Genomic DNA, 99,630 nt, shown 5'->3' on the forward strand with positions numbered 1-99,630 from the left:
CTGGGCCGCCCTCATCGCGCTGTCGGTGCCGCTCGCCGCGACGTTCGCCGCGCTCGGCGCCAGGTTCCCCGACTCGGGCGGGGTCGCCACGTACGCGCGGCGGGCGTTCGGCGAGCGGGCCGCCGCGGTCGTCGGGTGGTGCTTCTACCTGGCGGTGCCGGTCGGCGCGCCCGCGGCGGCGCTGTTCGCCGGGGCGTACGTGGCCGCGGCGCTCGGCGGCGGCACCCGCACGGAGCTGCTGACCGCCGCCGGGCTGATGCTCGTGGTGACGGCCGGCAATCTCGGGGGCGTGCGGGTGTCCGGCCGGCTGCAGCTCGGCCTGGCGCTGCTGCTGGTCACGCTGCTGCTGACGGCGACCGTGACGGCGCTGCCGCACGCGGACCCCGGTCACCTGCGGCCGTTCGCGCCGCACGGCTGGTGGGCGGTCGGGTCGGCGGCGGCGCTGCTGGTGTGGGGGTTCGCCGGCTGGGAGGCGGTCACGTCCCTCGCAGCCGACTTCCGCCGGCCCGCCCGGGACCTGCCCCGGGCCACCGCGATCGCCCTGGTCGTCGTCGGGGTGCTGTACTTCGGCATCGCCGCGGCCAGCATCCTGGTGCTCGGCCCGGTGCCCGGCGACGCGCCGCTGGCCGAGCTGCTCGCCCGGGGCGTCGGCGGGCAGGTCAAGGTCCTCACCGCCGGCGCCGCGGTGCTGCTGACGCTCGGCACGATGAACGCGTACTACGCGGGCGCGGCGAAGCTCGGCGCGGCGCTCGGCCGGGACGCGGCGCTGCCCGCGTGGTTCGGCCGGGGCAGCGGCGCCGGTGAGGTGCCCCGGCGCAGCCTCACCGTGATCGCCGTGCTCGGCGGCGCGTCGCTGCTGCTGGTCGCGGCGACCGGGATCGGCACCCGCCCGCTGGTCCTGCTCACCAGCGGCGCGTTCGTCCTCGTGTACGTCCTGGGCACCGCGGCCGCCCTGCGCCTGCTGCCCCGGCGGACGCCGGTGTGGTGGTGCGCCGCGGTCTCCCTCGCCGCGTCGCTCGGGCTGCTCGTGCTCAGCGGCTGGTACGTGCTGGGCACCGCGGCCGTCGCCGGCTGCGCGCTGGCGTACCAGAAACTCGCGGGAAAAATGTCTGCCCGGCCTGTCGACTCGGGGGCCGACCCGATTGACGTAGGAGTGTAAGAGGACGGCCGCCCGGGTCACCCGCGCGAAGAAGAAGATCGCGGCGGCGGCCATCCCGTACCGCGTGCCGCCGCTGGAGGACCTGCCCGACCGCCTCGACGCCGTGCTCACCGTCGTGCACCTGGTCTTCACCACCGGCCACGCCGCCCCGACCGGCCCCGACCTGCTGCGCCCCGACCTCGTCGAACGCGCGCTGGACCTGGCGCGGACCCTGTGCACCCTCATGCCCGACGAGCGCGAGGCGCAGGGCCTGCTCGCCCTCATGCTGCTGCACGACGCCCGCCGTGCCACCCGCGTCGCCGCCGACGGCCGACTGCTGCTGCTCGAGGAGCAGGACCGGTCCCGGTGGGACGCCACCCAGATCACCGACGGCCTGCGCCTGGTGCGCGCCTGCCTGCGCGGCGGACGCCCGGGCCGCTTCGCCCTGCAGGCCGCCATCGCCGCCGTGTACACCGAGTCCCCGACGTACGCCGACACCGACTGGCAGCAGCTGCGCGGCCTGTACGACCTGCTCCTGGCCGCCTGGCCGTCGCCCGTCGTGGCCCTCAACCGCGCCGTCGTGGTGACGATGGCCGACGGCCCGGCCGCGGCGCTGCCCCTGCTCGACACGCTCGCCGGGGACCCGCGCCTGGCGGCGTACCACTACCTGCCGGCCGCCCGGGCCCACCTGCTGCGCCGCCTGGACCGGCACGAGGAGGCCGCGGCGGCGTACCGGGCGGCGATCGCCCTGTGCGACAACGCGGTCGAACGCGCCTTCCTGCAGTCCCGGCTGGACGGCTCCGGCGCCCGGCCCTGAGGGCTCGGACGCCGGAGCGCGGTCGCGGATCCGCCGCCGGCGCGGAGGGGCCGTGGAACCCCGGGCGCCGGCGCGACGGTCCGCCGGTTCAGCAGGGGATCAGCTCACCCCGCCGGGCACGCACCCGCGTGCCGTCCATCAGCGTGATCTCGACGCGGCCGTTGGCGTCGGTGTCGCCGAACGCGTAGATCTCCTTGCCGTCGTGCGGGGCCAGCTCGGCGTGGTGCACGCCGTTCCGGTCCGGCCGCAGGACCCACTTCAATTCCGGCGATTTACCCATTTCGCCCACCCCCTCGTCCGAGGCTAACGGCCACCGGCCCGCCCCGGTGCGGACCCGGCCCCCGGGGCACCCGTGTGAGTGAGCCTCCATCCGCCGCCCGTCGCACCGGCAGCCGGATACCACCGCTCCGTCCGTCTTGACACCTGTGTGATCCGGGATCGCTGGCGTCAAGGCGCTCTCGGTGACCACGGTGAGCACCGGCGTACCTTCCGACCACATCTGTCCGATGCGGACGTCGACGTGATTGAGGTTTAGCCGGCCGCTCTCCCCGGAAGTTCGCCGTGCCGCGGCGTTGACGCGCGGATGCGCACGATCTCGGCGGGCCGGGTGGGCGCAAGGACGCCGGGCACCGGGATGGCGCGCGGCAGCGCGGAATCTGCCGCGCGCCGGCGCCCGGCAGTGCGAGCGCAGCGAGCATGGGGGTGCGGGTGGGAACCCCCGCCGGGACCCGCCGCGTCAGCGGTGGGGCGGCAACACAGCCTCAGTCCCTGGTGAGGGACGCGCGCAGCGTCTTCAGGGCCCCGGCGAGCAGCCGGGACACGTGCATCTGGGAGATGCCGAGCTGGGCGGCGATCTGCGACTGGGTCAGGTTGCCGTGGAAGCGCATCGCGATGATCTTCTGCTCGCGCTCCGGCAGCTTCGCCAGCAGGGGGCGCAGCGCCTCGCGGTTCTCCACGTTGGCCAGGTCGGGGTCCTCGCCGCCGAGCAGGTCACCGAGGCCGGTGAGGCCACCGTCGCCGGACTCGCCGACGGGCGCGTCCAGCGACAGCGCCCGGTAGGCCTGGCCGCAGTCGAGGCCCTCGATGATGTCCTCCTCGCTCGCGCCGAGCTTCTGCGCGAGGTCGGCGACGGTCGGGGACCGGCCGAGGTCCTGGGCGAGGTCGCCGGAGACCTTGGAGATCTCCAGCCGCAGCTCCTGCAGGCGGCGGGGCACGCGCACGTCCCAGCCCTTGTCGCGGAAGTGCCGCTTGAGCTCCCCGACGATCATCGGGATGGCGTAGCTGGTGAACGCGGCGCCGCGGGCCGGGTCGAAGCCGTCGACGGACTTGATGAGGCCGAGGTTGGCGACCTGGACGAGGTCGTCGAACTGCTCGCCGCGGTTGCGGAAGCGCCGGGCCAGGTACTCGGCCAGCGGGATGTACAGCTCGATGAGCCGGGCCCGGACCCGGTCCCGGTCGATGCCCGCGGGCAGGTCGGCCAGCAGGGACAGCAGGGCCTTGGCCTGCGCGTCGGTCTCGCGGGTGCGGTGCGCCCCGGCGGCCGGCGCGGCGGCCACCTCGGGCCTGGGGGCGGCGGCGACCTCGATGCTGTCGGTGGTCGCGATGACGGTGGCGTCGGTGTGCAGGTCGGTGCTCACGGCAGGGTCAGCCTTTCGGTGCATGACCGGCCCGTCCGGGGTACGGACGTCGTTTCAGGCGACGACGAGCGGGCAACCCTGACACGAGGGCACACGGCGCTCAGGACCGGTCAGAAGATCGCTCACAGCGCCCGTGTCTTGAACGCCGGCGGTAGACCGCGGAACCGTCACGCTCCGGGTGGACCGCCGCTGTCTGGACGGGCCCGGCCGGTGACCCGCCGGTCCCGCTGCTCGCGCAACGTGGGCAGGTCGCCTCAGGTGACGACCCACCCACCGTACAACAAATTGCCGCACGGCAACAGTCGCACCGCCCGGGCGCGGCGGGTCAGCCCGCGCGATCGCCCAGCTCAGCGGGGTCGCCGGGCAGCCCGTACGCGCGCAGCAGGCCGGTGACGTTGCCGAACCGGCGCCCGCCGAGCTGCCAGGCGGCGGGCGCGCCGGCGAGCACCCTGGCGAGCCGGCGCTGCGCGGGGTCGAGCGCTCCCCCGGCCGGCGGCGGGCCGTCGGGGAACACCAGCCGCAGCGCCGTGGACAGCACCGGCAGCGTCTGTACGCCGGTGACGGTGCCGAGCCGGGTCAGCAGCGCGTCGAGGGCCGCGGCGGTGTGCGCCTCGCCGAGGCCCGGCAGCGACAGCGCCGCGTACCCGGCGAGGTCGCCGTCGAGGAACGGGATGCCGGGCCGGGCGGCGCCGGGCGACGCGGCCCACTCCAGCAGCAGCGCGACGGCGTCCGGCCCGGCGTCTGGGCCGTGCACGCGGGCCAGCCCGATCGCGGCCGCCCAGCGGATCTCCGGTTTCGGGTCCTGCAGCGCGGCGGGCACGGCGGTGCCGAGCAGGCCGAGGGCGACCAGTGCGGTCGCCGCCACGGACCGGGACGGGTCGGCGGCGGCGGCGGTCAGCGCGGCCGTGCCGGCGCCGGGCTCGCCCTCGGGGAACCAGGCCAGGGTGTACGCGGCCGTGGCCCGCACCGCCGCGTCGTCGTCGGCGAGCAGCTGCCGCAGCACCGGCAGGCCGGCGCGGACCGCGTCGTACGCGGCGAGGTCCACGTGCGCGGCGAGCGCCTGCTGCTGCGCGTCGTCGAGGCCCTCCAGGTAGTCGAGGCGGGACTCGCCCTCGAAGTCCTCGTCCTCGTCGTCCTCCGACGGTGGCGGCGCGGCCCGCAGCAGCTCGGCCCCGCCGACCGCGGCGGCGCGCAGCGGCGCGACGGGGAACCCGCCGGGCAGCCACGTCTCGTGCAGGCCGACGGCGAGGTCCGCGACGAGCCGGCCGATCGCGGGCCGGTCCGGGGTGCCCGGGTCCTGGAGCAGCTCCAGCAGGAACGGCACCGCCGGGGCGCTCGCCTCGTAGCGGGTGCCCTGGTGGCAGATGCCGCCGTACAGGCCGGACAGGGCCCGGCGCCGGTCCTGTCCGGCCGGCTCGAGCAGCCCGCGCAGGTGCGCCGGCACGTCGGTGGCCGGGCCGTACGCGTGCTCCAGCGCGGCCCATGCGATGTCGTCCAGTCCGTCGAGCATGCGCCGCAACGTACCCCATTAAGGTGGGCGGATGACCGGTCTCGGCGACGTCGACGCCAGCATCCCCAACGTGGCCCGCATGTACGACTACTACCTCGGCGGGTATCACAACTTCGCCGTGGACCGCGAGGCCGCGGAGCAGATCCTCGCCGTCTTCCCGGACACGCCGGCCGCGGCCAGGACCAACCGGCGGTTCCTGCAGCGGGCGGTGCGGCACCTGGCGCAGGCGGGCGTGCGGCAGTTCCTCGACATCGGCACCGGCCTGCCGACGCAGGGCAACGTGCACGACATGACCGACGGCCGGGTGGTCTACGTCGACAACGACCCCGTCGCGGTCGCCCAGGCCCGGTCCCTTGTGGACGGTCTGGACCGGGTGGCGGTGGCCCTGGCCGACCTGCGGGAGCCGGAGGCGCTGCTGAGCGACCCGGTCGTCGCCGGGCACCTCGACTTCGGCGAGCCGGTCGCCATCCTCATGGTGTCGATCCTGCACTTCGTGCCCGACGAGGCGGACCCCGCCGGTCTCATCGCCCGGCTGCGGGACGCGACGGTGCCCGGCAGCCACCTGGTGGTGTCGCACCTGACGCTCGACGGTGTCGCCGCGGCCCCCGCGCAGCAGGGCCAGCAGGTGTACCGGCGCTCCAGCGCCCCGATCGTGCCGCGCGGCAGGGCGGACATCCTGCGCCTGTTCGACGGCTACGAGCTGCTCGACCCGGGCCTGGTGTGGCTCGGCGACTGGCGCCCCGACGACGGCGACGCGCAGGTGTCGCACGGCTACGGCGGCGTCGGGGTCAAACCCGCCGGCTGACGCCGGGGCGCGATGACGCCGCGGCGGGTGTGCTGCGGCCTTTCGGAGCCGGCGAGGCTCCGGATGGGTGGCTGAGAGCAAGCCGACAGCGACCCATCCGCTATTTCGCCGCCCGCGAAGTCCTCTCGTGCAGCGGTCCACCACAGGACCGCTCCAGACGCGGGAGGACCACCCTCATGACCACTCCAACGCGGGCAGGTCGCCGGTGGCGTGCCACCGCTGCCATCCTCGTGGCGGCCGGTGTGGCGTTCGCCGGCCTCGGGCCCGGCACCTCGTCGGCCTCGAGCCACCGGGAGGCGCCGCTCGTCGCCGCCGACCCGGCGGTCGACAACACCGACCTCTACGCGTTCGTCAGCCCCGAGCGGGCCGGCTACGTCACGTTCATCGCCAACTGGCAGCCGTTCTCCGAGCCCAACGGCGGCCCGAACTTCTACCCCTTCGCCACCGACGCCGTCTACAACATCAACGTCGACAGCGACGGCAACGCGAAGGCCGACGCGGTGTTCCGCTGGACGTTCCAGAACATCGACCGCCGCGGCGGCGATACGTTCCTGTACGCCAACGGCCCGGTCACCTCGCTCGACGACGAGAACCTGCTCTTCCGCCAGACCTACACCCTGGAGTCGTCGTTCCACGGCGAGCCCTTCAAGACCAGGATCACCGGCGCGCCGGTCGCCCCGTCGCGGGTCGGCAAGGCCACGATGCCCGACTACGCGAAACTGCGCAACGAGGCCAACAAGCGCCTGCCGGGCGGCTGGAACGTCTACGCCGGCCAGGCCGACGACCCGTTCTTCCTGGACCTGCGGGTCTTCGACCTGCTGTACGGCGGCGACCTGAGCGAGGTCGGCCAGGACACCCTCGCCGGGTACAACGTCAACACGATCGCGCTGCAGGTGCCGTTCTCCGACGTGGCGCTCAAGGGCGACGTGAAGCGCAACCCGGTCATCGGCATCTGGACCACGACGGAACGCGCGAAGACCCGCGTCACCGGTCAGGCCGGCCCGGTCACCGGCGAGAAGGTCCAGGTGTCCCGGCTCGGCAACCCGCTGGTCAACGAGGTCGTCGTTCCGGCGTCGCTGAAGGACGCGTTCAACTCGATCAGCCCCGACAAGGACGCCGGCATCCCCGCCGTCGTCGCCCGGGTCACCGACCCGGAGCTGCCGAAGCTCATCGAGGGCATCTACAAGGTGCCGGCGCCCGCGGCACCCCGCAACGACCTGGTCGAGATCTTCCTGACCGGCATCACCACGAAGGCCGGCGGGCCGATCAAGGCCGACCTCAACTCCCAGCTCAACAACGCCGACGTCGTCGCGGCCGACTTCCGGCCGTCGGAGATGCTGCGGCTCAACCTGGGGGTGCCGGTCACCGCGCAGCCGGACCGGCTCGGCGTCCTCGCCGGTGACCTGCAGGGCTTCCCGAACGGCCGGCGGCTCACCGACGACGTCGTCGACATCGCGGTGCAGGCCGTCGAGGGCGCCGCGCAGACCGGCAAGCTCGTCGACGCCCTCGCCGCCGGCGACAAGGTCGACGCGAACGACAACGCGTTCGGCGCCGAGTTCCCGTACGTGGCGCTGCCCAACGGCGGCTCGGTGAACAAGGGCGGCGGCACCGGCGCCGGCGCCACCAGCGGCAACGGCTCCGGCCCGTCGGCGTCGGCCGCCGCGGCCCAGCCCGCCACGACGCCGTCGGCGTTCGAGTCCGGCACCGGCATGACGGCCGTCGCGGTCAGCACCTCGGCGATCGCGGCCGGCCTGGGCACCCTGCTCTTCGTCGGCTGGTGGCGGCGCCGCCGCGGGATGATCCAGCCCTGACCCGCACGACGGGGCGCGTCCACCGGGGACGCGCCCCGGTTGGATGAAGGAGGAGAAGTCATGCGGGTCCGCATCGTGCTGGGTGTGGTACTGGCAGCCGCGCTGCTGCTCGGCGTCGGCGCGCTGGCCGGCCGCCCCTCGGGTGGCCCGCCGGCCGCCGCACCCGCCGCGCCGGACCGTCCACAGGCGACGAGCCGGCTGGCCGTGACGATCGCCGCGCACCAGGAGCGGCTGCGCACCGTCCCCGGCGACTGGACGGCGTGGGCGGCGCTCGGCGAGGCGTACCTGGAGCAGGCCCGCGCCACCGCCGACCCGGCGTACTACCCGAAGGCCGAGGGCGCGCTGCGGAGATCTCTGGAGGTCCGGCCCGACGGCAACGCGGCCGCGCTCGCCGGGCTCGGCGCCCTCGCCAACGCCCGGCACGACTTCGCCGCCGCCAAGACCCTCGCCGAGCAGGCCCTGGCGGTCAACGCGTGGTCCGACACCGCGTACGGGGTCCTCGCCGACGCCGAGACCCAGCTCGGCCACCCCGGCGCCGCGACCGCCGCCGTGCAGCGGATGCTGGACCTGCGGCCGGGGCTCGCGTCGTACACGCGCGGGTCGTACGACCTCGAACAGCACGGCCGGCGCACCGAGGCGGTCGCGCTCATGCGGCTGGCCCTGGCCGGCGCGACCGAGCCCGCCGACGTCGCGTTCTGCCACCAGCACCTCGGCAGCCTCGCGTGGGCCGCGGGTGACCTCGCCACCGCCGGCCGGCACGTGACCCTCGGCCTGGCCGCCGACCCGGCCGCGGTCGGGCTGTGGCAGCTGAAGGCGAAGCTCGACACCGCCGCCGGCGACCTGACCGCCGCCCTCGCCGACCTGGACCGGGTCGTCGCCCGCACCCCGACCGTCGACGCGCTGCTGGACCAGGCGCGCCTGCTGCAGGTCGCCGGCCGGGACCCCGGCCCGTCGCTGGAGCTGGCCCGCGCCGCGCACCGCCTCTTCACCGCCAACGGCGGCACCGACGACCTCGGCGCGGCCGCGCTCGCCCTCGCCGCCGGTGACGCCGCCACCGCGGCCCGCCTCGCCGTCGCCGAGTGGGACCGCCGCCAGTTCGGCGAGGTCGCCGACATGGTCGCGTGGACGCTGCTGGCCGCCGGCGACCCGGCCGCGGCGCTGCCGTTCGCCCGCCACGCCAACGCGCTCGGCCAGGTCGACGCGACGCTCGCGTACCACTACGGCATGGTCGCCCACGCGGCCGGCGACCGTGGGACCGCGCGGCTGCAGCTGCGCCTCGCCCTGGCCCTCAACCCGAAGTTCTCCCCCGTCGACGCGCCGATCGCGGCGCGGACCCTCGCCACCCTGGAGTCCTGATGCGCCGCGTCCTGCTCCTGCTCTGCACCGTCGCGGCGGGCGTGCTGCTGTGGCCCGGCGCCGCGCAGGCCCACCCGCTCGGCAACTTCTCCGTCAACCAGCTGGGCGCGCTGGCGCTGCACCCGGACCGGGTCGCCGTCGCCTACGTGGCCGACCTCGCGGAGCTGCCCACGTTGCAGTCCCAGCCCTCGTGTACGGCGGTCGCCGCGGCCTTCCACGTCACCGTCGACGGGCGGGCCGTCGGCTGGACCGTCGACCGGGAGGTGTTCACCTACTCCGATGGAGCGGCCGGGCTGCGTACCAGCCGCCTCGAATGCGACCTGTCGGGCCCCGCCGACCTGTCCGCCGAGGCCACCGTCGACGTGGCGAACGACTTCGCCGCCGACCGGATCGGCTGGCGGGAGCTGACCGCGACCGCCGACGGGGTGCACCTCGTGGACCCGCCGCTGCCGGCGTCCTCGCGCAGCGACGGGCTGCGCTCCTACCCGGACGACCTGCTCAGCTCCCCGCCGTCGGTGCGTTCCGCGACGCTGCGGGTGGCCCCCGGCGGCAGCACCACCGGCGCCGCCGCCCCGCCCTCGTCGTCCGCCCTGCCCGGCGTCCTGCCCGCGTCGGTGCTGCCGGGCTGGGCGGGCCGGGCGGAGCTGACGTTGCGCGGCTGGGTCGCGCAGCGGGAGCTGACCCCGTGGGTCGGGCTGCTCGCGGTGGGGCTCGCCCTGGCCCTCGGCGCCGCGCACGCCGCGCTGCCCGGCCACGGCAAGACGGTCATGGCCGCGTACCTGGCCGGCCGGCAGGGCCGCCCGCGCGACGCGCTCACCGTCGGCGCCACCGTCACCCTCACCCACACCGGCGGCGTGCTGCTGCTGGGGCTGCTGCTGACGACCGCGGCCGGCCTGGCCGGGGAGACCGTGCTCGGCTGGCTGGGGGTGACGAGCGGGGTGCTGGTCGCCGCGATCGGCGTGAGCATGCTCCTGTCCCGCCGCGCCGCGGGCCACGACCACACCCACGGCGGCGGCGAGCATCCCTACGACCACTCTCCCGACCACTCTCACGACCACTCCGACAGCCATGATCACTCCCACGGACACGGCAGTCGCGATCACGGGCACGGTGCCGGGCGACCGAGCAGGCTGGCGGTGGTCGGCATGGGTATCGCCGGTGGCCTGGTCCCGAGCCCGTCGGCGCTCGTCGTGCTGCTCGGCGCGGTCGCGCTCGGCAGGACGTGGTTCGGGGTGCTGCTCGTGCTCGCGTACGGCTTCGGCATGGCCGCCACCCTCACCGCCGCGGGCCTGCTGCTCATCAAGGTCCGCGACCGGTGGCCCGCCAGGCTGCGGCTCAGCGCTCGGCTGACCCGGCTCGCCCCGACCGGCACCGCCGCCCTGGTCCTGCTCGTCGGCTCCGCCCTGGCGGTCCGCTCCCTGATCACGCTCTGACGGGCCCCGCCCCGGCAGGTTGTCCACAGCCGCGAACGCGTGCTGGCGCCCCGGCCAGGGCGGGTCCCACCCTCGACAGGGTGCATGCAGACGAACAGGCCGGTGTCATCACCCGCCGCCAGGCGGTCGCCGGTGGGCTGACCGAGGAGCAGATCCGTGCCCGGCTGCATTCGGGCCGGTGGCAGCGGGCGTCCGCCGGGGTGTACTACACCTTTTCGGGTGAGCCGCCCCGCCTCGCCGTGCTGTGGGCCGCGCTGCTGTCCGCCGGGCCGGGCGCCGTGCTGAGCCATCAGACGGCCGCCGAGCTCATCGGGCTGATCGACCGGCCCGAGCCGCCGGTCCACGTCAGCGTACCGTCGCAACGGCACGTCAAACCCGTCGCTGGGGTGTGGCTGCACCGCCGGCACCGTACGCCGGTGGCGGCGCCCGCGCGGGAGCCGGCCCGCACCGGCGCCGAGGACACGGTCGTCGACCTGACCCAGGCGGCGAAGGACCCCGACGAGGCCGTCGGCTGGGTCGCGCGGGCCTGCGGCCGGCGGCTGACGACGCCGGAGCGGCTGCGCGCGGCGTTCGCGGCCCGTGACCGGCTGCGCTGGCGCGACGCCCTGACCGCCGCCGTCGCCGACGTCACGGCGGGCTGCCACTCGGTCCTCGAGCTGCGGTACCTGCGCGACGTCGAGCGCCCGCACGGGCTACCCGCCGGGACCCGGCAGGTGCGGCGGCAGCAGCGGGCCACGACGTACAGCGACGTCGAGTACGACCCGTTCGGCCTGGTCGTCGAGCTCGACGGCCGGGCGGCGCACGAGGACCCGGGCCACGACCGGCGCCGCGACCAGGCCAGCGCGGTCCGGGGCCGGATGACCCTGCGGTTCGGGTGGGCCGACGTGCACCACCGCCCGTGTGAGAGCGCCGCCGCCGTCGCCGTGCTCCTGCGCCGGGCCGGCTGGCAGTCGCGCCCCACCCGCTGCGGCCCCCGCTGCCGGCTACCCGGTGGATCCCTGGGGTGCTGACCACAGGGATCCACCGGGTTCCAGCGATCCACCGGGTTGTGGAATCCGCCGGGTCGCCGGTCCGCTGTCGGCGAACAGTTCGGGGCGCGACCGGCGGGCGGGGTGGCGGTATGGTCAGGGTGGGCAGCGCGCCTGCCTGAGCCCCGACGCGGCCGCCCACGCCGGCCGTGACCCGGGGCCAAGAGGCTCCGACTCAGCGCTGCGGTGCAGGCTGCCCGGCGGAGGTCCGCCGTCCGATCGGTGCGAGCGTGGGTCGACGCCGGAGGTCTCGTGATGGCAGACGAAGCGGACATCCCCCGCGACACACCACAGCAAGCCGGCGCCCCGGCGCCCGACAGCCCGGCGCAGGGCGACCCCACCGCACGCGCCGACGCCCCGGCGCACGACAGCGCGGGGCACGACAGCGCGGCGCAGGGCGCCACACCGCAGGGCGCCACGCCGAAGCCCGCGATGGCGCAGGACGGTGCGGCGCAGGACGGTGCGGCGCAGGACGGTGCGGCGCAGGACGGTGCGGCGCAGGACGGTGCGGCGCAGGACGGTGCGGCGCAGGACGGTGCGGGACGGGGGCGGCGGGACAGGAAGCGGCGGCGGGCGATCAGGGCGCACGCCGAGCAGGCCGGGGTCGCCTACTCCGTCGCCGCCCGCCAGCTCGCCGGTGCCGGGGTCGGGCCGGGTGAGGGCCTGGCGAGTCTGGGCCGGACCGTGTACCCGGTGGACCTGCCCGGCCGGTGGAGCCTCGGCGCACGGGAGCGGCGGCCCGCCGGGGTGAAGCTCGGCGACGCCCGGCGCGCGGCCCGGCTCGCCGGTGGGCGGGCGGCGCACCTGGTGGAGCGGTTCCCGGCCGGCGAGAGCAGCGCCGGGCCGTGCTACGCCGGGCAGGGCCTCGAGGACCTGCTCGCCATGCTGTACCTGGTGGTCGTCAAGGAGGCGCCGGGGCTGGTGCCGGCCGCCCTCGACCTGGCCTGGACCGCCGAGCTCGGCGAGGAGACCGCCGTCGACATCGAGTGCGCCGAGGTGGACCGGGCCGCCCGGCTGGTCCTCGACGACGGGGTCGCCGGGTTGTGGGGGCGGGTCGAGGACGCGGTGCGGGCCGGGCAGGACGACGTGAGCCCCGCGATCCGCCACGACGCGGACCGGCTGACGCTGGTGTGCCGGACGTTCACGATGCCTGTCGAGGGGGCGGACGGTGAGCCGTACGTGCTGCGGGCCCCCTGGCAGGGCGCCGGGCAGGTCCTCGACGCGCTGCTCGTGGTCGCCGAGGACGGGCACGCGCCGGGGACCAGGGTGCGGCTCGCGGGGTCGGCGGTGGCGGGCACGATCGTCGGCGTCGGCTGGGGGGCCGCCGGGCCGCCGGTGCGCTACGAGGTCCAGCTCGACACCGAGCACGCGGCCCGCACGCTGCGCCCCGAGGAGCTCGTCGTCCTGCCCGGCCAGGAGTCGACGGCCACGGCTGAGCGGGTCTGACCGCGACGAAGCGCCCGGGGCCGGCGGCAAAAGCGGGCGCGACGGAGGGGTCAACGGTCGGCTATGGTGAAACCGGCAGCGCGCCTGCCCGTGCCGCGGATCGACGGAGCCCACGCCTCCGCCGGCGGCCAAGAGGCTCCGACTCAGCGCATCCGACGGTTCGTGCGGATGCCGGGTGCGTGGGGCCCGCCGGAAGGCGTGAGCTGTCATGTTCGAGCGGTTCTCAGACCGGGCCAAACGCGCCGTCGTGCTGGCGCAGGAGGAAGCCCGGATCCTCAACCACAACACCATCGGCACCGAGCACCTGCTGCTGGGGCTCATCCAGGAGGGCGACGGGGTCGCCGCCGCGAGCATCGGCGCGCTGGGCGTGTCGCTGGAGGACGTCCGCCGGCAGGTCGAGGAGCTGATCGGCGTCGGCTCGCAGGCGCCGGGCGGGCACGTGCCGTTCACGCCGCGGGCCAAGAAGGTGCTGGAGCTGGCGCTGCGCGAGGCGCTGCAGCTCGGGCACAACTTCATCGGCACCGAGCACATCCTGCTGGGCCTGGTCCGGGAGGGCGAGGGCGTCGCCGCCCAGGTGCTCGTCCGGCTCGGCGCCGATCTGCCCCGGCTGCGCGCCCAGGTGATCCAGCTGTTGTCCGGGCATCCCTCCGTACCGGAGAAAGATCAGCAAACGACGGCGGACTCCGCGGTGCTCGACCAGTTCGGGGTCAACCTGACCGCCGCGGCCCGTGAACGGCGGCTCGACCCGGTGATCGGCCGGGACGCCGAGGTCGGGCGGGTCATCCGGGTCCTCGCCCGGCGGCGCAAGAACAGCCCGGTGCTGACCGGGGCGCCCGGCGTCGGCAAGACCGCCGTGGTGGAGGGCCTCGCGCAGCGCATCGTCGCCGGTGACGTGCCCAAGTCGTTGCAGGGCACGCAGCTGTACACGCTGGACCTCGGCGCGCTGGTCGCCGGCTCCCGGTACCGGGGCGACTTCGAGGAACGGCTCAAGAAGGTCACCCGAGAGGTCCGCGGGCGCGGCGACATCATCCTGTTCATCGACGAGATTCACAACCTCGTCGGCGCCGGCGCGGCCGAGGGCGCGATCGACGCCGCGTCGCTGCTCAAGCCGCTGCTGGCGCGCGGCGAGCTGCGCACGATCGGGGCGACGACCGACGAGGAGTACCGCCGCTTCATCGCCAAGGACGGCGCGCTGGACCGGCGCTTCCAGGCGGTGCCGGTGCCGGAGCCGACGGCCGAGGACACCGTGCGCATCCTGCACGGGCTGCGGGAGCGGTACGCCGCGCACCACGGCGTCACGTACACCGACGGCGCTCTGCGGGCCGCGGCGCGCCTCGCCGACCGGTACATCGCCGACCGGCACCTGCCGGACAAGGCGATCGACCTGATCGACGAGGCCGGCACGCTCGGGGTGGCCGAGGTCGGCGAGGACGAGATCGCCGCGGTGGTGTCCGGCTGGACCGGTATCCCGGTGCACCGGCTGACCGAGCAGGAAAGTGCCCGGCTGCTGCGGATGGAGCAGGCGCTGCACGAGGACCTCGTCGGGCAGGACCTGGCGGTCGCGGCGGTGTCCCGGGCGATCCGCCGGGCCCGCGCCGGGCTGCAGGACCCGCGCCGCCCGGCCGGGTCGTTCATCTTCGCCGGGCCGTCCGGGGTGGGCAAGTCGTCCCTGGCCAAGGCGCTCGCCGGGTTCCTGTTCGGCACCCCCGACGCGCTGATCCAGCTGGACATGTCGGAGTTCCACGACCGGGCGACCGTGTCGCGGCTGGTCGGCGCCCCGCCCGGCTACGTCGGCTACGACGACGGCGGCCAGCTGACCGAGCGGGTGCGGCGCCGGCCGTTCTCGGTGGTGCTGTTCGACGAGGTGGAGAAGGCGCACCCGGACGTGTTCCACACGCTGCTGCAGATCCTCGAGGACGGCCGGCTCACCGACGGGCAGGGCCGGGTCGTGGACTTCAAGCACACCGTGCTCATCCTGACCACCAACCTGGGCACCCGCGACCTGCAGCTGCAGGCGGGCTTCCAGTCCTCGTCGGTCCCGGTGTACGAACGGATGCGGCACAAGGTCGACGACGAGCTCAAGCGCCACTTCCGGCCGGAGCTGCTGAACCGGATCGACGACACGATCGTCTTCCACCAGCTCGGCCCCGACGAGATCGCCGGCATCGTCGACCGTCTCGTGCTGGATGTCGCGTCGCGGCTGGCCGTGCGCGACATCGGCCTCGTGGTGACGGCACCGGCCCGGCGGCACCTCGCCGAGCGCGGCCACGACCCGGTGCTCGGCGCCCGGCCGCTGCGGCGCACCGTGCAGCGCGAGGTCGAGGACCCGCTGTCGGAGCGGATCCTGCTCGGCACGCTGCGCCCCGGCGAGACCGTGACGATCGGCTGCGGCGACGGCGGCCTCACATACACCATTGCGGCATGCGAACGGCGGGCGCAGCCCGTCCCGTGAACGGCACGAACGCAGCGGCATTGTTCACACGCCGGCGGCAGGCCGCCCGGGGGCGGGTGCGGCGCCGGGCGTGGTACAACGACGCGGTGACGGCAACGACGCTGTTCCAGCGCACCAGTGGACCCCCCGGCGCGCCGGTCCTGCTGCTCGGCGGTTCGCTGGGCAGCAACCTCGACATGTGGCGCCCCCAGCTGCCCGCCCTCGCCGACCTGCGGGTGGTGCGCTTCGACCACCGCGGCCACGGGGCGTCGCCGGCGCCGCCGGGCCCGTACCGGCTGGAGGACCTCGGGCGGGACGTGCTGGCGCTGCTGGACCGGCTCGGGATCGCGAAGGCCTCGTACTGCGGGCTGTCGCTGGGTGGGATGGTCGGCATGTGGCTGGCCGCCAACGCGCCCGAGCGGATCGAGAAGCTGGTGCTGATCTGCACCGCGGCGCACCTGCCGCCCGCCGACGGGTGGGCGGCCCGGGCCGAGCAGGTCCGCACCGCCGGCATGGGCAGCATCGCCGACGCGGTCCTCGGGCGGTGGTTCACGCCCCGGTTCCGGGCGGCGCTGCCGGCGAAGGTCGCGCCGTACCGGGCGATGATCGCGGCGTGCCCGGCGGAGGGGTACGCGGGCTGCTGCGAGGCGATCGGCGGCATGGACCTGCGCGACGACCTGCCGAGGATCACGGCGCCGACCCTGGTCATCGCCGGCGCGGACGACCCGGCGACACCGCCGGAGCACGGCGAGCGCATCCACGCGGGGATCGCCGGCAGCCGCCTGGTGGTGCTGCCGGGCGCCGCGCACCTCGCCAACGTCGAGCAGGCCGACGCGATCGCCCAGCTGATCCACGACCACGTCCGTGGCTGACCACCACGGCGGTAACGGCGGCAGAGCGCACCGGGACGTGCTCGACCACGTCCTGGCCGTCGTCGCCGCCGACCCTGTCGGTGACAGCCTGGTGCTGCGGGGCAGCATGACCATGCCGGCGTGGGTCGGTCGCCGGGCCCGCCCGCCGGGTGACCTGGACTGGGTGGTCCGCCCCGCGTTCGTGGCCGGGCTGGACCGGCGCGACCCGTACCCGTACCTCGAGCGGATCGACCCGGTGCAGTACTGGCCGGAGGCGACGCAGGGCGCCGGCCGGGCGCAGCCGGAGACGTTCCTGGACGAGGAGACCGGCGGGGTGCGGGCGCTGCTGCCGCCGGAGGGGCTGCGCTGGATGCACGCCGAGGAGTTCGGCCCCACCGACCCGCAGGAGCAGCCGCACGTGCAGGTCCTCGAGCTGCTGGAGCGGCACCCGCGCACGCCGGGCGGCGCGCTGCTCGACGTCGCCAACGCGCGGCCCGACCGCGACTGGGACTACGCGGCCATCCGTCGCGTGGACGACGACGGCGGCGACGACGCGGCAGAAGCGCCGGCCGGCGCCCGGGTGCTGGTGCCGTGGCGGGCCGGCGACCTGACCGGCACCGTCCAGCTGGACTTCGCGTTCGACGAGCCGCTGCCGGAGCCGCCGGTGCTGACCGCGATCCCCCGCGGCGCCGGCGGCGCGCCGACGGTCGCGTGGACGGCGAGCCGGGCCCTGTCACTGCTGTGGAAGCTGCACTGGATCGCCGAGGACCGGGCCCGTGAGGGCGACGCCCGCGGCAAGGACGTCTACGACGCCGTGCTGCTCGCCGAGCTGGACGTGACCCTGCCGCCCCGGCTGCGCAGGCTGCTGCCGGCGCTGGACCCGGCCGCGGTGCGCGCGATGACCGTCGACTGGTCGGGTCACCCCGTCCACGACCCTGACAGCTGGCTGGACCGCCTCGCCTCGGCGGTCCAGCACCACTGCGGCGGCTACGAGACGGACCGGTAGACGTCCAGGGTCTGCTGGGCGATCGCCGACCAGGAGAAGTGGTCCAGGGCGCGCTGGCGCCCGGCGCGGCCGAGCTCCGCGGCGCGGGCCGGCTCCTCGAGCAGCTCGTTCATGGCGTCGGCGAGGTCGGCGACGAAGCGCGCCTCGTCGAGGGGGGTGCCGGAGCCGTCGGTGACCTGCTCGATCGGCACCAGCAGGCCGGTCTGGCGGTCGGCGACGACCTCCGGGATGCCGCCGGTGGCGGTGGCGACGACCGCGGTCTGGCAGGCCATGGCCTCGAGGTTGACGATGCCCATCGGCTCGTAGATCGACGGGCAGACGAACAGGGTGGCGTGGGTGAGGACCTGGATGACCTCGTGCTTGGGCAGCATCTCCTGGACCCAGACGACGCCGGAGCGGGTGGCGCGCAGGTCCTCGGCGAGCGCGGTGACCTCCGCGGCGATCTCCGGGGTGTCGGGGGCGCCGGCGAGCAGGACCAGCTGCACGTCGGCGGGGAGCCGGCGGGCGGCGCGCAGCAGGTAGGGCAGGCCCTTCTGGCGGGTGATCCGCCCGACGTAGACGACGCTGGGCCGGTGCGGGTCGACGCCGAGCCGGTCCAGGACGTCGGTGGCGGGGTCCGGGGTGTACTGCTCGGTGTCGATGCCGTTGTAGATGACGTGGACGCGGTCGGGGTCGACCCGGGGGTACGCCTTGAGCACGTCGGCCTTCATGCCGGCGGAGACGGCGACGACGGCGTCGGCGGCCTCGATCGCGGTGCGCTCGCACCAGGAGGAGAGGGCGTAGCCGCCGCCGAGCTGGTCGGCCTTCCAGGGGCGCAGCGGCTCGAGGCTGTGGCTGGTGATGACGTGCGGGACGCCGTGCAGCAGCTTGGCGGTGTGGCCGGCGAGGTTGGTGTACCAGGTGTGGCTGTGCACCAGGTCGGTGCCGGCGGCGCCGGCGGCCATCTCCAGGTCGATGCCCATGGTCCGCAGCGCGGCGTTCGCTCCCGAAAGACCGAGCGGGTCCTGGTACCCGGTCACCCCCGCCTCGGTGCGCGGCGCGCCGAAACAGTGCACGCGCACGTCCAGCGGCAGCCGGCGCAGCTCCCTCGCCAGGTATTCGATATGGACGCCCGCACCGCCGTAGACGTCGGGGGGATACTCTCGAGTGAGCAGGTCTACACGCACACCCAAACACTAATCGGTTTCTGGCTCCGCCGGGCTGACGCCCGTCAGCTCCGAGAGGGCTGCGTCACCCACATCCCCCGCTTCGCGCTTCTCGCCAGTTCGTCTGGCGCAACACGCCGGACACGTTTAGCGTCTCGACCATGGCCGCCAAAAAAGTCCTCGCGATCGTCCTCGCCGGCGGCGAGGGCAAGCGCTTGATGCCCTTGACCGCTGACCGGGCGAAGCCGGCCGTGCCGTTCGGCGGGATCTACCGCCTGATCGACTTCGTGCTGTCGAACCTGGCCAACGGCGGCTACCTGAAGATGGTCGTGCTCACCCAGTACAAGTCGCACTCGCTGGACCGGCACGTGACCAAGACGTGGCGGATGTCGACGCTGCTGGGCAACTACGTGACGCCGGTGCCGGCGCAGCAGCGGCTCGGGCCGCGCTGGTTCGCCGGGTCCGCGGACGCGATCTACCAGAGCCTGAACCTCATCAACGACGAGCGGCCCGACTACGTGATCGTGTTCGGCGCGGACCACATCTACCGGATGGACCCCGAGCAGATGATGCGCCAGCACATCGAGTCGGGGGCGTCGGTGACGGTCGCCGGGATCCGCCAGCCGCTGTCCAGCGCCGACCAGTTCGGGGTGATCGAGGTCGCCGACGACGGGCGGCAGATCTCCGCGTTCCGGGAGAAGCCCCGCGACGCCAAGGGGCTGCCGGACGCGCCGGACGAGATCTTCGCGTCGATGGGCAACTACATCTTCACCACCGCGGCGCTGATCGAGGCGGTCACCCGCGACGCGCAGGACCCGACCAGCAAGCACGACATGGGCGGCAACATCATCCCGTACTTCGTCGACAAGCACGAGGCGGCGGTCTACGACTTCAGCAACAACGTGGTGCCGGGCAGCTCCGAGCGGGACAAGGGCTACTGGCGCGACGTCGGGACCCTGGACTCGTTCTACGAGGCCAACATGGACCTCATCGCGGTCCAGCCGGTGTTCAACCTGTACAACTTCGAGTGGCCGATCTACACGGGCAACAACCCGTGGCCGCCGGCGAAGTTCGTGCACGGCTGGGGCGAGCGGGTCGGCCGGGCGGTCGGCTCGATGATCTCGCCCGGCGCGGTCATCTCCGGTGCCCTGGTGGAGAACTCGGTGGTGTCGCCGAACGTGAAGGTCCACTCGTGGGCGCACGTCGAGGGGTCGGTGCTCATGGAGGGGGTCGACATCGGGCGGCACGCCGTGGTCCGCAACGCCATCCTCGACAAGAACGTGATCGTGCCCGAGGGCGCGGAGATCGGCGTCGACCTGGAGAAGGACCGGACCCGGTACACGGTTTCCGAGGGCGGGATCGTGGTCATCGGCAAGGGTCAACGCATCGAGCCCTAGCAAGACGCCGCTAACGCTGCCAACGCCGCGCCGATTCGATACGGTGGGGATCATGGGTACCCCGACGCCCGAAGCCACAGTGCCTGCCACCGCGCCCGCCGGCGCCGCGCCCGCCATTGCCAGGACCGACACCGAGACCGCGCTCGCCAGCGAGGATCCGGTGGAGGTCGCCGACTCCCCCGCCGGCACGTGGCAGGCGGCCACCGGGCCGGGTGCCGCCGCGGGCGCCGGCCCGGGTGTCCCGCTCGAGGACCGGTTCCCGATCGAGCAGGTGACGCCGCAGGTGGAGGGCGGCCGGTTCCCGGCGAAGGCCGTCGTCGGCGAGCTGGTCCCGGTGAGCGCGGTCGCCTACCGCGAGGGCCACGCGATGATGGGCTGCAACGTGGTCCTCATCGGCCCGGACGGCAAGGAGGGCCCGTTCAGCCGGATGACCCCGGGCGCGCCGGGCACCGACCGCTGGCACGGCACGGTGCGGCCCGACGCGGTCGGCGCGTGGACGTTCGCGGTCGAGGCGTTCTCCGACCCGTACCTGACCTGGCACGACGCGGTCACCAAGAAGATCGGTGCCGGGCAGGGCCTGCAGGACCTCGGCAACGACCTGGCGGAGGGCGCGGCGCTGCTCAACCAGGCGGCGACCGGCGTCCCGGCGGCCGAGCGGCCCCGGGTCACCGGCGCGGCGCAGGCCCTGGCGGACACGTCGATCCCGCTGTTCGCGCGGATCTCCCCCGCGCTCGGGCTGACCGACGTGCTGTGGCGGTATCCGGTGCGCCAGCACGTGACCCGCTCCAGGGAGCTGCCGATCTGGTGCGACCGGCAGCGGGCGCTGTTCTCGGCGTGGTACGAGTTCTTCCCGCGGTCGGAGGGTGCCGTCGTCGACGAGCACGGCAAGCCGGTGCGGCACGGCACGTTCGCCTCGGCGACGCCGCGGCTGCAGCAGGTCGCCGACCTGGGCTTCGACGTGGTGTACCTGCCGCCGATCCACCCGATCGGCCGGGTCAACCGGAAGGGGCCGAACAACACGCTGGTGGCGGGGCCGCAGGACGTGGGCTCGCCGTGGGCGATCGGCGCCGAGGAGGGCGGCCACGACGCGATCCACCCGGAGCTGGGCACCCTGGAGGACTTCCGGGCGTTCATCGCCGCCGCGCACAACGCGGGCGTGGAGATCGCGATGGACCTGGCGCTGCAGTGCGCGCCGGACCACCCGTGGGTCATCGAGCACCCGGAGTGGTTCACCACCCGGGCCGACGGTTCGATCGCCTACGCGGAGAACCCGCCGAAGAAGTACCAGGACATCTACCCGCTGAACTTCGACAACGACCCGCGCGGCATCCGCGACGAGATCCTGCGGGTCGTGCTGCACTGGGTCCGCAACGGCGTGAAGATCTTCCGGGTCGACAACCCGCACACCAAGCCGGTCGGGTTCTGGCACTGGATCATCGACGAGGTCAAGTCGGTCGATCCCGACGTGCTGTTCCTGGCCGAGGCGTTCACCCGGCCGGCGATGATGCACGGGCTGGGCAAGCACGGCTTCACGCAGTCCTACACGTACTTCACGTGGCGGGTGCAGGCGTGGGAGCTGCGCGAGTACGTGCAGGAGCTGATCGCGGCCGCGGACTACATGCGGCCCAACTTCTGGCCGAACACGCCGGACATCCTGCCCGAGCACCTGCAGCACGGCGGCCCGCCGATGTTCAAGATCCGGGCGGTGCTGGCCAGCCTGCTCAGCCCGTCGTGGGGCATGTACGCGGGCTTCGAGCTGTTCGAGCACCTGCACCGGCCGGGCTCCGAGGAGTACCTCGACAACGAGAAGTACCAGCTGCGCCCGCGGGACTGGGCCGCCGCCGAGGCCGCCGGGGAGTCGCTGGCGCCGTACCTGCAGCGGCTCAACCAGGTGCGGCGGGACAACCCTGCCCTGCACTGGCTGCGCAACACCGTCTTCCACGGCATCGACAACGAGCAGATGCTGTGCTTCTCGAAGCGCGAGCCGGGCGGCGACAATGCCGTGCTCGTGGTGGTTTCGCTTGATTCGTACAACGTCCAGTGGGGTAACACCACGTTGGACATGCCCGCGCTCGGTTTCGACTGGCACGAGCGGTTCACGGTGCGCGACGAGCTCACCGGCGCGACCTTCGACTGGGGACAGCACAACGCGGTCCGGCTCGACCCCCTGTACGAGCCGGCGCACGTGTTCACGGTGCACCGTCACCGGTAACAAGCAAGGTAGGTGGCAGCATGACGGATCCGGTCGAGGGCACCCACGTTCAGGACGGCACGGTCGAGCATCCCTCGGCGAGCGACTTCGGCAACGCCCGGATCCTGCCGGCGGACGAGACCTGGTATCAGCGTGCGGTGTTCTACGAGGTCCTGGTCCGCGCGTTCGCCGACTCCAACGCCGACGGCTCCGGCGACCTGCAGGGGCTCATCGGCCAGCTCGACTACCTGCAGTGGCTCGGCGTGGACTGTCTCTGGCTGCCACCGTTCTACGACTCGCCGCTGCGTGACGGCGGCTACGACATCCGCGACTTCTACAAGGTGCTGCCGGACTTCGGCACCGTCGATGACTTCGTGGAGCTGCTCGACGCGGCGCACAAGCGCGGCATCCGGGTCATCACCGACCTGGTCATGAACCACACGTCGGACTCGCACCTGTGGTTCCAGGAGTCGCGGCGGGACCCGACCGGCCCGTACGGCGACTACTACGTGTGGAGTGACGACAACACCGGCTACGCCGACGCGCGGGTCATCTTCGTGGACACCGAGGAGTCGAACTGGACGTTCGACCCGGTGCGCCGGCAGTTCTACTGGCACCGGTTCTTCCACCACCAGCCGGACCTCAACTACGAGAACCCCGAGGTCCAGCGGGAGATGCTGGACGTGCTGCGGTTCTGGCTCGGCCTGGGCATCGACGGGTTCCGGCTCGACGCGGTGCCGTACCTGTTCGAGGACGAGGGCACCAACTGCGAGAACCTGCCGGCGACGCACGAGTTCCTGCGCCGCTGCCGCAAGGTCGTCGACGACGAGTTCCCGGGCCGGGTGCTGCTCGCCGAGGCCAACCAGTGGCCGGCGGACGTGGTGCAGTACTTCGGTGACGGCGACGAGTGCCACATGGCGTTCCACTTCCCGCTGATGCCGCGCATCTTCATGGCGGTGCGCCGGGAGTCGCGGTTCCCGATCTCGGAGATCCTCGCGCACACCCCGCCGATCCCGGCGAACTGCCAGTGGGGCATCTTCCTGCGCAACCACGACGAGCTGACCCTGGAGATGGTCACCGACGAGGAACGCGACTACATGTACGCGGAGTACGCCAAGGACCCGCGGATGCGCGCGAACGTCGGCATCCGGCGGCGGCTGGCGCCGCTGCTGGAGAACGACCGCAACCAGATCGAGCTGTTCACCGCGCTGCTGCTGTCGCTGCCGGGCTCGCCGGTGCTGTACTACGGCGACGAGATCGGCATGGGCGACAACATCTGGCTCGGTGACCGCGACGGGGTCCGCACCCCGATGCAGTGGACCCCGGACCGCAACGCCGGCTTCTCCCGGGCGAACCCGGGACGGCTGTACCTGCCCGCGATCCAGGACCACGTGTACGGGTACCAGTCGATCAACGTCGAGGCGCAGAAGGAGAACTCGACGTCGGTGCTCAACTGGACACGCACCATGCTCGCGGTCCGCCGCCGGCACGAGGCGTTCGCCGTCGGCACGTTCCGGGAGCTCGGCGGGTCCAACCCGTCGGTGCTGGCGTACGTGCGCGTGCACGAGGACGACGTCGTGCTGTGCGTGAACAACCTGTCGCGGTTTCCGCAGCCGATCGAGCTCAACCTGCAGCAGTGGGCCGGTTGGACCCCGATCGAGCTCACCGGACACGTCCAGTTCCCGAACATCGGCCAACTGCCCTACCTGCTCACGCTGCCCGGCCACGGCTTCTACTGGTTTCAGCTGTGCGGCCCGCCGGCTGAGCAGAGCTGAGGAGAGAGCTTCGTCATGACGTCCCTGCCGTTCACCGACTGGCTGCCGCATCAGCGGTGGTACGCGGGCCGCAACCGCCACCTGACCGACGTCCGCCCGGCGGTCGTCACGCAGCTGCCCGACCAGGTCGACCATGTCCTGCTCGACGCGCACTACGAGGACGGCGGCACCGAGCGCTACCAGGTGTTCGTGGGGTGGGACCTCAACGTCATCTCGGAACTGGCGGCCGCGGCGCTGATCGGCGCCGACGGCGACCACACCGGCTCCGACGCGCTCTACGACGAGCAGGCCGCCCAGCGCCTGCTCGGCCTGATCGACACCGGCGCGACCGTCGAGGGCATCCGCTTCGTGCCGGAGCCGGGGGTGGCGCTGCCGGTGCAGGCGGCCGCCCGGGTCATCGACGCCGAGCAGAGCAACACCAGCGTCGTGTTCGACAGCGCCGCGATCCTGAAGGTCTTCCGCCGGGTGAGCCCCGGCATCAACCCGGACCTGGAGCTCAACCGGGTCCTCGCCCGGGCCGGCTGCCCCAACGTGGCGCGGCTGCTCGGCGCGATCGAGAGCACCGACACCGACGGGGCGCCGGTCACCATGGCGATGGTCGCCGAGTACGCGCAGAACTCCGCGGAGGGCTGGGCGATGGCGGCGGCCAGCGCCCGGGACCTGTTCGCCGAGCACGACCTGAACCCGGAGGAGGTCGGCGGCGACTTCGCCGCCGAGTCGTGGCGGCTCGGCGAGGCGGTCGCGCACGTGCACCGCACCCTCGCCGTGGAGCTCGGCACGTCCACCGCGCCGGCGCCGGCCGAGGCGATGCTGGCCCGGCTGGACGTCGCGGTGCAGGCGGTGCCGCAGCTGGCCGAATTCGTGCCGGGCGCGCAGGCGATGTTCCGCGACGCCGGCGACGAGCCGGTCAAGGTCCAGCGCATCCACGGCGACCTGCACCTGGGTCAGGTGCTGCGCACCCCCGAGTCGTGGCTGCTCATCGACTTCGAGGGGGAGCCGGGGGTACCGGTGGAGCAGCGCCGCCGCCCCGACTCGGTGCTGCGCGACGTGGCCGGGATGCTGCGCTCCTACGAGTACGCGGCGTACCAGCTGCTGGTCGGCGAAGAGGACGACGAGGCCCTCGCCGAGCGGGCCCGGCAGTGGGTCGACCGTAACCGGGCCGCGTTCTGCGACGGCTATGCTGCGGCCGCCGGTTACGACCCCCGCGAGGACCAGGCGTTGCTGTGCGCGTACGAGCTGGACAAGGCGGTCTACGAGACCGCGTATGAGTCCCGGCACCGGCCGACCTGGCTGCGGATCCCCCTGCAGTCCATCGAGCGGCTGGTCAAGGGCTCGCTGACGGAACCCAGGTGACGGAGCTTATGAACCTCGACGACCTCATCGCCGGCCGGTCGCACGACCCGCACGGCGTCCTCGGCGCCCATCCCGTCGGCGGCACTGGAACTGACGCTGACGGCGGCACGACCGTCATCCGGGCGCTGCGCCGCGGCGCCGGCACCGTCACCGTCGTCGCCGACGACGAGCGCCACCCGATGCGTCAGGTCCACGGCGACGGGATCTTCGAGGTGGAGCTGCCCGGGGTCGTCACCGACTACCGCATCGACGCCGACGGGGTGCTGACCGACGACCCGTACCGGCACCTGCCGACCGTCGGCCAGCTCGACCTGCACCTGATCCAGGAGGGCCGGCACGAGCGGCTGTGGACGGTCCTCGGCGCGCAGACCCGCCCCGGCGGGGTCGCGTTCGCGGTGTGGGCGCCCAACGCCCGCGGCGTCCGGGTCGTCGGCGACTTCACCGGCTGGGGGCCGCACGACGGCTGGCCGATGCGGTCGCTGGGCGGCAGCGGCGTGTGGGAGCTGTTCGTGCCGGGCGCGCAGCCGGGCCAGCGGTACAAGTACCGGCTGCTGACCCCCGACGACGGCTGGGTCGAGAAGGCCGACCCCCTGGCGCAGCACACCGAGGTGCCGCCGGCGACCGCGTCGGTGGTGTACCGCTCCGCCTACGACTGGAAGGACGCCGACTGGCTCGCCCAGCGCGCCGAGCGCCGCACCCACGAGTCGCCGGTCAGCGTGTACGAGGTGCACCTCGGCTCGTGGCGGCCCGGGCTGTCCTATGTGGAGCTCGCCGACCAGCTGACCGAGTACGTCAGCGACCTGGGCTTCACCCACGTGGAGTTCCTGCCGGTGATGGAGCACCCGTTCGGCGGCTCCTGGGGCTACCAGGTCACCGGCTACTACGCGCCGACCGCGCGCTTCGGCAGCCCCGACGAGTTCCGGTACCTGGTGGACCGGCTGCACCAGGCGAACATCGGGGTCATCCTCGACTGGGTGCCGGCGCACTTCCCGAAGGACGCGTGGGCCCTGGCCCGCTTCGACGGCACCCCGCTGTACGAGCACGGCGACTGGCGCCGCGGCGAGCACCCCGACTGGGGCACCCTGATCTTCGACTTCGGCCGGTCCGAGGTCCGCAACTTCCTCGTCGCCAACGCCCTGTACTGGTGCGAGGAGTTCCACGCCGACGCCCTGCGGGTCGACGCGGTCGCCTCGATGCTGTACCTCGACTACTCCCGTGAGCACGGGCAGTGGGCGCCGAACCAGTACGGCGGCCGGGAGAACCTCGACGCGATCTCGTTCCTGCAGGAGGCGAACGCGACCGTCTACAAGCACCACCCGGGGATCATGATGATCGCCGAGGAGTCCACGGCGTGGCTCGGCGTCACCCGCCCCACCGACTCCGGCGGTCTGGGCTTCGGCTTCAAGTGGAACATGGGCTGGATGCACGACACCCTGACCTACGTCGCCAAGGATCCGGTGTACCGGCAGTACCACCACAACCAGATGACGTTCGCCACGGTGTACGCGTGGAGCGAGAACTACATGCTGCCGATCAGCCACGACGAGGTCGTGCACGGCAAGGGCTCCCTCGTCGGCAAGATGCCCGGCGACCTGTGGAAGAAGCTCGCCAACGCCCGCGCGCTGCTGGCGTACATGTGGTCGTTCCCCGGCAAGCAGCTGCTGTTCATGGGCTGCGAGCTCGGCGACGAGCAGGAGTGGAGCGAGGAGCGCGGCCTGAACTGGGGACTGCTGCACGACCCCGGCCGCGCCGGCCTGCAGCGGCTGGTGCGCGACCTCAACGCCGTCTACCACCGCACCCCGGCGCTGTGGAGCCAGGACGTCACCCCCGACGGCTTCCGCTGGATCAACAACGAGGACTCCGGCGGCAACGTCTTCTCCTACCTGCGCTGGGGCGCCGACGGCTCCGCGGTCGCGGTCGTGGTCAACTTCGCCGCCCACCCGCACGAGGGCTACCGCGTCGGCCTGCCGTTCAGCGGCCGCTGGTCGGAGATCCTCAACACCGACGCCGACGTCTACGGCGGCTCGGGCGTGGGCAACATGGGCGCCGTCGAGGCGACCGCCGTGCCGTGGAACGGCCTGCCGGCCTCCGCGCAGCTGCGCGTCCCCCCGCTCGGCGCGCTCTGGCTCAAGCTCGGCTGACGGGGCTCAGGGCGGGGTGGGCTGCGCCGCGTAGAGGGAGTCGAACACCGGCAGCGGGTTCAGCATCGTGTACGACCGGGCCCGGTCCCCGGCGATCAACGCCGAGCAGGCCGGGTCGACGAGCACCGCCAGCGGGGGCTGCCGCGGGTAGGTGAACACCAGGCTGAGCTGGACCGGCAGGGTGATCGGCAGGCAGGCCTGGTCCACCGGCAGCGACGGCAGCGCGTTGAGCACCGCGGTGAAGCGGTCGACGCCGGTGGTGAGCACCCTCGGGACGGCGGCGCCGGTCCCCGGTGCCGGGGTGGTGCCGGACCCGGGCCGGCCGGGGCGGGTCGTGGCCAGGGGCGTCTCGCACCGGGTGACCGTGGTGGCGCCGGGCGGGACGAGCGGGCCGCCGGCGTCGGTGGGCACCAGCCCGCCGGCGCGCAGCGGCACCTCGGCGCAGTTCACGGCGGTCCAGACCGCGCCCGGCGACGGCGGCGCCATCGACGGCGACGCCTGCGCGCCGTCCGACGCAGCCGCCCCGGAGGCTCCCGGCGTGACGGGCGCGGCGCTCCCCGGAGCACTTCCTGCGGCACTTCCTGCGGCGCTGCCCTGGGTGGACGGCACGCCCGGGGCGGGGCCCGGGACGGACGGCGACGACGGGTCCACCGGCGGCATGGGCGCGACCCCGGCCGCGAGCCGCGGACCGGCGGCCGGCCCGCTCGGCGCGCCAGTATGAGCGCCGGCGAGCATCGCGGCGCCGCTCGCGGCGAGCGCCGCCACGGCGGCGAGCGTCACCGGGACGGGGACGGCCATGCCCTCCAGGCTAGGCGGGCCGCTCCCCCGCGGTGGCGGGTTGCCAGGGCTGCACCCAAGGCGTGGCCGGCCAGCCCTCGGCGGCGGCCATGAGCGGCCAGCAGGTGGCGCCGTCGACGGCCTCCCGCACGATGTCGGCGTGCCCGGCGTGGCGGGCGGTCTCCTCGATGAGGTGCAGCAGCACCCAGCGTACCGACCAGTGCTCGACGTCGTCGGGGAACCACGGCACGCCCTTCGGCACCGGCACGGGCCGGCCCATGTCCTCGATCCCGGCCACCGCCGCGGCGGTCTCCTCGGCGGCCTTCGCGTAGTCGGCGAGGACCTCGGCGAGGGTCTCGTCCTCGCGGAGGCGGAAGCCGTCCTCGTAGTCCGCCTGCTGGCCGCTCTCCTGCAGCATGATCGACACCCAGTTGCGCTCCATCTGGGCGAGGTGCTTGACCAGGCCGCCGACGGTCAGGGTGCTGGCGGTCGGCGCCAGCCTGGCCTGCTCGTCGGTGAGGCCGTAGGCGGCGTTGCGCACGGCGTGGCGCTGCTGGTCCAGGAAGGCGAGCAGCCCTGAGCGCTCGTCGGCGACCGGTGGCACGTTACCCGGCATGGCGGTGACCCCTCTTCCGCGGCAATGGTGAACACCATCCTGCCCCGGGTTGCGGTCAGTCTCTGTCCGCAACCGGATCCTGTCACCCGGCGGGTGTCGGCGGCAGCGGCAGCGGCAGGCCGGGCAGCCCGTCGATGCTGGTGGCGACGTGCTCCTTGCCGGCGAAGTACCTGTCCAGCGACGCGTCGTCCTCCCGGGCGAAGCGCTTGGCGTGCAGGTCCCGGTCGGCGTCGTAGGTCATGAACGGCACCGCGTAGCCGCACGTGTCGCGGATCAGCTCGGCGTGCACGACGATGATCGCGCGCAGCCCGTGCTGGGTGGTGTCGATGCCCGGGAAGTGCGCCGTCAGCTGCGGCCAGCGGGGGTCGTCGCGGAACACCGGCTCGCCGCGGCCGTGCACCCGCACGATGTTGGGCGGCCCGTCGAACGCGCACCACATGAGCGTGATCCGCCCGTTCTCCCGCAGGTGGGCGATCGTCTCGGCGTTGCTGCCGGCGAAGTCGAGGTAGGCCACGGTGAGCTCGTCGAGGATGGCGAACGACCCGGTGAGGCCCTTCGGGGACAGGTTCACGGTGCCGTCGCCGGACAGCGGCGCGGTCGCGGTGAAGAAGATGTGCTGCGCCTCGATGAAGGTGCGCAGCCGGCCGTCGATACGTTCGTACACCTTGCCCATGAGGTCATCGTCCCGCTCAGCGGCCGGTCGCGTCAGCCCCGTTTCCCATGACGGTGGTTACAGCGGCAGCAGCGCGGGCGCCGCGGTGCTCTCCCGGACCACGAGCCTGGTGGCCAGCTCGATGCGGGTCGACTCGATCCGCTCGCCGGCGATGATGCGCAGCAGGGTACGGGCCGCGGCGACCCCCATCTCGTGCAGCGGCTGGCGGACGGTGGTCAGCGGCGGCGCCGTCCACTCGGCGAAGTTGAGGTCGTCGAAGCCCACCACGCTCACGTCGTGCGGGACGCTGCGCCCGGCCTGCCGCAGCGCCTCGTAGACGCCGGTGGCCTGCTGGTCGCTGCCGGCGAAGACCGCGGTCGGCGGGTCGGGCAGGGCCAGGAAGCCGGCCATCGCGCGCAGCCCGCCGTCGTGGTGAAAGTTTCCGTACCGCACCAGGTGCCGGTCGGCGACCAGCCCTGCGGACTCCAGCGCCGCGCGGTAGCCGGCGATGCGGGCGCGGGTGCACTGCAGCTGCTCGGGGCCGCCGATCGCGGCGATGCGCCGGTGCCCGAGCCCGACGAGGTGCTCGGTGGCCGCGTAGCCGCCGGCGAAGTTCGTCGCCCCGATCGACGGCACGTCCGGCGGCGGCTGGCTGACCCCGTCGACGACCACGAACGGCATGCTGCGCCGCGACAGCTCGGCCCGCTGGTGCTCGCTGAGCTCGGACAGGACCAGGATCGCGCCCTGCGAGCCGCGGGCCAGCAGCGACTCCAGCCACCGCCGGGTGAGGCTCTCCCGGTTGTGCACGGAGGACACGACCAGGCCCAGGCCGGCGGCCTCGACGACCTCCTCGACGCCGGTGAGGATCGACAGGCCCCAGACGCTGTCGAGCTCGTTGATGACCAGGTCGACGAGGTCGCTGCGGCGGCCCGGCCGGCGCGAGGCGTGCGGGCGCTGGTAGCCGCGGTCGGCGAGGAGCTGCTCGATGTGCTTGCGGGTGGCGACGGAGACGTCGGTGTGCCCGTTGAGCACCTTCGACACGGTCGAGATGGCCACGTTCGCCTCGCGGGCGATCTCCGCCATGGTCGGCCGCTTCGTCACCATGCCCGCACCCTCCCGTCGCCGGCGCGCGGCATTTCGAAAGTTTCGGCCGCGCACTGTCCTGATCGGGACCGTACACCTCCCGAAGCAGGGACGAAATACCCTCGAAACTTTCGACGGCCCGCGTGGTGCCGGCGCGCCGCGTGTCAGCGGGCCCTGGTCGCCTCGGCGCGCAGCCCTTCGCCCTCCATCGCCATGTACCGCCGGACCAGGCCGGAGTAGAACAGCAGGGTCAGGCGGGCCAGCGGGCCGGCGAACGACAGGGTCAGCGCCGCGGTGCAGGTGCCGTCGCCGGCGTCGGTGGCCCAGTGCCCGGCGACGTTGCGGATGCCCGGCGAGCGCGACGCCCACTCGAAGCCGGTCGGGCCGACCTTCGTCACGGTCCACGTCGACGGCGGCAGCTTCGGCTGCTTGACCACGACGGTCTCGCCGACCCGCAGCGGACCCGTCCCTGAGCGCTCCACTGTGGACACCGAGGCCGTCCATCGTGGCCATTCGGCCACGTCGCACATGATGCGGCCGACCACCTCGGCCGGGGCGCCGACGGGCACCGTCTCGGAGAACTCGATCGTCATGCCCGCCAGCGTAGGCCTGTCCGCCACCGGACAGCCCGGCGCGGCGGCCGGTCGCGCCGCGCGGTGCGCACCGGGCCCGGGCGGCCGGCCGGTCATGCTGCGGGCGCCGCTACTCGAGCAGGCCGGCGCCGGGGATCTTCGGCGCCAGCGGCGGGCAGTGCGTGTGGGTCGCGGCCGCCAGGCCGCCGCACTGCGCCGGCAGCCCGACGAGCAGGTTGTGGTCGTAGACCAGCAGCGCCCAGCGGTCGAAGTCATGCCGCTCGACCGGCGGGCCGAACTGCGTGACCGCGCCCTCGACGGTGCCGTAGCGGGGGTGCTTGAGGTCCACGACGAGGAAGCGCGCGTCGTGGACGGCGGCGTCGTACCAGTCGGCGTCGGACTCCCACCGGAACGAGCGCACGTCGGGGCCGATGACCGGCGCGACGCGGACCCGCCCGCCGCTGGCGAGGGTGATGACGTTGGCGCCCCAGTAGCTGCCGAGGCCGTAGCGCAGGTCATGGGCGACGAGGTACCGCGCGACCGCGTCCGCCTCGGGCGGCTGCGGCCGCGCCGACACGGCCTGCGCGCCGAACGCCACGACGAGCACCGCGGCCGCGGCCGCCAGGACCCGCCGCGCGGCCGGGCCGGCGGCGAGGAGCCGGTCGCCCCACAGCCGGCCGGCGAGGGCCGCGCCGAACGGCAGCACCGGGACGATCTGCCGGGCGCTGCCCAGGTCACCGGCCTGCGTGGAGGCGATGAACGCGGCCAGGTTGACCAGGATCGCGGCCGTCAAGACCTCGGCGACCCGGTCGCCCGCGCCGGCCGTGCGGAAGAACCTCGCCACGGTCACGACGACGGCCGCGGCCGCCAGCAGCAGCAGGGCCAGGTTGATGATCCCGGCGGCGAGCGCGACCGGCCCCTGCAGGGTGGGCAGGTAGGCGCCGTAGTTGTGCGCGGTCGCGGTGACCGCCGTCACCACGTGGTCGCCGAGTTCCTCGACCGGGCTGAACCGGGCCACCGGCGAGTGCACCGAGAAGCCGCCGGCCGACCAGATCAGCGCGAGACCCGCGTGCGCGAGCGCCGTCGACCCGGCCGCGGCGAGCAGCAGGTGCGCGTCGGTGCCGCGCCACGTGCGGGCCTTCACCAGCCGGGCGGCGCTGACCAGCAGCAGCGGCACCGCGCCGACGAACATCGCCAGCGGGTCGGCCATCTGGGCGATCGCGAGCACGAGCAGGACGCCGACGGGCCACCACCGGCGCAGCGGCGTGGCGGTGCGGCGGTCGGCGATGAGCCAGGCGAGCAGCAGCGGCACCGCGGTCCCGGTGTGGTCCGGGGAGTACAGCACGACCGCCCACCCGCCGTGCGGCTGCGGCACCAGCAGGGTCGCCACGACCACCGCGACCCGCGCCCAGGCCGCCCGCCCGGTCGCGTCGCCCTTGGCGACCACCGACGCGAACACGATGAGCAGCAGGTACGTGGTCGCCGACGCGACGTGCACGACGCTGCGGTCGAGGCCGAAGAAGACCTCGATCAGCGCGTACTGGACGAGCTCCGTCGGGAAGAACGACACGTCGCTGAGCGTCCAGCCGCGCAGCAGCACGTCGCCGTGCAGCAGGTCCCACGCCTGCAGCGCGTTCGCGGCCGCGTCGCTGTTGGTGGGCGTCGCGCGCGCCATGCGCAGATACCCCAGCAGCAGCACCGCCACCCCGGCGACGACGGCGCCGGCGGTCGCGAGGCGGACCCTCCGGCTCGGTGGTGCCGCCGGCGCGGGTGCACCGGCACGGTCACGTTGATGCGGGATCGTGGGCAGGGTCGCCCGCTGGGCGGGCCCCGTCACCCCGCCAAGAGTTGGGCTCACACACCCTCCGACGCTTCCCCCACGCCGCGCGGTTGGCGGCACCCAGTGAACGTGATCGACCTGTGATCAGTCCGCGGGCCATTGTGCAGCACCCGCGCCACCGCCCGCCGCCCCGAACCGGCGGATGTGTCGCATCCCTCCCGCGAGCGCGGGCGTCGTCGTGCCTGCGCCGAGTCGCGCGAAGCGCGCAGGCACGACGGCGATGTCGCCGCCGTGCTCAGACGTCGACCCAGGCGTCCAGCCCGCTCGGCGAGACGCAGTGCACCCGGCCGCCGGGGTGCAGGGCCGGGTCGGCGGCGTAGCGGGCGGCCAGCTCGTCCTCCGCCGCCCGGTCGCCGGCGTCGGCGGCGACGAGGCGCTGCGCGACCCAGTCGGCGAGGTCCTCGTCCATCGATCCCCACTCGTCCCACAGCAGCAGCTCGTCCCGCTGGCGGTGGGCGAGCTCGTGGCGGACCTGGTCGAGCAGGAAGCGGTGGCCGCGGTACGGCCCGACCGGGTCGGCGCCGAAGTTGTCGGGGTCGATCTCCTCGCGGCGGTGCGCGGTCCATGCCTCGGCGGCGGTGATGAAGCGGCGCACGTCGAACGGGTCGACGCCGCCGGTGCCGGGGTCGAGCTGGGCGTCGACGCGGACCCAGCGCTCGCCGTTCCAGTACTCGGCGACGACGTGGTCGTAGTGGAACGCGTCGCCGAAGTAGCCGGCGAAGCCGATGCGGGTGCGGGCCGCGACCCGGCGGTGGCGCAGCGCGGCGACGGTCAGCAGCGCGAAGTCGCGGGCGCAGCCGACGACGCGGGACTTCGGCTCGCGGGGCGCGCCGAGCGGGCGGGTGTGCCGGGACCGGTCCACGGCCAGGATCTGTGCCACCCACCGCGAGTCGACCTCGGCGAGTCGTTCACCCACGAACGAAAGGCCCTGCGCGTAGTAGTGCACGATCACGTTGCGCACCACGCCGACCAGGCCGGGGACGTCCGTCGGCACCCTGTCGAGCAGCGCCGCGTGGGGTCCCGGGTCACTGTAGGCGGACTGCGACCGGTACCGATCGACCATGCGCCTCAATGTACCGTCACCGGATGCGCATCGACGTTCGCGGGTTGACCTTCGACGTGCACGCCGGTGGCCCCGACGGCGGCGACCCGGTCCTGCTGCTGCACGGGTTTCCGCAGGACAGCCGGGAGTGGGACGGGATCACCGGCGGGCTGCACGAGGCGGGCCTGCGCACGTTCGCCCTGGACCAGCGCGGCTACTCCCCCGGTGCCCGGCCGGCAGGCCGGGAAAGCTACCGGATGGCCGAGATCGTCGCCGACGCCGTCGCCGTCCTCGACGCGCTGGGCCTGCCGGACGCGCACGTCGTCGGGCACGACTGGGGCGCCGTGGTGGCGTGGCACGTCGCGGCCCGCCACCCGGACCGGGTCCGCACGCTGACCGCCGTGTCCGTGCCGCACCCCCTCGCTTACGCGGCCTCGGTCAGGAAGGACCTCGCGCAGGCGGCCCGGTCGGCGTACATGCTGTTCTTCCGCACCCCGTGGCTGCCGGAGAAGGTGCTGTCCGCCCGCGGCGGGGCGCTGCTGCGGCGGATCGCGAACGGCAACCCGACGCTGCCGCCGGACTTCCTGACGGGCGCCCTCAACTGGTACCGGATGATCTCCGGTCACGACCTCGAGGGCCTCGGGCCGGTGACGGTGCCGACGACCTTCGTGTGGAGCGACCGGGACGTGGCGATCTCCGGCCACGCCGCCCGCAGGTGCGCGGCCGAGGTGACCGGAGACTACCGGTTCGTGACCCTGGAGGGGGTCAGCCACTGGATCCCCGACGAGGCGCCGGACCGGCTCCTCGACGCGGTCCTGGCGCGGATCAGCCCCCGTCGACCGCGGTGAAGGGCCGCAGGGACTGCTTCGCCTTGACGGCGGGCACCGTGGTCCGGCTGACGACGTCGAACATGGTCCGGCCCAGCACGGCGTGCGCCTCGACCGCGGGGTGGGTCGCGCCGTAGTTGTCCAGGTCGCCGAGGCCCTCGGCGAACAGCCCGTAGACCAGGGCCGGGGCGCCGTCGGCGCCGAACATGACGCCGGCCTCGTGGCGGGACGCGCCGAGGGTGTTGAAGTCCTGGCCGTACTTCGACGCGACCCGGCTGCGCTCCTCGGAGGACATGTTGCGGCGGATGCCGTCGTGGTAGCCGTTGATCCAGCGCAGGATGCCGAGCAGGAAGTCGCACGACGCCGGGCTCAGCAGGGTCTTGGTGGCCAGCCGCCACAGCAGGTCGTGGATCTCCCGCGGGGTGGTGTCGCCGAGGAAGAACCGGTTGGGGTTGGCGACCGGCTCGACCCTGGTGTGCACGAACCCCTTCGCGGCGAGGATCTCGTTGATCTCCAGGGCGGGCACGACCCGGCCGCACATGCGCACCGCGGTGTTGTCCGACACCAGCAGCATCGCGGTGAGGAAGTTGGCGACGGTGATCTCGTCGCCCCACACGGTGTGCAGGAAGTAGATGCCGGTGCCGCCGAGGATGATGTCGGCCCGCAGGTCGAGCTTCTGGCCGAGGGACAGCTCGCCGCGGTCGACCTTGTCCATGACGGCGGTGGCGACGGCGAGCTTCTGCACGCTGTAGCCCTTGGTGACGTGGTCGGCGTCGTCCTGGACCACCGGCTGCGGCACCCCGGCGGCGTCGACCAGGGCGATGTGGGAGTGCCAGGTGCCGCCGGCCCTGGCCTTCTGCCGCTCGTAGACGCGGCGGATCCGTTCGGCGGGCGGCAGCGAGTGTTCGGCGGCCGGCGCCGCGGCGGCGGGCGTCGCGGCGGCGGCTCCGACGACGGGGACGGCGGCGGCACCGGCGCCGAGCGCGATGGCGGCGCGGCGGGTGAGCTTGTTCGTCATGCTCCGGACGCTAACGACACGCCATGACCGATTCAAGATGACAAATCCCATCTGCCGTGCTTGCAACGTCGCGGCGGCCCGCGGCGTCTGCCTTGTAGCGTTTCGGCATGGACATCGTCGCGGATCTCGCCGAGGCGCTGCAGCCGATCACGTTCACCGACCGCGGCGCGGAGGAGGTCACCGCGCTCATCGTCGAGGCGGTCGTGGGGTGGGGTGAGGCGCGGGGGTGGCGCAGCTACCGGCGGGCGGCGAGCGTCGTGCGCCTGCCGCCGCCGTACGACCGGCAGCACTCCGTCGTCGACGTCGCGTTCGCCCGGCCGGACGGGCCGCCGGTGGTGGTCGAGGTCGACCACGGCGACCGGCGGCGCACCGTGGACAAGCTCGCCGCGGAGGCCGGGGCGGGCCGCGTCGCGGTGTGGGTGCGGTGGGGCTCCGGCCGGCTCGCCGTCCCCGAGGGGGTGCACCTGGTGGCGCTGCCGGTGACGGCGCGGACCGGGCCCGGCAGCCAGCAGCGGCGGTACTCCCGGGAGCGGGACCGCCCGGCGCCCCGGCACAGCTCGGCCGGCGGCTCCTACACCGCGGAGGAGCTGGACCCGGACACGGCCCTGGTGCTGCGCGCCTACGCCGCGTTCGCGCGCGGCGACATCGACGCCGCGGTGCGGGACCTGGCGCCGGACGTGGACTGGGTGGAGCCGGAGGAGTTCCCCGGCGGCGGGCACCACCGCGGCCCGGCGGCGGTCGCGGCGTACCTGCGCGCCTCCTACGAGCGCTGGGCGCAGCTGCACTCGGAGCCGGTCGCGCACCGCCGCGGCGAGCAGATCGTGGTGGTGCACCACGTGTGGGGGGTGCTGCGCGACGGCAGCCACGCCGAAGCGACGGTCGCCGACGTGTTCACCGTCGAGGACGGCCGGGTCGTGCTGATGATGGCCTACGCGGATCCGGCCGACGCGTTCAGGTGAGCGTGCACAGGATGTAGGACAGCACCGACTCCTGCTGCAAGCCGACGGCGGAGCGCACGGCGGTCATCCGCGCGAGGGCCACGACGTTGACCCGGTACTCGCGGTCCTGCTGCGCGACGAGGCGGCGCAGGTTGAGCAGGCCGACGACGCCGGACGCGGTGAAGATCGCGGTGACGACGAGCGACACGCTGACGATCTTCGTGGCGATCCGGCGGTCACCCGCCCAGCGCCGCACCCGCTTGTACACACTGCAGACATCGGCCCGGCGCGGCGGAAGCTAAGCGGGCTCCCGGGGGCCAGGCCCGCTCGATGCGGTGCAACGCGGTTGCCGTGCCGGCGCAGGCGGCGAGCAGCAGCAGCGGAGCGGCGACGTGCAGCGCCCGCAGAATGCCCATGAATGCAGCATAAGCGCTCGATTCGGTCAGGCGCGGGGTGTCGCCGGCAGCGGTCGGTCGACCGGCTGGCGGGCGTGAGCCGTTCGGCCCAGACATTTCCGGCGATACACGGACCTAGATGGGCAATGGTGGCTGTGAATGATTTCACGACCGCCAACGTCCGGCAGGGGCGAGTGGTTAGCGTCGCCGACGGCCCTCATGGCGGCCGAGCACCGTTTCGTCCTTTTCCGCCCGGTACTTCGGGGCCCGGCCGGCTTCCACAGCGGCACGCATCCCCGAGACACGCATGCGAGCACCGGGCCGACCGTGGAGTCATCCTGAACGCACGCCAGCCGCTGCACCGCATCGCAGCCGGTACCACCGCCCTCGCCCTCACCGCCGTCTGGCTCGGACCATCCGCGGCCGCGGCCCAACCGGCACCGAACGAGCTCAGCCTCGACCCGGCGGTCGCGATCGCCGACCAGGAGGCACAGCTGGCCGCCTACGAGCGCGCCGACAAGGCGTACCGGACGCTGCGGCTCACCACCCGCACCGCGCCGAACGTCCCGGACGCCGACAGCCGCCCCGCGGCCGCCGTCACCACTGAGACGGCCAAGCCGGCGACCACCAGGAAACCCGCGCCGAAGAAGAGCACCGGCTCCGGCGGGTCCACCACCACCGTCAAGCCGCCGTCGGGCGCGGCCGGCACCGTGGTGTCCTTCGCCCTCGCCCAGGTCGGCAAGCGGTACGTGTACGCCACCTCCGGCCCCAACACGTACGACTGCAGCGGCCTGGTCTCGGCCGCCTACGCGCGGGTCGGCATCAAGCTGCCGCACCAGAGCGAGCAGATCGCCGCCAAGGGCCGGCGGGTGCCGTCCGGGCAGTGGATGCCCGGCGACGTCATCCACACCTCCGGGCACGTCGCCATCTACATCGGCGGCGGCAAGGTGGTCGAGGCCGCCAACCCCAGCAGCGGCGTGCGGGTCGCACCGGTGCGCGGCGGCACGGCGTACCGCTTCCTGTAGATCCTTCCTGTAGATCCTTCCTGTAGATCCTTCCTGTAGATCACTGCGTGTTCGCTGAGGGTTTCGGGCCCGGCGCCCGGAACCCTCAGGAACCGCTCCGCAACGCCGATGCGACCAAGGTGACCGCCTCTGGACGGCCGGCGCTGCTGGTGCCGGCACTCTGGCTCGCGGACCGGGTCCGCACGAGCACCCGTCTCGCGCTGCTCTGCGTCATGCTGCTGCTGCCCGGGCTCGGCGCCACGTGGGCGTACACCGGATCCGTGAACGGGCAGGTGGACTTCACCAGCGCCGAGGTCGACGGCACCGCGGTGGTCCGCCCGGCGCTGGACGCGATGGCCGAGCTGGCCGGCGGCCGGACCCCGGACCTGGGGCCGCTGCGGGCCGCCGTCGCCCGCCACCCGGACCTCGCGCTGACGTCCGTGATGAACGCCGTCGCCGCCGCGCAGGGCACGCTGCCCACCGCCGCCGCGATCGCGGCCCTCGTCACCGAGGCCGGCAACACGTCGAACCTCATCCTCGACCCGGACCTCGACTCGTTCTACATCATGGACATCCTCGTCGTGGAGCTGCCCGAGGCGCTGCTGGCGGCGACCGGCGCGGCCGCACCCGGCACCGGCGGCCCGCTCGACGACCGCATCGCCGCCCAGGCGGTCCTCGCCGGCACCCTCGAGACCACCGCCGCCGCGATCCGTGGGGCGGTCGCCACCGCCACCCGCAACACCGCCGACCCGGCCCTCGGCGGGCGGCTCACCGCGCTCGGACCCGCGGCCGACGCCGTGGCGGCCCTCGGCGCCACGCTCAGCGAGACCCTCGACACGCCCGGCCCCGCCCAGTTCGCGGGCGCCCCCGCCGTGGCCGCCGCCGTCGGGCCGGCCGTCGAGGCCCTGAACCGGCTGCTCGGCGCCCGCCTGGAGCGCCTGCGCCGGGACCGGCTGCTCAACCTCACCGCCACCACCACCGGGCTGGTCATCGCGCTGTGGCTGGCCGCCGCCGTCTGGTGGCGCACCCGCCACGACGTGAACCTCGCCTGCGCCGGGGTCATCGCCACCGCCGACGGCGACCTCGCCGAGCGGGAGCTGCCCGACGGCCGCGACGAGCTCGGCGACCTCGGCCGGGCGCTGCGCAAGGCCCGGTCCCGCCTCGCCGCGCAGGACGCGGGGCTGCGCCAGGCGCAACGGGTACGGGAGGAGCAGCTGCACGCCTCCTTCGAGCAGCAGCGGGAGGCGCAGAAGCAGCTGCGGGAACGCGCGCAGAGCGTGGTCGACGAGTCCGTCGGCGAGATCTCCCGCGAGCTGCGCGACGTGCGCGCCCAGGTCGACGTGGTCCGCGACGCCGCGCGCACCATCGACGAGCGCGTCACCGAGGCCGACCACGCCACCGCGTCGGTCGTGGACCGGGCGCGGCGCGCCGAGCAGGTCGTCGCCGCCCTCGGCGAGAGCCTCCGCCAGGTCGACGGCACCACCCAGCTCATCGCCGGCATCGCCGCGCAGACCCGGCTGCTCGCCCTCAACGCCACCATCGAGGCCGCCCGGGCCGGCGAGGCCGGCCGCGGCTTCACCGTCGTGGCGAACGAGGTGAAGGACCTGGCCGGCACCACCGCCCAGTCGACCGAGCAGATCGCCGCGACCCTCACCACCCTGGAACGCAACGCCGCCGACATGACCGCCACCATCGCCGCGATGGTCGCCGGGGTCGGCGGCATCGGCGAGGCGACCGGCGTGCTGCGGGCCGTCGCCGTCGACCAGCACGCCGTCGTGGGCGTCCTGGACCGGCAGGTCAACGGGGCGATGGAACGCATCGAGCAGATGTCGGCCCTGGCGGAGAAGCTGGAGCGCCGGCACGCCGAACGCATCGCCGCGACCGGGCCGGTGCGCCTCGGCCTCGGCGGCGGGCGCGACGTGGTCCCCGCCGAGCTGCAGGATCTCAGCCGCGGCGGCATGCGCTGCCAGGCCGAGGGGACCGTGCCGCTGCGCTCCGGCGACACCGTCGACATCGAGCTCACCCTCGACCAGGTGCCGCTGCGGCTGCACTGCCAGGTCGTGCACTGCGTCGCGCAGGGCGAGCACACCGAGCTCGGGCTGCAGTTCCTGGCCCCGTCGCCGGAGTCCGTGCAACGCATCGACCGGCACATGAACGCAAACGCCTGAATTCGGGGTACACCATGACATGTCGAAATACCTGCGCGTCACAGCCATCCTGACCGTCGCGTTGGCGACGGCGCTGGTGTCCGCACCGGCGCACGCTTCGAACGTTTCGCAGGCCACCCCGCTGCCCGCCACGCTGAGCCTGCCCGACGGCTTCCAGCCCGAGGGGATCGCGACCGGGCCGGGCCCGTTCGCGTACTTCGGCTCCCGCGCCGACGGCCGCATCTACCGGGCCGACCTCATCACCGGCAAGGGCGCCGTGATCAGCCCGGCGGTCGGCACCCAGTCGCTGGGCATGAAGACCGACCAGCGCGGCTGGCTCTTCGTCGCGGGCGGCAACGCCGGCAACGCCCGCGTCATCGACGTGCGCACCGGCGCCGTGCTGCGCTCCTACCAGTTCGCCACCGCCCCCACGTTCGTCAACGACGTCGTGCTCACCCCGCGGGCCGCGTACTTCACCGACTCCAACAAGGCCGTCATCTACAAGGTGCCGATCGGCCGGCACGGTGAGCTGTCCGCGACGTTCCAGACCCTGCCGCTGTCCGGCGACTTCGTGCTCAACCCCAACGGCCTGAACTTCAACGGCATCACCCTCACCCCGGACGGGCGGGCCCTCATCGCGGTCCAGTCCAGCACCGGGTTCCTGTTCCGGGTCGACCCCGCCACCGGTGTCACCGACCGCATCGGCGACCTGGTGTTCGTCAACGGCGACGGCCTGCTGACCGTGGACCGCACCCTGTACGTGGTGCAGAACCGCGACAACACGCTCAACGCCGTCAAGCTGGCCAAGGACGGCCGTGACGGCACGCTGCGCGGCACGGTGACCGACCCGCGCTTCGACGTGCCGACCACGGTGGCGAAGTTCGGCAACCGGCTCTACCTGCCCAACGCCCGCTTCACCACGCCCCCGACGCCGACCACGCCGTACACCGTGGTCGCGGTCCGCGTCTAGGATCTGGCCGCCGCCCGGCGGACCAGGCCACGCACACCCGGCAGGGTGAACGCGCGGATCATGAGGTCACCCAGCCAGACGTGGAACCTGGTGGGCGGGGCGTACTGCAGCATGCCGCGACGGGCCTGCGCCTGGCGTCTCACGACGGCCGGGCGCAGGTCCGCCTCCCACTGCGCGAGCGCCGCGGTGTCCGTACCGTGGTCGCGCAGGGCGGCGCCGAGCCGGTCCGCGCCCGCCAGGGCCAGTCCCGCGCCGTGCCCGGCGAAGACCGTGACGCACCAGGCGGCGTCGCCGAGCAGCACCGTCCGGCCGCTGCTCCACCGGGGCATGACCACCTGGCTGACCGCGTCGAAGTAGGCGCCGGCGGGGTCGTGGCCGAGGTGACGCAGCGCGTCGGGGACACCGCCGCCCAGGTCCCCGAAAACGGCGGTGAGCGCGTCGACCGGCCCTTTGGCGAGCGCTTCGAGCGGATGTTCGCAGCGGTACGCGAAGAACGCGCACGACCGGTTCGGACCCAGGTCGATCAGCGCCGCGGTGCGCCCTCGGCCGATGAACGTGGTGGCGGAGGGCTCCGGCGCCGCGTGGGCGAGCGGGAAGGCCGCGACCACGTACGGCAGGTCGACCCGGTGCCCGTCGCCGAACACCGCCGCCCGGGTCGCCGAGTGCAGGCCGTCGGCGCCGACCACCAGGTCCGCGGTGACCGTGGTGCCGTCGCTGAGCACCACCTCGTCGCCGGCAGAGTCCCCGGCAGAGTCCCCGGCAGAGTCGAGCACGGTGGTGCCGTAGCGCAGGTCGGCGCGGTCGCGGACCGCGTCGTGCAGGACCGACTCCAGGTCGCCGCGGAACACCGACACGGCCCGCCCGCCCAGGGCCGCGGCGGCGACCTCGGCCGGCACCGTCAGCTTGGGCCGCCCGTCGGCGTGCGTCAGCACGGTGGTGAACAGGCCGAGGTCCCGCTCGGCGAGGGCGGGCAGCAGGCCGAGGCGCTCGGCGGCGTCGTACCCGGGGCCGAGGAGGTTCACGATGTACCCGCCGTGGCGCCGGGCCGGGGCGCGCTCGACCACGACCGTGTCCCACCCGTCGCGGCCGAGCCGCAGCGCCGCGGCGAGCCCCGCCACGCCCGCACCGACGATCACCGCACGCCGCATCGCCGTACCTCCACCTCAGGGTCCTGCAAAGAATGAACAGTTACTCAAAGCAGTATGAGCAGATGTTCATACCTGGGGCAAGCGGCGGTAGACTGCGGGCATGCCGCGTGGAGTCGCCATTTCCGAGCCCAGGCAGCAGCTGTTCGCCGCCCTGGAGCGGGTGGTCGCGGCGCACGGGCCGGCCCGGCTGACCGGACGGGCGGTGACCCGCGAGGCGGGCGTCGCGACGGGGCTGCTCTATGCGCACTTCGCCGACTTCGACGCGTTCCTCACCGGATACGCCGTCGACCGCGCCTTCCAGGTCGCCACCGCGGTCGCGGGCTTGCCGGAGCGCGCCGGGTCCGGCACGCCCGCCGGCAACCTCGGCTCCGCGCTGCTGTCCACGCCCCTGCGGTCGCTGGAGGTGCTGACCCGGCTGACCGCGTGCCACCCCGACCTGGCCGCGCGCGTGGAGGCGGTCCTGGGCGCCGGCACCGCCGGGCTCGCCGCCCTGGAGGGCGCGACCGCCGCCTATCTCGCCGCCGAGCAGCGGCTCGGCCGGGTCCCGGCCGGCGTTGCCGTCGACGCCCTGGCCTTCGCGGTCGTCGGCGTGGTGCACCACGCCGCGCTCACCGCCGCGCCCGCGTCGGATGTCGCCGGCCGGATCCGCGGGGCGCTGGCCGCCATCACCGGCGGCTTCCCGGCCGTTGCGCCGTCCTGAGTCCCTTTCCGGCCGAACGCTGCCGCACCGCCGGGGCTCAGCCGCCGCCGTCGCGTTCCGCGCCGTCGCACCACAACTGCCGGGCCTCAGCGACGCCGAACGCACCCTGCTGTCCGAGTGGCTGGACCGCGCCGCCGGCCTGACAACGATCCCTGCCGTCCGCGGCCCCCGGTCCGCCGGCGGCGGGCACTGGACCCGCGGCCTCCCTGCGGACGGCGGCGCGCGCCGGCGACCTGAGCGTCAGTCGTCCTGCCGCTCGGCCTTCTTCTTCTCCTCGTCCTTCTCCCGCTGGGCGGCGAGCTCCAGCGCCAGGACCGCGGCGAGGATCAGCACGTGGTTCTCGGAGTCGGCGATGCGCACCGCGTAGCTGTCGCGGATGCTCAGCCACCGCTTCGACACCGAGGCGACCTCCCGGCCGTCGCGCTCCACGGTGTACTCGTGGTCGAACAGGTCACCGGTCATCGTCAGGTCGTCGTCGCCCGGCACGTCGATGGTGAACTTCTCGCGCAGCGGCGTGAACAGCTTCTTGCGCACCTCCGCGGCCTTTTCGCCGCCGATTTCGATCTGGTACGCGGGCCGCAACGCGATCAGCTGCCGGTGCACCGACGCGACCTCGGCACCGTGCGGGTCCTCGATGACCAGCTTGTCGCGCAGGCTCAGCACCTTGCCGTCGACGTGCAGGACCACCCGGCCCGAGTCGTCGACGATGTCGAAGTCCTCGCCGACGTCGAAGAACCGCTCCTTGATGACATACATGCCGCCGATTCTCCCCCGGTCACGCCGCCCGCGCCCGCCGGGCCAGCGCCAGGCTGCACCCGCACGCCCGGGGTGCCGCGCGGCGAGGACGGCGGCCGTCCTCGGGTCCGGCTCGACGCAGGTCACCGGCGGGCGCTGCCTTCTGGGCCTTCTGGGCCTTCTGGGCCTTCGGGGTCAGAGGATGCGCAGGCGGCCGAGGGGTTCGACGAGCTCGCGCTCCTCGTACGCGAGGTGGGACAGCAGCGTGTCGCTGAGCAGGGCGACGGCCTCGCGGACGGCGGTGATCCCGTCGGGCCGCGACACCATGGCGACGAGCGCGGCATCGACGCGTTCCAGGACGTCGGCGATGACGTGGTGCTCGGCCTCGAGGCGGTCGACCACCGGGACGAGCCGCGGGTCGGCGGCGCGCAGCCGGGGGAACAGGTTGACGTCCTCGATGGTGTGATGGGTGGTGACGACCCTGCAGTAGCTCTCGCAGTACGTCCCCAGCGTCCAGTTGTTCTGCCGCATCGTCATCGTGTTGATCATCGAGCGGGCGTCGCCGACGTCCACGGCCCCGGCGGCGACCTGTTCGACGAGGTCGCGCAGTTGCTCCAGCTCCTGGCGCAGGTGGTTGTGCACCTCGACGAGATGCTGGCCCGACGCCCGCTGCGCGGCGGTGAGCGGCTTGTCCGGATCAGGCCCGGGACCGGTCGGGCGCTGCGACTCGTCCCACACCGTCACGGCCCGCGGCTCGGCGCCCACGGCCACGACCTGCGAAACGGCGTCCGGCGCCTTTCGCGCGCCAGGCATGGCGGCGTCCGGGGCTTCCTGCGCGCCGGGCATGGCGGCGTCCGGGGCCTCCAGCGCGCCGGGCATGGCGGTGCCGGCCCGCGCCGCGGCCACCAGGTCGCGCACCTCCGGCACCACGTCCAGGGCGAACCGCCGCAGCTCGGCGTCCCCGCCGTTCGGGACCATCAGGATGAACGTGCTCATCCCCTGGCCGAGCGCGAGGTCCGCCAGCTGCGACGCCCACAGCTTCGGCGGCCCGTCGAGCGGCGCCTGGCCGGGCACCACGTTGTACAGCCGCCGGATGTCCCGCGGGTCGCGGCCCGCCCCGGCGGCTGCGACGTCGATACGACGGTTCGCTTCGTCGAGTTGCGGCGGCGGTACGTACGGCGCGCTCGGCAACCACCCATCGGCGACCCGGCCGACGAGCCCGAGCATCCGGGGCTTGACGCCGCCGATCCAGATGCCGATGGGGTGCGCGGCCGGCGGGCCGGGGTGGGCGCCGCGGAGCCGGTAGTGGGTGCCGTCGAGCCGGGCGCTGCGCTCGTCGCTCCAGAGCGCGCGGATCACCCGTACCGCTTCCTCCAGCGCTTCGATCGCCGCGCCGGGCGTACGGGTGTCGCCGCCCATGCCGGCGATCGCGTCCCAGAAGGCGCCCGCGCCGAGGCCGAGCTCGACCCGGCCACCGGTGAGGACGTCGAGGCTGGCCACGGCCCGGGCGAGCACGGCGGGCGGGCGCAGCGGTAGGTTGGCCACGTTGGGGAACACGGTCAGGGTGCTGGTCTGCGCCGCGATCACGGACAGCAGCGTCCACGCGTCGAGGAACCGCGCCTGGTAGGGATGATCCTGCACGCTGGTCAGCTCCAGGCCGAGCTCCTCGGTGAGCACGGCGAGCCGCAGCGTCTCACCGGCGGTCGCGGCCTCCACCGGCAGGAACGTCCCGAAGCGCAGCTCATGTCCGTAGTCGGTCATACAGATATTCTGCCACACAGACGATAGTGGCCGGACCTGGGCGTGGTGCCCAGCATCACAACACCCTCAGCACGGGTTGTGCCACCCCCGCCGTGGCGGATCTTGCACTTCTTGCCAGCGAGCACGCGCGACGATGCACGCTCCCGCCGAGCGTCAGCCACCAGCGGCGCCCTCCGCCTCCCACAACAGGTGGCGAAATCGGGGCCGACACACCAACTTCCCCACCCCTTGCGCAAACAGCATCGAGCCGCCACAGGGTGCCGCCACGCTACTCGCTCAGGCTGCGATGAGTGTGTTCTTGCCTGTGAACCAGGTGCGAGAGCGTGCAACGTTGCCGGTGCTCTCCTGGGCACCCCTGGGCATCCGGGGGTTGGTGCGTTGGCGGTGCCGGGCGGGCAGGCGACTCGGCCAGCATGGCGCGACAACGGGCCGGCGGCGCAACCAGCCAGCGACGCAACCAGCCAGCGGCGCGCCGACTGCCCCGGGCGTGCATACGACCGGCAGCGCACACGGGGAGGGCCCGACCACCAGGTGACCGAACCCTCCCCGCCGTCCGCGCTCACTCACAGATCCCGCCTGGCGTCGCCAGCACACGCCACCGACGTCGTCAAAGCCGACCGGCACGTCCCGCCCCGCCACGACCAGCAGGCGCGACCCGACACCGACCGCCAGGAGCTGCCCGCCACGACCGGCAGGCGCCGCCCGCCACGACCGGCAGGCGCCGCCCGACCTGACCGGCGGGCGGCGCCTCGACGCGGGCGGGCGGCCCGAAGCCGCTACGGGCAGGCGGCGTCGTTGCCGGCGACGTTGACCGCGGTCCACGCGGCCTTGACGGCCTTGTACTCGGTGGAGCAGTTGCCGTACAGGTCGGCGGCCGCGCGCAGCGAGTACGCCCGGGCCGTGTTGCCCGGGTTGGCGGTGTTGACGTAGGAGGTGTTGGACGTGAAGTACAGGTTGACGGCGCGGAACCAGATCAGCTCCGCCTTCGACCGGCCGATGCCGACGACGGCGGGCGCGGAGCCGCAGACCGGCGACGTGCCGTAGGCGGTGCTGCCGGTGCCGTTGGCGAGGTTGAAGAAGAAGTGGTTCGCCACGCCCGAGGAGTAGTGCACGTCGACGTTCTTCGTGCTGCTCGACCAGCAGCTGTGCGAGGAGCCGTCCAGCGACGGGTTGTACATGTACCGCAGCGGCGTCCCGTTGCCCCGGATATTGATCTTCTCGCCGATCTGGTAGTCGCCCGGGTCGGCGGAGGTGTTGGCGTAGAACTCGACCATCGAGCCGAAGATGTCGCTGGTGGCCTCGTTGAGACCGCCGGACTCGCCGGAGTAGGTGAGGCCGCCGGAGACGATGTTCTCGGTGACGCCGTGGCTCATCTCGTGGCCGGCCACGTCGAGGGAGACCAGGGGCCGGCTGTTGCCGGAGCCGTCGCCGTAGGTCATACGGCTGCCGTCCCAGAACGCGTTGACATACGCGTTGCCGTAGTGCACCCGCGACGGCACGCCCGCGCCGTTGCCGAAGATGCCGTTGCGGCCGTGGACGTTCTTGAAGTAGTCGAACGTCTTCGCCGCGCCGAAGTAGGCGTCCGCGCCGGCGGACTGGCGGTTGCTGTTGGCGTTGGTGCCCCACACGTTGTCGGCGTCGGTGAAGACGGTGCACGTGCCGGAGGTGCGGTTGTTCATGTCGCAGGCGGTGTTGTTGCCGTGCGACGGGTCGCTCATGCGGTAGGTGCCGCTGCTGAGCGTCGTGTCGATGGTGACGTTGCCGGAGTAGATGGTCTTGCCGGTGCCGGCCACGGTCTCGATCTCGTCCCAGGAGCCGAGGACGGCGTTGCTCGTCGCGTCGGTGACGACGTGCAGCACGGACGGGGTCTGCCCGTCGGGCGCCCAGCCCTCCACCACGCTCTCCCAGGCCAGGCGGCCGGTGCCGCTGGAGGCGTCGACCATGAGCTGCGGCGTGCGGGTGGCGGTCACCTTGCCGGCGAACGCCGCCTTCGCGGTGCGCTGCGCGGCGACGGCCGGCACCGACGGAGTGACACTGAGCTGCAGCGGCGCGTCGAGGCTGTTGGAGGTGCCGGCGTAGCCACCCTTGGCGTCGGTGTGCACGACGACGTCGCCGCCGTAGACGCGCAGGCCGTGATAGGTGCGGGTGTAACGCACGTGGGCCGCGCCGGTGGTGTCGACCTCGGTGCGGTAGACCTGGAACGCGTCACCGCCGGCGACCTTCGCGTCGGCGGCGTGCAGCCGCAGCGCCCGGTCGGTGGCGCTGACCGTGCTGCCCGACACCTCGAAGCTCGGTGCCGCGAACGCCGGGGTCGCCGCCGCAGGCGTGACGAGCACGGCGCCGATCAGCGCCGCGATGCTTTTTCTCACTGGCCCTCCCTGGATGGGTCGATCCGTGACGGGTGACGTCACGCATCGACGTATATCAGGGTATGAATGTCCGGTGAACCCCTTGTCACAAGGTCATGCGAAACGAGCGGCCGACGATCTCGCGCAGCACGGCGTCGTCGGCGTCGCCGACGCGTTTGAGATACAGGCAGCTCTTGCCGACGGTGTGCGGCCCCAGCCGGTCGAGCAGGTCCTGGTATAACTCCAGGCCACCGCCGAGATACAGCACCGTCTGCGCCTTGCGCGGCGAGAAGCTGACGGCCGGCATGTCACCCTCCCGGCCGGACTCGTAGCGGTAGTGCCGGGACCCGAAGCCGACGATGGCGCTGCCCCACATGACGGCGGGCTGCCCGGTGACGGCACCCATCAGCGTGACAAGATGCCGGGCGTCGGCGCGGCGCCGCTCGTCGGCGACCCCGTCGACGAACGCGCCGACATCACCGTCGCCGGCGATGGTCAGGTTCGTGTCAGCCATGCCGCACACGCTACGACAGGGGTACGACAGTTTCGCCGCCGTCGAGCCGGGCGGCGCCGGCTGTCCGTGGCCATGGAAAAGTCTCCGGTTGTGGCCAGTGAAAGTCCCCACCTCGCAGGGGGCGTGTTGATCGGCCGGTGAGGGTCCTTCGGGGCCTGGAATCGGGGTTGCGAAGCCAACCGATCAGCAAGAGCCCCGAAGGACTGCCTCTATTGAAGACTGCGAGGGAAGAGTTGGACATCGTCAACGCGTACGAGGAGATGGGCAGCATGCGTGCCGCGGCCGATTTGTGCGGTACGACGCACAAGACGGTCAAGCGTGTGTTGGAGCGTCGGGTGGTGGGTCAGCGGCCGGGTCGGCGTCGGGCGCCGCGGCCGGGGCTTGCGGAGCCGTTCACGGATCTGATCTTTGGGAAGGTGAAGGCGACGGATGGCCGGATCACCGCGAAGCGGCTGCTGCCGGTCGCGCGGGCGGCCGGCTATACCGGGTCGGCGCGCACGTTCCGGCGGGCGGTTGCGGTGCAGAAAGTGTTGTGGCGTAAGCATCGTAGAGTTTACCGGCCGTGGGTGCCGGAGCCGGGTCAGCACCTGCTGATCGATTACGGCACGGTCACCGGCGGCCCGAACACGGGGATGAAGTTGTTCACCGCGGTGCTGGCCTGGTCGCGGTGGCGGTTCGTGCGGTTCACCCGCGACGAGACCCTGGACACGACGCTGCGGCTCCTCGCTGAGTGTTTCGAGGCCGCGGGTGGGGTGCCGGCCGTGGTTCTCGCGGACCGGATGGGCTGTCTGAAGGGTGGTGTGGTCGCCAACGTCGTGGTGCCGACCGCCGGCTATGTGCGGTTCGCGACGCACTACGGGTTCCGGCCCGATTTCTGCGAGGCGGCCGACCCCGAGTCGAAGGGTGCGGTGGAGGCACTCGTGCGCTACGCGAAGTCGGACCTGGTCGTGCCGGCCGACGACTTCGCCGGTGACCTGGCCGCCGCCAACACAGCCGCCGTGGTGTGGTGCGCCGAGGTCAACGCCGCGACGCACTCGCAGATCGCCGCCGTGCCGCAGCTGCGGCTGGTCGAGGAACGCAAGGTGCTGCGGGTGCTGCCGTCGCTGCGAGCCACGATGCGGCTCGGGGTGGCGCGCAAGGTGGACAAGCTGTCCACGGTGCGGATCGGCTCGGCCCGCTACAGCGTGCCGCACCCGCTGCGCGGTGCCCACGTCGAGGTGAGCACGGCGGATGACCGCGTCCAGATCTGGCACCAGGGCGGCCTGGTCGCCGAGCACCGGCTCGTCCCGCCCGGCTCATCGTCGGTGCTGGACGAACACTACGACAGGCCGCAGCAGGCGCCGGCGCGCTCGGTGCGGCCACGTACCAAGGCCGAGCAGCAGTTCCTGGCCCTGGGCGAGGACGCGGTGGCGTTCCTGCGCGCGGCGGCCGCGGCCGGCACCCACCGGCTGCCGTCGCACCTCGCGGCGATCGCCGCGCTGCGCGAGGCGCACGGCCCTGACGCGCTGAACGCGGCGTTGCGCCGGGCGGTGACCTTCCGCCGGTTCACCGCCGATGACGTGCGCTCGATCCTGGCCGCCGGCCCGGCCGCGCCGACCCCGACCCGGCCCGGGTCCACCCTGGACGTCGCGCTGCCCGCGGTGCCGACCCGGTCGCTGGACGCCTACCGCACCGACACGCTGCGGGAGGTGGCGTGATGCCCCGCGCCGGCACCGTCGCCCCACCCACCCCGCTGCCGGCAGTGCCGGCGCTGCCGGCCGACCTGGCCGACGGGCTGCGCCGGCTCAAACTCGGCACCATACGGCGCCTGGCACCCGAGGTGCTGCACACCGCCAAGGTCCAGCGCTGGACACCCGAGGAAGTCCTGCGCACCCTCATCGAGGCCGAATGCGCCTCCCGCGACGAGTCCAACCTGCGCACCCGGCTACGCGGCGCCGGGTTCCCCGTCACCAAATCCCTGGAGGAGTTCAAGGTCACCGCGTCCTCGGTGCCCCAGGCCACCTTCGACTACCTCACAAGTCTGGAATGGATCCCCAAGGCGGAGAACCTCTGCCTGGTCGGACCAGCCGGGACCGGCAAAAGCCACCTCCTCGTCGCGCTCGGCCACGCCGCCGTCGCCGCCGGGCACAAGGTCCGCTACCTCACCGCCGCCGAACTCGTCGAACAGCTCTACCGCGGCGTGGCCGACAACTCCGTCGGCCGGGTCATCGACACCCTGCTCCGACACGAACTCGTCCTCATCGACGAGATCGGGTTCGCGCCGCTGGACGACACCGGCACCCAACTGCTGTTCCGGTTCGTCGCCGCCGCCTACGAACGCCGCGCCCTCGGCATCGCCTCCCACTGGCCGTTCGAACAATGGGGACGATTCCTACCCGAACACGTCACCGCCACCAGCCTCCTGGACCGGCTCCTGCACCACGCCACCGTCGTGGTCACCGAAGGCGAGTCGTTCCGCATGCGCGAGGCCCGCACCAGAACCGGCAGAAGGACACCATGACCAACCCCCGCAGCCCACACGACCCCGGCCACGCACCCCCCGACAACACTCACCCACCGCCCGACAAGCTAATCCCCGTCCCCGAGACGCTGATCCGATCAACCATCGACTCGCTGGAACGCCTTGACGAGTTCTTCCGACGCTACGCCAGCCCAGGACTACGACAGGACCTGCGCGCCTACGCACAAGCCCAGGGCTGGCACCCCACCACCGGGCCAGGCGCGCTCCTGGACGCCATCGCCTTCGGCGCCCACGCCCTGACCCACGCCCTCAACGACCGAAAGGACAGCGACACGAGCGTGCCCTGACATGGCCAGAGGTGGGGACATTCACTGGCCACCAGTGGCTACTTCCACATGGCCGTTGACACCGGCCCGGGACTCCCCGCTCCACAGTGGATGACGTACGTCTGATCGAGGCCGAAGCCGGATTCGAACCGGCGTGTACCGCTTTGCAGGCGGCCCCCTGGCCCCTCGGGCATTCGACCGTGCCTCGTGCGTGCCCCCGGCTGGACTCGAACCAGCGACCTTCAGGATCGGAACCTGGTGCTCTGCTCCACTGAGCTACGAAGGCGTTGCGTGCGTGCGGGTGGAGGGATTCGAACCCCCTGAGCGCGATGGCACCTGGGTTACAGCCAAGCCCGACTCTCCCACGTCGGCGCACCCGCGTGATGTGGTGTTGCTCCGGCGCCCGGATTCGAACCGGGACCTGAACGGTTAACAGCCGTGTGCCCTGCCGCCTGCGCCGCCGGATCGGTACTGAGCAGCGCGGACGGGCCTCGAACCCGCACAGTGTCCCGGGTGAAAGCCGGGCGACTCTCCCAATTCGTCCACCGCGCCGTGTCGTGCTGTACAGGAAGTTGCGAGGGTGGGATTCGAACCCACGATGCTCCGGCGTATGAGACCGGTGAGGACGACCGAACTCCTCCACCTCGCTGTGCGCCGCCGGGGACTCGAACTCCGAACACGCTGATGAAGAGTCAGCAGCTCTACCCGTTGAGCTAGCGGCACGTGGTACGTGCGTGTCCTCGGCTGGACTCGAACCAGCGGCCTCCAGGTCCGCAACCTGGCGCTCTCTCCACTGAGCTACGAAGACGTGTGGTGCTGTGCGTGCCCTCGACGCGATTCGAACGCGCAACTACGACGACCTCAACGCCGTGCCTCTACCTTTGGACCACGAGGGCGTGGCGCCCCTGCCGGGGCGTGCGCTGCAGGCGGAGGACTCGAACCCCCAGAGCCCGGTCCAGAGCCGGGTGTGTTGCCGGATTACACCAGCCTGCAAGGCGCCGGGCGGGGTGATGGCCCGCCCGGCCTGAGAAACTGAGCGGCAACCGGGATTCGAACCCGGGACCTTCGCCATGGCAAGGCGACGCTCTGACCTGACTGAGCTACAACCGCGTGGTGCGCCGGAAGGGACTGTCCCCCTCGCCGTCCCTTCCCGGCGCCGAACTGCTGTGCTGTGCCGAACAGCTCACGGGCATCGAACCCGTTTCTCCGGTTCGGAGGACCGGCGTGTCCGCCGAGTTCACCAGAGCTGCGTCGCCCGTCCGGGGGTTGAACCCGGTCTTCCGGATTGAGAGTCCAGTGGTCTACCTTCCTCAGCCTCACGGGCGCTTCAATTGCACTTTTATATAGACGTGCGTCATCCACTGTGGAGTTTTCAAAGAACAGCATTCATCGCGGGAAAGGGGGCAAAGAAAAACCGCCCGATTCCCGGTCCGGGAAGGGCGGCGGGGTGCCGTGCCAGCGGGATGCTAGCCGCTCCACCTGCCCTGGTGCTTCGAAAGTCGCTCCTGGCGACGTCCGCGATAGCCTCGGAGACCGCCCTCGAGCACGGCTTCCCCGCCGCCGAGCGGACACTGCCGCTGCGGTGCGTTCGAGGGGAGCCGATTCATGGCCTGTCTCCTGTCGCTTCGTGTTTCATCCGGTGTTGATGAATACGATAGGCCGCCGCCGCCACGGCGACAACCCTATTTATCGAATGTTTGCGGGGAGCGAATTCGGTCAGTGGACCGGCGAGTTCCAGGTGCGGATCGACGGGCGGTCGTGCTCGTGGCCGAGGACCGACAGGGTGGCGGTGTCGAGGCTGAGCCGCGCGCCGAAGGTGACCGGCTCGCCGAGCCAGCGGGCGGCGAGGGCGCGCGACGCGTGGCCGTGGCCGACGACGGCGACGTCGCCGAGCACGAGCATCGGGGCGAGGCGGGACAGGAACCGGTCGAGGCGGTCGGTGACGTGCTGCGGGGTTTCGCCGCCGGGGCAGCCGTCGCTCCACAGGTCCCAGCCGGGCCGCTCGGCGCGGATCTCGGCGGTGGTGCGGCCCTCGTACGCGCCGTAGTCCCACTCCACGACGTCGGCGTCGACGGTGGTGACGGTGAGGCCGGCGAGCTCAGCGGTGCGCTGGGCGCGACGGCGGGGGCTGCTGACGACGGCGACGAACGCCGCCGTGACGAACGCGCGGCTCAGCGCGCGGGCGCGGTCCTCACCTTCGGGGGTGAGGTCGAGGTCGGTCACCGACGTGTGCCGCCCGGTGGCGCTCCACTCGGTCTGGCCGTGCCGCACCACCACGATGTCGCCCATCCGCATCATTCTGCCCTGCTTCGCTACAGTGCGTCCCGTGGACGAGGTTCTGGTGCTCTGGGATGTTGACCATACACTCGTCGACGTCGATGGGCTCGGTCGTGAGGCGTACGATCTGGCGTTCCTGCGCCGGCACGGGCGGCCGGTGACCCATCAGCCGCCGATGGCGGGGCGCACCGACCGGGCGATCGCGCAGGACGTGCTGCGGCTCAACCGCGCCCCGGCCGGCGAGGCGGACCTGGAGGCGCTGCGGGTCGCGGCGGAGGCGGCGTTCGAGGAGCTGGCGCACCTGCTGCCGGTCCGCGGGCGGGCACTGCCGGGCGCCCTGGACGCGTTGCGCACCGTGGCCGGGGTGCAGTCGGTGCTGACCGGCAACCTGCGGCGCATCGCCGAGGTGAAGCTCGGCCCGTTCGGCCTCGTCGAGCACCTGGACCTGGACGCCGGCGCGTACGGCTGGAGCCACGCGGTGCGCGCGAACCTCGTCGGGGTCGCCAGGTCGGCGGCGAGGCAGCGGTACCAGTGCGACTTCGACGGCAGGAGGACGGTGCTGGTGGGCGATACCCCGCTGGACGTGGAGGCGGCGCTGCTGACCGGTGCCGGCGTGGTGGCGGTGGCGACGGGCCGCTACAGCACGGACGAGCTACGCGCCGCCGGGGCGCACGTGGTGCTGCGGGACCTGTCGGACACCGCGGGCGTCGGCGAGGCGATCAACCGCGCCCGCGGCCGGTAGAGCGGCCAGCAAAAGCGCCGGCAAGACCGGCCGGCAGGACCGGCCAGCAAGACCGGCCAGCAGGACCGGCCAGCAAGACCGGCCAGCAAGACCGGCCAGCAAGACCGGCCAGCAAGACCGGCCAGCAAGACCGGCCAGCGAAAGCGGCCGGAAACGCTACCCGGCCGCGAGGGCGTCGACGATGCGTTTCGTGGCGCCCGCCAGGCCCCAGCGTTCGGCGAGGGCGAGCAGCGCGTCCGGGTCGGCCGGCGCGGTCGGCAGCTTGGTCTCCAGCTCGCCGAGCGGGATGGTGCGGGCCACGGCGACCACGTCGCGGGCGGCGGTCAGGTACTCGCGCCCGGCGGCGATCTTCACGCGCAGGCCCGGGGCGAAGCCGGACGCGGGGTCGTCGAGGGCGGCGAGGATGCCGTCGAGGCCGCCGTACCGCTCGACGAGCCGCGCGGCGGTCTTCTCCCCGACGCCGGCGACGCCCGGCAGGCCGTCGGACGGGTCGCCGCGCAGCGCCGCGAGGTCGGCGTAACCGGCGGCGGGCACGCCGTACTTGGCGCGCAGCGCGGCGTCGTCGAGGACCTCCAGCTTGGCGACGCCGCGGCCGCAGTACAGCACGGTGACGCCGCGGGCGTCGTCGATGAGCTGGAACAGGTCGCGGTCGCCGGTGGCCACCTCGACCGGGCCGGGCTCGCGGGTGGCGAGGGTGCCGATGACGTCGTCGGCCTCGTAGTCTGCGGCGCCGACGGCGGTGATGCCGAGCGCGGCGAGGAACTCCAGGATGATCGGGACCTGGACGGACAGGGCGTCGGGCACCTCCTCGCCGCCGGCGGGGGTGAGCCGGTGCGCCTTGTACGACGGCAGCAGCGCCACCCGCCACGCCGGGCGCCAGCTCTCGTCGAGGGCGCACACGAGGCGATCGGGCCGGCGGCCCCGGATCAGGGTCGTCAGCATGTCGAGGAAGCCGCGCACCGCGTTGACGGGGGTGCCGTCGGGGGCGAGGGCCGCCTTCTCGGGCACGCCGAAGAAGGCGCGGAAGTAGAGGCTGGCGGAGTCGACGAGCAGCAGGGGACGGGCCACCCGGCCAGCCTGCCATGAACCGCGCCGGGAGCGAAGCGACGCCCCGGGAAGGTCCGCTACCGCAGCACGTGTACGCGGGTTGTGGTGCCGGTCTGGCTGGTGTGCCGCTGCACCAGGTCGGCGAGGAAGTGCACCATGACGAGCCCGCGGCCGCCGCCGTCGGCGGGGCGCAGCCGGCCGGCCATCACGTCGGTGACGTGGCCGAAGTCGCGGACCTCGCACACCACGCGCACGTCGTCGTGCCAGGTGCGCAGCGTGCCGGAGCCGCCGGCGTGCATGACGCTGTTGGTGGCCAGCTCGTTGACGGCGCTCTGCAGATCGCTGATGCGGTCCGGCGGCAGGTCCGCCTCGAGGCCGATCCCGGCGACGGCCCGGCGGACCTTGACCAGGTCGCCGACCTCGAAGCGCAGCGTCGTCGCGCCCAGCGGCGGCTCGGACAGCGGCACGTTGTAGGCGTCGGTGATGCCGTACGGGTCGTAGCCGTCGCTCGGGAACCGGTTGCCCGCGTCGATCATGACCGGGTGGGTCGCGTAGGAGTCCTTGAGCATGTGCGGGTGCAGGCGGCCGGTGTCGTACGGGCACAGGATCGACGCGTCCCGGCCGGCGAACGCCACGTTGACCATCGCCTCGTGCTGGACGCAGGCCGGGTACTCGTCGTCGGAGCGGTCGCGCCAGATCGGCTCGCCGACGACGCGGACCCGGCGGCCGGCGTGCTCGTCCATGAACTTCGACAGCAGCCACGGGATGATCCGGCCCGGGTTGCGGCCGGCCTCGGTGATGTCGTGGAACGTGACGACCTCGGCGAACACGCCGAGGCGCTCCTGGATCAGCCGCACGTTGGCCGGCGGCACGGCGACGGCGACGGGCTCGCTGAGGGCGACGCCGTCGTAGATGAACTTCATCGTGCCGTCGAGGTAGCTCGCCTGGTCGTGATATAGCAACGCCTCATGGACGAACGGCTCGGTGAACCGGTCGCCGGGCGCGCGAGCGCTGCGGTGACTCATGAGATGCGCTGCTCATCTCGATTCGGCTACAGCTCGGTCCTGGCCTTGTCCTCGAGCTTCGCCTGCAGACTACGCCCACGGCCCGCTCGCTGGCACCTATCCGTTGGTATCGACCCCGCACGGGCGCGGTCGACCCGGAACCCGAACGAACGTTAAGCTTGCATGCGTGCCCCAGAAGGAACAGCGACTCCGTGCCGCTCAGCTCGCCGCCACCGCGGCCGGGCTCGACGCGCTGCTCATCCCGCCCAGCGCTGACCTGCAGTATCTCACAGGCTACGACGCGCACGCACTGGAGCGGCTGACGCTGCTCGTGCTGCCCGCCGACGGCGAGCCGACCCTGATCGTGCCCCGCCTGGAGCGGCCCGCGGCCGAGGCCGCCGACCCCCGCGGCGTGCGCATCGTCGACCACGTCGACGGCAGCGACCCCTACGAGCTGGTCAGCGCCGCGCTCGGCGGTAAGCCCGAGGCCGTCGGGCTGGGCAACCGGATGTGGGCCGAGCAGGTGCTCGCCCTGCGCGACGCGCTGCCCGGCGCCGAGCAGCGTCTCGCCGGCGCCGTCCTGGCCGGGCTGCGGCTGCGCAAGTCACCCGACGAGGTCGAGGCGCTGCGCCGCGCCGGGCAGGCCATCGACACCGTCCACGCCGAGATGGGCCGGTGGCTGCGCGCCGGGCGCACCGAGAACGAGGTCGCCGCCGACATCGCCGCGGCGATCCGCGCCGCCGGGCACGCCACCGTCGAGTTCACCATCGTCGCCGCCGGGCCCAACGGCGCCAGCCCCCACCACGGCACCTCCGACCGCGTCATCGCCGCCGGTGAGCCCGTCGTGGTCGACATCGGCGGCCGGATGCCCGACGGGTACTGCTCCGACGCCACCCGCACCTACTGCGTGGGCGAGCCGCCCGCCGAGTTCGCCGCCTACTACCAGGTGCTGTTCGAGGCGCAGCGCGCCGCCGTCGCCGCCGTGCGCCCGGGCGTCACCGCCGCGTCCGTCGACGCCGCCGCCCGCGACCTCATCGCCGCGGCCGGCTACGGCGACGCGTTCCTGCACCGCACCGGGCACGGCATCGGCCTGGACGGGCACGAGGAGCCGTACATCGTCGCCGGCAACGACATCCCGCTGGAGCCGGGCATGGCGTTCTCCATCGAGCCCGGCATCTACCTCGCCGGCCGGCACGGCGCCCGTATCGAGGACATCGTCGTGTGCACGGCCGACGGCGCCGACCGGCTCAACACCCTGCCGACCGAGCTGGTGATCCTGTGATCAGCGGCCCGGCGCGCAGCGTCGTCGAGCGGGTGCTGCCGACCGAGGAGGCCGCGGACCTCATCGGCCTGGTCCGCGAGATCGCCGACGGCGAGCTGGCCCCGCGCGTCGACGAGTTCGAGGCCCGCGCCCAGTTCCCCCGCGAGCTGTTCCGCCTGCTCGGCCGGGCCGGGCTGCTCGGCCTGCCCTTCGACGTCGAGCACGGCGGTGGCGGCCAGCCGTACGAGGTGTACCTGCAGGTCCTCGAGGAGCTCGCGGCCCGCTGGCTCGCCGTCGCCGAGGGTGTCTCGGTGCACAGCCTCGCGTGCTACCCGACCGCCGCGTTCGGCTCCGAGACGCAGCGCAAGCGGCACCTGCCCGACATGCTCGGCGGCGAGCTGCTCGGCGCGTACTGCCTGTCCGAGCCGCACAGCGGTTCCGACGCCGCCGCGCTCAAGACCAGGGCCGAGCCCGACGCGGACGGGTACACGGTCCGCGGCACCAAGGCCTGGATCACCCACGCCGGCAAGGCCGACTTCTACAACGTCTTCTGCCGCACCCCGGAAGGCATCTCGTGCCTGCTGGTGGACGCCGGCACCCCGGGGCTGCTGCCGCAGGCGCCGGAGAAGACCATGGGGCTGCGCTCCTCCACCGTCGCGCAGGTCGTCCTGGACGGCGCGCACGTGCCCGCCGACCGGCTCCTCGGCGAGCCCGGCGGTGGCTTCCGCATCGCGATGAGCGCCCTGGACGGCGGCCGCCTCGGCATCGCCGCCTGCGCGGTCGGCCTCGCCCAGGCCGCGCTGGACTACGCGGTGGCGTACGCGAAGGACCGCGAGCAGTTCGGCCGGCCGATCATGGAGTTCCAGGGCGTCGGGTTCATGCTCGCCGACATGGCCACCCAGATCGCCGCCGCCCGGGCCCTGTACCTGGCCGCGGCCCGGCTGCGCGACGCCGGCCGCCCGCACGGTGCCGAGGCCGCGAAGGCGAAGCTGTTCTGCACCGACACCGCGATGCGCGTCACCACCGATGCCGTGCAGGTCCTCGGCGGCGCCGGCTACGTCTCCGACCACCCCGTCGAGCGGTACATGCGCGAGGCGAAGGTGCTGCAGATCTTCGAGGGCACCAACCAGATCCAACGCCTCGTGATCGCGCGGTCGCTCTGAGAATCGAGCCTGCGTCGCGATCACCGTACGGGTTAGGGTTCGTGCCGTGGAAGAGACCGATCGCGCGATCGTCGCGGCACTGGCCGTGGACGGCCGCCTGTCCTACACCGACCTCGCCGAGCGGGTCGGGCTGTCGGTGTCGGCGGTGCACCAGCGGGTGCGCCGCCTCGAGCAGCGCGGCGTCATCAACGGCTACGCCGCGCGGCTCGACCATGACGCGATCGGCCTGCCGCTGACGGCGTTCGTGGCGATCCGCCCGCTCGATCCGTCACAGCCCGACGACGCGCCCGACCGGCTGGCGAAGCTGCCGCAGATCGAGTCGTGCTACTCCGTCGCGGGTGAGGACTTCTACATGCTGCTCGTACGGGTGGAGAGCCCGCTGGCGCTGGAGCGGCTGCTGCAGGAGATCCGCTCCGCGGCCAACGTGACGACCCGCACGACGGTGGTGCTGTCGACGCCGTACGAGAACCGCCCGCCCAAGATCTAGCCGCCCGCAGCAGCCACCGCGCTACGGGCTGACGCGCACCGGGTCGACCTTCCAGATCTGCTCGCAGTACTCCCGCACCGTGCGGTCGGAGGAGAAGAACCCGCACCGGGCCGTGTTCAGGATCGACATCCTGCTCCAGCGCTCGGGGTCCAGCCACGTCTGGGCGACCGTGTCCTGGCAGTCGACGTACGCGCGGTAGTCGGCCAGCGCCATGTACTCGTCGCGGTGCAGCATGGCGTCCACGATCGGGGCGAAGACGCTGCGGTCGCCCTTCGCGAACGCGCCCGAGGCGATCGTGTCGATGGCGAGGCGCAACTCGAAGTCGGCCTCGTAGTACGCGCGCGGCGAGTACCCGGACCGCTGCAGGTCGGCCGCTTCCTGCGCGTCCATGCCGAACAGGAAGAAGTTGTCGGCGCCGACCCGGTCACGGATCTCGATGTTGGCGCCGTCGAGGGTGCCGATGGTGAGGGCGCCGTTGAGGGCCAGCTTCATGTTGCCCGTCCCCGACGCCTCCTTGCCGGCGAGGGAGATCTGCTCGGACAGGTCCGCGGCCGGGATGACGAACTGCGCCTTCGTCACGTTGTAGTCCGGCGGGAACACCACCCGCAGGTGCCGGGCGAGCACCGGGTCGGTGTTGACCACGCCGGCGACCGCGTTGACCAGCTCGATGAGCTGCTTCATCGCGTGGTACCCGGGAGCCGCCTTCCCGCCGAACAGCACCGTCCGCGGCACGTAGTTGGCCTGCGGGTCGGCCCGGATCCGGTTCACCATGGTGATCACGTGCAGCAGTTTCAGCTGTTGCCGCTTGTACTCGTGGAACCGCTTGATCATCACGTCGGCGAGCGCGTCGGGGTCGATCAGCACGCCCGTGGAGCGCTCGACGGCGGCGGCGAGCACGCCCTTGTTCTGCCGCTTGACGGCCCGCCACGCGGCGCGGAACTCGGGGTCGTCGGCGTGCGGGCCGAGCCCGTGCAGCCGCTCCAGGTCCGTCAGCCACCCCTCGTCGCCGAGCGCACCGGTGATCAGCTCCGACAGCCGCGGGTTGGCCATGCGCAGGAACCGCCGCGGCGTGACACCGTTGGTGACGTTGTGGAACCGCTCCGGCCACAGCACCGCGAAGTCGTGCAGCGTCGTCTCGGCGAGCAGCTTCGTGTGCAGCTCGGCGACCCCGTTGACGGCGGTGCTGCCGACGACCGCGAGGTGCGCCATCCGGACCCGCCGCTCGTCACCCTCCTGGATGATCGACATGCGGCGCAGCATGTCGGTGTCGCCCGGGTACGCCGCCCGCACCTCCTCCAGGAAGAAGTGGTTGATCGCGTAGATGATCTCCATGTGCCGGGGCAGGAGCCGCTCCAGCAGCCGCACCGGCCACGTCTCCAGCGCCTCCGGCAGCAGCGTGTGGCAGGTGTAGTTGAAGGTGCGCCGGGTGATCCCCCACGCCTCGTCCCAGCCCACCCCGTGCTCGTCGACCAGCAGCCGCATCAGCTCGGTGACCGCCATGACCGGGTGCGTGTCGTTGAGCTGGACCACCACCTTGTCCGCGAAGTGCTCCCAGCCGCTGTTGCGCAGCCGGTACCGCCGGATGATGTCCCTCAGCGAGCACGCCACGAGGAAGTACTGCTGCTTGAGCCGCAGTTCCCGGCCTGACTCGGTGCTGTCGTCGGGGTAGAGCACCTTGCTGATGTTCTCGGCCCTCACGATGTCGTCGACGGCCTCCACGTACTGCCCGACGCCGAACCTGCCCAGGTCGAACGACTCCCGGCTGGCCCGCGCCTGCCACAGCCGGATGATGTTGACCGTCTGCGTGCCGTACCCGGGCACGAGCATGTGGCTCGGCTCGCCCCGCACCGTCTCCGCCGGCACCCACACCCGCCGCAGCCCGACCGGGTCCTTCGGGTCCGGGTGGGTCGTGCCGTAGAACCCGACCAGCTGCCGGTCGTCGGGCGCCGGGAACTCCCACGGGTTGCCGTAGAACGTCCAGTCGTCGGGCCGCTCGACCTGCCTGCCGTCGCGGAACGTCTGCTTGAAGATGCCGAACTCGTACCGGATGCCGTACCCGACCGCGGGGATGTCCAGCGTGGCGAGCGAGTCCAGCAGGCACGCCGCCAGCCGGCCGAGCCCGCCGTTGCCGAGGCCGGGCTCCACGTCGTACACCTCGAGCCCTTCGAGCGACACCCCGAGATCCTCGGCGATCGGCCTGACCCAGCGCTCCGTGTCGGTGTACAGCAGGTTCTGCCGCAGCTGCCGCCCCAGCAGGTACTCCGCCGACAGGTAGTAGACGAACCTGGGATTGGCCGCGTAGTGCGCCGCCGCCGTGCGCGCATACCGGTCCACCAGCCGGTCCCGCACGGTCACCGCCAGCGTGTAGTACCCGTCGGGCCCGCTCGCCGACTCGATCGTCGTGCCCCGCTGGTAATAGAGGTTGGAGATCAGGTCCCGCTCGAAGTCCTCGAGCGAGTCGCCGACGGTGCGCCTGGGTCGGTGCCTGGCCTCGGTCACTCCCCCAGTATCCGCCATCAGATCACCCAGCACCGAACCTCTTCTCACATCTCATCTCCATCCCCCCGCCGATCACGCCCCCGGCGGTGGCGCGGCTCCTCCCCCGTCACGCTCACCACCTGCGCGAGCTGCCCGCAGAAGCACCTGCGCGGACGCGACCCGGCCCGCGGCAGCCGGTCGGGCCCGGCGACGGGCGCACCCCGGCAGCGAGCGGCATCGGCCCGGCGGCAGCCCGCTGCGTCTGCCAGCCGGCGGAATGCAGCCCGCGCATCGAACAGGAGCCAGTCGGCGGCCCCGAAGCGACCCCATGCGGTCAGCCACCTCGGCCCGAAGCGCCGCGGGATCCGCCCTGGCCTGCGCCGCAGAAGACCGGCGGCGGGAGTGGCGGACCTCGCGAGGGGGTCGCTGCACATGAGTGCTGTTCACCGGGTTGATGGTGTTGCGGTTCCTCGCCGCACGGGTGCGGCGAGGGGCTCCCTCCGCGCTGGTGGGACGGGCCTCAGCCAGCCGGGGTTCCCCGCCCCAGCGCCCTCGATACTCGTTGCCGCTTGCACTGCCCGCGCCGGCACGTGACAGCCTCACGAGTGCCGCATCCAGCGCTCGCCGCCGCGCCAGCCGGACCACCGTGGTGATCCAAGTCGCGTACCGGCCGCCCGGACGACCACGCCGCGACTTCGATCAACCAAGCAAGACCACCAGCGAGCCGACCGCGACGGAACCGGCCACCCGCCGCGACCCGCGGCGGCGCGACCGGCACGTGACAGCCTCACGAGTGCCGCATCCAGTGCTCGCCGCCGCGCCGGCCGGACCACCGCGATGATCCAAGTCGCGTACCGGCCGTCTGAATGACCACGCCGCGACTTCGATCAACCAAGCAAGATCACCAGCGAGCCGACCGCGACGGAACCGGCCACCCGCCGCGACCCGCGGCAGCGCGACCGGCACGTGACAGCCACACGAGTGCCGCATCCGGTGCTCGCCGCCGCGCCGGCCGGACCACCGCGATGATCCAAGTCGCGTACCGGCCGTCTGAATGACCACGCCGCGACTTCGATCAACCAAGCAAGATCACCAGCACCGACCGCGACGGAACCGGCCACCTGCCGTGACCCGCGGCAGCGCGACCGGCACGCGACAGCCACACGAGTGCCGCATCCAGTGCTCGCCACCGCGCCGGCCAGACCACCGCGATGATCCAAGTCGCGTACCGGCCGCCCGGACGACCACGCCGCGACTTCGATCAACCAAGCAAGATCACTCGATCAACCGGGAAAGATCACCAGCGAGCCGGCCGCGACGGAACCGGCCACCTGCCGTGACCCGCGGCGGCGCGACCGGCACGGAGCAGCCTCACAGGTGCCGCATCCAGTGCTCGCCACCGCGCCAACCGGACCACCGCGATGATCCAAGTCGCGTACCGGCCGTCTGAATGACCACGCCGCGACTTCGATCAACCAAGCAAGATCACTCGATCAACCTGGAAAGATCACCAGCGAGCCGGCCGCGACGAACCGGCCACCTGCCATGACCTGCGGCGGCGCGATCTGCCAGTGGTCGGCCAGTGATCGGCCCGGAACCGGGTCGAACTGTGCTTCACCCCGGCGTACTCGTCCTGGGCCGGCCCGATCGAAGCGCACGTCGGACCCTCGCACATGTTCACCGCATCCAAACGCCAACGCCGACCGGTCAACCAGCCACCCGAACAGCGGCCTGACCGGCACCGTGAACGTTCGTGGTCAGAGCACCAGCGGGCGGGGCCAGCCGCCGCGGCCAGGGTCAGCCACCGGGGTCAGCGGGCGGGGTCAGCGGCCGCGTTGGCGGCGGGCGTCGGCGATGCCGTTGGCGGCGCGGGCCGAGAAGGCCTGGCCGGTGCCGGGGGCGGCGGGGGTGGTGTTGGAGCCGCCGCCGAAGACGGGGCCGGCGGTGGCGGCGCGCAGGGCCTCGCCGGCGGCGATCTTGTCGTGGACGGCGGCGGCCTCGGCCTGCTCGCGCTCCGAGGGGACGGCCATCACGGCGCTGGCCAGGGCGATGACCACGACCAGGACGAAGAGCACGATCGGGGCGAGGAACCAGTTGACGTCGACGCCGGGGACGCCGCCGATGGTGGCGGTGGTGATGTTGACGTGCATCGCATACATGCCGGTGTAGTGCATGCCGCAGACGGCGAGGCCCATGACCGCGGCGGCGGCGATCGTGGCGGGGATGCCGCGCACGACGACGGTGAACCACAGCGCGACGGTCGCGGCGACGACCGCGATCGCGTAGGAGGCGTAGAAGAGGGTGCTCTTGTACTCGAACGAGCCGTTGATCTGCATCGCGGCCATGCCGGTGTAGTGCATGAAGGCGACGGAGACACCGGTGATCGGGCCGCCGATGAGGACCTTGGCCATGGAGGGTTTGCCGAGGCCGACGATGAACAGGCCGATGCCGACGGTGATGACCGCGATGAAGAAGCTGGCGACGGTCAGCGGCACGTCGTAGCGCAGCGGGGTGCCGCTGACGCTGAAGCCGATCATGGCCATGAAGTGCATGACCCAGATGCCGGTGCCGCCGATCGCCCACGCCGCGAGGACGAGCAGCCATGCCCGCCGGCGGGTGTCGGTGGCGGCACGGGCCCGGGCGGTGCTCACCAGGCCGAGAAGGGAACCAAGGAACGACATCGCGTACGCGAAGATCGGGGTGATCGGCCCGTACGTGAAGTGGTGCAGCTCTCCCACGATGCTTCCTTCCGCGCCGGAACCGTCCACCCGGCGAAAGCATCATTGCGGATCCAAACAAATTTTTCTAATCCATCTGGATGAAAACTCGCTGCGTGACTAAGCCATGACGCTGTACGCCAGCACACCGCGGGTCATGGCCGCCATCGCCTGCCGGGCGGTGCGGCGCACCGCGTCGGAGGCGCCCGGGGCGTCGGCGAGTTGACCGAGCAGGTCGAGGACCTGCCGGGACCAGCGCACGAAGTCACCGGCCGGCATGTCGCCCTCCAGGCCGTGCACGCTGCCGAGCACCTTGGTGAGCGACTCGCCGCGGGCCCACCGGTACACCGGCCACACGAAACCCAGGTCGAGCTCCCGGGTCAGCTGCAGGCCCCGCGAGTCCTCGTCCTCGCGCAGGTCGGACCACAGCTGCAGGGTGGCGTCGACGGCGTCGGACACCTCGCCGCGCGGGATCGAGGCACGGTCGTCGGACTCGCGGCGGGCCTCGTAGACCAGGATGCTGGCGGCGGCGGCGAGGTCGGCGGCGCCGAGCTTGTCCCACACGCCGCGGCGCAGGCACTCGGCGACGAGCAGGTCGGTCTCGGACCAGATCCGGGCGAGGGTGCGGCCGGCGTCGGTGACGGTGCCGGCCGCCGACAGGTACCCGCGGTCGGTGAGCAGCCCGCAGACCCGGTCGAAGGTGCGGGCGAGGGAGCCGGTGCGGTTGGCGACCTTGCCGCGCAGCGCCTCCGTGTCGCGCTCCAGGCGCCAGCGGCGCTCCGCCCAGCGGGCGTGCTCCTCCCGCTCCGGGCACTGGTGGCAAGGGTGGCGGCGCATCGCGGCGCGCAGCTGGTCCAGCTCGTGGTCGTCGGTGACGTCCCGGGACCGGGAGCGCGAGCGGCCCCGCGAGGCCGGCTCGATCTCCAGGCGGCGCAGCTGCGCGGCGAGGTCCCGGCGGTCCTGCGCGGAGCGGTAGTTGAACTGCTTGGGGACCCGGACCCGCCCGAGCGGCTCGACGGCGGCGGTGAAGTCGGCGCCGGAGATCCGCCCGGCCCAGCGGTCCTCGGTGAGCACGAGCGGGCGGGGCTCGCTGAAGCCGCGGCCGCCGACGCCCGGGTCGATGATGATGGCGAGGCCGGCGCGGCGGCCGGTGGGGACCCGGATGACGTCGCCGGGGCGCAGCCGCTCGATGGACTCCAGGGCCGCGGCACGGCGCTGCTGGGCGCCCTGCCGGGCGATGGTCCGCTCCCGCTCGGCGATGCGCACCCGGAAGTCGAAGTACTCGTCGAAGTCGCCGAGGTGGCAGGTGGTCTCCGCGCCGTACGTGGCGATCGTGTCGACGTTGCGCTGCACCTGCCGGGCCAGCCCGACCACCGAGCGGTCCGCCTGGAACTGGGCGAACGAACTCTCCAGCAGCTCCCGGGCGGCGGAGATGCCGACGCTGGCGACGAGGTTCACCGCCATGTTGTACGACGGCCGGAAGCTCGACCTCAGCGGGTACGTCCGGGTGGAGGCGAGCCCGGCGACGTGCCGCGGGTCGAGCTCCGGCGCCCAGACCACGACCGCGTGGCCCTCCACGTCGATGCCGCGGCGCCCGGCGCGGCCGGTGAGCTGCGTGTACTCCCCCGGGGTCAGGTCGACGTGCGCCTCGCCGTTGTACTTGACGAGCCGCTCCAGGACCACGCACCGGGCCGGCATGTTGATGCCGAGCGCCAGGGTCTCCGTGGCGAACACGGCCTTGACCAGGCCGCGGACGAACAGCTCCTCGACGACCTCCTTGAACGCCGGCAGCATCCCGGCGTGGTGCGCGGCGAGGCCCCGCTCGAGGCCGTCGAGCCACTCCCAGTACCCGAGCACCTGCAGGTCCTCGCTCGGGATGTGCTTGGTGCGCGACTCGACGATGGTGCGGATCTCGACCCGCTCGTCGGGCCCGGTGAGCCGCAGCCCGGCGGCGAGGCACTGCTGGACGGCGGCGTCGCAGCCGGCCCGGCTGAAGATGAACAGGATCGCCGGCAGCAGCCCCTCGCGGTCGAGCCGTTCGACGATCTCGGGCCGGTAGGGGCCCTTGCGCCGGCCGTTGCGGCTGCCGGCCAGCTCGACGCGGCGCAGCATCTCGCGGTGGTACCGCAGCAGCTCCGGGTGCACGTCGTGCTTCTGCGCCGCCTCGGCGTCGTGGAACAGGTCGAACATCCGCCGGTCGATCAGCATGTGCTGCCACAGCGGCACCGGCCGGTGCTCGCTGACCACGACCGTGGTCTCGCCGCGCACGGTGACCAGCCAGTCGGCGAACTCCTCCGCGTTGGACACGGTCGCCGACAGCGAGACCAGCGTCACCGAGTCCGGCAGGTGGATGATCACCTCTTCCCAGACGGCGCCGCGGAACCGGTCGGCGAGGTAGTGCACCTCGTCCATCACGACGTAGGACAGCCCCTGCAGGGTGGCGGATCCCGCGTACAGCATGTTGCGCAGGACCTCGGTGGTCATCACCACCACGGGCGCGTCGCCGTTGATCGCGTTGTCGCCGGTGAGCAGGCCGACCCGCTCGGTGCCGTACCGCTGGACGAGGTCGTTGTACTTCTGGTTCGACAGCGCCTTGATCGGCGTGGTGTAGAAGCACTTGCGCCCCTGCCGCAAGGCCAGGTGGACGGCGAACTCCCCCACCACGGTCTTGCCGGCCCCGGTCGGCGCGCACACCAGCACGCCCGTGCCCCGCTCCAGCGCGTCGCACGCCTCGGCCTGGAACGGGTCGAGCGCGAAGTCCAGCTCCTCGGCGAACTCGGTCAGGGCAGGACGCTGAGCCCGCCTTTGGGCCGCTTCGTACCGCTCGGCGGGGGTGGTCATGACCCCAAGGCTAGGCGAAAGATGCCCGGATCCGCTCATGGGTATCGTGCTGGCGTGCCGGAAAGCGCTGAACCACCAAGTACATGGCGGCCCGTCGGGGCCGTGCTCCTGGATTTCCACGGGACGATCGCGCAGGTGGAGGACCCCGTCAGGTGGGTGACGGCAGCGGCGGCGAGCCTCGGCACCACCCTTGACCGGGGCCGGGCCACGGTCCTCGCCGACCGGCTCATGACCGCCGGGCGGGCCGGCGGTCCGAAGCCGCACCGGGTGCCGGCGCACCTCGCCGAGGTGTGGGCCGACCGGGACCTGTCGGTGCAGGCGCACCGGGCCGCCTACTCGGGGCTCGCCGCGACCGTGGACGCCGACCTCGCCGAGGCCCTGTACGACCGGCTGCTCATCGCCGACGGCTGGCAGCTGTACGCCGACACCATCCCCACCCTGCAGGCGCTGCGCGAGCGCGGCGTCCCGGTGGCGGTGGTCTCCAACATCGGCTTCGACCTGCGCGACCTGGCGGCCCAGCTGGGCTTCGCCGACCTCGTCGACGAGTTCGTGCTCTCGTACGAGGTGGGCCGCTGCAAACCCGACCCGGCGATCTTCTGGAAGGCGTGCGCGGCGCTGCGCACGGACCCGGAGCGCACCCTCATGGTCGGTGACAGCCCCGCGGACGCCGGTGCCGCCGCCGCGGGCTGCTCCGTGCTCGTCCTCCCGGAGAGTGAACCGGGCAAGGTGCACGGCCTCAGCGCCGTGCTGCGGCTGCTGTAAACACGGCCTTTAAACATCGCCACGGTTGGGCACCACTGTCGCAACACCGCCTGTGCGCTTGTCGGCTCCCCGCCAGGCAGCGACAGTGCAGGGACACAGACCGTTTGACTTTCGGAGGACCATCATGCCGTTAAGCCGTTGGAACCCGTCGGACGCCCTCGCCCGCATCGAGGCCGAGGTCGGCAACGCCGCGTCCCAAGCCCACGCCCACTCCCACGCCCACTCCGGCTCCGCTTCCGTCTCCACCGCGACCGAGGGCGACGACCTCGTCATCACCGTCAACGGCGTCGACCCGGCAGGCGTCGACGTCCAGGTCTCCGGGGGCCGCCTCACGATCAAGGGCGGCGGCGGCACCAGCACCTCGGAGCACCACTCCGAGGGCGGCGCCACGTTCTCGTCGAGCTCGTCGAGCTCCAGCTCCTTCAGCCGCAGCTTCTCCCTGCCCGACGGCGTCACCGAGTCCGACGTCTCCACCACCCCGTCCGCCAACGGCGTGACGGTGCGCATCCACAACGCCGCCTAACCGATCAGGTTCAACGCACCTGGGACACAGGTGATGGTCACGGGGAGCGGGCAGATCCGCTCCCCGTCGGCGTACGCGGTGACCCCCTCGGCGGCCAGCTCCACGGTGCCCGCCCGGTGCGTCGACACCCGCGGGTCGAGCACGTGGGTACCTTTGAACACCTTCGGCCGCAGCCGCATCAGGGTGCCCCGCCCGAGCGGCTCGGCGACGACCACGTCCAGCAGGCCGTCGGTGGGGTCGGCGCCCGGCACGATCCGGAAGCCGCCGCCGTAGCTCTCGGTGTTGCCGATCGCGACGAGGACCGAGTCGAACTCGCTCTCCGTGCCGTCCAGGCGCATCCGGTACCGCCGGCTGCGAAGGGCCAGCAGCTCGGCGACGATGGCGAGGTTGTAGCGCTGCGGCCCGCGGGGCCAGCGCATCCGGTTGGCCCGTTCGTTGACGAACGCGTCGAACCCGGCGGCCATGACCGCCCCGAACCACGCCGTGGTGCCGTCGGCCCCGGTGACCCGCGCGAGATCGACGGCCCGCGTGCCGGGACCGGCCGCGATCGCCTCGGCGGCGGCGAGGGTGTCACCGGGCAGCCCCAGCCGGACCGCGAAGTCGTTGCCGGTGCCCGCGGGCACGATCCCGAACGGCGCACCGGTCCCGGCGACCGCCTGCAGCCCCAGGTGCACCGTGCCGTCCCCGCCCATGGCGACCACCGCCCGCCCCTCGGCGACCGCCAGCCTGCCCTGCTCGATCATGCCGTCGCGGGTACCGGCAGCGGCGACGTCCACGGTGTGCCCGCCGGCCCGCAGCCGCGCCACGACCTCGGGCAGCAGCGCGGCCCGCCGGCCCTTGCCGGCGGTCGGGTTGGCGAGCAGCGCGATGTCCACGCGAGGATGCTAGGTCCTGCCGTCCGGCACGGACAGCATCGGTTCGCGCAGCACCGGTTCGCGCAGCAGGGCGGCGGCGCGGCGGGCGCTGGCCGGGGCGCCGGCGGCCAACCACCCGGACAGGCTGAACCCGTCGCCGAGCCGCTCGGCGAGCCGCAGCGCCAGCAGCGAGTGGCCGCCGAGGGCGAAGAAGTCCGCGTCGGGGTCCACCGCGGGCAGCCCGAGGAGGTCGGCGAAGACCTGCCGCACGGCGGGCTCGGCGTCGTGGTCCGGCGGCGGTGCCCACTCCAGGTCCGCGTCCGGGTCGGCGGCGGCCTGCCGGGCCAGGGCGGTGAACGTGTCCGCCCAGCCGGCCACCGTGGCCGCGTCGAACAGGTCCGCCGCGTAGGTGAACGCGCACCGCAGCCCGTCGGCGCCGTCGACCGCGTCCAGTTCCAGGTCGAGGCGGGCGTCGTCGGCACCGTCCGGGGCGAGGGGGGTGACGGTGAGCCCGGCGGCCGCGGGCACCGGCTCTGGCGTGGGGTGCAGCGTGCAACCCACCTGGAACAGCGGGTTGCGCCCCGGCGGCCGAGGCGGGGCCAGCTCGCGCACGACCACGTCGAGGGGGATCTCCTGGTGCTCGTACGCGTCCAGGCACGTGGTGCGCACCGCTGCGAGGAACGCGGCGAAGGTCGGCGCCTGCCGCGGCCGGCCGCGCAGCACGACGACGTTGGAGACGTACCCGACGAGGCCGTGCAGCTCGGCGCGGCGCCGGTTGGCCAGCTGGGTGCCGACGAGGATGTCGGCGGCGCCGCTCACCCGGGCCAGCAGCACCTGGAACAGTGCCAGCAGCACCATGAACGGGGTGGCCCCGCAGCGCCGGGCGAGCGCGGCGAGGTCGTCGCGCAGCGCCGGGGGCAGCAGCACCTCGTGCACCGCCCCGCGCAGCGCGGGCCCGGCCGGCCGCGGACGGCCCGCGGGCAGCGGCAGCGGGCCGGGCGGGTCCGCCAGGTGCGCCAACCAGAACCGCAGGCCTCGCTCCGCCTGCTCGCCGGCCAGCCACTCGCGCTGCCAGCGGGCGTATTCGCCGTACTGCGGCACCACCGGCGGCAGCACGGCGGCGCGGCCGGTGACGGCGGCGGTGTAGAGCTCGACCAGCTCGCGGGTGAGCACCCCGACCGACCAGCCGTCGACGATCGCGTGGTGGAACGTCAGCGTGAGCACGGATCCGCGCTCGTCCAGCCGCACCAGGCCGGCTCGCAGCAGCGGACCCGCGGCGAGGTCGAACGGCGCCCGCCGCAGCGCGGCCGCGGCCGCCGCGGTGCAGCTCTCCAGCGGCACCGGCGCCGCGGGCGCGACCAGCTGCACCGGCCGGCCGTCGCGCAGCGGCAGCGACGTGCGCAGCACCTCGTGGCGGCGGACCAGCTCGGCCAGGGCGTGCCGCAGCGCGTCGACGTCGAGCTGCCCGGTCAGCCGGCACGCGACCGGCGTGTGGTAAGCCGTGCTGCCGGGGGCGCGGCGGTGCAGGTACACCATGGCGTCCTGACCGCACGACGCGGGCGCCGGACCGGCGTCGTCCAGCCCGGCGGCGGCGCCGGTGAGCCCGCGCCGCCACAGCCGCACCCGCAGCTCCGCCCGCTGCGCCGGGGGCAGCCGCCGGGCCGCTTCCACGGCGGCGGTCACGGCCGCTCCTGCAGTTGTGCCAGGGCGTCGGCGAGGTCGTCAAGGAAGCGGTCGGTGCCGCCGGGTGCCGGCATCGCGGCGGCGAGGCCGGCGATCGTCGGGTGTTCGAGGAACAGCCGCAGCGGCAGTTCGACGCCGAGGCGGTCGCGGATCGCCGCGGTCACCACGGTGGCGAGCAGCGAGTGGCCGCCGAGGTGGAAGAAGTCGTCGTGCACGCCGATGCGGGGCACCCCCAGGAACTCCGCCCAGACGCCGTGCAGCTGCTGCTCCAGCGGGGTGCGCGGGGCGACGTAGGAGACTGCGGCGTCGCGGGTGCCGCCCTCGACCGCCGGCAGCGCGCGCAGGTCGAGCTTGCCGGTGCGGGTGAGCGGCAGCCGGTCCAGCAGCACGAACTGGGCCGGCACCAGGTGCGCCGGCAGCCGCGCCGCCAGCGCCGAGCGCAGCTCCCCCGCCGTCACCGCTGCCGTCACCGCTGCCGTCACCGCTGCTGTCACCGCGCCGGTCTCGGCGTAGGCGACCAGCCGCGGGCCGCCGGGGCCGTCCTGGACGGTGACCGCGGCCTCGCGCACGCCGGGCAGCGCGCGCAGCGCGGCCTCGACCTCGCCCGGCTCGATCCGGTACCCCCTGATCTTGACCTGGCGGTCGCGCCGGCCCAGGAACTGCAGGGTGCCGTCGGGCAGCCGGCGCACCAGGTCGCCGGTGCGGTAGAGGCGGCCGCCGGGCGGGCCGAACGGGTCGGGCACGAAGCGTTCCGCGGTCGGTCCGGGCCGGTGCAGATACCCGCGGGCCAGGCCGGGCCCGCCGACGAGCAGCTCGCCGACCACGCCGACCGGCACCGGCTGCAGCTGCGCGTCGACGACGTACACCGTCGTGTTGGCGATCGGCCGGCCGATGGGGACGCTCGGGCCGGCCAGCGCGTCGGCGTCCAGCGCGCAGGCCGTGGCGGAGACGGTGACCTCGGTCGGGCCATACGCGTTGAGGAAGCTGTGCGGTCCGCCGGCGGCCAGGACCCGCCGGGCCCGGTCGGGGTCGATGACGTCGCCGCCGACGATGAGGTGCCGCAGGCCCCGGAACACCTCGGGTTCGGTGTCGGCGACGAGGTGGAACAGCGCGGGCGTCAGCCGGACCACAGTGGCCCCGGCCGCGCGGATCTCGGCGGCCAGCTCCGCGGCGCCGAGCGGCCGGTCGGCGGGGACCACGGCGAGGCGGGCACCGTTGAGCAGCGCCGCCCACACGACGAACGTGGTGGTGTCGAAGGCCGGGTCGGCGGTGAACAGCACGACGTCGCCGGGGCCGATCGCGACGTGGTCGGTGTTCACGACGAGCCGCACCACCGCGCGGTGCGGCACGCCGACGCCCTTGGGCTGCCCGGTGGACCCGGAGGTGTACACGATGTTGGCCAGGCTGTCCGGCGCCGACCCGCCGTCGACAACCTCGGGTGCCGGGAGTGCCGGGGGTGCCGGGGCCGGCGCGTCGAAGGCGAGAACGGGCAGCAGGCCGGCGAAGTCCGCCGGGGTGTGGGTGACGACGGCGGCGATGCGGGCGTCACCGGCCATGAACCGCAGCCGTTGCGCCGGGTACCCGGGGTCGAGCACCACGTAGGCACCGCCGGCCTTGAGGACCGCGAGCATGCCCAGGACCAGGTCCGCGCCGCGTCCCGCGTGCAGGCCGACCGGCACGTCGGTGCGCACCCCGGCCGCGCGCAGCGCCGAGGCCAGGCGGTCGCTGCCGGCGTCGAGGTCGGCGTACGTCCACGAGCGCGGCCCCTCGGACATCGCCACGGCGTCCGGCGACTGCCGGGCCCGCGCCCGGAACAGCCCGTCGAGGACCGGGTGGTCCGGCTGCGGCCGGGCGGTCGCGTTCCACCCGGTGACGATCCGCGCGTGCTCCTCCGGCGACAGCAGGTCCGGCGCCGTCACCGGGTCGTCCGGGCGGGCGCACATCGCCTCCAGCAGCCGCAGCCACGCGCCGGTGAACCCCTCGACCGTCGTCGCGTCCCACAGGTCCGTGGCGTACTGCAGCTCGACGACGAGGCCGCCGCCGGTGTCGGTGACGGTGCACGACATGTCCAGCTTCACCGTGCCAACCGCGGTGTCCCGGGGGCGCAGCGTGGCGCCGTGCATGCGCACGCCGCGCAGGTCGTCGTCGAGCACCTGGAAGATCACCTGGAAGATCGGGTGCCGGCCCGGGTCGCGCTGCGGGGCGAGCGCGCCGACCACCCGGTCGAACGGCGCGTCCTGGTGGTCGAAGGCCTCCTTGCAGGTGTCCGCGGTGCGCCGGACCGCCTCACGCAGGCTCGGCCGGCCGCTCAGGTCGGTGCGCAGCGCCAGCATGTTGACGAACAGCCCGACGATGCCCTGCAGCTCCCTGCGGCCCCGGCCGGCGATCGGCGTGCCGAGCACGATGTCGGTCTGCCCGGTGTACCTGCTGAGCACGGCGTTGAAGCTCGCCAGCAGCGTCATGAACAGCGTGACGCCCTCGTCGCGGCTCAGCCGGCGCAGCCGGTCGGCGAGCTGCGCACCGACCCCGGTGCGCAGGGTCGCGCCGCGGAAGCTCTCCACGGCGGGCCGGGGCCGGTCGGTGGGCAGCGCCAGCACGGGCGCGCCGTCGAGCTTGGCCCGCCAGAACCGCAGGTGCTCCTCGACGGCGCCGCGCTCGACGAGGCCCCGCTGCCAGGCGGCGTAGTCGGCGTACTGCAGCGGCAGCGGCTCGAGGCGGGCCGGCAGGCCGGTGCGGTTCGCGTCGTACAGGGCGGCGAGCTCGCGGATGAAGACGGCCAGGGACCAGTCGTCGGCGATGATGTGGTGGAACGTCACCAGCAGCACGTGGTGCCGCTCGGCGACCCGCAGCAGCCGGAACCGGGCCAGCGGCGGCCGGCCCAAATCGAAGGGGCGGGCGTGCTCCTCGGCGGCGAGCCGGTCGACCTCGGCCCGCACCGCGTCCGGCCCGTCGCCGGGCGGCACGTCGGTGACGTGCAGCGCGACGTCCAGGCTGTCGGCGACGAGCTGTCGCAGCGCCGCGCCGTCGAGGGCGAGACAGGTGCGCAGGCTCTCGTGCCGGTCGACGCACGCGCGCAGCGCCGCGGCCAGATCCTCGACGTCCAGCTCGCCCTCGATGTCGACGGCGCCGCCCAGGTTGTAGGTGGCCGTGCCGGGCGCCAGCTGGTCGAAGAACCACAGCCGCTCCTGCGCCAGCGACGCGACGCTGCTCAGGAACGACTCCTCCGGCTCTGGGCCGGCGGCCGCGCCGGCTCCGGCGGGCTGTTCCGACAGCGCCGCCGCGGTGGGCACGGCGAGTTCCTGCGGCAGCGCCGCGGGTGCGGGCTGTTCCGGCGCCGGCGCGGCGGCGGGCAGCCACGACTTGAGCTTGCCGGCCAGGAACAGCTCCCGGCTGCGGCCGCGGCGCACCTTGCCGCTGGTGGTGCGGGGCAGCCCGCCGGGCTTGAGCAGCAGCGTGGTGGCGACGCCGAGCTGGTGCTCCTCGGCGACCCGACGGCCGATCGCGCGGACCACCTCGTCGTGCTGCACCGCGTTGCGGCCCGGCGCGCCGCCGCCGGGCCCGCTGCCTTCACCGGGCCCGCCGGCGAGCCGGACCCTGGCGGCGGTCTCGGCGACCACGCCCAGGCACAGCTGCCCGTCCTGGTGGTAGCCGAAGACCGCGGACCGGCCGGCGGCCAGCGCCGGGTGCGCCGCCTCGACGGTCAGCTCGATGTCCTGCGGGTAGTGGTTGCGCCCGTCCAGCACGATCATGTCGTCGAGGCGGCCCAGCACGTACAGCTGCCCGTCGCGGCGGAAACCGAGGTCGCCGGTGCGCAGGAAGCCGGGCCCGTCCTCGTCCCCGGCGCCGTCGAGCCGGACGCCGACCTTCGCCGCGTTCGCCTCGGGCTGCCGCCAGTACCCGGGGCTCACGCTGGGCCCGGCGACCCAGATCTCGCCGGGCCGGTCGGGCGGGCAGGCCCGCCGCGTGGCCGGGTCGACAATGCGCACGTCCACGTTCGCCGGTGGCCGGCCGCACGCGGCGATGCGCCGCGCTCGCTCCTGCCCGCCCGGCGGGCGCAGCAGGCCGTCGCGCTCCAGCGCCTCGGCGTCCAGGTCGGTGTACCGCGCGTCGCCGTCCACCCGGCCGGCGCTGACCAGCAGCGTCGCCTCGGCCAGCCCGTAGCAGGGCAGGAACGCCGGCGCGGCGAACCCGGCCGGCGCGAACGCCTCGGCGAAGGCGGCGAGTGTGTCCCACCGCACCGGCTCGGCGCCGCACAGCGCGTACCGCCACGCGCTGAGGTCCAGGCCGGCCCGCTGCTGCCGGGTGGTCCGGCGCACGCACAGCTCGTAGCCGAAGTTGGGGGCGGTGCTCACCGTGGCCCGGTACCGGCTCAGCGCCTCCAGCCAGGCGGCCGGGCGCATCACGAACGCCATCGGCGACAGCAGCGCGATGAACCCGCCGAGGTAGAAGCACATCAGCAGCTGCCCGAGGCCCATGTCGTGGAAGAGCGGCAGCCAGCTCACCACGCGCAGCCCCGGGTCCGGCGCCGCGGCCATGCCGAGCGCGCCCGCGGTGGCGGACGAGTTCGCGATGACGTTGCCGTGCGTGATGACGACGCCCTTCGGCTCGCTCGTCGAGCCGGAGGTGTACTGCAGCAGCAGCGGCGCGTCCGGGCCGAGGGCGGGGTCGCGCCACGCTCCGGCCAGCTCGGGCGGCAGCGCGTCGACGGTGGTCCGCGCGCCGATGCCGAGCTCGTCCACGGCCGGCGCGGCGATCAGCTCCCCGGTGGTGACGACGACGGCGGGTTCGGCGTCCTTGACGATGCCCTGCAGCCGCGACAGCGCCGTCCTGCCGGCGGACGGGCCGTCGGGGTAGGGCACCGGCACCGCGACGACACCCGCGTAGGCGCAGGCCAGAAACGCCACCACGAAGTCCAGCGAGGTGGGCAGGAGCAGCAGCGCCCGGTCGCCGGGGCGGGCGTGGCGCAGCAGCAGCACCGCGCCGGACCGGGCCAGGCGGTCCAGCTCGGCGTAGGTGACCTCGGCGGTCACCTGGCCGTCGCGGTCCAGGATCGCGCAGGCGGCCTTGTCCGGCTGGGCGGCGGCCTGCCGGCGCAGCGCCGCCACCATGCTGCGGTCCCCGCGGGAGGCGAGGACCGGGTGGCCTGCTTCGGTGTGCACGGCGTGCGGGTCCTTCCTGAGAGGCGGAGCTAGGAGACGGCGGCGGGGCTGCGCAGCCCGGCCTCGGCGCGGAGCCGGTCGAGCACGGCATCGCGGTGGGCGAGCAGGGCGAAGTGGCCGCCCGGCAGGGTGTGGCCGTCGAACGCCGCGGCGCTGCTGCGCCAGCCCTCCGCCCGGCCGAGGTCGAGGCTGCGGTCCTGGTCGCCGACGAACGCGGTGACCGGGCAGCGCAGCGGCGGCCGGCCCGGCGCGGGGCGGTACGCCTCGAGCATCGTCAGGTCGGCGCGCAGCACCGGCAGGTAGGCCCGCAGGATCTCCGGCTGGTCGAGGATCTCCTCCGGGATGCCGCCGTAGCGGCGCTGCAGCAGCGTCACGAACGCGTCGTCGTCGAGCCCGGCCAGGTCCGGCCCGGGCGGGCGGGCGCCCGGCGGGTGGGCGGCGGCCGCGACCAGCCGCACCGGCGGGAGCAGGTACCGCCGCTGCAGGTGGTGCGCGAGCTCGAACGCGACCAGCGCGCCCATGCTGTTGCCGACCAGCGCGAACGGCACGTCGAGCAGCGGCAGCAGGGCCCGGCCCAGCGGCGCGGCGAGCCCGGCGAGGTCGCCGGCGGCCGGTTCGCCGAACCGGCCCTCGCGGCCGGGCAGCTGGACCGCGCACACCTCGACGTCGCCGGAGCCGGCGGGCAGGCCGGTGGTCCAGGCCCGGAACGCCGAGGCGGCGCCGCCGGCGTGCGGCAGGCAGAACACCCGCAGCGCCGGCCGGGGCCCGCCGCCGCGCAGCGGCACCCACGTCGTGTGCTCCGGGGCGCTCCGGTCGCCGGTCATCGCCGCACCACCCGCTCGCGCGCCACCGGCAGGATCTCGGTGCTGACGAAGTCGGACCGCTCGGCGCCCAGCTCGCCGAGGCCCTTGGCGAGGGTGGCGACCGTCGGGCACTCGAAGATCATGCTCAGCGGCATCGCCTTGCCGAGCCGTTCGTTGACCCGGGCGACCACCCGCATCGCGACCAGCGAGTGCCCGCCGAGGGCGAAGAAGTCGTCGTCGACGCCGACCCTCGGCACGCCGAGCACCTCCGCCCAGATCGCGGCGATCCGCTGCTCCAGCTCGCTGCGCGGGGCGACGTAGGGCCGGGCGGCGACGAGGATCTCGGCGTCGTCGCGGGCGCGCAGCGCGGCCACGTCGACCTTGCCGTTCACGCCGGCCGGCAGCTGCGCCAGCGGCACGAACCCGTCCGGCACCATGTAGTGCGGCAGCCGCTCGCGCAGCCGGTCGTGCCACCGCTCGACCGGCGGCGGCCCGTCCGGCCCGGCGTCCTCGCCGGCGGCGACGTAGGCAACCAGGCGGCGCCCGCCCTCGCCCCCGCCGGCGCGGTCCAGCACCACGGCGCTGGCGGCGCCTGTGACCTCGCGGACGGCGGCCTCGACCTCGCCGAGCTCGATCCGGAAGCCGCGCAGCTTCACCTGGGTGTCGGCGCGGCCGAGGTACTCGATGACCGGCCCGTCGCCGCCCGGCCGGTGCCGCACCAGGTCCCCGGTGCGGTAGAGCCGGGCGCCTGGCGTGGCGCTGAACGGGTGCGGCACGAACGCCGCCGCGGTCTCCCGTGCCCGGCCCAGGTAGCCGCGGGCCACGCCCGGCCCGCCGACGTACAGGGTGCCCGGCACGCCCGGCGGCACCAGGCACATCGCGTCGTCGAGCACGTAGGCCTCGGCGCCCGGGTACGGCCCGCCGATGAGGCACCGGAAGTCGTCGCTGCCCGCGGGCGCGTCCGGGCCGGCGTCGCGCACCACGAGGTAGGTGCTGTCGATGGTCGCCTCGGTGAGCCCGTAGGAGTTGATGACCTCGGCGCCGTCCGGCAGCACCGTGCGCAGGTCGGCCAGCTCCTGCTGGTAGATCGTGTCGGAGCCGACGACGACGGTCCGCAGGGTGTCCAGCCGCCGCCCGGCGGCCCGCAGGTGCTGGGCCAGGCCCTTGACGACCAGCGGCACGAACTCGGCGAAGTCGGCCCGCTCCCGGTCGGCGAGCCCGGCCAGCCGCGGCGGGTCCAGCAGCGCCTCGCGCGGGCAGAGCACCAGCTTCGCGCCGGTGCACAGGGCCCGCACGACGTCGCCGGCGAACACGTCGAAGCCGAAGCTCGCCATCTGCAGCACCGCGGTGGTCCGCTCCGCCAGCCGGTAGGCGCGCGCCCAGCCCTCGTACACCGACAGCAGCCCCCGGTGCTCGACCAGGACGCCCTTGGGCCGCCCGGTCGAGCCGGACGTGAACAGCACGTAGGCCAGCGCGCCGGGCTCCGCCTCGTCGTGCGGCGCGGCGGCTGCCTCGGCGTCCACCGGCACGCACTCGACCGGCATGCCGTCCAGCAGGCCGCGGTGGGCCGGGCCGGTGACCACGACGGTGACGGCCGCGTCGGCGAGCATCGCGACCCGCCGCTCCCGGGGGCCGTCGACGTCCAGCGCCACGAACGCGGCGCCGGCCTTCCACACCCCGAGCACCGCGACGATCAGGTCGATGGAGCGCTCCAGGAGGATCCCAACGGCGGCGTCGGTGCCGACCCCCTGCCCGCGCAGCGCACCCGCCAGCCGGTCGGCGCGCGCGTCGAGGTCGCGGTAGCTGAGCCGGTCCTCGCCGTGCACGACCGCGTCGGCGTCGGGGACCCGGCGGGCCTGCGCCTCGATCAGCTCGACGACGGTGCGCGCCCGGGCCGGGCCGGTCGGCTCGCCCACCGCCGCGCGCAGCAGCGCGTCGCGTTCGGCCGCGGTGACCACCGGCACGTCGCCGCAGCGCACGTCCGGGTCCTGCGCCACCGCGGCGAGCAGGCGGCCGAACCGCTCGGCGAGCAGCACCGCGGTGTCGCGGTCGTACAGGTCGGCGCTGTACTCCAGCTCGCCGTCCAGGCCGCCGTCCGGGCGCTCGCGCAGCCCGAAGGACAGGTCGAACTTGGCGGTGGAGGTCTCCTCCGGCTCCTGCCGCATGCTCAGCCCGTCCAGCGCGACCTGGACGCCGGTGGTGTTCTCCAGCGACAGCATCACCTGGAACAGCGGGTGCCGGGACATCACCCGGGCCGGGTTGAGCACCTCGACGAGGCGTTCGAAGGGCACGTCCTGGTGCTCGTACGCGGCGAGGTCGGCCTGCCGGACCCGGCGGACCAGGTCGCGGAAGGTCGGGTCGCCGGAGGTGTCGGCGCGCAGCACCAGCGTGTTGACGAAGAAGCCGACGAGGTCGGTGAGGCTGTCGTCGGTGCGCCCGGCGATCGGCGTGCCGATCGGGATGTCGGTGCCGGCGCCGAGGCGGGTCAGCAGCGCGGCCAGCCCGGCGTGCAGCACCATGAACAGGCTCGCGCCGCACTGCCGGGCGAGGTCCTGCAGCCGCGCGTGCAGCGGCGCCGGCAGCTCGAACGGCACGACCTGCCCGGCGTAGGTGGACTCGGCCGGGCGCGGCCGGTCGGTGGGCAGCGCGAGCTCCTCCGGCAGCCCGGCCAGGGCCGAGCGCCAGTACGCCAGCTGCCGCGACACCGGGCTGGCCGGGTCGTCCTCGCTGCCGAGCAGGTCGCGCTGCCACAGGGTGAAGTCGGCGTACTGGACCGGCAGCGGCGCCCACCCCGGCGCCCGCCCGTGCTGGCGCGCCGTGTAGGCCCGCGCGAGGTCGGCCGCGAGCGGCTCCATCGACCAGGCGTCGGCAGCGATGTGGTGCAGCACCACGGCCACCACGTGCTCCTGCGGGGCGAGCTCGAACAGCCACACCCGGATCGGCGGCTCGGCGGCGAGGTCGAACGCGTGGTTCGCCGCGGCCAGCCGGGCCGCGGGCAGCAGCGCGGGCGTGGTGCGCACGGTGGTGAAGCCGGGCGGTGCGGCACCGGCCGGCACGACCCGCTGCAGCGCCACCCCGTCGACCTCCTCGACGGTGGTCCGCAGGCTCTCGTGCCGCTCGGTCAGGTCGGTGAACGCGGCGCGGAGCGCCTCGACGTCCAGAGCGCCCGTCAGGCGCAGGGACATGGAGATGTTGTAGGTGGCGCTGGGGCCCTCGAACCGGTGCAGGAACCACAGCCGCTGCTGGGCATAGGACAGCGGCACCCGGTCCGGGCGCGGCCGCACGGCCGCCGGCGCGGGGCGCCGCGCCGGGGCGCCGCCGTCCAGCGTCCCGTCCAGCGCGGTGGCCAGGCCCGCGACGGTCGGGGTCTCGAACAGTTGCCGGATGGGCAGCTCCACGCCGAGCGCCGCGCGCACCCGGCTGGCCAGGCGGGTGGCGAGCAGCGAGTGGCCGCCGAGGTCGAAGAAGCTGTCGTCGACACCGACCTCGGCGACGCCGAGGACCTCCGCGAACAGCTCACACAACTGCCGCTCGCGCGGGGTGCGCGGGGCCCGGCCGGCGCCGCCGTCGTGGGCGGGCGCGGGCAGGGCCCGCCGGTCGAGCTTGCCGTTCGGGGTCAGCGGCAGCCGGTCCAGCCGCACCATCGCCGACGGCACCATGTACGCCGGCAGCACCGCGGCCAGGTGGGTGGGCAGGTGGGTGGGCAGGTGGGTGGGCAGGTGGGTGGACAGGTGGGTGGACAGGTGCGCGGGCACGGCGTCGGCGGGGTCGGTGGTGACCACGTACCCGGTCAGGCGCTGGTCGCCGGGGCGGTCCTCGCGCAGCAGCACCGCCGCGTCGGTGACGCCGGGGCAGCCGCGCAGCGCCGCCTCGATCTCGCCGAGCTCGATCCGGAAGCCGCGCAGCTTCACCTGGTGGTCGGCGCGGCCGAGGTATTCCAGTTCGCCGTCGCGGTTCCAGCGGGCCAGGTCGCCGGTGCGGTACATCCGCTGCCCCGGACCGCCGAACGGGTCGGGGACGAACCGGTCCGCGGTCAGCGCCGGGCGGTGCAGGTAGCCGCGGGCCAGGCCGTCGCCGGCCACGAACAGCTCGCCGCGCACCCCGGGCGGCACCGGCCGCAGGCGCTCGTCGAGCACGTAGACCCGCAGGTCCGGCAGGTTGACCCCGATGGTGGAGCCGGTCGCGGCGTCCGCCCGGGCCCGGTCCAGAGCCTGGTAGGACACGTGCACCGTGGTCTCGGTGATGCCGTACATGTTGACCAGCCGGGGCGCGTCGTCGGGGTGGCGGGTGTACCAGTCCCGCAGCCGCGACAGGTCCAGCGCCTCGCCGCCGAAGATCACGTAGCGCAGGTGCAGGCGGCTGCCGGGCGCCTCCCGGTCGGCGGCGGCGAGCTGGTGGAACGCCGACGGCGTCTGGTTGAGCACGGTGACCCGCTCGCGCTCCAGCAGGCGCAGGAAGGCGGCCGGGTCGCGGCTCACCGCGGTGGGCACGATCACCAGGCGGCCGCCGTGCGCGAGGGCGCCCCACAGCTCCCACACGGAGAAGTCGAACGCGTAGGAGTGGAACAGGGTCCAGGTGTCCTGCGGCCCGAACTCGAACCACCGCCGGGCGCCGGCGAACAGCCGGGCCACGTTGTGGTGGCTCACCATGACGCCCTTGGGCCGGCCGGTGGAGCCGGAGGTGTAGATGACGTACGCGGTGTCGTGCGGGTGCAGCGACCGGGGGCGTTCGGCCTGGGTGACGTCGTGCGTGGGCCGGCCGGCGGTGAGGAGCGGGTCGTCGACCGCGAGGTGCGGCACGCCGCCCACCGGCGCGGTGGTGCCCGTGCAGAGCACGGCCGTGGGCGCGGCGTCGGCGAGGATCGCGGCGATGCGCTCCGCGGGGTGGTCCGGCTCGATCGGCAGGTATCCCGCGCCGGTCTTCAGCACCGCGAGCAGCGCCGCGACCAGGTCCGGCGATCGGGGCAGGAGCAGCGCGACGAGCGTGCCGGGCCCGGCGCCGTGCTCCAGCAGCACCCGGGCGAGCCGGTTGGCGCGCGCGTTGAGCGCCGCGTAGGTCTCGGTGCCGGTCCCGTGCACGATCGCGGTCGCTGCCGGGTGGGCCGCCACGGCCCGCTCGAACAGCTCCGGCAGCAGGTCACCGGCCGGGTAGGCGGCAGGCTCGCCGCGGTGGCCGGCGACGGCGGCGGCCCGCTCGGCCGCGTCCAGGACGTCGATGTCGCCGATCGGCAGGTCCGGGTCGGCGGCGACGGCGCGCAGGACACGGGTGAGCCGGTCGGCGACGGCAGCGGCGGTGGCCCGGTCGAACAGGTCGGTGCGGTATTCGACGGTGACGTCCAGCCCGGCCGGGGCGCCGGCGTCCTCGAGCTCGGTGACCTCGAAGGTGAGGTCGGTCTTCACCGCGCCGGTGTGCACGGGGTGGACGGCGACGTCGAGGCCGGGCATGGCCGCGGCGGTGCGCAGCGCGTGCCGCTGGGTGGTGTCGAGGGTGAGCATCACCTGGAACAGCGGGTGGTGGGCCAGGGTCCGGGCCGGGTTGAGGTCCTCGACGAGACGCTCGAAGGGCAGGTCCTGGTGGGCGTACCCGGCCAGGTCGGTGGCGCGGACCCGGCGCAGCAGCTCGGCGAAGCTGGGCTCGCCGCCGGTGTCGACCCGCAGCACCAGGGTGTTGACGAAGAACCCGACGAGGTCGGTGAGGCTGTCGTCGGTGCGCCCGGCGATCGGCGTGCCGATCGGGATGTCGGTGCCGGCGCCGAGCCGGGTGAGCAGCACGGCCAGGGCCGCGTGCAGCACCATGAACGTGGAGGCCTGGTGCTCGCGGCCCAGGTCGCGCAGGGCGGCGTGCAGCTCGGGCGGGACGGTGACGCCGACCCGGTCGCCGTCGTGACCGGCGACCGGCGGGCGGGGCCGGTCGGCCGGCAGGTCGAGCTGCTCCGGCAGCCCGGCGAGGGCCTGCCGCCAGTATTCGAGCTGGACCTGCGCGGTGCTGCCGGGCTCGTCGGCCTGCCCGAGCAGGCGGTGCTGCCAGACGGCGTAGTCGGCGTACTGCACCGGCAGCGGCGTCCAGGCCGGGGCGTGCCCACCGGCCCTGGCCGTGTACGCGGCGGTGAGGTCGGCGGCGAGCGGCCCCATCGACCAGGCGTCGCCGGCGATGTGGTGCAGCAGCAGCGACAGCACGTGGTCGGTGTCGCCGGCCCGCAGCAGGGTCGCGCGCAGCGGCGCCTCGGTCGCGAGGTCGAACTCGTGGCGCACGGCCGCGGCCAGCGCCGCGTCGAGGCCGTCGGGGCCGCAGTCGAGGACGTGCAGCACGGGCCGGTCGCCGCCGGCGGGCAGGACGATCTGGTGGACCCCGTCGGCGTCCTCGGCGAAGACCGTGCGCAGGCTCTCGTGCCGGTCCTGCACGTCGCGCAGCGCCAGGGTCAGCGCCGCGACGTCCAGCGTGCCGCGCAGGCGCAGCGCGCCCGGGATGTTGTACGCCGCGGTGCGCCCCTCCAGCTGGTACAGGAACCACAGCCGCTGCTGGGCGTAGGACGCCGGGACCCGCTGCGGCCGGGCGGTGCCCAGCAGCGCCGGCCGGTCCGGTGCGGCGGCGCCGCCGAGCCGCTCGGCGAGGCCCGCCACGGTCGGCGTCTCGAACACCGCGCGGATCGGCAGCTCGGCGCCGAACTCGGCACGCATCCGGCTCACCAGCCGGGTCGCGAGCAGCGAGTGGCCGCCGGCGGCGAAGAAGTCGGTGGTGACGCCGAGGTCGGGCCGGTCCAGGATCTCCGCGCACATCGCCAGCAGCCGCCGCTCGACCGGGGTCCGCGGCGCGACGTGGTCGCGGCGGGCCCGGCCGGTGGTCAGCGGCAGCGCGGCGAGGGCCTGCCGGTCGGTCTTGCCGCTGGTCAGCACCGGCAGCGCGGGCAGCAGCTCGAAGTGGCCCGGCACGCAGGCCGGCGGCAGCACCGCGCGCAGCCGGCGGGCCAGCTCCTGCGGGTCGAGGGCCTCTCCCGCCAGGTACGCGACGAGCTGCTGGTCGCCGCCCGCGTCGCCGGCCGGGCGGGTGAGGACGGCGGCGTCGGCCACGCCGGGCAGGGCCCGCAGCGCCGCCTCGACCTCACCGAGCTCAACCCGGACGCCGCGCACCTTGACCTGCGTGTCGGCGCGTCCGACGAACTCCAGCTCGCCCCGCGCCGACCAGCGCACGAGGTCGCCGGTGCGGTACATGCGCGCGCCCGGGGCGCCGGCCGGGTCGGGCACGAACGCCGCCGCGGTGAGGTCGGGCCGGTTGAGGTAGCCGCGGCCGACGCCGTTGCCGGCCACGTACAGCTCGCCGGTCTCGCCGGGCGACACCTCCCGCAGCGCGCCGTCCAGGACGTAGGCCCGCACGCCGCTGATCGGGCGGCCGATCGGCACGACCGGCGGCGGGACGGTGCCGGGCCGGCAGCGCCAGAACGTCGACTCGATCGACGCCTCGGTCGGGCCGTACAGGTTGTACAGGTCGATGTCCATGACCTCGCCGAAGCGCTCGACGAGGCCGCTGCCGAGCGTCTCACCGCCGCACAGCACGTGCCGCAGCGTGGTGCAGCCGGCCGCGTCGGGCTCGGCCAGGAACTCGCGCAGGGTGCTGGGCACGAACTGCACCGAGGTGACCCCGGCCCGCTGGATGAGCGAGACCAGGTACCGCGGGTCGTGATGGCCGTCGTGCTCGGCGACGACCAGCACGGCGCCGACGCACAGCGGCCAGAACAGTTCGTGCACCGACGGGTCGAAGGTGAGCGGCGTCTTCAGCAGCGTCCGGTCGCGGGCGGTGAGCCGGATCTCGCTCTGCCACCAGCGCAGCGTGTTGACGATGCCGGTGTGCGGGACGACGACGCCCTTGGGCCGGCCGGTGGAGCCGGAGGTGTAGATGACGTACGCGGCGTTCGCCGGGGTCAGGCCGCGACCCTGGTCGCCGAGGTCGCCGGTGCCGTGCCCGGCCAGCGCGGCGACGGTGGCCGGGTCGTCCAGCACCACCACCCGCACGCCGTCCACGGCCGGCACCTGCGGCGCCGCCTCGGCGGTGGTCAGCACCACGACGGGCCGGGCATCGCCGAGCAGCTGCGCCAGCCGGGCCGGCGGATGGGCGATGTCCAGCGGCAGGAACGCCGCGCCGGCCTTGCCGGTGGCCAGCGCCGCGACGACCAGGTCGGTGGAGCGGGGCACGGCGAGGGCGACGATGCGCTCGGGGCCGGCGCCGTGCTCGCGCAGCAGCCGGGCCAGCCGGTTGGTGCGCGCATTGAGCGCCGCGTAGGTCAGCGTCTCGTCGCGGTACATGACGGCGGTCGCCTCGGGTGTGCGCCGGGCCTGCGCCTCGAACCACGCCGGCAGCGTCGCCTCCACGATCGGGCCGGCCCCGTCCCCGGGCTCGGGCTCGGCCCCGGCCTCCACCGGCGCGGCCGGCCGGACCAGCCGCTCGACCGGCGCGTCCGGGTCGGTGAGCAGCTCGTCGAGCAGCCGCTGGTAGGCGTCGATGTGCCCGCGGGCGGTGGACTCGTCGAAGATTTCCGCGTCGTACTCGAACGTGATCGTCATGGCGCGGCCTACGCAGAGGATGTCGACCTCGAAGTCCGCCTTCGAGTAGCGCCGCGACGTGCGCAGCACCCGCAGGTCCAGGCCGTCGACGGACGGGACGGCGGCCGGCCGGTCGAGGTTGAAGAACGAGCCGAACAGCCGAAGCCCCGGCGCGAGACCGGCCAGGTGCGGGCGGACCGCCTCGACGGTGAAGCCGGGGTGCTCGTACGCCTCGACCAGCGTGCGCTGGATGCCTTCGACGTAGTGCCGGGCGCTGCCGCCGCGGGTCAGCCGGCTGCGCACCGGCAGGACGGTGCTGCAGTTGCCCACGAGCCGGTCGTCGCCGTCGTGGTCGCGCAGGGCCAGCGGCACGCCGACGACCACGTCGTCCTGGCCGGCGAGGCGGTGCAGCAGCAGGCCGTAGGCGGCGAACATGACGGTGAAGGTGGTGACGCCCCAGCCGCGGCTCCGCTCGGTCACCAGGTCCGCGATGCGCTGGTCGACGGCGAGCTCGATCCGCCCGCCGCGGCGTGCGGTCCGCGCCGGCCGGGGGCGGTCCGCCGGCAGGTGCAGGACCGGGAAGCCGTCGGCGAAGCGGGCCGCCCAGTACGCGGCGTCGGCGCTGCCGTCGCGTTCCTGCTGCCGCCGCACGAAGTCGCGGTAGCGGGCCGGCGCCGGCAGCGAGGGCCGAGTGCCGGCGCGGCGCGCGGCGTAGCCGCGCACGAGCTCGTCGAGCACGACCGCGAACGACCAGCCGTCGATGACCGAGTGGTGCACCGCCAGGTACAGCTGGTGGTGCGCCGGAGCGTGCCGCAGCAGCGCGGCCCGGAGCACCGGACCACCGGCGAGGTCGAACACCTCGCCGGCCCGCTCCCGTAGCCAGGCCCGCGCCGGCCCGTCACCGGTGACGTCGACGACCGGCAACGCAACCGGCGACGGCGGGGTGACCCGCTGGCCGGAACCGTCGGTGGCGAAGACGGTGCGGAGGCTGTCGTGCCGCGCGACGACCTCGTCGAGCGCGGCGTGCAGCGCCGCGGCGTCCAGCTCGCCGCGCAGATCGAGCAGGATCGTCTCGTTGTAGGCCAGGGAGTGCTCCGGGCTCATCTGGTCGAGCAGCCAGATGTCGCGCTGCGCGTCGCTCAGCGGGTACAGGTCCTCGTTCCCGGCATTCCCGGCCCCGTTGAAGAACCCGGCCGCGGTCATGGCCGCGACGGTCTCGGCGACGGCGGCCACGATCCGGTCGACGTCGGCGTCGGTGTGGGCAAGGGACAGGAAGCAGTTGCGCCCCTCCCAGATGTACAGGCCGCGCTCGATGAGCATGGCGTAGAACAGCTCGACGGTGTCCGACAGCGGCGCCTCCTGCAGGAAGCGCAGGCGGAACAGCGAGCCGAACACGCCGGTGCGGACCGGCACCCCGGCCGCGGCGAACACGGCGTCCAGGCGCCGCCCGAGCTCGGCGGTGCGGTCGTTGAGCTCCCGCTGCAGCGCCGGGCCGCGCCGGCGCAGCTCCTGCAGCACCGCCCGGCCCGCGACCATCGCCAAGGGGTGCTTGCAGAACGTGCCGGTGAAGAAGGTGCGCACCGAGTGCGGGTAGGGCGCGCCGTCGAACTGCCAGGCGCCGCCGTCGACGGCGTTGAGGAACCGGGCCGCGCCGGCCACCACGCCGATCGGCATCCCGCCGCCGACGACCTTGCCGTAGGTGGTGAGGTCCGCCTCGACGCCGAACAGGGCCTGCGCGCCGCCCGGGTGCATGCGGAAGCCGGTGATCACCTCGTCGAAGATCAGCGGCACGCCGGTCTGCTCGGTCAACCGGCGCAGCTCGCGCAGGAACTCGACCGGCTGGTGGTCGGGGCGGCGGCTCTGCACCGGCTCGACCAGCACCGCGGCCAGCTCGCCCGCGCGCTCGCGCAGCACGTCGAGCGATGCCTCGTCGCCGTACGGCAGCACCAGGGCGTTGGCGCTGACCTCGGGCGGCACGCCGGGCGCCATCGGCACCGACTCCCCCGAGGCGCCCTCGATGTCCTGGCGGGCGAGGATCGGGTCGGCCGAGCCGTGGTACGCCCCGGCGAACAGCGCGATCCGGTTGCGGCCGGTGACCGCGCGGGCCAGCCGGACGGCCACCGCGACCGCCTCGGAGCCGGTGTTGCAGAACAGCACCCGCTCCTTGCCGGTCAGCTCCCGGATCAGGCCGGCGAGCTCGGCCGCGAGGGGCGTGTGCGGACCCAGCTGCATGCCCTTGCCCGCGCCGAGCTGCGCGACGATCGCCTCGTTGATGAACGGCTCGTTGTGCCCGAACAGGTTGACCCCGAAGCCCATGGTGAGGTCGATGTACTCGTTGCCGTCGACGTCGAACACCCTGGCGCCCTGCGAGCCGGACACGACGATCGGGTAGCGGGTGTCGCGCAGGTGCGGGTACGGCTGGGCGGTGTGCCGGACGTCGGCGTGCCCGGCCCGCTCGGCGGCGGCCTGCGCCATCGAGCCCCGGGTGCGGGCGGTGTACCTGGCCACGAGCGCCTCGGCGAAGGCACGCTGGGCGTCGCTCATCCGGGCCTTCGGGGCGGGCGCGGCGGGCCGGAACGCGACGTAGGTGTCCGCGGGTGCGAGCGCGGGCACCGGCGACCGCTGCGGCTGCTCCGGCTGCTGCGGCCTTCCCTGCACCTCCGGCCGCCCCGGTTGCGGTGCCGCCGTGCCGATCGCGTCGTAGGCACGGTGCATGAGCTTGAGGTGGTCGTCCATCACCCGCAGGTGCGCGTCCAGGATGCGGGCAAGCTCGCCGGTCGGTGCCGTGCTCATCGCCGCCGGTGCCGCGCTCACCACCGCGGGCGCCGCCGGGCGCTTCGTGTAGCGCTCCAGCACGTCGGCGGGCGCGTGCGCACGCAGGTACACCGCCAGCCGCCGCAGCGTGTTGAGCTCCTCGAAGAGCTGGCTGATCGGCACAGCGACACCGAAGGTCTTCTGGATGGTCTGCAGCGTCTGGAACAGCGTCATGGAGTCGGCGCCCAGCTCCAGGAACGACAGGTCGGGATCGACCGCACCGTCGTGCTCGAGCAGCGTCGACACGACCTGCCCGAGCGCGGCCAGGATCGGGTCCTGCGAGGGTGTCTCAGTCTCCACGATGACCTCGGATGTCTGGGTTTCGGGCGGCGGCGCCGCGGCCGGCAGCCAGTGTCGTTTGCGTTCGAACGGATACGTGGGCAGCGGCAACCGCGCCCGCCGGTGCCCGCGGTGCACGCCGGGCCAGTCCACGGTGCGGCCCGCGGCGTGCAGCCGGGCCAGCCCTTCGGTGAGGACGTCCCAGTCGGCAACGCCGCGGCGCAGCGACGGCACCCACAGCCCGGCGCCGATCGCGCGCCGGCCCATGCCGAGCAGCGCCTGCTGCGGGCCCACCTCGATGAACGTGGTGCAGCCGCGCCCGGCCAGGGTGCGCAGCCCGTCGGCGAAGCGCACCGGCGCCTCGACGTGCCGCTCCCAGTACGCGGCGTCCGGCGCGTGCACTTGTCCGTCCAGGTCGCTGACCAGGTCGATGGCCGGCGGCCGGTACGCGACGCTGCGGGTCACCGGCGCGAACGCCTCGCGGGCGGCGCGCATCATCGGCGAGTGGAACGCGTGCCCGGCGACGACCGGGCGGTTGCCGACGCCGCCGGCCTCCAGCCGCTGCCGCAGCGCCGTCACCGCGTCCGCGGGGCCGGCGACGGTGACCTGCTCGGCGCCGTTGACCGCGGCGACGGCCAGCACGTCCTCGAGGCCGCACCCGGCGATCGCGGCGCGCACGGCGGCCTCGCCGGTGAACACCGCGAGCATCGCGCCGGCGCCGCCCAGCCGGGCGACGAGGCGGCCGCGCCGGGCCGCCAGCCGCAGCCCGTCGGCCAGATCGAGCACGTCGGCGACGCACGCCGCGGCGAGAGCGCCGATGCTGTGCCCGAGCAGCAGGTCCGGTCGCACGCCCCAGCTCATCCACAGCCGGGCCAGCGCGTATTCGATCGCCACCAGGGCCGGCTGGGTGAACTCGGTGCGGTCCAGCAGGTCCTGCTCGCCGGGCGCGGGGAAGAGCAGCGCCGTCAGCGGGCGCTCCAGCTCGTCCTCGAGGATGTCGCTGCAGCGGATCAGCTCCTCGCGGAACAGCTCGTTCGTGACGTACAGCTGCCGGCCCATGCCGGCGAACTGGGCACCCTGCCCGCTGAACAGGAACGCCACCCGTCCACCGTCGCCGTGCTTCGTGGTGTCGTGCACAGTGGCGTCACTGCCGGCCGCGAGGGCGTCCAGGGCGGCGAGCGCGTCGTCGTGGCCGGTGACCGGCAGCGCCGCCCGGTGGCGCAGTTGGGCGCGGCCGACGTTGGTGGTGTGGCAGACGTCGTCGATGCCGAGGCCGGGATTCGCGCGCAGGTGGGCGGCGTACCGGGCGGCGAGGCCGCGCAGCGCGGGCCCGGTGCGGGCGCTGACGGTGAGCACGTGCCGGGGCCGCTCGTCGCCGCGCGGGACCGGCCCGGCGGGCGGCGCCTCCTGCACGATGACGTGCGCGTTCGTGCCGCCGAAGCCGAACGAGCTGACCCCGGCGGTCAGCCGCGCCCCGCGCGGGGCCCAGTCCCGGCCGCTGACCGGGATCTCGTAGGCGCCGCCGGCGGGCAGCTGCGGGTTGCGCTCGCGCAGGTGCAGGTGGGCCGGCACCCGCCGGTGCTGCGCCATCAGCACGACCTTGAGCAGGCCGGCGATGCCGGCCGCGGCCTCGGTGTGCCCGATGTTCGTCTTCACCGAGCCGAGCAGGAACGGCGTGCCGGGGCCACCCCCGTCGTCGCCGGCTTCGTCGTCGCCGGCTTCGCTGTCGCCGGCTTCGCTGTCGCTGGCGAGGACCGAGGTCAGGGCGCGGACCTCGATCGGGTCACCGAGCGGGGTGCCGGTGCCGTGCGCCTCGACGTACCCGACCTCGGCCGGCGCCACGCCCGCGTCCCGCAGTGCCGCACGCACCACCCGCTGCTGCGCGGCGCCGCTGGGCGCGGTCAGCCCGTTGCTGCGGCCGTCCTGGTTGACCGCCGAGCCGCGGATGACGGCCAGCACCGGGTCACCGTCGCGCAGCGCGGCGCTGAGCAGCTTCAGCACCACGACCCCGCAGCCCTCGGCCCGGGCGTACCCGTCGGCGGCGGCATCGAACGTCTTGCACCGCCCGTCGGCGGCCATCATGCCGGCGCTGGCGAACACCTCGGTGATGCCGGGCGCCCGCACCAGGTTCACCCCGCCGGCCAGCGCCGTCGTGCACTCCCCCGACCGCAGGCTGCGCGCCGCCAGGTGCACCGCGACCAGCGACGACGAGCACGCCGTGTCGACCGCCAGGCTCGGCCCGTCCAGATCCAGGAAGTACGACAACCGGTTCGCCGCGATGCTCAGCGCCTGCCCGGTCGCGCTGTACGGGCTGAGCGGCGTGCCCTCCGCGGCCTGCAACCGCCCGTAGTCGCTGCCGCTGATCCCGACGAACACCCCGGTCCGGCTGCCGGCCAGCGACGTGGGCGCGATCGCCGCGTGCTCCAGCGCCTCCCACGCCACCTCCAGCAGTAGCCGGTGCTGCGGGTCGATGTGCGCGGCCTCCTTCGCCGAGATGCCGAAGAACTCCGCGTCGAACGCCTCGATCTGCCGCAGGCTGCGCCCCGGCGCCTCCCGCCCTTGCTCGAGCAGCGCCCAGAACTCCTCCAGGCTGTCCGCACCCGGGAACCGGCAGCTCGCCCCGACGACGGCGACCGCGTCGCCCTCGGCCACCGCACCGGGCTCCTGGGCTTCCGCGCTCCTGGTCCCGGTCAGCGCGGCGGCCAGCAGCCGCGGCGTGGGGTGCTCCCAGAACAGCACCGGCGACAGCGGCCGCTGCACCAGCTCCTCCAGCTCGCCCATGAGCGTCAACGCGTCCCGCGACGAGAACCCGAAGTCGCTCAGCACCGCGTCCCGGTCGACCTCGCTCGCGGCCACCCCGGCCCGCTCCGCCAGCCGCGCGACGATCCACGCCTCGACATCGGGTTTCGCTGGCTCCACGTCGGGCTCCTCGGCTGAGGCGGCAGCACCACGGCACCCCGTACGCCGGGTGTCGGCCTGGATCTGCTGGATATGTGTGAGATGGCCGCAGTCGGCTCGTGACCCTGCGACAGTGCCATTGGATCTGCGCACCCACCTCCGGTAAATCCCGCCAGGGCTTCTCTAGAAGATCTCCTAAACTGCCGCCCACCAGCACCGCGACGCCCGCCACCCCCGGCCATCGACCACCGCCGCTCCGCCAGCCCGGGAGTCCCCCGGCCAATCGATCGACCCCGGTCGTTCTGGTGCGGGTAGGTGCAGCTCGGCGAGGACGGCGCGCGGCATTGCGGGTGCGGTCGCCGCCACGGTTGCGCCGACGCCGGCGGGGAGCAGGGTCGCGGCGGCGCGTTGCAGTGTCCGCATCCGGATGCGGAGCGCTTCCCGGCACCCGCCGGCGGCCGGCGCCCTCCACCGGCCAGTCCGGCGTGCCGCCGGGCGGGACCGGCCCGGGCGCCCGCGCGGTCAGGCATACACCCCGGCCGGGTCGACGCCGATGCGGACCCGGGCGTGGACCGCGACGAGCCGGTGAACGAGGAGCGCGTCGTGGGTGCCGGTGTGGGGCCTGGTCAGGAAGGCGCGCGCCCGCCGGGGCAGGAGCCGGCGGGCGCGGGAAGCTGAGCAGCGGAAGCGCTACGTGATGTCGTCGTAGCGGCTGTCGAGGGACCTGGGGCGCTCGACCGGGGTCGGGGCGTCCACCGGGGTCGGGGGCTCGACCGGGTCGTAGCCACCGACGGAGGTCGCGGCCGCGACCGGCTCAGGCGTGTAGTCGTCGAGCGAGGAGATTTCGTCGTCGCTGAGGTCCGCGTAGGACGGCCGGTTCCGGCCGCGCCTGCGATCATTGAACATCGCAAAGCCGACGGCCCCGAAATAGAGCATCGACAGCGCCAGCGCGAGTGCGGTCATGCCGAACGGGTCTGCCGTCGGGGTGGCGATGGCGGCGAAGACGAACGTGGTGAAGACCGCGAAGCGCCACCAGCTCAGCAGCTTCCGGCCGCTCACGACACCCGCGATGTTGGCGAGCATGACACCGAGCGGGAACTCGAAGGCCAAACCGAACACCAGCATCATGCCGGTGACGAAGTCGACGTAGCGCGTGATCTCCAGGGTGGTGGAGATGTCCGGGCCCGTCATGTTCAGCAGGAAGATCAGGCCCTCGGAGACCACCACGAAGGACAGGTAGGCGCCGGCGGCGAACAGTGGGCCGGCGAGCCCGCCGAACAGATACGCCCATCGACGCTCGTGCCGGTGCAGGCCCGGCGCGATGAACGCCCAGAGCTGGTAGAGCCAGATCGGGCCGGCCAGGATCAGCCCGAGCCACAGCGACAGCTTGAGCTTCAGCACCAGCACGTCCGTGACGCCCAGCTGGACGAATGGGCACTTGTAGCCGTCCGGCAGCGTGTGGGTGGAAGACTCCTTGATCGCCTTGGCGACCATCAGGTCGCAGTAGGGCTGCTGGATGAAGTTGAGCACCGGCTCGGCCAGGAACCACGCGACGATCGTGCCGAGCAGAATCGCGACGCACGCCCTGAAAAGCCGCGTACGCAGCTCTCGCAGGTGCTCCATGAGCGTCATGGAGCCGTCTGCGGCGCGCGCGAACTGCGACGGCTCCTTTCGCCGCCGGGCGAGGATACTCACGACGGAACGGCGCCTCAGCGCTCGTTGACGCGGTTGACCGGGTCGACGGTCGGAGTCGGCGACGGCTTGTTGTCGTCAATGGTGCCCGACAGCGGCGCCCGGCCTGCCTGCGCCTCCGCCTTGGCATCGACGTCGTCGTCGGCGAGCCCCTTGGTCTCGGCCTTGATGATGCGCAGCGAACGACCCAGCGACCGCGCCGCGTCAGGCAGACGCTTGGCGCCGAAGAGCAGGATCAGCACCACTACGAGCACAATGATGTGCCACGGCCTGAGTGCACCCATGTGAAGCCACCTCACAGTCTTGTATTGCCCGACCCATCGTACTGGTGACATCGGGTGACGGGCAGAGGCCGGGTGGCGCCAAGGCGTCCGGCCGCTGAAGTCCTGACGAGTGTTGACGCTGGAACGCCCGATCGTCAACCATCCGTCCGGACAAAGGCGCTATTTGCCCGGTTAATCCGCCAGGATTCTTAACTGTTACCGGCGGGGCGCTGATCAGCGTCTTCGAGCTCGCCGCGGCGTGCCTGGATGATCAACGCCTGCTCCTGCATGGCCTCCAGGCGGGGCTGCATCGCCTCGGCGGTCTGCTGCAGGCGGATCAGGTGGGGCAGCAGTCGCTGCTGACCGTCGAGCAGACGGCGCTGCAGCGACAGCGCGGTGTTATCGAACTGACGCACGCGGGCCGCCGTGGGCATCACGACCGCGATGAGCACGACAAGCGAGAGCAGGACGACGCCACCCGAGATCCACCAGAGCACGCACCGACCTTAATGCACCGCCAGAGCCCCGGCAGCGCGGCGCACGGGGCGCACCGCAGCGCGGGCGCACCGGGGCATGAGCGCACTGCGGCACGGGCGCACCGCGGCACGGCGGTGTCAGGCGTCAGGTCACGGCAGGGCGGGCACCGGGGCGTCGTAGGCGGCCAGGGCGGCCTGCGCCTCCTGCGCCACCGACGCGGCCAGCTCCGGCGGCGCCACGACCGACACCTCGGCGCCGAGCCCGAGCACCATCCGCCGGGCCCAGTCCAGGTCGGAGGCGCGCAGCGACACCGTCCAGTGCTCCCCCGCCCCCCGCACGACCTCCTCGCACGGATACTGCTCGGTGATCCACCGGGCGCCCCGGCCGACCCGCAGCGTGATGAGCGGCAGGTCGGGCGTGGGGCGGAACAGGGTGCCGGTGCGCGTGTCGGTGGGCTGGGCCTGCACGGGCACCCGGGCGGGCTCGTCGAGCTCGGTGGAGGCGTCGATGCGGTCGACCCGGAAGAGCCGGACCGCCTGGGCGCGGCGGCACCACGCCTCCAGGTAGGCCCAGCGGCCGACGACGAGGACACGCATCGGGTCGACGACGCGCTCGGTGGTCTCGTCGCGGGTCGCGGTGTAATACGTGATCCGCAGCGCGTGGCGGCGTTCGACGGCGCCGCGCAGCTCCTCGAGGCGGTCGGCGTTGCCGGGCAGGCGCACGGCGACGGGCGCGTCGGCGAGGTCGCCGGCGGCGTGCTCGATCTTGGCGAGGGCGCGGTGGACGCCGTCGCGCTGGGCGACGCCCGGGGTCTCGGCGAGCATGCGCAGCGCGACGATGAGCGCGAGCGCCTCGTCGGGCGTGAGGCGCAGCGGCCGGTCGATGCCGGCGTCGTAGGTGACGGTGACGCCGTCGCCGATGAACGCCATGTCGATGAGGTCGCCGGGGCCGTAGCCCGGCAGCCCGCACAGCCACAGCAGCTCGAGGTCGTCGCGCAGCTGGCGCTCGGTGATGTCGTGGTCCTCGGCTGCCTCCGCGAGGGTGATCCCGGGCCTGGCCTGCAGATACGGCACGAGGTTGAGCAGCCGACCGAGCCGGTCCACGGACGTGGTCACACCGCCACCTCCGTCCGGTCGGTCACCTGCGGGGCCGCGCCCGGCAGGCCGGGGGCGCCGGCGACGATCGCCTTGAGCCGCTTGACGACCTCCTCGCGCAGCTCGGGCGGGTCGAGCACGACGACGTCGGCGCCGTAGCCGACCAGCCAGCCGGCGAAGAAGTCGACGTCGGCGTAGCGCAGCGTGAGCCGGTCGCCGTCGGGGCTGTCCACACCCGCAGGCACGCACGTCTCCGCCCACCGGCGCACCCCGGCGGCGCGCCCGGGGCGGGCCAGGACGGTGGCGCTGCCGGTGCGCTCGACCGGGCCGCTGGTCTTCGCGACGTAGGCGATGAGGTCGACCTTGGGTGGCTCGTACGCCCCGCGCCGGCCGACCCTGCGCACCCCGCTGACGATCCGGGACAGCCGGAAGCAGCGCTCGGCGCCGCGCTCCAGGTCGTGGCCGACGACATACCAGCGGCCGCGCCAGCACACCACGCCCCACGGCTGCAGCTTGCGGGCGCGGGCGGCGTCGCGCTCGGGCACGTGGTAGTCGAACGTGACCGCCTGCCGGTCGCGGACGGCCGCGGTGAGCGGCTCGAACGCGGGGTCGACGGTGACCACGGCCTCCACGCCGAGCGTGGCGTGCGGGTCGACGTCGATGCCGCCGGCGCGCAGCTTCGCCAGGCCGGAGGACGCGGCGGCGGCGAGGCCGGTCTGCTGCCAGAGGCGGGCGGCGATGCCGACGGCGGCCGCCTCGTCGGGGGCGAGGGGGATGTCGGGCAGCGCATACTCGCGGCGGGCGATGCGGTAGCCGGGCTCGTTGTCCCACACCGACGGCGTGCCGATCTCCAGGGGCACGCCGAGCTCGCGCAGCTCGGCCTTGTCCCGCTCGAACTTGCGCTGGAACGCCTCGTGGTCGCGCTCGTCCTCGGGGTCGTGCTCGTAGCCGGGCACGATGGAGGCGATCTGACCGGCGGTCAGGAAGCGGCGTGTCGAGAGCAGGCAGATCACCAGATTGACCAGGCGCTCGGTTCGGGTCCGCGACACGCCAGCGAACCTACCAGCCCGAACGCCCAAACGGCGTCGCCCACACGGTGACTGAACGTAGCGTCACAGCGCGGACACGCCATGCTGACACGGTAGGTTGTGCCGATGATCCGTTGGCGCTGGGGAACGGTCGTCGCGCCCCGTACATCGTGGCAGGGCAGCGTCGAGGTGCAGGTGGCCCTGGAGGCGCGCCGGCCGGACGACCCGGAGCAGGTGCGGGCCCTGGCATATCCGGCCCTGGTCGGCGAGCCACGGGTCGGCGACCGGGTGCTGCTCAACGTCAACGCGCTCGCGCTGGGTCTCGGCACCGGCGGGTACGCGCTGATCGTCGCCATCCCGGACCGCCTGCCGGAGGACGTCGACGCCCCCGGGCACGTGGTCAAAGCGCGGTACACGCCCCTGCAGGCGGTGGTGCTCGCCGCGGACGAGGAGGCCTCGCCGCTGCGCGCCGCGCTCGCCGACAAGACAGATATATCCGGTATGCCCGTTGTGGTGGCGGACCTGCACTCGGCGCTGCCCGCGGTCCTCGCCGGGATCCTCGCCGACCGGCCCGCCGCCAGGGTCGCGTACGTGATGACCGACGGCGGCGCGCTGCCCGCCTGGTTCTCCCGGACCCTCGACGCGCTGCGTCCGCTGCTGGCCGGCACGGTCACCACCGGCCAGGCGTTCGGCGGCGACCTGGAGTCGACGAACGTGCACAGCGGCCTGCTCGCCGCCCGCCACGGCCTCGGCGCCGACCTGGCGGTCGTCACGCAGGGCCCCGGCAACCTGGGCACCGGCACGTCGTGGGGCTTCTCCGGGGTCGCCGCCGGCGAGGCGGTCAACGCCGTCGCCGCGCTCGGCGGCCGGCCGGTCGCCGCGCCGCGCATCTCCGACGCGGACCCGCGCCCGCGCCACCGGGGCGTGTCGCACCACAGCCTGACCGCGTTCGGGCGGGTCGCGCTCGCGCCGGCGGACCTCGCCGTGCCGTCGGACCTGCCCGAAGAGCTGGCGGTGGTCGTACACGGGAAACTGCGGCCGCTGTGTCCGCCGCACCGCGTGATGACGGCCCCGTCGCAGGACCTCGAGCCGGCGCTGCTGGCGCTGCCGGTGAAGCTGTCGACGATGGGCCGTGGCTATCAGCAGGACCGGGCGTACTTCCTGTCGGCGGCGGCCGCCGGGCGGGTCGCCGCGTCAGGCCTTGGCGAGGGCGGCGTTGGCGACGGCCTGTAGCTGGTTGAGGTGGTTGGCCTCGGGGGCGGCGGCCGCGACCAGGTAGACCGCGACGATCGCCTTGCCGCGGCGGGCCAGCAGGGTCTTGGTCCGGTCGCTGAGCGCGGCCTCGCCGACGCCGCCGACCGCCTCGAGGGACTTGATCGTCGTCCAGAGCTTCTGCGACTGGGCGGCGTCGGGGAACGTGAGCGCGACGACGGTGACCTGGTCGCCGGCGCCGTTGCCGAACGGGCACATGCGGGCGCGGGCGTTGAGGCCGAGGCTCTGCACGGCCTGTCCGTACTGGGCGACCGCGGCGGCGCCGTCGCCGGTGCTGGGCTGCACGGCCAGCCCGGTGGCCTTCTGCACCTGGGCGGCGGTGACGAGGCCCTGGCAGCCGTCGGAGTTGACCACCGGCGGCAGGCTCGGCGAGGGCAGCGGCAGCGCCGACGCCTCCCCGGTGACGGTGGGGCCGGCGGGCAGCGGGGTGCGGCGCTCGCCGTCGTCCGTGCAGCCGGCGAGCAGCAGGCAGGCGGTGGCCGCGGTGGCCGCGAAGCGCCTCACGAGTAGACCACCAGCGCGGTCATGACGGCGATGATGAGCACGAGGGTGAGCGCGAGGACCCAGGTCGGGATCGCCGGGCCCTCGGTGCGGTTGCGCTCGATCTCCTCGCGGATGCGCTGCAGCCGGCGACCGTGACGGGTGGACCGCGGCTTGTCCGGGTTGTCACTCGCCTTCGGCTTGGGGGCGGGCTGACCGGCGGGAATCTCGTCGTCCATAGCGCCGGTCAGCCTAACCCAACGTTCACATACTGGCGATCAGCCGGTCGACGCGCTCGTCGTAGGCCCGGAACGGGTCCTTGCACAGCACGGTGCGCTGCGCCTGGTCGTTGAGCTTCAGGTGGACCCAGTCGACGGTGAAGTCGCGGCGGCGCTCCTGCGCGTGCCGGATGAACTCACCGCGCAGGCGGGCCCGCGTGGTCTGCGGCGGGGTCTCCTTGGCCTCGAAGATGTCGAGGTCGGTGGCGACCCGGTCGACCTTGCCCCGGCGCTCCAGCAGGCCGTAGAGGCCCCGGCCGCGGCGCAGGTCGTGATACGCCAGGTCCATCTGCGCGACCCGCGGGTGCGACAGCGGCAGGTCGTGCTTCTGCTGGTAGCGCTCGATGAGCCCGAGCTTGGTCACCCAGTCGATCTCGCGCTCGACGCCCTTGAGGTTGCCGGTCTCGACCGCGTTGAGCACCCGGCCCCACAGCTCCATGACCCGCTTGGTCGCCGCGTCGGCGCCGCGCCGGTCGAGGAACTCGGTGGCCTTGTCGAAGTACTCCTGCTGGATCTCCAGCGCGCTGACCTCCTTGCCGCTGGCCAGGCGGACCCGGCGCCGGCCGGTGATGTCGTGGGACACCTCCCGGATGGCGCGGATCGGGTTCTCCAGCGACAGGTCGCGCATGGCGACGCCGGCCTCGATCATCCGCAGCACGATGTCGGCGGTGCCGACCTTGAGCAGCGTGGTGACCTCGTTCATGTTGGAGTCGCCGACGATGACGTGCAGGCGGCGGTACCGCTCGGCGTCGGCGTGCGGCTCGTCGCGGGTGTTGATGATCGGGCGGGAGCGGGTGGTCGCCGAGGAGACACCCTCCCAGATGTGCTCGGCGCGCTGCGAGAGGCAGTAGACGGCGCCGCGCGGGGTCTGCAGCACCTTGCCGGCGCCGCAGATGAGCTGGCGGGTGACGAGGAACGGGATCAGGATGTCGGCGAGGCGTCCGAACTCGCCGTGCCGGCTGACCAGGTAGTTCTCGTGGCAGCCGTAGGAGTTGCCGGCGGAGTCGGTGTTGTTCTTGAACAGGTAGATCTCGCCCGCGATCCCCTCGTCGTGCAGCCGGCGCTCGGCGTCGACCAGCAGGCCTTCGAGGATCCGCTCGCCGGCCCGGTCGTGCACGACCAGGTCGGGCACCGAGTCGCACTCGGGCGTCGCGTATTCCGGGTGGGAGCCGACATCCAGGTAGAGGCGCGCGCCGTTGCGCAGGAACACGTTGCTGGAACGGCCCCACGACACGACGCGCCGGAACAGATAGCGGGCGACCTCGTCGGGGGACAGGCGGCGCTGTCCCCGATAGGTGCACGTGACCCCGTATTCGGTCTCAAGGCCGAAAATTCGCCGGTCCATGTACGAACATTAGCCGCCTGAACGCCGATCCGGCCCTATTGCGCCCGCAGACTTTGCGTATACGCCTCGCAGGTGGCGAGGTCCGGCAGCCGTCCGGCGTCGCGCATCTGCGCCAGCGACGGGGCGGCGGCGTCGCGGGCGGACAGCTGCGGCTCCTCGACCGGCCACACGATGCCGAGGTCCGGGTCGAGGGGGTGGATGCCGTGCTCCCCCGTCGGGTTGTAGCTCTC

General features: G+C 73.7%; 70 protein-coding genes, 13 tRNA genes and 1 pseudogene (1 of these 84 only partly in view). 32 read left to right on the forward strand and 52 right to left on the reverse strand.

Going from position 1 to position 99,630, the window contains the following annotated elements; all coding sequences use genetic code 11:
• Nucleotides 1-1,159, forward strand: partial view of an amino acid permease gene (locus AB0H83_RS10635; RefSeq protein ID WP_360090271.1) — the 3' portion only. 122 nt of this gene lie to the left of the window's left edge; the window shows 1,159 of its 1,281 coding nt (coding positions 123-1,281); the start codon falls outside the window, past its left edge; its stop codon occupies nt 1,157-1,159.
• Nucleotides 1,158-1,955 (forward strand): annotated as a pseudogene (locus tag AB0H83_RS10640) (DUF6596 domain-containing protein); the annotation flags it as partial. The gene AB0H83_RS10635 and the pseudogene AB0H83_RS10640, both read left to right, overlap by 2 nt.
• 88 nt (nt 1,956-2,043) lie before the next feature.
• Here AB0H83_RS10640 and AB0H83_RS10645 read toward each other — a convergent pair.
• The 3 genes from AB0H83_RS10645 to AB0H83_RS10655 all read right to left on the reverse strand — a co-directional run bounded on the left by AB0H83_RS10645 (nt 2,044) and on the right by AB0H83_RS10655 (nt 5,102).
• Nucleotides 2,044-2,235, reverse strand: coding sequence for a hypothetical protein (locus AB0H83_RS10645; protein ID WP_360090274.1), 192 nt, complete (start codon nt 2,233-2,235; stop codon nt 2,044-2,046).
• A gap of 481 nt (nt 2,236-2,716) precedes the next feature.
• Nucleotides 2,717-3,592, reverse strand: coding sequence for a SigB/SigF/SigG family RNA polymerase sigma factor (locus AB0H83_RS10650; RefSeq protein ID WP_360090277.1), 876 nt, complete (start codon nt 3,590-3,592; stop codon nt 2,717-2,719).
• Nucleotides 3,593-3,917: 325 nt separating this feature from the next.
• Nucleotides 3,918-5,102: a HEAT repeat domain-containing protein gene (locus tag AB0H83_RS10655; RefSeq protein WP_360090280.1), complete on the reverse strand. Its 1,185-nt coding sequence runs from the start codon at nt 5,100-5,102 to the stop codon at nt 3,918-3,920.
• A 31-nt stretch (nt 5,103-5,133) separates the two neighbouring features.
• Between AB0H83_RS10655 and AB0H83_RS10660 the strand changes: the two genes are divergently transcribed.
• The 9 genes from AB0H83_RS10660 (at nt 5,134) to AB0H83_RS10700 (ending at nt 17,269) form a co-directional block, all read left to right on the forward strand.
• Entirely contained in the window at nt 5,134-5,907 is a 774-nt protein-coding gene (locus tag AB0H83_RS10660) for an SAM-dependent methyltransferase (protein ID WP_360090283.1), read from the forward strand.
• 176 nt (nt 5,908-6,083) lie between these two features.
• Nucleotides 6,084-7,718: a DUF4331 domain-containing protein gene (locus tag AB0H83_RS10665; protein ID WP_360090286.1), complete on the forward strand. Its 1,635-nt coding sequence runs from the start codon at nt 6,084-6,086 to the stop codon at nt 7,716-7,718.
• Between the two features lie 60 nt (nt 7,719-7,778).
• Nucleotides 7,779-9,074, forward strand: coding sequence for a hypothetical protein (locus AB0H83_RS10670; protein WP_360090289.1), 1,296 nt, complete (start codon nt 7,779-7,781; stop codon nt 9,072-9,074).
• Nucleotides 9,074-10,507, forward strand: coding sequence for a hypothetical protein (locus AB0H83_RS10675; RefSeq protein WP_360090292.1), 1,434 nt, complete (start codon nt 9,074-9,076; stop codon nt 10,505-10,507). The genes AB0H83_RS10670 and AB0H83_RS10675 overlap by 1 nt, the downstream gene beginning before the upstream one ends.
• An 80-nt stretch (nt 10,508-10,587) precedes the next feature.
• A complete protein-coding gene (locus AB0H83_RS10680; RefSeq protein ID WP_360090295.1) occupies nt 10,588-11,517 on the forward strand; it encodes a hypothetical protein in 930 nt (309 codons plus the stop codon).
• A 273-nt stretch (nt 11,518-11,790) separates the two neighbouring features.
• Nucleotides 11,791-12,981, forward strand: coding sequence for a hypothetical protein (locus AB0H83_RS10685; protein ID WP_360090298.1), 1,191 nt, complete (start codon nt 11,791-11,793; stop codon nt 12,979-12,981).
• A gap of 208 nt (nt 12,982-13,189) precedes the next feature.
• Nucleotides 13,190-15,433 carry an ATP-dependent Clp protease ATP-binding subunit gene (locus tag AB0H83_RS10690; RefSeq protein ID WP_360090301.1) on the forward strand — a complete coding sequence of 748 codons (2,244 nt, stop codon included), beginning with the start codon at nt 13,190-13,192 and terminating at the stop codon, nt 15,431-15,433.
• 86 nt (nt 15,434-15,519) lie between these two features.
• Nucleotides 15,520-16,284: a 3-oxoadipate enol-lactonase gene (gene pcaD / locus AB0H83_RS10695; protein WP_360090304.1), complete on the forward strand. Its 765-nt coding sequence runs from the start codon at nt 15,520-15,522 to the stop codon at nt 16,282-16,284.
• A complete protein-coding gene (locus AB0H83_RS10700; RefSeq protein ID WP_360090307.1) occupies nt 16,277-17,269 on the forward strand; it encodes a nucleotidyl transferase AbiEii/AbiGii toxin family protein in 993 nt (330 codons plus the stop codon). Before pcaD ends, AB0H83_RS10700 begins: the two co-directional genes overlap by 8 nt.
• Here the strand turns inward: AB0H83_RS10700 and glgA are convergent.
• Nucleotides 17,251-18,435, reverse strand: coding sequence for a glycogen synthase (gene glgA, locus AB0H83_RS10705; RefSeq protein ID WP_360090310.1), 1,185 nt, complete (start codon nt 18,433-18,435; stop codon nt 17,251-17,253). The genes AB0H83_RS10700 and glgA overlap by 19 nt on opposite strands.
• A gap of 140 nt (nt 18,436-18,575) precedes the next feature.
• On the opposite strand from glgA, the gene glgC reads away from it, so the two are divergent.
• Genes glgC through glgB form a run of 5 tightly spaced genes read left to right on the forward strand, consistent with a single transcriptional unit; the run spans nt 18,576 to nt 27,271 of the window.
• Nucleotides 18,576-19,811 carry a glucose-1-phosphate adenylyltransferase gene (gene glgC, locus AB0H83_RS10710; RefSeq protein WP_360090313.1) on the forward strand — a complete coding sequence of 412 codons (1,236 nt, stop codon included), beginning with the start codon at nt 18,576-18,578 and terminating at the stop codon, nt 19,809-19,811.
• Nucleotides 19,812-19,863: 52 nt separating this feature from the next.
• A complete protein-coding gene (locus AB0H83_RS10715; RefSeq protein ID WP_360090316.1) occupies nt 19,864-22,023 on the forward strand; it encodes an alpha-1,4-glucan--maltose-1-phosphate maltosyltransferase in 2,160 nt (719 codons plus the stop codon).
• Between the two features lie 20 nt (nt 22,024-22,043).
• A complete protein-coding gene (gene treS, locus AB0H83_RS10720; protein WP_360090319.1) occupies nt 22,044-23,777 on the forward strand; it encodes a maltose alpha-D-glucosyltransferase in 1,734 nt (577 codons plus the stop codon).
• Nucleotides 23,778-23,792: 15 nt separating this feature from the next.
• Nucleotides 23,793-25,130 (forward strand): maltokinase, encoded by a 1,338-nt coding sequence (locus AB0H83_RS10725; protein ID WP_360090322.1) that lies wholly within the window; start codon nt 23,793-23,795, stop codon nt 25,128-25,130.
• 8 nt (nt 25,131-25,138) lie between these two features.
• Nucleotides 25,139-27,271 carry a 1,4-alpha-glucan branching protein GlgB gene (glgB, locus tag AB0H83_RS10730; RefSeq protein ID WP_360090480.1) on the forward strand — a complete coding sequence of 711 codons (2,133 nt, stop codon included), beginning with the start codon at nt 25,139-25,141 and terminating at the stop codon, nt 27,269-27,271.
• Nucleotides 27,272-27,277: 6 nt separating this feature from the next.
• On the opposite strand, the gene AB0H83_RS10735 is transcribed toward glgB, so the two are convergent.
• The 7 genes from AB0H83_RS10735 to AB0H83_RS10765 all read right to left on the reverse strand — a co-directional run bounded on the left by AB0H83_RS10735 (nt 27,278) and on the right by AB0H83_RS10765 (nt 33,874).
• Nucleotides 27,278-28,069, reverse strand: coding sequence for a hypothetical protein (locus tag AB0H83_RS10735; protein ID WP_360090325.1), 792 nt, complete (start codon nt 28,067-28,069; stop codon nt 27,278-27,280).
• Nucleotides 28,070-28,079: 10 nt separating this feature from the next.
• Nucleotides 28,080-28,664, reverse strand: coding sequence for a DinB family protein (locus AB0H83_RS10740; RefSeq protein ID WP_360090328.1), 585 nt, complete (start codon nt 28,662-28,664; stop codon nt 28,080-28,082).
• Between the two features lie 82 nt (nt 28,665-28,746).
• Complete coding sequence (locus AB0H83_RS10745) at nt 28,747-29,337, reverse strand: pyridoxamine 5'-phosphate oxidase family protein (RefSeq protein ID WP_360090331.1); 591 nt, start codon at nt 29,335-29,337, stop codon at nt 28,747-28,749.
• Between the two features lie 57 nt (nt 29,338-29,394).
• Nucleotides 29,395-30,420: a LacI family DNA-binding transcriptional regulator gene (locus tag AB0H83_RS10750; RefSeq protein WP_360090334.1), complete on the reverse strand. Its 1,026-nt coding sequence runs from the start codon at nt 30,418-30,420 to the stop codon at nt 29,395-29,397.
• A 143-nt stretch (nt 30,421-30,563) separates the two neighbouring features.
• Nucleotides 30,564-30,992 (reverse strand): SRPBCC family protein, encoded by a 429-nt coding sequence (locus AB0H83_RS10755; protein WP_360090337.1) that lies wholly within the window; start codon nt 30,990-30,992, stop codon nt 30,564-30,566.
• A gap of 109 nt (nt 30,993-31,101) precedes the next feature.
• On the reverse strand, nt 31,102-32,829 hold the full coding sequence (locus tag AB0H83_RS10760) for a hypothetical protein (protein WP_360090340.1): 1,728 nt from the start codon (nt 32,827-32,829) through the stop codon (nt 31,102-31,104).
• A gap of 217 nt (nt 32,830-33,046) precedes the next feature.
• Nucleotides 33,047-33,874 carry a transglutaminase domain-containing protein gene (locus AB0H83_RS10765; RefSeq protein ID WP_360090343.1) on the reverse strand — a complete coding sequence of 276 codons (828 nt, stop codon included), beginning with the start codon at nt 33,872-33,874 and terminating at the stop codon, nt 33,047-33,049.
• A gap of 23 nt (nt 33,875-33,897) precedes the next feature.
• On the opposite strand from AB0H83_RS10765, the gene AB0H83_RS10770 reads away from it, so the two are divergent.
• Complete coding sequence (locus tag AB0H83_RS10770; protein WP_360090346.1) at nt 33,898-34,701, forward strand: alpha/beta fold hydrolase; 804 nt, start codon at nt 33,898-33,900, stop codon at nt 34,699-34,701.
• Here the strand turns inward: AB0H83_RS10770 and AB0H83_RS10775 are convergent.
• Nucleotides 34,679-35,698, reverse strand: a complete 1,020-nt coding sequence (locus AB0H83_RS10775; protein ID WP_360090349.1) for a serine hydrolase — start codon at nt 35,696-35,698, stop codon at nt 34,679-34,681. The two genes, AB0H83_RS10770 and AB0H83_RS10775, sit on opposite strands and share 23 nt — an antisense overlap.
• Nucleotides 35,699-35,805: 107 nt before the next feature.
• On the opposite strand from AB0H83_RS10775, the gene AB0H83_RS10780 reads away from it, so the two are divergent.
• Nucleotides 35,806-36,657: a nuclear transport factor 2 family protein gene (locus AB0H83_RS10780; RefSeq protein WP_360090352.1), complete on the forward strand. Its 852-nt coding sequence runs from the start codon at nt 35,806-35,808 to the stop codon at nt 36,655-36,657.
• On the opposite strand, the gene AB0H83_RS10785 is transcribed toward AB0H83_RS10780, so the two are convergent.
• Nucleotides 36,650-36,904, reverse strand: a complete 255-nt coding sequence (locus tag AB0H83_RS10785) for a hypothetical protein (RefSeq protein ID WP_360090355.1) — start codon at nt 36,902-36,904, stop codon at nt 36,650-36,652. The two genes, AB0H83_RS10780 and AB0H83_RS10785, sit on opposite strands and share 8 nt — an antisense overlap.
• Nucleotides 36,873-37,052, reverse strand: coding sequence for a hypothetical protein (locus tag AB0H83_RS10790; RefSeq protein ID WP_360090358.1), 180 nt, complete (start codon nt 37,050-37,052; stop codon nt 36,873-36,875). Before AB0H83_RS10790 ends, AB0H83_RS10785 begins: the two co-directional genes overlap by 32 nt.
• Before the next feature lie 173 nt (nt 37,053-37,225).
• Here AB0H83_RS10790 and AB0H83_RS10795 point away from each other — a divergent pair, with 173 nt between their 5' ends.
• The 3 genes from AB0H83_RS10795 (at nt 37,226) to AB0H83_RS10805 (ending at nt 41,152) form a co-directional block, all read left to right on the forward strand.
• On the forward strand, nt 37,226-38,056 hold the full coding sequence (locus tag AB0H83_RS10795; RefSeq protein WP_360090361.1) for a C40 family peptidase: 831 nt from the start codon (nt 37,226-37,228) through the stop codon (nt 38,054-38,056).
• Between the two features lie 119 nt (nt 38,057-38,175).
• Nucleotides 38,176-40,203, forward strand: coding sequence for a methyl-accepting chemotaxis protein (locus tag AB0H83_RS10800; protein ID WP_360090364.1), 2,028 nt, complete (start codon nt 38,176-38,178; stop codon nt 40,201-40,203).
• Between the two features lie 19 nt (nt 40,204-40,222).
• Nucleotides 40,223-41,152: a superoxide dismutase gene (locus AB0H83_RS10805; protein WP_360090367.1), complete on the forward strand. Its 930-nt coding sequence runs from the start codon at nt 40,223-40,225 to the stop codon at nt 41,150-41,152.
• On the opposite strand, the gene AB0H83_RS10810 is transcribed toward AB0H83_RS10805, so the two are convergent.
• A complete protein-coding gene (locus AB0H83_RS10810) occupies nt 41,149-42,300 on the reverse strand; it encodes an FAD-dependent monooxygenase (protein ID WP_360090370.1) in 1,152 nt (383 codons plus the stop codon). The genes AB0H83_RS10805 and AB0H83_RS10810 overlap by 4 nt on opposite strands.
• Before the next feature lie 100 nt (nt 42,301-42,400).
• Here AB0H83_RS10810 and AB0H83_RS10815 point away from each other — a divergent pair, with 100 nt between their 5' ends.
• Entirely contained in the window at nt 42,401-43,000 is a 600-nt protein-coding gene (locus AB0H83_RS10815; RefSeq protein ID WP_360090373.1) for a TetR/AcrR family transcriptional regulator, read from the forward strand.
• A gap of 240 nt (nt 43,001-43,240) precedes the next feature.
• On the opposite strand, the gene AB0H83_RS10820 is transcribed toward AB0H83_RS10815, so the two are convergent.
• The 4 genes from AB0H83_RS10820 to AB0H83_RS10835 all read right to left on the reverse strand — a co-directional run bounded on the left by AB0H83_RS10820 (nt 43,241) and on the right by AB0H83_RS10835 (nt 48,358).
• On the reverse strand, nt 43,241-43,756 hold the full coding sequence (locus AB0H83_RS10820) for an LURP-one-related family protein (protein ID WP_360090376.1): 516 nt from the start codon (nt 43,754-43,756) through the stop codon (nt 43,241-43,243).
• Between the two features lie 174 nt (nt 43,757-43,930).
• A complete protein-coding gene (locus AB0H83_RS10825; RefSeq protein ID WP_360090379.1) occupies nt 43,931-45,496 on the reverse strand; it encodes an LLM class flavin-dependent oxidoreductase in 1,566 nt (521 codons plus the stop codon).
• Between the two features lie 776 nt (nt 45,497-46,272).
• The gene (locus tag AB0H83_RS10830) at nt 46,273-47,865 is read right to left on the reverse strand and encodes a M4 family metallopeptidase (protein ID WP_360090382.1); all 1,593 of its coding nucleotides are present in this window, start codon (nt 47,863-47,865) and stop codon (nt 46,273-46,275) included.
• 85 nt (nt 47,866-47,950) lie between these two features.
• The gene (locus tag AB0H83_RS10835) at nt 47,951-48,358 is read right to left on the reverse strand and encodes a DUF1801 domain-containing protein (protein ID WP_360090385.1); all 408 of its coding nucleotides are present in this window, start codon (nt 48,356-48,358) and stop codon (nt 47,951-47,953) included.
• A gap of 212 nt (nt 48,359-48,570) precedes the next feature.
• Between AB0H83_RS10835 and istA the strand changes: the two genes are divergently transcribed.
• From istA to AB0H83_RS10850, 3 genes are read left to right on the forward strand one after another with little or no spacing between them, the layout of a single operon-like run.
• Nucleotides 48,571-50,055, forward strand: a complete 1,485-nt coding sequence (gene istA / locus AB0H83_RS10840; RefSeq protein ID WP_360090388.1) for an IS21 family transposase — start codon at nt 48,571-48,573, stop codon at nt 50,053-50,055.
• Nucleotides 50,055-50,858, forward strand: coding sequence for an IS21-like element helper ATPase IstB (istB, locus tag AB0H83_RS10845; RefSeq protein ID WP_360090391.1), 804 nt, complete (start codon nt 50,055-50,057; stop codon nt 50,856-50,858). Before istA ends, istB begins: the two co-directional genes overlap by 1 nt.
• On the forward strand, nt 50,855-51,166 hold the full coding sequence (locus AB0H83_RS10850; RefSeq protein WP_360090394.1) for a hypothetical protein: 312 nt from the start codon (nt 50,855-50,857) through the stop codon (nt 51,164-51,166). Before istB ends, AB0H83_RS10850 begins: the two co-directional genes overlap by 4 nt.
• A 108-nt stretch (nt 51,167-51,274) precedes the next feature.
• Here the strand turns inward: AB0H83_RS10850 and AB0H83_RS10855 are convergent.
• From AB0H83_RS10855 to AB0H83_RS10920, 14 genes are all read right to left on the reverse strand, one after another.
• Nucleotides 51,275-51,345 (reverse strand) — tRNA-Cys (locus tag AB0H83_RS10855).
• Between the two features lie 12 nt (nt 51,346-51,357).
• Nucleotides 51,358-51,431, reverse strand: a tRNA-Arg gene (locus AB0H83_RS10860).
• 10 nt (nt 51,432-51,441) lie between these two features.
• Nucleotides 51,442-51,525, reverse strand: a tRNA-Tyr gene (locus AB0H83_RS10865).
• A gap of 14 nt (nt 51,526-51,539) precedes the next feature.
• Nucleotides 51,540-51,610, reverse strand: a tRNA-Asn gene (locus AB0H83_RS10870).
• Between the two features lie 11 nt (nt 51,611-51,621).
• Nucleotides 51,622-51,697: transfer RNA gene (locus AB0H83_RS10875), tRNA-Glu, on the reverse strand.
• Between the two features lie 20 nt (nt 51,698-51,717).
• Nucleotides 51,718-51,794: transfer RNA gene (locus AB0H83_RS10880), tRNA-Met, on the reverse strand.
• Between the two features lies 1 nt (nt 51,795).
• Nucleotides 51,796-51,868, reverse strand: a tRNA-Lys gene (locus AB0H83_RS10885).
• Between the two features lie 12 nt (nt 51,869-51,880).
• A tRNA-Arg gene (locus tag AB0H83_RS10890) sits at nt 51,881-51,953 on the reverse strand.
• A 15-nt stretch (nt 51,954-51,968) separates the two neighbouring features.
• Nucleotides 51,969-52,041 (reverse strand) — tRNA-Leu (locus tag AB0H83_RS10895).
• A gap of 24 nt (nt 52,042-52,065) precedes the next feature.
• Nucleotides 52,066-52,138, reverse strand: a tRNA-Gln gene (locus tag AB0H83_RS10900).
• Between the two features lie 42 nt (nt 52,139-52,180).
• A tRNA-Gly gene (locus tag AB0H83_RS10905) sits at nt 52,181-52,255 on the reverse strand.
• 67 nt (nt 52,256-52,322) lie between these two features.
• Nucleotides 52,323-52,395 (reverse strand) — tRNA-Gly (locus AB0H83_RS10910).
• Between the two features lies 1 nt (nt 52,396).
• A tRNA-Glu gene (locus tag AB0H83_RS10915) sits at nt 52,397-52,470 on the reverse strand.
• A gap of 391 nt (nt 52,471-52,861) precedes the next feature.
• On the reverse strand, nt 52,862-53,434 hold the full coding sequence (locus tag AB0H83_RS10920; protein WP_360090397.1) for a histidine phosphatase family protein: 573 nt from the start codon (nt 53,432-53,434) through the stop codon (nt 52,862-52,864).
• A 37-nt stretch (nt 53,435-53,471) separates the two neighbouring features.
• Between AB0H83_RS10920 and AB0H83_RS10925 the strand changes: the two genes are divergently transcribed.
• On the forward strand, nt 53,472-54,164 hold the full coding sequence (locus AB0H83_RS10925; RefSeq protein ID WP_360090400.1) for a haloacid dehalogenase-like hydrolase: 693 nt from the start codon (nt 53,472-53,474) through the stop codon (nt 54,162-54,164).
• A 156-nt stretch (nt 54,165-54,320) separates the two neighbouring features.
• On the opposite strand, the gene AB0H83_RS10930 is transcribed toward AB0H83_RS10925, so the two are convergent.
• Nucleotides 54,321-55,232 carry a 5'-3' exonuclease gene (locus tag AB0H83_RS10930; protein WP_360090402.1) on the reverse strand — a complete coding sequence of 304 codons (912 nt, stop codon included), beginning with the start codon at nt 55,230-55,232 and terminating at the stop codon, nt 54,321-54,323.
• Nucleotides 55,233-55,288: 56 nt separating this feature from the next.
• Nucleotides 55,289-56,236: a sensor histidine kinase gene (locus AB0H83_RS10935; protein WP_360090405.1), complete on the reverse strand. Its 948-nt coding sequence runs from the start codon at nt 56,234-56,236 to the stop codon at nt 55,289-55,291.
• Between the two features lie 166 nt (nt 56,237-56,402).
• Here AB0H83_RS10935 and AB0H83_RS10940 point away from each other — a divergent pair, with 166 nt between their 5' ends.
• Genes AB0H83_RS10940 through AB0H83_RS10950 form a run of 3 tightly spaced genes read left to right on the forward strand, consistent with a single transcriptional unit; the run spans nt 56,403 to nt 59,126 of the window.
• Nucleotides 56,403-57,497 carry a Xaa-Pro peptidase family protein gene (locus AB0H83_RS10940; RefSeq protein WP_360090408.1) on the forward strand — a complete coding sequence of 365 codons (1,095 nt, stop codon included), beginning with the start codon at nt 56,403-56,405 and terminating at the stop codon, nt 57,495-57,497.
• Nucleotides 57,497-58,639, forward strand: a complete 1,143-nt coding sequence (locus tag AB0H83_RS10945; RefSeq protein ID WP_360090483.1) for an acyl-CoA dehydrogenase family protein — start codon at nt 57,497-57,499, stop codon at nt 58,637-58,639. Before AB0H83_RS10940 ends, AB0H83_RS10945 begins: the two co-directional genes overlap by 1 nt.
• A gap of 46 nt (nt 58,640-58,685) precedes the next feature.
• Entirely contained in the window at nt 58,686-59,126 is a 441-nt protein-coding gene (locus AB0H83_RS10950) for an Lrp/AsnC family transcriptional regulator (RefSeq protein ID WP_360090411.1), read from the forward strand.
• 21 nt (nt 59,127-59,147) lie between these two features.
• Here the strand turns inward: AB0H83_RS10950 and AB0H83_RS10955 are convergent, their stop codons facing one another.
• The 3 genes from AB0H83_RS10955 to AB0H83_RS10965 form a co-directional block, all read right to left on the reverse strand.
• Nucleotides 59,148-61,625 carry a glycogen/starch/alpha-glucan phosphorylase gene (locus tag AB0H83_RS10955; RefSeq protein WP_360090414.1) on the reverse strand — a complete coding sequence of 826 codons (2,478 nt, stop codon included), beginning with the start codon at nt 61,623-61,625 and terminating at the stop codon, nt 59,148-59,150.
• A 1,802-nt stretch (nt 61,626-63,427) separates the two neighbouring features.
• Entirely contained in the window at nt 63,428-64,342 is a 915-nt protein-coding gene (locus AB0H83_RS10960; RefSeq protein WP_360090417.1) for an MHYT domain-containing protein, read from the reverse strand.
• A 99-nt stretch (nt 64,343-64,441) separates the two neighbouring features.
• Complete coding sequence (locus AB0H83_RS10965; RefSeq protein ID WP_360090420.1) at nt 64,442-67,162, reverse strand: DEAD/DEAH box helicase; 2,721 nt, start codon at nt 67,160-67,162, stop codon at nt 64,442-64,444.
• Between the two features lie 21 nt (nt 67,163-67,183).
• Between AB0H83_RS10965 and AB0H83_RS10970 the strand changes: the two genes are divergently transcribed.
• Nucleotides 67,184-67,924, forward strand: a complete 741-nt coding sequence (locus tag AB0H83_RS10970; protein WP_360090423.1) for an HAD-IA family hydrolase — start codon at nt 67,184-67,186, stop codon at nt 67,922-67,924.
• A gap of 124 nt (nt 67,925-68,048) precedes the next feature.
• Complete coding sequence (locus tag AB0H83_RS10975) at nt 68,049-68,447, forward strand: Hsp20/alpha crystallin family protein (RefSeq protein ID WP_360090426.1); 399 nt, start codon at nt 68,049-68,051, stop codon at nt 68,445-68,447.
• On the opposite strand, the gene AB0H83_RS10980 is transcribed toward AB0H83_RS10975, so the two are convergent.
• The 10 genes from AB0H83_RS10980 to AB0H83_RS11025 form a co-directional block, all read right to left on the reverse strand.
• On the reverse strand, nt 68,444-69,322 hold the full coding sequence (locus AB0H83_RS10980; RefSeq protein WP_360090429.1) for a diacylglycerol kinase: 879 nt from the start codon (nt 69,320-69,322) through the stop codon (nt 68,444-68,446). The genes AB0H83_RS10975 and AB0H83_RS10980 overlap by 4 nt on opposite strands.
• 9 nt (nt 69,323-69,331) lie before the next feature.
• Nucleotides 69,332-70,984 carry a condensation domain-containing protein gene (locus tag AB0H83_RS10985; protein ID WP_360090432.1) on the reverse strand — a complete coding sequence of 551 codons (1,653 nt, stop codon included), beginning with the start codon at nt 70,982-70,984 and terminating at the stop codon, nt 69,332-69,334.
• Complete coding sequence (locus AB0H83_RS10990) at nt 70,981-76,143, reverse strand: amino acid adenylation domain-containing protein (protein ID WP_360090435.1); 5,163 nt, start codon at nt 76,141-76,143, stop codon at nt 70,981-70,983. The genes AB0H83_RS10985 and AB0H83_RS10990 overlap by 4 nt, the downstream gene beginning before the upstream one ends.
• Before the next feature lie 29 nt (nt 76,144-76,172).
• A complete protein-coding gene (locus AB0H83_RS10995) occupies nt 76,173-76,967 on the reverse strand; it encodes an alpha/beta fold hydrolase (RefSeq protein ID WP_360090438.1) in 795 nt (264 codons plus the stop codon).
• On the reverse strand, nt 76,964-91,492 hold the full coding sequence (locus AB0H83_RS11000) for an amino acid adenylation domain-containing protein (protein WP_360090441.1): 14,529 nt from the start codon (nt 91,490-91,492) through the stop codon (nt 76,964-76,966). Before AB0H83_RS11000 ends, AB0H83_RS10995 begins: the two co-directional genes overlap by 4 nt.
• A 669-nt stretch (nt 91,493-92,161) precedes the next feature.
• Entirely contained in the window at nt 92,162-93,103 is a 942-nt protein-coding gene (gene tatC, locus AB0H83_RS11005; RefSeq protein WP_360090486.1) for a twin-arginine translocase subunit TatC, read from the reverse strand.
• 77 nt (nt 93,104-93,180) lie between these two features.
• Nucleotides 93,181-93,447, reverse strand: coding sequence for a Sec-independent protein translocase subunit TatA (tatA, locus tag AB0H83_RS11010; protein ID WP_360090444.1), 267 nt, complete (start codon nt 93,445-93,447; stop codon nt 93,181-93,183).
• A gap of 188 nt (nt 93,448-93,635) precedes the next feature.
• Nucleotides 93,636-93,923 (reverse strand): hypothetical protein, encoded by a 288-nt coding sequence (locus tag AB0H83_RS11015; protein ID WP_360090447.1) that lies wholly within the window; start codon nt 93,921-93,923, stop codon nt 93,636-93,638.
• A 129-nt stretch (nt 93,924-94,052) separates the two neighbouring features.
• Complete coding sequence (locus tag AB0H83_RS11020) at nt 94,053-95,018, reverse strand: WYL domain-containing protein (protein WP_360090450.1); 966 nt, start codon at nt 95,016-95,018, stop codon at nt 94,053-94,055.
• Nucleotides 95,015-96,046 (reverse strand): WYL domain-containing protein, encoded by a 1,032-nt coding sequence (locus tag AB0H83_RS11025; protein ID WP_360090453.1) that lies wholly within the window; start codon nt 96,044-96,046, stop codon nt 95,015-95,017. The genes AB0H83_RS11020 and AB0H83_RS11025 overlap by 4 nt, the downstream gene beginning before the upstream one ends.
• A 105-nt stretch (nt 96,047-96,151) precedes the next feature.
• Here AB0H83_RS11025 and AB0H83_RS11030 point away from each other — a divergent pair, with 105 nt between their 5' ends.
• Complete coding sequence (locus tag AB0H83_RS11030) at nt 96,152-97,258, forward strand: DUF3866 family protein (protein ID WP_360090456.1); 1,107 nt, start codon at nt 96,152-96,154, stop codon at nt 97,256-97,258.
• On the opposite strand, the gene AB0H83_RS11035 is transcribed toward AB0H83_RS11030, so the two are convergent.
• The 4 genes from AB0H83_RS11035 to AB0H83_RS11050 all read right to left on the reverse strand — a co-directional run.
• On the reverse strand, nt 97,220-97,801 hold the full coding sequence (locus AB0H83_RS11035) for a hypothetical protein (protein WP_360090459.1): 582 nt from the start codon (nt 97,799-97,801) through the stop codon (nt 97,220-97,222). The genes AB0H83_RS11030 and AB0H83_RS11035 overlap by 39 nt on opposite strands.
• The gene (locus AB0H83_RS11040) at nt 97,798-98,016 is read right to left on the reverse strand and encodes a hypothetical protein (protein WP_360090462.1); all 219 of its coding nucleotides are present in this window, start codon (nt 98,014-98,016) and stop codon (nt 97,798-97,800) included. The genes AB0H83_RS11035 and AB0H83_RS11040 overlap by 4 nt, the downstream gene beginning before the upstream one ends.
• Nucleotides 98,017-98,041: 25 nt before the next feature.
• On the reverse strand, nt 98,042-99,400 hold the full coding sequence (gene pafA, locus AB0H83_RS11045) for a Pup--protein ligase (protein WP_360090465.1): 1,359 nt from the start codon (nt 99,398-99,400) through the stop codon (nt 98,042-98,044).
• Nucleotides 99,401-99,435: 35 nt separating this feature from the next.
• On the reverse strand, nt 99,436-99,630 hold a 195-nt coding region (locus tag AB0H83_RS11050; RefSeq protein ID WP_360090468.1), incomplete at its 5' end, for a dTDP-4-dehydrorhamnose 3,5-epimerase family protein.

The organism is Dactylosporangium sp. NPDC050688 (genome assembly GCF_040654515.1).
Taxonomy (GTDB): domain Bacteria; phylum Actinomycetota; class Actinomycetes; order Mycobacteriales; family Micromonosporaceae; genus Dactylosporangium.

What these genes read in the sequence shown, in the direction of transcription:
- AB0H83_RS10645 (WP_360090274.1), bottom strand. Translation starts at nt 2,235, where the DNA reads ATGGGTAAATCGCCGGAATTGAAGTGGGTCCTGCGGCCGGACCGGAAC.
- AB0H83_RS10655 (WP_360090280.1), bottom strand. Translation starts at nt 5,102, where the DNA reads ATGCTCGACGGACTGGACGACATCGCATGGGCCGCGCTGGAGCACGCG.
- AB0H83_RS10660 (WP_360090283.1), top strand. Translation starts at nt 5,134, where the DNA reads ATGACCGGTCTCGGCGACGTCGACGCCAGCATCCCCAACGTGGCCCGC.
- AB0H83_RS10665 (WP_360090286.1), top strand. Translation starts at nt 6,084, where the DNA reads ATGACCACTCCAACGCGGGCAGGTCGCCGGTGGCGTGCCACCGCTGCC.
- AB0H83_RS10670 (WP_360090289.1), top strand. Translation starts at nt 7,779, where the DNA reads ATGCGGGTCCGCATCGTGCTGGGTGTGGTACTGGCAGCCGCGCTGCTG.
- AB0H83_RS10675 (WP_360090292.1), top strand. Translation starts at nt 9,074, where the DNA reads ATGCGCCGCGTCCTGCTCCTGCTCTGCACCGTCGCGGCGGGCGTGCTG.
- AB0H83_RS10685 (WP_360090298.1), top strand. Translation starts at nt 11,791, where the DNA reads ATGGCAGACGAAGCGGACATCCCCCGCGACACACCACAGCAAGCCGGC.
- AB0H83_RS10690 (WP_360090301.1), top strand. Translation starts at nt 13,190, where the DNA reads ATGTTCGAGCGGTTCTCAGACCGGGCCAAACGCGCCGTCGTGCTGGCG.
- glgC (WP_360090313.1), top strand. Translation starts at nt 18,576, where the DNA reads ATGGCCGCCAAAAAAGTCCTCGCGATCGTCCTCGCCGGCGGCGAGGGC.
- AB0H83_RS10715 (WP_360090316.1), top strand. Translation starts at nt 19,864, where the DNA reads ATGGGTACCCCGACGCCCGAAGCCACAGTGCCTGCCACCGCGCCCGCC.
- treS (WP_360090319.1), top strand. Translation starts at nt 22,044, where the DNA reads ATGACGGATCCGGTCGAGGGCACCCACGTTCAGGACGGCACGGTCGAG.
- AB0H83_RS10725 (WP_360090322.1), top strand. Translation starts at nt 23,793, where the DNA reads ATGACGTCCCTGCCGTTCACCGACTGGCTGCCGCATCAGCGGTGGTAC.
- glgB (WP_360090480.1), top strand. Translation starts at nt 25,139, where the DNA reads ATGAACCTCGACGACCTCATCGCCGGCCGGTCGCACGACCCGCACGGC.
- AB0H83_RS10735 (WP_360090325.1), bottom strand. Translation starts at nt 28,069, where the DNA reads ATGGCCGTCCCCGTCCCGGTGACGCTCGCCGCCGTGGCGGCGCTCGCC.
- AB0H83_RS10740 (WP_360090328.1), bottom strand. Translation starts at nt 28,664, where the DNA reads ATGCCGGGTAACGTGCCACCGGTCGCCGACGAGCGCTCAGGGCTGCTC.
- AB0H83_RS10745 (WP_360090331.1), bottom strand. Translation starts at nt 29,337, where the DNA reads ATGGGCAAGGTGTACGAACGTATCGACGGCCGGCTGCGCACCTTCATC.
- AB0H83_RS10750 (WP_360090334.1), bottom strand. Translation starts at nt 30,420, where the DNA reads ATGGTGACGAAGCGGCCGACCATGGCGGAGATCGCCCGCGAGGCGAAC.
- AB0H83_RS10755 (WP_360090337.1), bottom strand. Translation starts at nt 30,992, where the DNA reads ATGACGATCGAGTTCTCCGAGACGGTGCCCGTCGGCGCCCCGGCCGAG.
- AB0H83_RS10765 (WP_360090343.1), bottom strand. Translation starts at nt 33,874, where the DNA reads ATGGTCGATCGGTACCGGTCGCAGTCCGCCTACAGTGACCCGGGACCC.
- AB0H83_RS10770 (WP_360090346.1), top strand. Translation starts at nt 33,898, where the DNA reads ATGCGCATCGACGTTCGCGGGTTGACCTTCGACGTGCACGCCGGTGGC.
- AB0H83_RS10775 (WP_360090349.1), bottom strand. Translation starts at nt 35,698, where the DNA reads ATGACGAACAAGCTCACCCGCCGCGCCGCCATCGCGCTCGGCGCCGGT.
- AB0H83_RS10780 (WP_360090352.1), top strand. Translation starts at nt 35,806, where the DNA reads ATGGACATCGTCGCGGATCTCGCCGAGGCGCTGCAGCCGATCACGTTC.
- AB0H83_RS10790 (WP_360090358.1), bottom strand. Translation starts at nt 37,052, where the DNA reads ATGGGCATTCTGCGGGCGCTGCACGTCGCCGCTCCGCTGCTGCTGCTC.
- AB0H83_RS10805 (WP_360090367.1), top strand. Translation starts at nt 40,223, where the DNA reads ATGTCGAAATACCTGCGCGTCACAGCCATCCTGACCGTCGCGTTGGCG.
- AB0H83_RS10810 (WP_360090370.1), bottom strand. Translation starts at nt 42,300, where the DNA reads ATGCGGCGTGCGGTGATCGTCGGTGCGGGCGTGGCGGGGCTCGCCGCG.
- AB0H83_RS10815 (WP_360090373.1), top strand. Translation starts at nt 42,401, where the DNA reads ATGCCGCGTGGAGTCGCCATTTCCGAGCCCAGGCAGCAGCTGTTCGCC.
- AB0H83_RS10820 (WP_360090376.1), bottom strand. Translation starts at nt 43,756, where the DNA reads ATGTATGTCATCAAGGAGCGGTTCTTCGACGTCGGCGAGGACTTCGAC.
- AB0H83_RS10825 (WP_360090379.1), bottom strand. Translation starts at nt 45,496, where the DNA reads ATGACCGACTACGGACATGAGCTGCGCTTCGGGACGTTCCTGCCGGTG.
- AB0H83_RS10835 (WP_360090385.1), bottom strand. Translation starts at nt 48,358, where the DNA reads ATGGCTGACACGAACCTGACCATCGCCGGCGACGGTGATGTCGGCGCG.
- istB (WP_360090391.1), top strand. Translation starts at nt 50,055, where the DNA reads ATGCCCCGCGCCGGCACCGTCGCCCCACCCACCCCGCTGCCGGCAGTG.
- AB0H83_RS10850 (WP_360090394.1), top strand. Translation starts at nt 50,855, where the DNA reads ATGACCAACCCCCGCAGCCCACACGACCCCGGCCACGCACCCCCCGAC.
- AB0H83_RS10920 (WP_360090397.1), bottom strand. Translation starts at nt 53,434, where the DNA reads ATGGGCGACATCGTGGTGGTGCGGCACGGCCAGACCGAGTGGAGCGCC.
- AB0H83_RS10935 (WP_360090405.1), bottom strand. Translation starts at nt 56,236, where the DNA reads ATGAGTCACCGCAGCGCTCGCGCGCCCGGCGACCGGTTCACCGAGCCG.
- AB0H83_RS10965 (WP_360090420.1), bottom strand. Translation starts at nt 67,162, where the DNA reads ATGACCACCCCCGCCGAGCGGTACGAAGCGGCCCAAAGGCGGGCTCAG.
- AB0H83_RS10970 (WP_360090423.1), top strand. Translation starts at nt 67,184, where the DNA reads ATGCCCGGATCCGCTCATGGGTATCGTGCTGGCGTGCCGGAAAGCGCT.
- AB0H83_RS10975 (WP_360090426.1), top strand. Translation starts at nt 68,049, where the DNA reads ATGCCGTTAAGCCGTTGGAACCCGTCGGACGCCCTCGCCCGCATCGAG.
- AB0H83_RS10995 (WP_360090438.1), bottom strand. Translation starts at nt 76,967, where the DNA reads ATGACCGGCGACCGGAGCGCCCCGGAGCACACGACGTGGGTGCCGCTG.
- tatC (WP_360090486.1), bottom strand. Translation starts at nt 93,103, where the DNA reads ATGACGCTCATGGAGCACCTGCGAGAGCTGCGTACGCGGCTTTTCAGG.
- tatA (WP_360090444.1), bottom strand. Translation starts at nt 93,447, where the DNA reads ATGGGTGCACTCAGGCCGTGGCACATCATTGTGCTCGTAGTGGTGCTG.
- AB0H83_RS11030 (WP_360090456.1), top strand. Translation starts at nt 96,152, where the DNA reads ATGATCCGTTGGCGCTGGGGAACGGTCGTCGCGCCCCGTACATCGTGG.
- AB0H83_RS11040 (WP_360090462.1), bottom strand. Translation starts at nt 98,016, where the DNA reads ATGGACGACGAGATTCCCGCCGGTCAGCCCGCCCCCAAGCCGAAGGCG.
- pafA (WP_360090465.1), bottom strand. Translation starts at nt 99,400, where the DNA reads ATGGACCGGCGAATTTTCGGCCTTGAGACCGAATACGGGGTCACGTGC.